Raw genomic sequence first — 115,343 nt, 5'->3', positions numbered from 1 at the left:
CCCTTACCTATAAGGAGTACCCATGAATATTGATCTCAGTGGCAAACGCGTGATCGTGACCGGCGCTTCACGCGGTATTGGTCGGGCTATTGCCCAGGCATTCGCCGCAGAAGGTGCGCGGGTCGCGATCTGCGCACGTACCGAAGAGGCCGTTGTCTCGGCCGGCAAGGCCTTACAGGCAAGCGCCCAGGCAGTGATCGCCCGCGCGGTCGATGTGACCGATAGCGAGGCCGTCAAGGCATTCGTCCAGGAAGTCGCCGATAGCTGGGGTGGCGTGGATGTTCTGGTCAACAATGCCGGTCAGGGTAAGGGGGGTAACCTGGATACGCTGACGCCGGAAGACATCCTCGAGCACGCGAATATCCTGCAGATGGGCCATTTCCGCTTCGTTCAGGCGGTGGTTCCCTACATGCGCGCACAGCAATGGGGGCGCATTATCGAGATCAATGCCCTGGCCGGTACCGTTCCGACGCCGGATGGCATCCCGTCCGTGATCAACCGCGCCGCCTGCATAGCCCTCTCGCGCTCGCTTGGCATGTCCCTGGCCAAGGACAACATACTAGTCAACAGCCTGAACATGGGCTGGATCGACACCGGGCAGTGGGACCGCCACTACAAGGAAATGGGGCCCGGGGTAACGCGTGAGGAGTTCGATGCCATGGTGATGAAAGTGGTGCCCATCGGCCGTTATGGAAAACCCGAGGACGTCGCCGGCATGGCCTTGTTCCTGGCCAGCGAATTTGCCAGCTTCATCAGTGCCGCCTCGATCGATATTGCCGGAGGCATGGGTGGGCAAATCGCCTACTTCCCCACCCTCAAACGCGATTTCGCGGCCATGGTCCGCGAGCGCAACGGCAATAACCCAGACTGAATCCAGCGCGCCCCAGGCGCCCTGCCTCTGCAGGCACGTCGTGGGCGGCAACTTCACAATCAGGAGCTTCACCATGAGTCAAAAACTCTACGCTATCCCGCTGAAATCCATCGAAGGCAAGCCTCTGACGCTCGAGCACTTCAAAGGCAAGGTGCTGCTGATCGTCAATGTCGCCTCGAAATGCGGACTCACCCCGCAGTACGAAGGTCTCGAGGCGCTCTATAAAGAGAAACGCGAACAGGGGTTCGAAGTACTGGGGTTTCCGGCGAACGATTTCCGCGGCCAGGAGCCGGGCAGCGATGAGGAGATTCAGGCGTTTTGCGACCTCAACTACAGCGTTCAGTTTCCGCTGTTCGCCAAGATCGCGGTAACCGGTGCCGAGCAACATCCGCTGTACAGCATACTCACCGAGGCCCAACCGCTCGCCAGCGGCGACGGCCCGATGCGCGAGCGGCTCAAGGGTTACGGCATCGAAGTCGCGCCGGCACCGGCGGTGCAGTGGAACTTCGAGAAATTCCTGGTCAGCCGCGACGGGCAGGTGGTTGGACGCTTCGCCCCGGACATCGCGGCCGACGACGCTGACCTGCGCCAGGCCATCGACGCCCAATTAAACCTGACGCCTTAGCCCTCAACGCCCTACCCCACCGTTCATCGAGGCCAGCCCCGGCCATGCCTCGATGATCGGCCGTCTTTCAGGACGCACAGGCCATGATCAGGAACTGGCGGAACGCCTGGGCCGGCTCGGACAGTTGCGCCTCGGGGTGCCAGATCAGCCCCAGCTCCATGGGCGGAATGACATCGACCAACGGCCGGCTCTCGATTTTCTTACCTTCCAGCGACCAGGCCCGGTAGAGCATGTCGGAGAGTATGGTCACGCCAAAGCCATGGGCGACTAGCCCGCGCAGGGCTTCCATCGATGAGGTACGGAAGGCCACGTAAGGCTCGAGGCCTTGCGTACGCCAATAGCGCAGCGCAGATTCCTCCCCCTCATCAACCGTCGGCATGATGTAAGCGTGCTGGGCAACGTCGGCCAAGGTAATTGAGGACACGGCGTTCAACGGATGCTGACTGGCTAACCACAGCTGGCGCCGCGAACGAATCAGCACATGGTGCTCGAAGCGCAGCAGATCCTGAGTGTTGGAGACGATGGCCAAGCCCATATCCAACTCGCCACTGATTACCGCGGCTTCGATACTCGGTCGATCCATGTCAAGCAGGTCGACCTCTACCTGCGGGTAGCTGCGTTTGAAGCGCGCCAGCAGCGCGGGCAGGAAATAGCCAAGTACGGTATAGGATGCTCCGACCCGCACCACCCCTTGCATCGAGTGGCCAAGAAACAGCGGCTCGCTGAGCGCATCCTGCAGGGTGTCGAGGATATGCCGCGCGTGCTGGGCGAACTTGTTGCCTTCGGCGGTCAAGGCAACGCCATAGGGCAAACGCTCGAACAGACTGACACCGAGGGCCTGCTCCAGCTGCAAGACCGCCGCAGTGATTGCCGACTGCGAAACATGCACCTTGAGCGCTGCCTGAGAGAATTGTCCGGCATCCGCCGCCGCCACGAAGTAGCGCAGTTGCCGCATGGAAATGTCTTTGCCCTTGGCCATCTGATTTCCTGATACCTGCATTCAGTATTTATGCATCGTCCCCACTGCCACGCTGAGTAAACTCGGGCCTTGTCGGGATTAACCAATGAGCGACCTGGCAGATCCGAACACCGCCAACGATTCGCTACCGATCGAATTTCAGCACCAACAATAAAAACGGCTGAAGGATGACCATGCACGCGATCAACTACTGCGAATACGAATCCGAACACCCGGGTGATTTTGCCACCGAAGTCTCGCTCCGCAAGAGGGGCTTCGACCTACGCGTGGAACACGCGCAATGGTCCACTTCAGGCACGGCCCGGATCGAACTGCAGAACAGCTGCCTGATCCGTATGCTGCTCAGCCCCTCAGGTCTTGAGTGCAATGACAACAGCCATAATCTCGGCAGATTCCGTGGACAGCCTACTCAACAATTCAAGCCACTTGGCCAACTTCTGTTCATTCCCCATGGTACCGAATTCCACCTCAAGCATGGTGCCTGCCAGCAGAAGTCGCTGATCTGCCTGTTCGACCCAACCGACCTTGGCCCACTCGCCGCCTATCAGTGGGATTGGGCTGGGCACGCCCACGAAAGCATGCTCAATCTGCGCAGCCTTTACTTGCAGGCTTCTTTGCAACGCCTGGCAGAAGAGGTTTGCGCACCGGGCTTTGCCAGTGAATTGCATATCGAATGCCTGCTGACCAGTATCGCTCTTGACCTTCGTCGGGAGTTTCTCGGCAACCAATCCCTGAACGAAAGCGACGGCAAACTAAGTCCGCGGCAACTCAAGCTGCTGCGCGAAATACTCGAAGCCGGTCCCGAGGAAGACATCTCGCTATCTCACCTAGCCGCTATCTGTGGGTTGCCGGCACGTAAACTGTCGACCCTCCTCAAGAACACTACGGGTAAGACCCTGCGCCACTATGCCGCGGAAGTCAGGATGGAGAAGGCCATGGCTTTGCTCACCGACCAACGCCTACTGATCAAGCAGGTTGCCTACCAAAGCGGCTTCCAGAACGCCGCGGCCTTTACCGCGGCCTTCCGTAAAGCGCTCGGCAAGACACCCGAAGAGTTTCGCCGCCAGCGCAGCAGTTGAACGCCGCCAGCGCCATAGGCAGTGCACAAGCTGAATGGGCTGAACGGGAACGGCCGCGTGCCGCCAAATCATGCAGGCCAGCCCAGGCGCGGCAAGCTTGCAGGCTCCGCCACCAGTACTCGTAATCAGCCCTCGCAAAACGCAAAAAAATGGCCCACAAGGGGCCATAAAGGTGATGAAGAGTTGCAACGATTTAACGCAATAGTTTTTCAGCCATGATTAACGCTGGGTCTCCTTGGAGACGATGGTTTCCGGGCTCATGTCGGTTTCCGACAACGGGGTTTCGCTGATCCGGTACCCGCCCTTGAGACCATCGTTGAGGATTGACCAGATGCCCTTGTTGAAGTCATAGCTGACGTTTTTCACGGTATAGGGGATGTCCTTGTCGTAGAGCTGCACACCGCTCTGGAACAAGGCGCGATAGAGCAGGCCTCCCTGGTCCCAGGCGTCATACAGACCGGCCCCGAAGGTGTCCTCATCGAGGTAGTAGGTGCGCTTGCTGTAGGCGTGACGCATACCTGGTTTGAGGGTGGCCTCGACGACCCAGACACGATGCAGTTCCCAGCGCTCGCACGCAGGATTGGCATGGTGGGCGAGAAATTGCTCGTCCTGCTTGCAGTCGAAGTAGAACTTGTAGGCGTTGTACGGGATGTACATTTCCTTGCGGCCGACCAACTTGTAGTCGAAGCGATCCTGGCTGCCGGAGAACATCTGCAACTCGTCGAACAAGTTGACCCCGCCCTGGTTGGGTACCGGCGTGTCATAGGCGAACTCGGGGGCCAGTTTGATCCGCCGCATCCCTGGGGTGTAGCTCCAGGCACGCCGTGGTTTGCTGGTCGGGTCCAGGTAGTCGGCGATGATGATCAACTGTCCGGCGCTACGTGCCGGGTAGCTGTCCAGCGCCCAGGCACGGTAGTAGAGCATCGGATCGCGATCGGTCTGCTTGACCTGATAGAACGGGGTTTCCTCGAAGGTCGCGGATTCGGCCGTTTTGGTCACCTGGCCGCGCGAGTCGACCACCCAGCTAGCGGAAGAAGCGGTGCTGGTAAAGCCGGGGCCGTTCTTGTAGCGCAACTGTTGGTTCCAGATCAACTCGTTGCCATTTTGCGGAATCGGGAAAGGAATACCGCCACGACAGGCCGGGTCGACCGCGAGGTTGTCTTTCAGAGTATGGCAAGTGGTGGCGTTGCGTACCGTGGCATCCAGCACCTCCTGCGGATAGGCCGCCGTGCGGTGCGACGGGTAGATATCCAGGTAGTACTCGGGGTACTTCTCCAGCAGCATCTTCTGCCCGCCGCTGAGCTGCTCGGCATACTCGGCCATGTTCGTCGAGTTGATGCGCATCAGCGGCTTTTCATCCTTGAAAGGATCAACCCAAAAGCCACTGTCGGGCTTGAAGCCGGCCGGAATAGTGCGCAAGCCGCCCTCGTAAGGCGGAATAGTACCCTCGGCGTTGCCTGCCTGGATCGCGCCGAACGCGGTCAGACTTTTCCCCAGCTCAGCGGCTTGCTCGGCAGAGGTCGCAGCCAGGCTGCAGGTCACAACGCCCATCAGGGCCGCTGCCAGGACAAAGTGTCCGTTCATAGTCATATGCTCCGCTTCTTCGATTTGTTAGATGGAGGTCTTGAAGGTGAAGGCCAGCCAGCCCCGGTCTGTGCCGCCGACCGCTCCGTTGCCACCGACGACGTTGCCCGGCAAGGTTTTCGATTGCGCGCCGCTGTCGGCGTAACGCAGGCCGAACTCGAAACGCTGGGCATAGGTCAGGCGTACGCCGGCAGACCAGGCCAAGGCTCCTTCATTACCGCCGCCGGCAGTGGCCGCGTTGCCGTGCAGGCCGTAGTTGACGGTCAGCGGTACATCCATGTCCCAGGATGGGAACACCGACAGGTACTGCGGGGTGTAGTTGACCGCGACGGCCGCGTAGTCGCGGGTCGAGCAACCGTCCGACTTGTCACCGGAGCCCGGCGTACCAACACGCGGATCGACGCAATTGGCACTACCTTCGGCCAGGTACAGCTCCTCATGCTTGGTGACGTGTTGCAGGCGGCTGTAGGCGAATTCGGCGATCAGCGTGCCGTTCTTGGAGATGAAGTTGCGTGGCACCCCGTAAATGGCGTTGGTGACGAAGTGCAGCGAGTCGCCACGCGGACCTTCGTTGTCGAGGGCATCGATGCCCACGGCATTCAGCGCGCCATCCTTGCGGTAGGACAGCTCGCCGGCCACCGACACCGTATCGAACATGCGCGAGAAGCTCAGGCCGGCCAGTTTCACGTCACGCGGATACACCAGGCGGTACTCGCCCGCCACAGGGTCGACCTGAGGGGCAAACCAGGGCTGGTAATCGTCGAACTGGCGGTAGTACAGGCCGATGCTCGTTTCGATCGCCTCGACGTTGTACTTGGCCATCACCCCGAAGTTGGCGGTGTCGCGGCCGTAGCGCGATTTACCGCGCTGAAAGGCAAACCCGGGAGCCAGCGGCAAGCGATCGGGGCCCTCGAAGAACGGATCGGCTGCGCCAAAATATGTACCGCCATAGGGAATCCGTGTGTAGTCCCATTCATAGAAATACTGCCCGGCCAGGGTCAGGTTCGGAGTGACCTGGGCCTTGGCGGAAACCTGGCCGATGGGCAGGAATACTTCCTTGGTTTCGATACCCGGACTGGTGACTGCCTTAACCCCATCGATCGGTGCTTGCGAATAGGATATGGCGTGGGCACCGAACAGCAGGCCCTCCCCCCAGAAATTCGTGTGCCGACCGAGCTTGACGTTTACCAGCTTCCCGCCGATACGGAAGTTATGCCAAACGAAGGCATCGAGGATTTCCCCTGACGGGCCTTCAACATAGCGCTGCACTTCCGAGCTGTAGCGGTCGTTGTTGTAGCTGGTCGGTAGGCCGGCAGCATGACTGTCGACGCTGTTGTCTTGGTAGGCATAGTCATACCAGCCAGCGGCGCTGACCCGTGCCCCCCAGGTCTTTCGGTAGGACAGATCGATCTCGCTCAGCAGGTCGATACGATTGGTCACGATGTCATGGCGGTCGAACTTACCGTCTGACTCGTCGTAGTTCGGGTTGTTCAAGATGCGGCTGTCCTGGTCCTCCATGCGCATGCCCAGGTTGTAGCGCACCGTATTGTCCCAGCGCATGCGGAAAACCGGATTGCCCAACTCGATGGCGGCACCCAGTGCCTGCCCGGCGATGCTAAGTGCCAGAAGGGTCATGGTGCCGTGGACAACCAGCGCTCGTCCCTGTTTGCTCATTTTTTTCATACAAACCACCTTTTTATTTTCAGTCGCCTATTGGTAAGCGCCAGCGCTGCCGGCGGCGCATACCCGAGGTAAAACGCGCAGTGACCCCTGGATCAGCGCGAACTAGCGGCCAACGGGATAGATGATCGATTTCTCCTGGGTGAACTCCTTGAGCCAGTCCGGGCCGAACTCGCGGCCGATGCCCGAACGTTTGAAGCCGCCAATCGGCGCATAGGGCATCTTGCCGCCACCACCGTTGATGTAGACGCTGCCGGCACGGATGCGCCGGGCCATCTGGTAGGCGGTCGCGGCGTCGGCACTGGCGATGCCGCCGTTGAGGCCATAACGCGAGTCGTTGGCGATGGCGATGGCCTCCTCGTCCGTGTCGAAACCGATGGTCACGCCCACCGGACCGAAGATTTCTTCCTGGGCGATGTGCATGTCGTTGCGCACCTCGTCGAACAGCGTGATCTCGCTGAAGAAGCCTTGCTTGAGCCCCACAGGGCGGCCGCCGCCGCACACCAGGGTGGCCCCGGCATCGCGACCGCTGGCGATGAAATGCTCGACCTTGGCCCGCTGCGACTCGCGGATCAGTGGCCCCATCATCACGCTGGGGTCAGCCGGGTTGCCGATCTTGATCTGACTGGCCATGGCCTTGGCAACCTGCACGAACTGCTGGCGAATCGAGTTGTGCACCACGAAGCGGGTGAGCAAGGCGCAACCCTGCCCGGCGTTCACCGTCAGCCCCGCCAGTGCGCCCATGGCGGTGGCCTGGATGTCGGCATCGGCGCGGACGATCAGCGCCGACTTGCCGCCCAGTTCCAGGTGCACGCGCTTCAGGGTGGGCGCGGCCTGGGCCATGATGCTTACGCCTACGGCTTCCGAACCGGTGAAGGAGACCATGTCTACCTGCGGGTCGCTGCTCAGCAGGCTGCCGACCTCGATGCCGCCGGTAACGATGTTGAGCACGCCCTTGGGCAAGCCGATCTCGGCGGCGATCTCGCCTAACAGCAGGGCGGAATACGGCGTGAACGGCGACGGCTTGAGTACCAGGGTGTTGCCTGCCAGCAAGGCCGGGAACACCTTGGCCAGATTGAGCAGGAACGGGAAGTTGTAGCCGGTGATGCCGGCAACCACGCCGATGGCTTCGCGCTCGATGCTGCCGCTGCCGAGAATCAGCGGCCCGCTCGGATTCATCGGGTTGGGCGTGGCTTCCAGTGGAATGTGCCGCAGTTCCTGATGCAACGACTGCTCGATGGCGGTCAGCACATGGGCCAGCGGCATGTCCACCTGCATGGCGTAGGTCACGCCTTGTGAACAGCCGACCTCGGCAATGATCAGCGCGGCGATTTGCTCGCGCCGGGCCACCAGCGCGGCATGCATGCGGCGCATGTAGGCAGCGCGCTCGGCCATGCTCATGTGCGGCCAGGGGCCATTATCGAACGCCTCGCGGGCGGCGGCGATGGCGCTCGCGGCGGCGGCAATGTCGCCAACCGGTGCATGGCCGATCACCGCTTCGGTGGCCGGGTTGAGTACCGCTTCGCGAGCTCCGTCGGCGGCCACCCAGCAGCCGTCGATGTACAACTTGTCCAGGTGGGTAAAGGGAATACTCATGCGGCTGCCACTCCTTCAATTTTACCGGTGATGATTTCTGCCGCGCGCATGGCAATCGCCATCGCCGGTGCATTGGTGTTGCCGGAAACCAGGCAAGGCATGACCGAGGTGTCGACCACCCGGACGCCCTCGACGCCACGCACCTTCAACTGAGGATCGAGCACCGCGTCGCGGTCCGCCCCCATTCGGCAGGTGCCGGCGACGTGGAAGGCGGTCTGCCCCAGACGCCGGACCGCGGCGAGGATCTCCTCGTCGCTTTGCACCTGCGGGCCAGGCGTCAGCTCATGGACGATGAACGGTTTGAGCAGCGGCTCAGCAGCCAGCCGACGAAACCAGCGGAACATGGCGATGGCCGACGTGCGATCGATCTCGGCGGCCAGGTAATTACCGCAAATCTGCGGCGGTACCGACGGGTCGGCCGACTGGATGCGCACGTGGCCGCGGCTTTCGGGGTGAAGGAAATAACCGCCGATGGTCAGACCCGGTTGCTTGTCGATCATCACCTTGTTGCCGTCGCCTTCCATGGAATAAAGGCTGACGCCGATCTGCGCGTCGGGCAGTTCCAGCCCCGCACGGGTTTTCACGAAACCGCCGGCCTCGTGCGCCGCGTGGGTCATCGGTCCCTTCTTGCGCAGGAAGTACTGCAAAACCGAACGCAACAAGCCCCAACCAAAGAAGCAATGGTTCAGGCTGCCGCTGGTCACCCGATACTGCATGGCCATGTACACATGCTCGCGCAGGTTGCCGCCGACATTCGGCGAATCGCACACCACGTCGATCCCGTGCTCGCGCAGCAGCTCGGCCGGACCGATGCCAGACAGTTGCAACAGCTTTGGCGACTCGATGGCCCCGGCGCACAGCAGCACTTCACGGCCGATGGCAAAGCGCTGCGGGCCGGCGGCGCTGCGAACCCGTACAGCCACCGCGCGGCGCTCCTTGAACTCGATGCGCTGCACATCGGTGCCCGTCATGATGGTGAGGTTGGGGCGCTGGCGCACCGGGTCGAGAAACGCCCGTGCGGCGCTGAAGCGCTGCCCCTTCCAGGTGGTTTGCGGCTGATAACCGAATCCACCCTGAGAGACGGCGTCGACATGATTGGTGTCGCTGACTCGGGTAACCCCGAGCTTGCCGGCCGCGCCGATGATCGCCTCGCACAGCGGGTCGCCGGCCGGGTGCACGCTGACCTTGAGTGGGCCACCGACGCCACGCCACTGTGCCGCGCCGAGCTGATGGTCCTCCAGGGCGACGAACTGCCGGCCCATGTCCTTCCAGCCCCAACCGCTGCAGCCCTGGGCTTCCCAGCCGTCGTAATCGGCTGGGGTGCCGCGCACATAGACCATGCCGTTGACCGAACTGGAGCCGCCAATGGTCTTACCCTTGAGCCACAATTCGTCGGCCATGCCCTCGCCCCGCTGGGCCTGGTATGACCAGACGTGGGGATTGCCGGGATTGAGCAGTTTGCCGATACCGCGCGGCATCCTGATCAATGGACTGCTGTGGTCGGGGCCGCTCTCGATCAGCAGCACCGATACGCCGGGGTCAGCCGACAGCCGATTGGCCAGCACACAGCCCGAGGATCCCGCACCGATGACGATGTAGTCGTAGGTTTTACTCATAAGTGTTCTTCTTTACTACTGGATTACGTGAAAGGTCGTGGTCAGGCGGGCTCAGGCCGCGCCGGTCGAAGCGGATGCAGGTTCATCGAGCACCTCGATGATGCGTTCCGGGCAAGCCCGCGCACCGCGCAGCGCCAGGGCTTGCTGCCCGGCCTCGACCGAGAAGCCGGTGCTGGCGATGTAACCGTTGTCGTCGAGGCTGTAGAGGCCGGGCGCCACATGGTTGCAGCGGGCATGGCCGGCGCAGGCCTGCTGGTTGATCCGCACCTTCATGCACTCACCCGCTCGGCCGGCGTGGCCGACGCAGTGCCGACCACCGGGTCCCACTGCAGGTGCAGGTCTTCCATCCCGAACACGCCGACCGCGCTGAAGCGCGGCTGCGTTCCGTCGGCGATGCGAAACGGCGGGATCAGCTTGAGCCACAGTTCCAGGGCGATGCGCAATTCGCGACGTGCCAGGTGCGACCCGACGCAGCGGTGCACCCCGTAGGAGAACGCCATGTGCGGCGCAGCGCCGCTGCTACGCAGGAAGTCGACTTGGTCGGCGTTGTCGAACACTTCCGGGTCTAGGTTGGCCAGCTCGGTGCTGATCAACACCATGTCCCCCTTCTTCATCAGCGCTTCGCCGATCTGCACATCGCGAGTCACCGTGCGGCGCATGTTGACGATGGAGTAGGAGCGCAGCAGTTCCTCGACCGCATTGGGGATCAGCTCCGGGTTGGCGCGCAGTTGCGCCTGCTGTTCGGGGTGGCGCGCCAGATGGCGGAAGAACAAGCCGATGCTGGAGGTGACGGTGTCCAGTCCACCGATAAATATCAGGAAATTGATGCCGAGCATTTCGTCATCGGTCAGCGCGCGGCCGTCGATCTGACTGGCCAGCAGGTAACTGGTGAAATCATCGCCTGGGTCCAGCCGGCGTTCGGCGATGTGGTTGCGAATCCAGCCGGTAATCGCCCGTGCATTGTCGGTGACCACCTGCATGTCGACGCTTTTGATCAGGGTCTGCGTCCAGTGCTGGAACAGCGGACGCTCTTCCAGCGGCCAGCCCATCAGTTTGAGGAAGATCAGGGTCGGGAAGGCTTTGGCGAAATCTTCGTTGAAGTCGCAACGGCCCTGCTCTGCCACCGCTTCGATCAACTGGGTTGCCAGCGCGCGGATGTCCTGTTCAAGGGCATCGACCTTTTTCGGCGTGAACAGCGGATTGAGCAGCGCGCGGTACTTGGCGTGATCCGGCGGATCAACCTCCAGCGGGGCCAGACGCCAGCTTTCACCCAGTAACATGGCGTAAGGCGTGAGGCCGACGCTGCTGAAGGTTTCCGGGTCTTGCAGGATGCGCCGTAGATCTTCCGCGCGGCGTGGCACCCAGGTACCCGACAGGAAGCTCAGGCGCGGCACCCAGAAAATCGGTGGGGTGCTACGGTGCAAGTTGGCGGCCCAGGCATAGGCATTTTCGCCCTGAGCCGTGAGTTCGGCCCACAGGTCGAAGTCCTGCACCAGGTGCGCGGAAATATGTGGCGGGATGGCGGCGGCGTGATCGACGGTCATTATTGTTTTCTCCGGTCGTCTCTTGCGAACGAAGAAAAATGTAAGACCAGGCCAAACAATGCACAACGGACAGAATTTAAGATCTGTTCGGTTTCAAAGTCAGAATTCAACCGCCCAGCGGACTCAGGCAAAGTGCGCCTTGCCTACCGGGGAAGGCTTGTGCCAGTCTGCCGGAATCACCGCCGTAGCCTTTGCGCGCACGGCGCCATGACTCCAATAAAAAAGCCTTGCAGGTAGCCACAATGAATCAGCCCATCCCACTCCAGTTCCCGCCGCTGGCTGACGAACTCGCCGGCAAACGTCACGCTCTGCGCTCGCAACGCACTCGTGAATTGTTGCTCGACTGCATGTACCGGCTGGCGCTGGAAAAGGACTACAGCGAAATCACCGTGCAAGAGCTGCTGGATCGTACTGGGGTGGCGCGCTCGACCTTCTACGCGCACTTTCGCGACAAGGAAGACCTTCTGATCGCCGGCTACGACAGCATCGGCATACCGCGCACCCGTGTCGACGACATCAGCGGCGACCGCTGTGTGGTGCTGGATGTCTCAACTTGGCTGTTCGCCGCCACCGAACGACATGCTGCTCTGACCACCTCGTTTTTTAGCAGCCCGTCGCAGGGCATCATCCTCGCCCACCTGGAAAATATCCTGCTGATCCAAGTACGCGAACACTACCGCAAACAGGGCATTTGCAGTGCCTATGAGCTATCCGGTGAAGTGGTGGTGCGCTGCTTTGTCGGCGCGTTGATCGGCCTGTGGTTGTGGTGGGTCAGGCACGACTACCCCTGCTCGGCGCAGGAGATCACCGAAGCCTTCGACAAACTGATGAACAATGGCACCTGGCCGACTGCCGGCATCCCGTTGAGCTGAGCCAAAGGTAGCCCCGATTGGCCTGCCGCCATCTGCTCGTCTAGGCCAGCAAGCGCCGAAGCATGGCCAGGTGCTCGCTGAAAAAACTGCTGTGCCACCCTCGCCACCTTGAGCCAATCAGAGCGGTAAATCGCACCTGGGTAGATGTGCAGATCGATCGCAACTACCCAGTCGATTAGCTGTTGGGCATAAGCGATATTTTACGCTGTGAACAAGTCCAGCGCCCCTACGCCAATGAAGGTCAGCGGCAGGCCCGCCAGCTCATCGGCTGGCGTAAACCCCGCCGATATACCGCTCCGCTGACGTACGCAGTCCTCCCTAGGCGTTGCACATCGGCGACGCCAGCATCCCCCTCCAGGCAGCTCTTTGGACTAGGATTTTCTCGATATCTTCGAACGCGATACTGTGCTCTACGAGATTGTTATCTGTCGAGGTATTCACGCCAGGCGATGATCTTGCCAGCGTCATTCAGCTCGAAAACCGCCACCATTGGTACGTCCACCCATTTACCATCGCAATAGGACTGATCGACCCGCTCCATGAACACCACGTTGCCGAGGGTGGCGACTTTGATCAGCTCATGCTTCTGATTCACCACCTTCGCTTTCACCGCCTCCAACACCTTGAGGATGTCCTCGCGGCCGTGAACCGCAGCAATGGTCGGCGTGACCATCTGGTAGTAGGCATCCTCGGCCAGTAAAGCCAGTGGCTGACGAAGATCGTCCGGCCAACTGTTGTGGAAATGGCCAATAAATTCACGAACTACCTGCTCGCTGTTCACCATGTCGTACACTCCGTCTGTAGGTTGCACTGTAATCCGTGCCGAATTGCGTCGGCCGCTCACCCCAAGGGCTGCGAACCAGGATAGGCAGCCTGTTGCCGGCCACGGTACGCGGAAGGCCGGGATCAGCGCCGGCTATGGCCAAAACACCGATGCTGCCACCCAATTGGATTGAGGCGGGCGAACCCATTGTCCACACGGCTAAGTGGCAGGCGGCCCGGCCTCCAGGACGGAGACCGGCCATACTCTCGACTCAGCGGCGGATGCTGGCCGTGATCTTGGCGTGCGGGCCGGCCTGCTGGGCCGCCCAGGCTTCGGCAGCCTGACCCAGGGTGTAGTCGACATAGTCGACGTGGATCTGTTGCTCCTTGGCGATTTTCAGTAGGCGTTTCCAGATCTGCTCACGATCGGCTGGCGGACGCTGGCCGGTACCGATACAAGACAGCGTGCGGAACAGCAGGTCGGCAATGTCCAGATTGAGCTGACGCCCGGCACCGGTACCAATGGTCATGATCCGCGCGCCCCAGTTGGTGGCTTTCAGCGAGGTCAGCATCGGCTGGCCGCAGACCAAATCGAGTACCACGTCGAAGCCGCCGCCGGAGGCATCCTTGAGCGCCGCCACATCATCGGCACCACCCAGGGTCACCACCTCGTCGGCGATGCCGAGCGACTTCAGGCGTTGCAGCGACTCTGCCGAGCGCGCCGCTCCGACAACCTTGCCTGCGCCCATACCACGGGCCAGTTGCAGGGCGATCTGGCCTAGGGTGCCGGTGGCCCCGAGGATCAGCACCTTCTCGCCTTTCTGGATCTTCGCCTGCTCCAGCGGCACGATCGCGCCGGTAGCGGCAATGCCCATGCTGATGGCGGTCTTGTCGTCGATGTCGTCCGGCACGTCCCAGACTTCCGCAGCCGGCACCACGGTGCGCTCGGCCCAGGCACCGAACGGTAACAGTGAACGTTCGCCGAAATACACGCGGCGGCCATCGGGGGCACGGCCGACGCCTTCGCCACGAATCACGCACGGGTATTCCACGCCCAGGCGATAGGCGCCCAGCACGTCCCAGCCACCCAGGCCGGCGGTATCCACGTCGATCAGCACCGAGCCTTCCTGCGGCTCGGGCTCGCGGAACTCGCCTACCACCGGCAGAGCATTACGTTCGGAAATCACAGCAGCACGCATATTGCCTCCATCACAGATTCTTGTTGTTGGCACTCATTGACCCGATTAACTTGAACACTTTTACATAATTTGTCCATATCTATTTATGCATTGGCCGTAACCCGCACTGGCTGGAATACCGGGTAGCCGCCCAACCCCAACAACAGCAGTGGCCCGACCACAAAGCACGCGAAGCAGAAGCTGAGCATCGCGCTGTAGCTGCCGGTCATGCTCAGCAAGGCGCCGAACAACAGTGGTGCGGTGGCGGCACCGGCAGTGATCAGCCCCAGGTGCGCACCGAACAAACGGCCATAGTCGCGCATGCCGAAATAGCGTGCGATCAGGAAGGCAGCGATATCGAACTCGGCCCCCGCCCCGATGCCCACCAGCAAGGTGGCGATGGTGAAGGACAACAGACTGGACTCGTCATAAATGAAGATCAGGCAGGCAAAGGCCGGCATCAGCAGGGCCAGCGCGGCGACGCCCGGCGCCCACAACCGGTCGATCAAATACCCCACCAGCAAACGCCCGAGAATCAGCGAAATACCGAAGCTGCTGAATACCTGACCGGCCTGTAGCGCCGTCAGCCCGCGATCCTGCAGCATTGGCACGATATTGGTAACCATGCCGACCACGCAGGACACCACCAGGGTCATCGACAGGTTACATACCCAGAAGCGCCAGGAGCACAGGGCATCCTTGAATAGCAGGCCAGGACGCTCGCGATCTTGCTCACTAGCAGGCTGAGTATGCGTGCGAGTGCTGCGGATCTCCGGGATCAGCCAGCGCAGCGCCAGTGGCAGCGCCAACAACACCGGCAGCAACGCAAGTGCGATAAAACCGGCCTGCCAGTTCCAGCGGCTGATCGCCCAAGTGGTGATTAGCGGCAGCATGATCGCCGCCAACCCTGAACCACTGAGAATGATCGCCAAGGCAAAACCACGGTTCTCCTCGAACCACAGGTTGATCAGGTGCGACCACGTGATCTGCAAGGTGCCCAACCCGGCAAGCGGCACCAGGAAGAAACCCAGGTAGAGCATCCAGATCGAGCCACTGATCTGGCTCAGCATCAGCACACTGAGCGACAGGGTCACCAGCGACACCAGAGTCACGGCGCGCAAGCCATACCGCAGGTTGAGCCAACCGGCCAGTTGCGCCGCGACAATGGTACCCAGAGACAACGCCGTAATCGCCGCCTGCAAATCACTGCGCGCCCAGCCCATGGCCTGTTCCAGGGGAATCACCATAGAGCTGAAGCTATACAGCAGCAACGAGCTGGAACTGGTGGCCACGCCGACAATCGCCAGGATCAGCACATGCCAGCCGCGTTTGAATTCTAGGTTGTTGAAATTTTTCATAAACACTACTCGCCGGATGGACGGGGTCAACTGCCGTTACCGGCCACCGAGGCGGCCGGCAACCTTGCTCAATCGGTGCCGATAAACATGGCCGCCTCGGCACTTTTGTTCAGCACATGCTGATGGCGGGCGTTGCCCGGTTTCAGCGCCAGATCGCTACAGGTGAGGTCTTCCGGATGGATCAGGGTCGGGCCATTGGCCAGCTCGCGCAGAGCGGCCTCAACGATCTCCCCGGCCTTGGGCAAGACCATGGTCAGGGCATCGGCAATCTTCAGCTTGACCATGGCCGCGCGCATGGTCGGCGTGTCCACAGTGCCTATCAGCAGATTCAACACATCGACACCACGGTCTTTCCACTCGGCCCACAACGACTCGCCGAGGTTCAGCGCAAAACCCTTGGTCGCGCTATACATGGCCAGCTTGCGAATCCCCCCCAGTGCCGCCTGCGAACCGACCAGAAGCAACCCCCCCTGCCCGCGCGCGAGCATGCGCCCGCCGAATGCGTGGCTGCATTCCATCACCGTCAATACATTGAGCCGCAGCAAGGCGCTCCAGTCGTCGGCTGAGGTGTCGAGAAATTTGGTGATATAGGGGTCGCCGCCGGCGTTGTAGACGAACAGGCCGATTTCCCGGTCGGCCACGGCGGCGAGCAGCTTGCTTGTCGCGTCGGCATGCGCAAGGTCCTGGGTGATCAGCAGCACCTCGACGCCATACTCTTCGATCAGTTGCGCCTGCAGGTCGCGCAGCGCTTCTTCGCGGCGCGCCACCAGTACGCAGTTCAAGCCGCGTGCCGCCAGTTGCTGGGCGAAGGCCGCGCCGACGCCATGAGAAGCCCCAGCGATCAGCGCCCAGGGCCCATACTTCTGTTTGAACGCCAGCACGATGCTGGCCTGCTCGGTAGGTGACGACATCTGAATTCCTCGAATGACTGAAAGCCAGGGTCAATGCGACTCGATGGGTGGCAGATCGATATGGCTGGCCGAAGCGCCGATCGCCGTAGCGCCGTAGACCTGTACGCGGCGCTCGATCTGCGCCATGAACAGGCGTAGCAGGCGTTCGTCGTATTCTGGTCCGGCGTTTTTAACGAACGCTTCCAGGGCCGCGTCCAGCTGGCTGTAGTCGTCGAAGCGGCGATCCAGCAAGGCTTCCACTTCGGCCTGATCGATCTCCAGCAATTGCAGGGCCATGGCGTCGGCACAGGTCAGGTACTCGACTAACTTGGCCACCGACTGACGTTTGCTTTTCTGGAACTCGCTGCTCACCTCCAGTTGCTCGAGCGCATCCTTGAGCATCAGCAGCAGTTGCGCGTTAGGGCCGTCGGTTTTGATATCCAGGTCCGGAGTCTCGATGGCAATGCCCATCGCCTCGGCGAGCGCATGTACCACTACGCGGCGCAAGGCAATGTCGAATTCGATGTAGGTGTCGTGCGGATCGCCCGGCTGCGGGGTGGCTATCGTGGCAGAGAACTGCATGGTGCTGACGGTGGAGAACAGCACCGTGTGGAAGCGCACCACGTCCGGATCAGCGGCTTCGCCAGTAACTTCCTGGTAATAGCGATAGAGGTCGCTGAAACGCGCGCCCAGCGGCTCGTAATTGTCGCGCATGCGCGCCGAAGCCAGATCTGCCAGAGGGTCGCCGATCATGGCGAACTCGAAATCGTAGAGCGCATTGACTTTGCCATCGGCGAACAGGTACTGGCCGGAGTCGTACTGCACGAACGCCGGTTTGGTACGGTGCTGCGGTACGTTGCGGCGCAACCAACCGAGGGCGAACTCGGCCAGCGGCTGCGGCTTGGTCTTGTTGCGGGCGTATAGCGGGTAATAGGCCTCGAGTCCAGCCAGGCTGATCTGCTCGGCCCCCAGCGGCATGCCGATGCCCTGGGCGGTGAACGGTTCCAGGGGCAGTTGGTGCATCGCCGCCATGGCCTGCACATACTGCCGCGCCAGATCACTGCGCTGGGCGTCGCTGGACGCCGTGGCGAGATCACGGGTACCGCGCACCTGCTGCATGATGATCGCTTGTGGCTCCTCACAAAAACCGTAGATATGCGGCACCGGAATACCCTGCTCAGCCAGCAGGGTAAGGATGTCGGCCTCGCGGCGCAGCTCCGGGAAGGGACTGACATCGCCGCCGCGGTCGCCGCGGATATGCAACGCCAGTACTTCGCCGTCACGCCGCAGTTCAAGGTTCCACGCCGGCCGCCAGCGCAGCAGGCGCTCCATACTGATAATTTCGCCACCCAGCAACTGCTCGACGAAGTTGCGTAGTTTCTGCTCATTCAGCGCATCTGCACTGCCTTGATCTTGTTGCGTTTGCATGGACATCTCCCCCAAAAAATCTACCGCACCGCAAACGGGTACGCCTTCAGCCGACGGCCGTGCTCCGACTCGGCCCACCAACCTGCTCGATCGGCACGCCCTTCTTCTTAGCCAGGTCGGCGGTGTCCAGGTACTCGCGCCAGGCCTTGATCAGCCCCAGCTCATCCAGTTCGTAGACCGCCACCATCGAATGTGGCATCGGCAGGCCTCGGGTTACCGCGTAGTCGTCCCGCTCGGTCATCACCAGGGTGTCGCTGGAAACGATGTTGCGGATCTTGCATTTGTTGTGGGTTACGTAGCTCATCTGCCGTTCGATCTCCTGGCGCAGCGCGGCCTGACCGCGAATTACCGGACCGCCCGGCACCCACAGTTGCCATACGGCGTCTTCGCTCATCATGGCGAGTATCTTGTCGATCTGCGGCCGGGTCGAGGCACTGCCATCGCCCCAGGCGGCGCAAAATTCGCGAATAAAGTTTTCTTGTTGCATGCCCATGGCAAGCTCCAGCGGCTTTCGGCGCGGCCACCAGGCACGCGCCATGGTTTATAGATAGGCGCGTACTACTGGCACCATCGGCGTGCCGCAACTCATGCCGCCATCCACGCGCAGCAACGCGCCGTTGACATAGCGTGATTCGTCGGACGCGAGGAACAGCGCCATGCTGGCGATATCTTCCGGCTCGCCGAGACGTGGCACGTTTTGGATATCGAGAAAGGCCTGGGTCATTTGCTCGTTGGCCCAGCCCTCCAGCGCAGCCGTGCGAATCACCCCGGGCAGGATGGCGTTGCAACGCACACCGCGCTTGCCGAAGGTCGCGGCGATGCTCTGCACATACCAGTTCAGAGCTGCCTTCGACGCGCCGTAGCTAAACTGCGCGACTTCACCGGCAATCGAGCTGGTCGAGGAGGTGAAGATGATCGAACCTTCGCCCTGCCCCAGCATATGCGGCAATGCATACTTGCATGCCAGCACGCCGCCGAGCACGTTGACCCGCATGTTGGCGTGGAACAGGTCCTGATTGAAGTTAAGGAAATCCACGTCGCGCGCGGTGTCCGGGTTCTTGTTGACCGCATTGTTAAACAGCACATCCAAACGACCGAAGGTCTCTACTGCCGTATCGACCATCTGCTGCAGATCGGCCTCGACGCCGACATCGACTTTCAAGCCGATGGCGCTGCCACCGCTCTCGACAATGCCCTGAGCCACCCGCTGCGCGGCGTCACCATAGAGATCGGTGACCACGACATGCGCGCCCTGGACGGCGAACATTTGCGCGGCGGCACGGCCAATGCCGCTGGCCGCACCGGTGATCAGCGCAACCTTTCCTTCAACACGATGCATGGGTTCTCTCCTTGCGGTATGACTTGGGCGCAGCGACTGCGCCCGACCTCGTGACTGGCATCAGCGGGTCTGACCACTGGCGATGGTTTGCGGGTTGGCTTCGCGCTCGGCCACCGGCGCCTGGCGATAGCGGGTCGGGCCGTTGCCGAACATGCCGTACTGATGACGCGTGAAGTCGTACAGCGAATAGGCGTCGTTTTGTGGGTTATTGGGAATGCCATACGCCTGGATGTTGTACTGCGCTCCTGCGCGGAACATCTCGCCGCTGTCGTCCCAGGCGTCATACAGCGCCGCGCCGTAGGTGTCCTCATCGATGTAGTAACGGCGGGTCTTCTGCGCGTGACGCACGCCTTCCTTGCGTGTGGCCTCGACCACCCAGACGCGATGCAACTCCCAACGTTCACAGGCCGGATTGATGTGTTTTTCCATCAATTTGCTGTCCATGTCGCACTTCCACTTCAGGTCATAGTTGCTGTAGGGAATGAGCATTTCCTGCTTGCCCAGCAGCTTCCAGTCGAAGCGGTCCATCTTCCCGGAGAACAGGAAAATCTCGTCATAGAACGACACCCCGCCGAATGCCGAGTTAGGCGTGTCGTAGGCAAACTCCGGGGCCTTGCGCACGCGACGTTGGCCGGTCGAATAGCTCCAGGCTGAACGGGCGTTTGCCACAGGATCGAGGTAGTCCCAGTAACCCGACGCCTGCCCCGCAGTCCGTGCCGGGGCAATAATGCGCGACCAGATACGCTGGGCGATGCTCGGGTCGCGGTCCGCCACGTCAACCTGGTAGTAGGGTTTCTCACCGGTGGCGCGGTTGGTGTTGGTCAGCGTTACGTGACCCTGGTTGACCACATAGGCACTGTGATTCCAGTCCCAGCCATTGACCCCCTGGTAGTTGAGGATGTAATTCCACATCACCTGCTGACCATCCTTGGGCAGAGGGAACGGCAGGCCACCGCGGCAGGCCTCGGCGAGCGACAACCCTTGGTTAAACGACTTGCATTCCGGGTTGCTGGCGTTGCGTTCAGTGGCGGCGAGAAATGCTTCGGGGAACGCGGCAGTGCGGTGAGTTGGATAGACCTCCATGAAGTAACTTTGCGGGTTGTCCTTGAGCAGCTTCAGCTGCCCGGCGGATAGCTGCTTGGCATACTGCTCGGCATTATTGGCATCGATGCGCAGACGCGGCTTTTCATCGGCAAAGGGGTTGGGCCAGAAGCCGTCACCGGGTTGCAGTCCTGCCGCCACCTTGAGGCCGCCATCGTAGGCGGGAATGTTGCCATCGGCGTTGCCAGCAACAATCGCCCCGAAGCGGGTCAGCTTGCCGCCGAGATCACTGGGCTTGGCACCGTCGTCGGCCGCGGCCGAACCGACCAACAGCACGGCTACTAGCCCCGTCACATAGGTATTTAAAGTCATGAGAACCTCCAGTCATTGTTTTTGTAGTCGCTGGAAACAAGCGCAGCACGCAAGAGCAGGCAGGCACGCGTAGTGCTACCAAGCAGTCGCAGGACGAAGAAGGATGTCGTCAGGCGCAGGTTCGCCAGCGAACCTGCGCGCTAGAATCAGAACGCCGTACCGAAGGTCAGCGAAAGCCAGTTGCGGTCGGACAGGCCAATGTCTCCGGTGCCGCCTACCACCGTCTTGCCAACGCCAGCGATGTCGTCGTACTTGCGCTGGCTGCCGTAACCGATATAGGCCAGGGTGACGTCATAGCGCTCGTCAAAAGTGCCCTTGATGCCCACCTTGTAACTGTACTTGCCCTCGCTGCCGCCACCATTGGCCGCGTTACCAGACAAGCCATAGTCGAAGCTCATCGGTGCGGAAATGTTCCACCCCGGGAACACGCCCAGCCATTGCGGCGCTACGTTGAACGCCACGCCGACATAGTTGCGAGTCGCACAGCCCCACTCCTTGTCCTGACCGGCGGGGCAACCGCCATAGCCCTCGCCCTTGAACAACTCCTTATGCTCGGTGACTTTCTGCACATGGCTGTAGGCCAGTTCGGCGATAAAGCTGCCGGTATCGAAGTAATCGGTGCGCGGGAGCAGCCACAGTGTGTTGACCACCATGTGCACGGTGTCGCCGCGCGCACCCTGGTTATCCACGGCGCTAAAGTTTTTCGATATCAACGAGGCATTCTTGCGATAGGACAAATCGACGCCCAGCGACGCGCCCCCGAGCACCGGACCGGCGGCCCAACTCAAGCCATAAAGCTTGACGTTTTCGGCATACACGTAGCGCGCGAAATTGGCCCCGACCTGCAGGCCCCAGGGGGTGTAGTCATCATATTCGCGGTAGTACAGGCCGATATCCGAGTGCAGGAAGTCCAGGCTGTAAGTGCCCATCACGCCCCAGTTACCCCGGTTCCCCGGCGTCAGCGGGTCGACCAGCGGGCGGGCAAACCCCTGGAAAAGTGGCAATTGATCGGGTCCCTCAAGCGCCACGTCGGCGGACGCCAGATAGGTACCGCCTTCTGGCGCACGGGTGGTGTCCCATTCGAGGAAATACTGAGCAGCCAGCGACAGCCGGTCGTTGATCTGAGCCTGGGCCGACACTTGGGTCAGCGGCAGGAAGATCTCGCGGGTTTCGGTTCCAGGGTTACTCACCGCCTTGCGGCCGTCGAGCGGGGCTTGGGAATAGGACACCGCATGACCGGGAATCAGCAGGCCGTTACCCCAGTACACGGTATGTCGACCAGCACGCAGACTGACTGGCACATCGCCGAGGTTAAAGCGGGTAAAGGCGAAAGCATCCAGCAGCTCGCCACTCAAACCACGGTGGTAGCGCTTGGTGAATCCCGAGTATTCGCCGCTCCGATAGCTCGGGGTGCTGGTGCCGGGAAAGGCACCTGGGTAATAGACATTGCCGTCAGACGTCTCGACATCCGTATCGGCATAGGCCTGGTCGTACCAGCCGGCGCCGCTGACGCGAATCCCATGGTACTGCTGGTAAGCCAACTCGAACTCGCTCATCACATCGATGCGGTTGGTTACCACGTCGCCACGGTCGAACTTGGAGTCGGACTCGTCATAGGTCGCATTGTTTGCCAGCGCTTGTTCACGCTCTTCGGCCCGAACCCCCAGGTTGTAGCGCAGCGTATTGTCCCAGCGCAGGGTCAGGTCAGGGTTTGCGGTAGCGAACTCTCTTGCCTGGGTCAGGCCACTACAGACCATGGCGACGGCTACGCCAATAGCCAGGCGGGTCAGCTTCAGGTTGCCAATAGACATCAAAATCTCCGTCTCGCTTGTTATTGTTATTCGCAGTTGGCTGCAGCGATCCCCGCTAGGAGGGCCGCCGACTGAGTAGACGAGAGGACGTACGCAGACACAACGATTTGGGCTATTGCTGAAATACAAAGGACTATTGCTGAAATACACAGGCTCTTACTGCGCGCCTTACCAGGGCTGCGTGGTGCAGATTGATAACAGGCCCGCAGAACGTTCGCGCCACCGAATCTGCGCTATCGGCATGACCGCATTGCTCAGCGCACAGCTGAATTCAAGGACATTGCGTCCTCATCACGGCATCGGCGGTGATTGCGGCTGGAGCGATCGCCAGGTATTTGTTTATCTAATACCTGAAAGTTATTTTTATGTCTTTCAGTAAACTAAACACTAACAGACAATCTGTTCATATTTCTTGGCGGTCCCTTTCTGCATGAGGCGGCCGTATCGATAAGAACAAGATTGGAGGTTAGTCATGAGCAAGTCACCGTCCCTGGACGACAAGTACGTTCAGCAAAGCGGAAAAGTATTGCTGACCGGGATCCAGGCGCTTGTGCGCTTGCCGTTGATGCAGCGTCAACGCGACCTCGACGCGGGCCTGAATACGGCAGGTTTTATCTCCGGTTACCGCGGCTCTCCATTGGGCGGCTTCGACCAGGCCCTGTGGAAGGCGCGCGATCACCTCAAGCAGAACCACACCGTGTTCCATCCTGGCGTCAATGAAGACTTAGCCGCTACCTCGCTTTGGGGCACCCAGCAGGTCAACATTTTTGAAGGTGCCAAGTACGACGGTGTATTCGGCATGTGGTATGGCAAGGGCCCCGGAGTAGACCGCTGTGGCGATGTATTCCGGCACGCCAATGCTGCCGGCACCTCCAAGTTCGGTGGCGTTCTGGCGATTGCCGGTGACGACCATGGCGCCCGTTCCTCGTCCCTGCCGCATCAGACCGAGCACATCTTCAAGGCCGTCATGATGCCGGTGCTGGCGCCGTCCGGGGTGCAGGAATACCTCGATTACGGTCTGCACGGCTGGGCCATGTCGCGGTACTCCGGCTGCTGGGTTGCACTCAAGGCGGTCGCCGACACCGTGGAAAGTGCGGCCATCGTCGACCTCGACCCACATCGCGTGCAGCCGATCATCCCCGACTTCGAGCTACCCGAGGGCGGTCTCAATATCCGCTGGCCTGATCCTCCCCTGGCACAGGAACAACGTCTGCTCGAGCACAAACTGTATGCCGCACTGGCGTATGCCAAGGCCAACCGCCTCGACCGCATCGTGCTCGACTCGCCAAAGGCGCGCATCGGCATCATCACCTCCGGCAAGTCCTACCTTGACGTCTGCCAGGCGCTGAAGATTCTCGGCATTGATGAGGCCATGGCGCAGCAACTCGGTCTGCGTTTGTACAAGGTCGGCATGATCTGGCCACTGGAAGCTGATGGGGTGCGCCAGTTTGCCGAAGGGCTGGAAGAGATCGTGGTGATCGAGGAAAAACGTCACCTGATCGAGTACCAGCTAAAAGAAGAACTCTACAATTGGCGCGAAGACGTACGCCCGCACATCGTCGGCAAGTTCGATGACAAAGGCGAATGGAGCCTGCCGCACACCGGCTGGCTGCTGCCGGCAATCGGCGAACTGACCCCGGCCCAGATCGCTCGCGCGTTGGCCGGACGCATTTTGCGGCAGCAACAGAACGCTCAACTGCAGGTGAGCCTGGCAGTCCTCGACGCCCAGTTGGCGTGCAAGGGGCACTTCAATAACCTGATGGATCGGGTGCCGCACTACTGCTCCGGCTGCCCGCATAACACCTCGACCAAGGTCCCCGAAGGCAGCCGCGCGCTAGCCGGCATTGGCTGCCATTACATGGCTGCTTGGATCTATCCGCAGACCCAGACCTTCAGCCAAATGGGCGGCGAAGGCGCAGCTTGGATCGGCCAGGCTCCGTTCACCGAAACCCAGCATGTATTCGCCAACCTCGGTGACGGCACCTACTTCCATTCCGGCCTGCTGGCGATCCGGGCGGCGGTAGCAGCCAAGTCGCGGATCACCTACAAGATTCTCTATAACGATGCAGTCGCCATGACCGGTGGCCAACCGGTAGACGGCACCTTGAGCGTGGCGCAAATCAGCCGCCAACTTGCTGCCGAAGGCGTACAGCGCATCCTCGTGGTCAGCGAGGATCCAGACAAATACCGCAACGCCAAGGACCTTGCCGAAGGCGTGCCGGTATTTGCCCGCGAGCGGATGGAAGAATGTCAGAAAGAGCTGCGCGAGTTCCCTGGTGTCTCGGCACTGATCTACGACCAAACATGCGCCGCCGAGAAGCGTCGCCGGCGCAAGCGTGGCAAGTTCCCAGACCCGGCACGCCGCGTGGTGATCAACGAAGCCGTGTGTGAGGGATGCGGCGATTGCAGCAGCAAATCCAACTGCATGTCAGTGGTCGCTGTAGAAACCGAATTCGGGCGCAAGCGCGAGATCGACCAGTCCTCCTGCAACAAGGATTTCACCTGCCTTTCCGGTTTCTGCCCGAGCTTCGTCACCGTCGAGGGCGGCAAGCTGCGCAAACCCAAGGCCCTGGCTGAAAACAGCGAAGAGCGCTGGGACCTGCCGCAACCCGCGCCGCTTAACCTGGATGAGCCCTATAGCATCCTGGTTACCGGTGTCGGCGGTACCGGCGTGGTGACCATCGGCGCCCTGCTCGGCATGGCCGCCTTTATAGAAGGCAAGGGTGCACTCAACCTGGACATGGCCGGCATGGCGCAGAAAGGCGGCGCGGTGTGGTCGCACATCCGTATCGCCGCACGTCAGGAGCAGCTGTTCGCACCGCGCATCGCCGAAGGCGAAACCAGCCTGTTGCTCGGCTGCGACCTGGTGGTCAGCGCCAATAGTGAAACCCTGACCAAGTTGCGTCAGGGCGTCACCCACGTACTGGTCAACAGCGAACAAAGCATCACCAGCGCATTCGTGCGTACCTTCGCCAAGCAGGCGGAAAGCGGCGACCTACAAGCCAACCCCGACCCGCAGTTCCGTACCCAGGACATGGCCGCGCAAATCCGCGAAGCGGCCGGCGATGATCAGGTCAGCTTTATCGACGCCAGCCAGATCGCTACCGCGCTGATGGGTGATTCCATCGCCACCAACACCTTCATGCTCGGCTTTGCCTATCAGCACGGCTGGCTGCCGGTGGGCGAAGACGCCCTGCTGCAAGCCATAGAACTTAATGGCACTGCGGTCGAGTTCAACCGTTCGGCCTTCGCCTGGGGGCGCCGCGCCGCCGTCGATCTACCACGCGTGCAGCGCAAACTTGAAGCCAACAAAGTCCAGAGCCGCGACCGCCAACTGTCGCAGAGCCTGGAGGAAAGCATTGCCCGGCGTGCCGAATTCCTCACCGAGTACCAGGATGCGACCCTGGCCAAGCGTTATCAGGAGCGTGTCGAGCAATTCAGCGCAGCGGAATGTGCCCTGTCCGGCCAGCCGGGCCCGCTCACCGAGGCGGTGGCGCGCTACTACTTCAAAGTCCTGGCAATCAAAGACGAGTACGAAGTGGCGCGCCTGTTCACCAATGGCGAGTTCCTCAAGAAAATCGAAGCGACTTTCGAGGGCGACTACAGTCTGAGCTTCCACCTGGCTCCACCGCTACTGAACAAAGCCGGCCCAGGCGTCGAGCCGGCCAAGCGCAGCTTCGGCCCGTGGATGCTCAAGGGGTTCAAGCTGCTGGCCAAAATGAAATTCCTGCGTAACACCTGGCTGGACCCGTTCGGCTATACCCACGAACGTAAAGTCGAGCGCGAGTGGTTAGACAGCTACGAACAGACCCTCGACCAACTGCTAATGGACCTCAGCCCGCAAAAGCTCGAGACAGCAGTGAAGCTGGCCAGCCTGCCAGATGCCGTACGCGGGTATGGCCCGGTCAAGGAGCGCTACCTGGCACACGCCGAGCAGCAGAAGACCCAGCTCCTCGAACAATGGCGCAATGGCGATCAGTTCCACGATGCCGGCCTAGCCGAGAAACCCGTACGCATCCACGCCGCCCAGCTCTGATCAAGCGCGGGGCCTTCTCGAAGGTCCCGCGCTGATCAGCGCGGTTGCACCACACCACCTGAGTACTTAACCGCCTGGTGATGCATCAGTGGTTAAAAACGCGGGATGCGCGTAACCGTTAACGTAAAGGTCATACACGAGTGAGCATGTCTGGGACATACAGCATTTCCGAACTCGCTCGCGAGATGGAAGTGACCACCCGCACCATCCGCTTCTACGAAGAACAGGGCCTGCTTGTGCCCCAACGACGTGGCCAGGAGCGTATCTACTCGCTACGCGACGGGGTCACGCTGAGGCTGATCCTGCGGGGCAAGCGTATCGGCTTCTCGCTGGCTGAATGCAAGGAGCTGATCGGTATGTACGACCCCGCCGGCGGCAACCACAAGCAACTGAGTCGCTTTCTGGAGAAGATCGCCGGACGCCGGGAGCAACTCGAACAACAGATTCTGGACATCCAGCACATGCAGCTGGAATTGAACACTGCAGAACAACGCTGCCAGGCCGCACTGCGGCAACCTGCGGCATGAATCAAGCAATCGACAACGACTACAGGAGAGCTGGACCATGAGCCATTTGCCCGGACTGAATTTCTTCCTTGGTGAAGACATCGACATGCTGCGCGATTCCGTTGCCAGCTTTGCAGCCAAAGAAATCGCCCCACGCGCGGAGGCCGCGGACCGCACCGATCAATTCCCCATGGACCTGTGGCGCAAGTTCGGTGACATGGGCCTGCTCGGCATGACCGTCCCGGAACAATATGGTGGCTCGGGCATGGGCTACCTGGCCCATATGATTGCCATGGAAGAGATCTCCCGCGCTGCAGGCGGCATCGGTCTGTCCTACGGCGCCCACTCCAATCTGTGCGTCAACCAGATCAACCGTAACGGTAGCGATGCACAGAAGGCCAAGTTCCTGCCCAAGCTGGTCACCGGCGAACACATCGGTGCCTTGGCGATGAGTGAGCCGAATTCCGGCTCCGACGTCGTATCGATGAAGCTACGCGCCGACAAGAAAGGCGACCGTTATGTACTCAACGGCACCAAGATGTGGATCACCAACGGCCCCGATTGTGACGTGCTGGTGGTCTACGCCAAGACCGACCTGAGCGCCGGCGCCAAGGGCATGACGGCTTTCATTCTGGAAAAAGGCACGCCAGGTTTCAGCTGCGCGCAGAAGCTCGACAAGCTCGGCATGCGTGGTTCGCACACCGGCGAGTTGGTGTTCCAGGATGTCGAGGTTCCCGAGGAGAACGTACTGGGCCAGGTTGGCGAAGGCGTCAAGGTACTGATGAGCGGCCTCGACTACGAACGTGCCGTACTCAGCGGCGGGCCATTGGGTCTGATGCAGGCGGCGATGGATGTGATCGTGCCCTATATCCATGACCGCAAGCAGTTCGGTCAGAGCATCGGCGAGTTCCAGCTGATCCAGGGCAAGGTCGCCGACATGTACACCACCCTCCAGGCATGCCGCGCCTATCTCTACTCCGTAGGCAAGCACCTCGATTCGATCGGCTCTGGACATGCACGCCAGGTCCGCAAGGACTGCGCCGGGGTGATCCTCTATACCGCGGAAAAAGCCACCTGGCTCGCCGGCGAGGCGATCCAGATCCTCGGCGGCAACGGCTACATCAACGATTACCCCACTGGCCGTCTGTGGCGTGACGCTAAGCTCTACGAAATCGGCGCCGGCACCAGCGAAATCCGCCGCATGCTGATCGGCCGCGAGCTGTTCAACGAAACCAAGTAGTCGAGCCCTTTGTAGGAGCCAGCTTGCTGGCGATGCTTTTACCCCGGATCGCCAGCAAGCTGGCTCCTACGAAACATGCCCAATTCGACGGAGCGCCCCAGATGGCCATCCTGCATACCCAGATCAACAACCGTTCCCCGGAGTTCGCCACCAACAGCGCGGCGATGCTCACCCAGGTGAACGACCTGCGCGCCCTCCTAGCCCGCGTCCATGAAGGCGGCGGCGAGAAGGCCCAGCACCGCCACACCTCGCGCGGCAAGCTGCTGCCGCGCGAACGGATCAACCGCCTGCTCGACCTCGGCTCGCCCTTCCTGGAGATCGGCCAGTTGGCCGCCCATGGCGTCTATGGGGAAGACGTACCCGCCGCCGGGGTGATCGCCGGTATCGGCCGGGTCGAAGGCGTCGAGTGCATGATCGTGGCCAACGACGCCACGGTAAAAGGCGGCAGCTACTACCCGCTGACCGTGAAGAAGCACCTGCGCGCCCAGGCCATCGCCCAGCAGAACCGCCTGCCGTGCATCTACCTGGTGGACTCCGGCGGCGCCAACCTGCCGCGCCAGGACGAGGTGTTCCCCGACCGCGAGCACTTCGGGCGGATCTTCTTCAACCAGGCCAACATGAGCGCCATGGGCATCCCGCAGATCGCCGTGGTCATGGGCTCCTGCACCGCCGGCGGCGCCTATGTGCCGGCCATGGCCGACGAGGCGATCATGGTGCGCAACCAGGCGACCATCTTCCTCGCCGGCCCGCCGCTGGTGAAGGCCGCCACCGGCGAGGTGGTCAGCGCCGAGGACCTGGGCGGTGCCGACGTGCACTGCAAGACTTCGGGGGTCGCCGACCACTACGCCGACAACGACGAACACGCCCTGGCCCTGGCCCGGCGCAGCATCGCCAATTTGAACTGGCGCAAGCTCGGCGTGCTGAATAATCGCGAGCCGATCGCCCCGCTGTACGACGCCGAAGAGCTCTATGGGGTGATCCCGGCCGACGCCAAGCAGCCCTTCGATGTACGCGAGGTGATCGCGCGCACCGTCGACGGCTCGCTGTTCGACGAGTTCAAGGCACTGTTCGGCGCCACCCTGGTCTGCGGCTTCGCCCATATCCAGGGTTATCCGGTGGCGATCCTCGCCAACAACGGGATCTTGTTCGCCGAATCGGCGCAGAAAGGCGCGCACTTCATCGAACTGGCCTGCCAGCGCGGCATTCCCCTGCTGTTCCTGCAGAACATCACCGGCTTCATGGTCGGCCAGAAGTACGAGGCCGGCGGCATCGCCAAGCACGGCGCCAAGCTGGTCAACGCCGTGGCCTGCGCCAAGGTGCCGAAGTTCACCGTGATCATCGGCGGCAGCTTCGGCGCCGGCAACTACGGCATGTGCGGCCGCGCCTACGACCCGCGTTTCCTGTGGATGTGGCCGAACGCGCGGATCGGCGTGATGGGCGCCGAACAGGCCGCCGGCGTCCTGGTCCAGGTCAAGCACGAGCAGGCAGCGCGCGCCGGCCACGACTTCTCCGCCGAGGAGGAAGCCAAACTGAAGCAGCCGATCCTCGAACAGTACGAGCGCCAGGGCCACCCCTACTATTCCAGCGCGCGGCTGTGGGACGACGGCGTCATCGACCCGGCGCAGACCCGCGAGGTGCTCGGCCTGGCGTTGTCCGCCAGCCTCAATGCGCCGATCGAGCCGACCACCTTTGGTGTGTTCCGCATGTAACGGCATCAAGGCGCCCCCCAACCTGTAGGAGGCGCGACCTCGCGGTGAACGCAGGCGACAGCCTGCTCGAAGCCAGAGCTTCGCCCCGAGGTAGGACCTCCTACAAACAGCAGCATCGAGGAACGCGACAGACCATGACCGACTTCAGCACCATCGAACTGGAAACAGACCCGCGCGGTTTCGCCACTCTCTGGCTCAACCGTGCCGACAAGAACAACGCCTTCAACGCCGAGATGATCCGCGAGCTGATCCTCGCCCTCGATGACGTGCAGGCCGACAAGAGCCTGCGTTTCCTGCTGCTGCGCGGCCGCGGCAAGCACTTCTCCGCCGGTGCCGACCTGGCCTGGATGCAGCACGCCGCGACCCTCGACTACAGCGCCAACCTGGCCGATTCACGGGAATTGGCCGAGCTGATGCACAACCTCTACCAGCTGAAGATTCCGACCCTGGCCGTGGTCCAGGGTGCGGCCTTCGGCGGCGCCCTGGGCCTGATCGCCTGCTGCGACATGGCCATCGGCACCGACGACGCGCAACTGTGCCTGTCGGAGGTGCGTATCGGCCTGGCCCCGGCGGTGATCAGCCCCTTCGTCGTGCAGGCCATCGGTGAGCGCGCGGCACGCCGCTATGCCCTGACCGCCGAACGTTTCAGCGGCGAGCGGGCCCGTGAACTGGGCCTGTTGGCCGAGAGCTACCCGGCCGAGGCGCTGGACGACGCGGTCAACGACTGGGTCGCCAACCTGCTGCTCAACAGCCCGCAGGCGATGCAGGCGAGCAAGGACCTGCTCAAGGAAGTCGCCAGCGGCGTGCTCACCCCGGCCCTGCGCCGTTACACCGAAAACGCCATCGCCCGCATCCGCGTCAGCGCCGAAGGCCAGGAAGGCCTGCGCGCGTTCCTCGATAAACGCAAGCCCAGCTGGCAGGAGCCACAATGACTATGCCTCGCGACCTAGTGCTGCATACCGTCCAGTGCGACAGCTGGCTCGATAAACGCCAATCCCTCCGGCAGGAGCCACAAGCATGAGCAAGCACATCGACACCCTGCTGATCGCCAACCGCGGCGAAATCGCCTGCCGGGTGATGCGCACGGCCAAGGCCATGGGCATCACCACCGTGGCGGTACACAGCGCCGTCGACCGTAGCGCCCGCCACGTGCGCGAGGCGGACATCGCCATCGACCTGGGCGGCGCCAAGCCGGCCGACAGCTACCTGCGCATCGACGCACTGATTGCCGCGGCCCAGGCCAGCGGCGCCCAGGCCATCCACCCGGGCTACGGCTTCCTCTCCGAGAACGCCGGCTTTGCCCGCGCCATCGAAGCCGCCGGCCTGCTGTTCCTCGGCCCGCCGGCCAGTGCCATCGACGCCATGGGCAGCAAGTCCGCGGCCAAGGCGCTGATGGACGCCGCCGGCGTGCCGCTGGTGCCTGGCTATCACGGCGAGGCCCAGGATCTGGAAACCTTCCGCGCCGCCGCCGAAGTCATCGGCTACCCGGTCTTGCTCAAGGCCACCGCCGGTGGCGGCGGCAAGGGCATGAAGGTGGTCGAGCGCGAGAGCGAGTTGGCCGAAGCCCTGGCCAGCGCCCAGCGCGAGGCGCAGTCGTCGTTCGGCGACTCGCGCATGCTGGTGGAAAAATACGTACTCAAACCACGCCACGTGGAGATCCAGGTATTTGCCGACCAGCACGGCCACTGCCTGTACCTGAATGAGCGCGACTGCTCGATCCAGCGTCGCCACCAGAAGGTGGTCGAGGAAGCGCCGGCGCCGGGCCTCAGCCCCGAACTGCGCCGCGCCATGGGCGAGGCCGCAGTCAAGGCCGCCCAGGCCATCGGCTATGTCGGCGCCGGCACCGTGGAGTTTCTGCTGGATGAACGCGGCGACTTCTTCTTCATGGAGATGAACACCCGCCTGCAGGTCGAGCACCCGGTCACCGAGGCCATCACCGGCCTCGACCTGGTCGCCTGGCAGATCCGCGTCGCCCGTGGCGAGCCGCTGCCGCTGACCCAGCAGCAGGTGCCCTTGATCGGCCACGCCATCGAAGTGCGCCTGTATGCCGAAGACCCGGAGCACGACTTCCTGCCGTCCACCGGACGCTTGAGCCTGTACCGCGAACCCGCGGCCGGCCCGGGTCGCCGCGTCGATACGGGCGTAGCCGAAGGTGACGAGGTCTCGCCCTTCTATGACCCGATGCTCGGCAAGCTGATCGCCTGGGGCGACAACCGCGAGGAAGCACGCCTGCGCCTGCTGGCCATGCTTAATGAAACCTGCATTGGCGGGGTCAAGACCAACCTGGCGTTTCTGCGTCGCGTGCTGGCCCACCCGGCCTTCGCCGACGCCGAGCTGGATACCGGCTTTATCCCGCGCTACGAAGCGCAGCTGCTGCCGCCGCCAAGCGAGTTACCCGCCGAGTTCTGGCAACTGGCTGGCGACGCCTTTGCCCAGAGCGAGCCGCTACGGCGCAAGCACGAAGACTTCCATTCGCCGTGGGCCGGCACCAGTGGCTGGCGCGCCGGCCTGCCGACCGAAATCGACCTGCACTTGGCCTGCGACGGCGTCACGCAAAAGGTGCGCGCCTGCGGCGTCGCCCGACTACAGGGCGAGACGCTGTTGTGCAGCAGCCCGCGAGACACCGAGGTTCAGCCAGACGTACTACAACGGCGCCTGCATGCCATCCGCCAGGGCAACACCCTCTACCTGGAATGGCAGGGCGACTTGCACGCCATCAGCCAGCTCGATCCGATTGCCGAGGTCGAAGCCAGCCACAGCCAGCACGGTGGCCTGACGGCGCCGATGAATGGCAGCATCGTCCGCGTACTGGTCGAAACCGGTCAGCGGGTCGAGGCCGGCACCGCGCTGGTGGTGCTGGAAGCGATGAAGATGGAACACAGCATCCGCGCGCCCCACGCTGGCACGGTCAAGGCGCTGTATTGCAGCGAAGGCGAGATGGTCAGCGAAGGCAGCGTCCTGGTTGAGTTGGAGGGCATTGAGTGAACCTTCCAAAAACAGTCAGGCTCGTCGAAGTCGGCCCACGCGACGGCCTACAGAATGAGAAACAACCGATCAGCGTGGCCGACAAGGTGCGCCTGATCGACGATCTGTCCGCCGCAGGCTTGGGCTATATCGAAGTCGGTAGCTTCGTCTCGCCCAAGTGGGTTCCGCAGATGGCTGGCAGCGCCGAGGTGTTCGCCCAGATCCAGCAGTTGCCCGGCGTGACCTATGCCGCCCTGACCCCCAACCTCAAGGGCTTCGAAGCAGCACTGTCGGCCGGAGTCAAGGAAGTAGCCGTCTTCGCCGCCGCCTCCGAGGCCTTCTCGCAGAAGAACATCAATTGTTCCATCAGCGAGAGCTTGCTGCGTTTTCTGCCATTGATGGACGCCGCCAAGCAACAGGGCATTCGCGTGCGCGGCTACGTGTCCTGCGTGCTCGGCTGCCCTTACGAGGGCAGCATCGCCCCGGCCCAAGTGGCGGATGTGGCCCGCGAGCTTTACAACATGGGCTGCTACGAGATCTCCCTCGGCGACACCATCGGTGCCGGCACTGCCGGAGAAACCCGGCGCTTGATCGAAGTAGTCGGCAGCAAGGTCCCGCGCAACAAGCTGGCTGGGCATTTCCACGACACCTACGGCCAGGCCCTGGCCAATATCTACGCCAGCCTGCTGGAAGGCATCGAGGTGTTCGACAGCTCGGTCGCCGGCCTCGGCGGCTGCCCCTACGCCAAAGGTGCCACCGGCAATGTCGCGACCGAGGATGTGCTGTATCTGCTCAATGGCCTGGGCATCGAAACCGCTGTCGACCTGAACAAACTGATCGCCGCCGGTCAGCGCATCTGCGCGGTACTGGGCCGTGAATCCGGCTCGCGTGTGGCGCGAGCCCTAAGCAGACTTCAGCGCAACGAGCTGTCCGCCTAATAACGCTATGAGGAACGGCGAATTATGAACAACATCTATCCCAACGCTCATCACACCCTCGAAGAACTGCACACATCCACCGGCAGTTAGGTGCTGGTCGACTGAAAACGACGCGGTGCACCGCCACTAAAGCGAGTGTCTGCGTCATAGCCACATCGGCGGCCCAGCCGCCGAGCGGCGAGATTTATGCCATTTGGCAACGTGGTGCACACTTCGAAAAGTCGCTGCACCATGTCTTTTATTCGGAGCCAATCATGCAAGACGTCGTCATCGTAGCCGCAACCCGTACTGCCATCGGCGCCTTCCAAGGCAGCTTGGCCAATGTCAGCGCCATTGAGCTGGGTAGTATTGTCATCCGCGCCCTGCTCAAGAAAACCGGTCTGGATCCAGCCAGCATCGATGAAGTGATCCTAGGTCAAGTCCTCACTGCTGGATGCGGGCAGAATCCCGCACGACAATCGGCCATCAACGCCGGGCTGCCACATAGCGTACCCGCGCTGACCGTCAACAAACTCTGCGGCTCTGGGTTGAAAACCGTGAGCATGGCCGCCCAGGCAATCCGCTGTGGCGACGCAGACGTGATCATCGCTGGCGGCATGGAAAACATGAGCCTGGCACCCTATGTCCTGGCCAAGGCTCGCACCGGCCTGCGCATGGGCCACGCCCAGCTAGCGGACTCGCTGCTGCAGGACGGACTGACCGATGCCTTCAATAATTATCACATGGGCATCACTGCGGAAAATCTAGTCGACCGCTACAAACTGACGCGCGAAGAGCAGGATAACTACGCCGTACGCTCCCAGAGCCGGGCCTGTGCCGCCATCGAAGCGGGGCGTTTCAGCGATGAGATCACCCCGGTGGAGATCCCGCAACGCAAGGGCGCGCCCCTGCTTTTCGCCACTGACGAACAGCCACGCGCGCAAACAACCGCCGAGTCGCTGGCAAAGCTCAAGCCCGCCTTCAAGAAAGATGGCAGTGTCACCGCCGGCAACGCCTCGACCATCAATGACGGCGCCGCCGCGGTGTTGTTGATGAGTGCCGCCAAGGCCAAGGCACTCGGCCTGCCAGTGCTGGCCACTATCCAAGCCTACGCTAGCGCAGGAGTAGACCCGGCTATCATGGGTATAGGCCCGGTGTCGGCGAGCAAAAAGTGCCTGGAGAAAGCGGGCTGGAACCTATCCGACCTTGACCTGATTGAAGCCAACGAGGCCTTTGCAGCTCAAGCCATCTCGGTCGGCAAGGAGTTAGGTTGGGATATCGACAAGGTCAACGTCAACGGCGGTGCTATCGCCCTAGGCCACCCAATTGGTGCGTCCGGTTGCCGCGTATTGGTCAGCCTGCTCCACGAGATGATTCGCCGGGATGCCAGGAAAGGCATGGCAACCCTGTGCATCGGTGGCGGCCAGGGTGTAGCGCTCGCGTTAACTAGAGACTAAAAGTGCTCAGGCCCTTAATTGTTTTTTGAGTGAGTTTAATAATCGTGCCTAAGGAACTGTGGGCCACCTCTTAAACCGAATAGTAGGTATTTTTACATGAAGGTCAGCGCAGCGTGATAACGCAAAAGGAGGCGTCTCCCTGCTCGCCGGCCCTATCTCCCCATCAAAAAGTCAGGAGGGCTGCGCTGGCGCTTTTTGCTGAAAAAGGCTTCCATAGTATTAGCTTGCGCAAACTCGCCGGTGAATTAGGCGTGCAAGCAGGCTCCATTTACAATCACATAAAGAGCAAAAACTCCCTACTGTTCGAGTTGATTGATGAACACGAATCAGACCTGCTTGACGCCATAGAGATGGCTGTACCGAGGAGTTGTGGTCCATTGGAAAGCCTCTTGGCCTATACCCACGCCCACTTACAGTTTAATGCTGAATATCAGCAGCGTCATTTAGTGAGCCGCCTTGAATTTCGAAATCTTAACGACCAACAACAACAGGTCATTAATGAGATCCGTAATGCCTACCACAAAATGCTGGAGCGCATAATTCTTCATGGCGTCAAAGAGAGCATCTTCAACCCTACCAAGATAAAAGAAAAATCTATAATTATAATCGCAATGCTTAACGAACTCCCGAACTTGAAATACCAAGAGCCCCAACCTTCGTTTGAACATGTTATAACCTTGACTCAAGAGATGATCCTTGGATCACTGACCTGAATCGCTCAAGCTCATCGATCCGAAGCGTACCGTCATAGCCTTCGCCGGTGACGGTTGCTTCATGATGAATGGTCAGGAACTGGCGACCGCCAAGCATTACGGCGCCAACATCATCGTGATCGTGGTCAACAACAGCATGTTCGGCACCATCCCTATGCACCAAGAGCGCGAATACCCGATCCGGATCGTCGCGACTGAGCTGCAGAACTCGGACTTCGTCGCCCTGGCCGAAGCCTATGGCGCTCATGCCGAGTACGCGACCGCAATAGTGCAGTTCGCCGAGGCGTTCCAGCGCGCTCAGGCAGCAAGTAAGCCGGCGCTGATCGAGATCCATATCAATCCAGATATCATCTTGCCGAACACGACCATCACTGCTATTCGGGCCGCTGCGAAGTAAACACCTCACAGGTGGTTATCGGGCCGGTTGAGAACCATGTTCTCGGCCGCCCCGAAGAAGGAAATAAGTCGTAAGCGTCCAGCCAAGTCACCTTCCGAACTCCAGCATTAAGGGCGATGGTGGCCGCGTATTTTTAAGCGGACGCGATAGCCCTTATCGCCGGGATTTTCATGCGCCAACGAAGCTCTTACCCCAAACCGTTCAAGGCCCAGGTTGTTCAGGAGTGCCTGCAACCCGGTGCGACCGACTCCAGCGTTGCCATCAGCCACGGCATCAACGCCAACGTCATTCGCAAGTGGCTACCACTTTACCGAGATCAGCCACCAGCGGCGTTGCCGGCTTTCGTTCCATTGAGGGCTACGCCTAAACGGCCGGCTGAAGCATCGGTGATTATCGAGCTACCGCTTGGCGAGCAATCGGTCACGGTGAAATGGCCAGCCTCCGATCCTGAAGGATGCGCCCGCTTTGTCCGTGGGCTTGCCCAGTGATCCGCATTGATAACATCTGGCACGCCACCGAGCCTATGGACATGCGTGCTGGCACTGAAGTCGAACACCCAGTACGCCTGCGGCTGCCAGCTGCAACGCATCGGTGAAGATGTCAGCGAAAAGCTGGATTACACGCCGGGCGTATTCACCGTCGAACAGCACGTGCGTGCCCGTCACTCCAGAGAGACAGGGGCTCGCAATCACGGCAGTCGTTTCCGTCAGGTCGGGTACGCCGAAGCGGACTCTGGCACGGCGTCTGCCGTCGAAAATGTAATCCGGGAGACCGAGCAAAATCCTGCCGCTGCGGGCGCAAGCGTCGGGGACGCCGATGGTGTTCGCTGCCCCGAAAGTCGCAGGGGTCTTCGCGTTACCAATGGTCCCTGCCAATAAATCCGGCTTGCATCAGGTTTGAAACCCCACCGAGCGCTTCCCTTGGCGCCATCGAGAAAAATGCTGGCTATCACCGCAGTCTTTATCTCCAGATTGGTTGGCTCGTGATGACTCCGAAACTCGATTCTTTTTTGATTTGGTACTCTTGCAAACTGAGCAAGGTGCTCCTGCCTAGGGCTGAAATGTTGGGGAATCCACTGGCCCCGGACGCCCGAAAAATGGTGGCTGTTCATGATCAAGCCAGTCGAAACCGGCAGTCTGCCGTATGCAGTCGCTCTTGATGGTAGGGCTCGCCATCCGACGTAGCGCATTACGGCACGGTTACGGGGGTTAACCACCAACCCCTGGTCTGCTCGCAGACTTCATGCCTGCGGGCCTTTTGTTGTCAGGCGTCGACCAGGGGTGTCCGCCGCCTTCATTGCTCGCCGTTGATCGGGCCCATGGTAAGCCGAGGCGTTTGAGCGCGCCTCATATGAGGGCCGGAAGATTATTGGGCCTGGGTAGTTCAAGGGCCAATTGTCGGATAGTCAAAAAGTCGCTCTGCGTAGGATTTGGCATTGCCTGCCCGCCCCCGGAGTTGCGCCAATCCGGTGCCAATAAGCATGACTGGCAACCCAAGCTGGGAAACCCGGTGCAGCGCGGTGATGAGCGCGGCTAGTTCTTCTTCCTTCACGAACTGGAGTTCGTCGATGAAGATCACCAGCGCCGTTTTAGCACTTCTTGCCGCACGCCCGATTTCGACCAGCAAGGTCGTAAGATCGCTCTCTAAGTCGCCGTTATCTGCCAAGCCGGGTTCGGGGTCGTAATCGATTCCCAGCTCAATATCCCCGAATTTCACCTTCAAGCCTTTGGCGAAGCCGGCCAGAGCCTTAAGCCCGCGCACAGCCGAATCTTTGGCTGCCTCAAGACGGCTCAAGCGCAGCAGCGACATGCGAAGCTGGGGAGCGAGGATCGCAGGCAAGGATCTGTTTTCATGCGCCTCGATGTAGATCGCGCAAATATCCGCCGCCTCTGCCTCCATGAACATCTGGTTCAGCAGAGCGGTTTTACCTACGCCGCGCAGGCCAACCATGATGACGCTCTTTACTGGACGACCAAGGCGGGTGCGTTGAATGGCGACCCTGACGCGCTCGCGCAGTTCGTCGCGGCCTGGTCTCATGATCACTGGTAAACCCCGTACTCCAGGCGGGTCAAGAACTCGCTCACAAGCTGTATGCCGATCGCGTTATCCATTAGGTCGATGGGTCTCCAGCCATCAAGACCAATGGCAGGCTTTGACATCCAACCCTCTGCCAACTCAGGTGTACCGATCACCCTGATTGCTTGCTCTAAGGTTTGAGCGCCCAGGAGTGCTCGGGCACTCTGCTCTGAGTTCAATGGCTCTGCTGGTTTCTGCTGACGCCGCTGAATGGTCCGTTTTGAAAGGCCTGTCAGAACTATCAGCAGATAGCCGCTATTGAACATTTTGAGCGAATTCGTGAATTCAGTGAGGGCGGCAATCGTGATCCCTTCTCTGGTCACGCGATACACCGCTCCCAGATCATCTGGTGACGCTCCGCCTGTGAGAAGAGTAGTCACGAATGTCTTCCTGGAGGTATCAGAGCCTTTCGCCACTTGCGTGGCCTTGCAGTACCCGGTTGCGGAACAAGATTTACCTGGCCTGACCTCTCCTTTGATGGAGGCTACTTTGGATTTTCCGCCTCGACCGGGGGTAGTCTCGTCCATAAGCATCTCCTTTTCGTAATATGTCACTAAATATTGCGCCATATGCTGGAAGTGCGCATCTGATTGGTAAGTTATGTCAGTACCGCTAGGAGCTGGAAAGCTGCGCTGCCGCTCACCGTTGCAAATGAGAGACAGACTTTCATTTCACGGCCTACTTATACAGTTCGACTCGGGTGGGGCTGATGAATCAAATCTGTTGATGGAGCCCCTCATGTCCAAAAAATATTTAGGGCTAGGTCCACCGAAGATGCGTTCTACTTGCAATAGACAGCCGTGGACGCGTTTATTCTTGAGGCCGACCAGAGCGTGCGACGTGCTCCAAACCCAGTCACCTAGCGCAAATCGTAGAGCGCTCTCTGTGACTGCCGTGTGGGCACAGCTTCAAAAGCAAGCCAGCAACTGCTGCCTGTAATGTTGAGAAAAACTGACTTGATAGCTTGGCTCAGCTACCACTCCTGCCAGGGTCATGAAGCTCGTATCCCCCGAACGAACAGTCTGCTCAGCCCCGAATCCAATACTTTTATCTACGTCATCTAGGTTGCCGCCAACATCAATCAAGCTCTGCTTTGAATCTGGAGTGGTAGCTGGCATATGCACCTCATTCAGCACCGCCAGGTCATCCGGCAAGTCATCTGCTATTCGCTCCGCAAAGCCCTGTAGCGTTTGCTCCGCCAGCATGAATAGCCATGCCAGGTGATCAGATTCACCTGTGCGCCGAAGTACCCGCCCAAGTACTTGACGGTAATGTAGCTCGGTGCGGATACGACTCAGGTAACAGCAAATTTGTAGCCGAGGTATGTCGGTGCCTTCGCTGATCATTCCCACGGCAATAATCCAGCGGCAGGCGCTATGCCTAAACGCATTGATCACGTGCTGCGCATCCGGGGTTTTGTTAGTTACGATGCGGCAAGTTTCACCCCTGGTGTCTAGGGCTAAGGCAATTTGTTGAGCGTGCTCAATGTCGGTGGCAACCACCAAGCCGGCTGCATCAGGTTTGATCTGGCGAAGCTCATTGAGCTTGCTGCAGCCAAGGGCAAGTATTTGATTAATCACCTCATCATGGCGCAGCAGCTCTTCGTAAGTGATAGGTGATTCCCCCAGTAGTTTGGCAATGCTGGGAAACAGTCTTACAGAACTGTCCGCACCCAGTGCTTCAGTGAGTTTCACCTTTTGATTATCGAGCAGGACAATGCGGGGGGATCGGCAAACGCCGTCGGTAATGGCGTCTTTCAAGCCATAACGGTAATCGCAGATCAGATGCCCCTCGGGCGTGGAGTAACGCGCCAGGGCGATAGCCTTGTCGTCCGAACGCCAGGGTGTGCCAGACAACGCCAGCGTGAAGGCAGCGCGATCCTGTACTCGATGCAGTATCTGCAGTCCCCAAGCGTTGCTGAGCAGCGGATCATGGCCGGCACAATGGTGGATCTCATCGAAGACCACGAGCACCCGATAGTCATCAAGAAGCTGCCAGAATCCCTCATCACGGTATTCCATAGCCTGATAGGTGTAGGCCGCCCCCACAGCACCTATCTGGCCGTCGAGACGCCGGCCAAGCACCGCAGCAAAGGTCGAACGGAAGCCTTCAATGACCTGGCAGGATGGCGCAAAGCACATCACCAGGTCGATTCTGTCCTGGTCAAGCAGTCGGCTAGCCAGTTCCGCAGCCATACGTGTTTTCCCGGCCCCCGGCGTTGCTTGGCAGAAGAAATGCGGCGTGGCGTTAAAGTGCTCCAGCGCTTTGTTGATGCAGCTTTTTTGCCAGTCTCTCAGCGTTCCGCTCATTGTGTTGTGGCAAGCGTTTTGAGGGTCCTTTCGATGGCGCGAAGATGCCCATGTAGACGCGAACTACGATCTCTGGCCTCCAGGTAATCGCCTTCAACCTTGTCCCGCAGATGCGGCATCTCGTCCAAAAGTAGCTTGTAGCGCTCCGCCTCGCCCATCGAAGACAGGAAATCCAAGCGAATTTCCTTGTGAAGAGTTTCCAACTGCTGATCCGTATTGGCTGAAGACTTGATCGGCAAAGCCTGCAATTCTGTCGCTGAAGGTTCCTGCTCTGGCACCTCGATAGTCTTGAGACTGCTCTCAAAACCGTTGTCGATTAGCTCCAGTTGCAGATGGGCCGGAATTGGCTGCAGGTGGTAGACCTGTCCTCGAACACGTCGATCCTTATCAAGCACAACCCAGCCCATGCGCAGCAATCGACGGATCTGCTCATACACATAGCGGCGCACATCGGCTATACGGAAGTTCATGCCTTCCAGACTTTTGGCATAAGCATCACGCAACTCACGGATCGTGAACTTTGTGCGGCCTTCCTCTTGAAGCAACCCATACAGACGCCTGTCAAAGATGAACGAGGCCGATTTCATTGAGACACCAGAAGAGTAATAGCGGATAAATGCGGATTATAGTCCGTGGCCTATGGATCCGCAAACGCACGATAGTGCCGCCTCAAGTTGAATTGAGACGGTCATGGATAATTTGGCGAAAGCGTTAGGGGAACGCATCCGGGCGCAGAGAAAGATCTGCCGGATTTCCCAAGATGCACTCGCGCTGGCCTGCAGCCTTGACCGCAGCTACATGGGGCGTATCGAACGAGGCGAAGCAAACATCACCGTCGAGAAGCTTTATCGGATCGCAGGCGAGCTTGCCTGCGAGCCGTCCTACCTATTGCCTAAGGTCGAAGAGCTGCAGCAAAGCTGACAGATACTGGCGCTAAAAGTCCGAGTTAACCGGCGCTGTTGCTTTGCTCCAAGCCAGCCGCCGACTTCAGCATCTTCAAAATCACCAGCGCAAACGCCCGGCTCTTGGTCTCGTTATCCAGCACTTCCAGCGATAGCTTCTCGTGGTCGGTCATAGCGTCCGGTACGGTATCCAGCACCCGCTTGGGGAACAGGCGTAGATCACCTGTTCGACCGAGTGGTTGCTCACCTGGGCCATCACGTCTTCTTGGCGGCTGATGCGCTGGGCGATGCAGGTGAGGAACTGCAGTTGGTCGTCATCGCTGACTTCGGCACCGAAGATATCGTTCAACGCCCCGATGACTTCCGACAGGCGCTTTTTCTCCAAGTCATGCGGCTTACCGCTGGCATCCAGAGATGCACCGAATGTGCTCAGTATTTTAAATTGCGCAGGGCGCTGAATTTTCGGCTGCAGACGATGCCGCCGCCCTCGCCTACTCAGCTTGAGCGCTTAGAGGCCGAGGTGATGCGTTTGCGCATCTTGGGCTTTACCCCCGCCCCAGCAGGTCGCTGCAACAATTGCTGGGCCAGGGTGTCGGCCCGCGCCTGCTGTGCTGCCGCCTGTTGCTGCGCTTCGCTCAGTCCGTTGTGCAGCGCCTCCAGGCGGCGTTGCAGGTCGTCCAGTTGCCGACTTGCTGCCTTAAGCTGCACAGCGCGGCTCTTGCTCTCCTCGCGGGCACGGTCGATCTCGCGGTAGGCCCGCTCCTCAACGCCGCGCACGTAGGTCGCGTGGTCAACCCGGTCCTGTTCGAGCTTGAGCGCCAGATCCTGCACTTGCTGCTGCAGTCCTTGGGCGTGCAGCTGCGCCTCGCCTCGTTCGCGCACTAGCTCTTCACGCTGTTGGCGCAAGTCCTCGATCTGTGCCATGCGCTGGGCCAACAGCAACTCTAGATCGGCCAGGCGCGTCTCCGCCGCCTGGCGGCCGGCCATCGCCTCGGCCGCCAGCTGGCGGTACTGGGCGGCATCCTGGCGGGCTTGGTCTTCAAGCGCCGCGAGCTGCTCGCGCTCGGCGGCCAGCACCTGGCGTTGCTCAGCCAGCGCTTGTTCAGCGGCACCCTGGGCCAAGTGTGTTGCCTGCTGCCAGATGGCGACAAAGGCCTGCGACACCTCGCTCGGCAGGGCCGGCAGGCGGGTCTCGCCATTCAGCCGCTCAGTCAACCGCATCCACCATTGATCGAGCAGCCCTCCCACTCGTGCCGGGCTACCGCGACCTAGCTCCTGCCGAACTCGCTCAACAGTAGGTCGCTCCCCTCGGGCAAGCACAGCGTCTGCAGCAGCGAATACGTCAGTTTCGGGTACGCCTATCGCCACGGGTCACCTCTGGCTATATTAGGTCTGATAATTAAAGATTATCCGACCTTATTTGAACGATATTGGAAATATAATACGTTGAACGTATTAAATATTACAGATCAGTTAGCCCTGATCGACGAAACGCCGTTAGACCCATATTTCCTGGCGCTTAACGCCCAGGAAGCCGCAGCAGCGTTCATCGTCGCCGGCACGGCGGCCAACACGGTACGTAGCTACCGCAGCGGCCTCGCCTACTGGTCAGCCTGGTTGCAGCTGCGTTACGGCCAGGCGCTAGGCGATGCGGCCCTGCCCTCCACGGTGGCCGTACAGTTTGTGGTTGACCACCTGGCTCGCCCGACGGCCGACGGCGAATGGGTGCACCTTTTGCCGCCGATCATCGACGCTGCACTCATCACGGCAAAGGTCAAAGCCAAACCCGGGGCGCTGGCCTACAACACCGTCAGCCATCGCCTGGCGGTACTCGGTAAATGGCACCGGCTTAATAACTGGGACAGTCCGACCGAAGCACCGGCACTGAAGACCCTGCTGCGCGAGGCGCGTAAGGCCCAGTCGCGTCAAGGCGTGTCGGTGCGCAAGAAAACCGCCATCGTCCTCGAGCCGTTGCAAGCGCTGCTCGCCACTTGCACCGACGGCGCGCGCGGGGTACGTGATCGCGCCCTCCTCCTGCTGGCATGGAGTGGCGGTGGCCGTCGGCGCTCCGAAGTGGTCGGCTTGCAGGTCGGTGATGTACGCCGATTGGATGCTGGCACCTGGCTCTACGCACTGGGCACGACCAAAACCGACACCAGCGGGATGCGCCGCGAGAAACCGCTGCGTGGACCGGCAGCACAAGCGCTCTCAGCGTGGCTGGACGTTGCACCTGCCGAATCCGGCCCGCTGTTCCGTCGAATGTATAAGGGTGGCAAGGTCGGCACTGCAGGCCTATCGCCTGATCAGGTCGCACGCATCGTTCAGCGCCGGGCCCAAATGGCCGGACTAGTCGGTGACTGGGCCGCGCACAGCCTGCGTTCAGGTTTTGTCACCGAGGCCGGACGTCAAGGCGTACCGCTGGGGGAAGTCATGGCGATGACCGAGCACCGCAGCGTGACCACGGTGATGGGTTATTTTCAAACGGGTGCATTGCTCGACAGCCGCGCCAGTCAGTTGCTCGAACCCGCAGCGCAGTTGAGCGATCCGTCGAACGATCGCGTTGCGCAGCCAGCTGTTCATGACACAGCGGAAAATTTCACAACAGCTCCCGCGCGCGATGCTTGAGGGTTGTCGTTACCTAGCGTGCGTGTATAGCGAGCAATGCCTCGCACGCCTTGGTGAAAAATCAGGACTACCACGTACTGATCGGAAAGCAGTATCCATCAACGAGATTTTGAAACCACTGGATGCCCATGCCGCCGAGCATCAGGACGCGGTGATGGCGACCGTGGTCAGGCGGAGGGATCGGCCTATAGGCGCCCCGGCGAACGCATGCTCATTCACTTGGTTGATGCCGCGGTGAGCGGTGGCTGCCTGGAGGCCGAACCAGCTAGAATGGCGTGGTGGCTGACCGAAGCGGGGACACAATACAAGTCGATGTGAACCTGATCGGCCAGTTGTTGGACCAGTTGAAGCAAGAAGCGCAGCAGTCTGTGGCTCAAGGGCACGATGCCTTGGCGCGTGAGCGATCGGCAGTTCAACACCAATCCGTCGTGCTTGATACCCGGATGCGGGATCTCGAGTCGCAGCGCTCGAGCCTAGCCCTACACTGCAAGCAACCCAGGAACTGGCTCAACAAGAGCAGCTGCAGCGCCAAGCTATCGAAATCGACAATGCTCGAATGGTGCAAGCCCTACGGGATCTAGAAAACCGATTACGTGAGCGCGATGAACAGCTCCAGTCGCTCCAGGACATGCATCAGCATGCTCGTGAAGGCATGGAGCATTACCGTCAGGCCAGTAAGGAATAGCGTGACCAAGAGCAGCGCCGCTATGAAGCGCAGTCCAACCAACTTCAAGCAGAAATACGTCAGCTACAACAAGTGTTGATGGTCAAGCAGGACGAGCTGACCCAGCTAAATCGCGACAACGCCAGCTTACTGACTGAAGCCAATCAGCAGCAGCGAGAGCAACGTGCCCTGCAGCAACAGCTCAACAAGAAGGCATCGGAGCTGGACTTACTCCAGATACTCTATGCTAAATCAGAACAGCAGTACGCGAGCCTACGTACTCGTTGTGAAATTCTGGAGAAAGCATCAAAACGACCTAGAAAGAATAGTAAGGGCTAAGCTTTTGAAGCTAAAAAATGACATTCTTGATTCCAAAATAACCATCAACAGAGCACTTGTCTGCCTCTACTATTACTGTAATAGGCCCGCCTACACCATTGCGGAATAGCCTAACTCTAGAAGATGACCGCTGGCACATAGACCTAAAGGAGTATGTGGCCTTCTTAATAATCACACGCTCAGTTTCGCCTACGATCAAATGCCTCTTATCAGGCCGGCATAAAATAGCAAAGCTGCAGCCTTGTGAAATATGATATTGCAAGCGTCCTAGTATCGATAAAAAAAGTAGAAAAGCTCCGCGATAATTTGATATAGGATCTGAGATACGCCCCCAGGATGCTAACTCAGGCATACCCGCAAGGTTTATAGAGGTACTACCCGGAACAGGCCATTTACCATAGACTCCTTTGATTCTAAGTATTAGGTACGCAAGCGATATTGGGCACAAATTGACGGTCGTTTCTGCACCATCTGGGTAGCGTAACATTTCATTCAAAAACCTTAGGCAATACTGGTGCCGACCTAAATGCCGGGCCTCCAGCTGCTCACAGATCGCTCCTTGCGTTTCAGGATAGGATTGACCGCAATCTCGATCTCGACCCAATTCTACAAAAATGCAAGACTGGATAACCCGAGAGAAGCCAGCAAGCGTTTCTGGGCTTTTTAATTTTGTCAAAATTTCAAACGACCCTGTGAGATAATTGCGCTGCTCATCTTGCTCGCAATAATGGTTAAAATACACAAGATCAACATCAAATATTGATTCATACCACTCGGCTTGGCGACGACCAAACTCCTCTAGCGAGCTTAGTAACCTAGGCGAGCGACGCATTCTAAATTCTCTAGTGAGCTCTATACGCTGAAATCCACACACACTGCATTTTTTCATAAAGTGCGGGATAGATTGACATGGTCGAAATCCATGTAAATATTCTACAGCACAATGAAAACAGGCCCTCGTAAGCGAACACTTGTGCAGCGCGCATACATTATGCGTAAGTATACTATTAAACACCGAGTGATAACCAAATCTAATACATTCTTTGCAAAATCTAAATTCACCCAATTTATTGGAATATATGTACTTGTAGGGGGCGTAGCGCCACGGTAAGTGACTATCTATGTCGGCCACTCTTGACTCAAGCCAGCTTGTTAACACGTGCCCAGACCATTGCTGCTCAGATATAATATTAAGGGGTCTGTCCACGGCAGATAGCTTAATACCGTTCAGGTACGAAAACTTCAGATAGATCGAGTAAATAGATTCGTACGGCATCGGGCCGCACTCAGGATAAAACAGCCGCTCGGTTGCACCCAGACTATCTTCCGATATTGCGACAAAAGGCTTTGAAATTGCTTTCATGTATCGCCTCCACTATGAGATCTGGAGGAACAAATAAGTCATTCCTATCCTCCTGACTCAGAATAACAAACAAGTAAAGAACGACTTGAGTCACATGCTCCATAGGAAGGTTATTTACATAATCCCCTGTTGCAACCCTGGACATTTCAAGCCAGACGTATTCAGAAAGACTAGATATCCGGAAGCCACACGAGTACGCTTTCGGTAAAATATTGCTGCAATGGCATATTTCTGAGCCGTCATAATTTGATGGCACATCATACAGTTTCAAAATAGATGTTAGCTGTGTCAAGCTTGTGACCCCATACATAGGCCGAATATCAGACAACAATCTTCCTATTATATTCCTAGATTTATCTTTAAGAAACTGAACAACAGCTTTATCAATGGATGGCATAGCAAAAGATATGATAGTAAGAGTTACCTTTTGAGATCTAAGCTTATTGTATAAATCTGCCAGCTGGATAAAGTCTGCAGCTGAAAGCCTTTGCAGCTCATCTATCAGCATAACAATTTGCCGAGCATTTACCTGGGCAGCTCTAATTAATAGACGCTCAACTAATAGCGATTGTCGCTGTACGAAAGTAACTCTAGAGCCGGGCTTAATTTTTTCCAAATCCAGCATCTGATGAATGATTGATGAATAGCGCTCGTCATTTGAATTATCACCAATCGCTGGAATCATAAAAACATAGACATTAGGGAATCTCTTGGGAATCTCTTCAACTAATGCTTCGCAGCAGGATGTCTTCCCAATTCTAGCTTCCCCGGTGAAGACCACGCCAGTTTTGCGCATCAACACCTTGAAACAGACATTCTGAACAACAGATAATAGCTGTGGAGTTTTCAGTCTGAAGTCGCTACTAAATATGACATTAGAGTGATCCATGTATTTTCCTCACTTAAGTATATCTAGGTTCTTCCATCTCTCAGATGTATATGAAGACGACATGTCTGGTGTTTCGATGGGCGACTCAGTCTGCTCAGGCTCTGCATTGTTTTCCGCCTCCTTGCTGAGTCGTGCTAGCTCGCGATTACTCTTAGCATTAGCGTTAAGTCTAAGGTGCCTTTTCCAGGCTAGAATTGGGCTTTCACCTTCCATTATTTCAAACTCATTCTTGGACTGCGCCCTATTAACTAGCCGGCGAGTCGTGACGCTATGCTTAATATTACGCCATGCAGCGTCAACCGTGAGAGTCCCAAAGTAGATACCCTCAGGCAAGTAAGCCTCCACAGTACGATAATCATGTGGGTCAATACGTATAAGTAGGCGAGTTCCAATTAAATGCGATGAATTTGCCAGTTCGGGAGAGGAATAAATGGCTTGATCTAGTTTAACTCTGGGCCTGATACCTTTGGCTATACTGCCTGTAACCCGCGCCTGAGTGCTGGTACATCCTAGAGGGATACTATTTAGGTAAATCTCGTGACTTTTCGGTAGAAATAAATCCTTATCTGCACAGTAAGCTCGCAGCACATCAAGTGGGCTATTTGCTTTGTTCACCCCCCCTTGAGGAATTCCATTATAGTTTGCAGTAAGCACATCCATTACTTCCAAGGCATCATCTACATCAACCTGATAATATACAGCTGCTTCTTCAGGCGACTCGACTCGACCATCGTGAGGATTGCTCCCTGTAGTAGAAACAATTTGGTGGATTGCGTTCGCAGCGATTCTTTTAAATAAACCCTCAACTTTTGGCCTGCGTGCAGGCTGCTCCAACGGGCCAAAATTTATCGCAAAGCCCAAAGTATGGAGGGCCAGTTCGTAAATCTTAGTTGCATGATGCTGCATGGCATTGTCTAGACACACACTCCCCCAAGTATGATGCCGTAACTCCGGAACTGAGTAGCATGGCATCCCAGCTGACATGGAATATTTCAAATTTCGGACATTGAAAGTGGTCCGAGGTGACCACGTCCCGGCATAAGCCTCACAGATTAGATCGTACAAATCCTGCGATCTAATTTCGCTTGAGAAAACAAATTTGATCGCCAATACGGCATTACTTCGCCTGCAAACTGCCGCGATTAACCAGATTTTGCTTATTACGTCTTTCGTTTTGACACGTTTGTCACCACTAATGTTTAGGACAAAGAAAGCATCCATGTGCCAAGAATCAATCTCAATAAAATCATAAACGTCGAAGTCCTCTAGCAGCGGAAATATTCCTGTTCCGACCTTGCTGTGAGTTAACGCAATTCTGCCGCCACTAACAAGTGCGGCCCGCGTGAAATCGCTGTGTAGGATAGCATCGATATACTTGCCAATAGTCTTACGGGCCCCTCTTGTCTGGTTCAGCGGCCACTCATCATCCGCAACACCTTCTGACTTGCAGATATCATAGAATACTTGGCACAATCCCTTTTTACTAAACTTTCCACCCTGCCCAAACCTGGGTTCTTTTCTAAGTACCTCCGATTCAAATCTCTCTTTTATCCTTGGATGCTTGTCTAGAATGTAGCCAAGAACCCCTGCAAGCCCTCCCTGACTCTCAGTATGTTTTATTGACGGTGTCTTCAATCTTTTGTATGGCTCAATTCGATAGTAAGGAATTAACCCGATCTCACCTAAGTACACACCCTTTTCATTAAGAGTCGTATATCTTTTGAATAGTCTAGTTTGCTCGCATTCTGGAATTCCGGTAAATTTCCTTATTTCTGCTCCGGTAATACCCTCGAGGCGCAGCTTAACTGCCTCTCTCCGCCGGATGAAAACCTCTTTATTGTTTTCATCCATAAGAGTTGTATCAACCACCTCATAACCAACGAAACTTATGCGTTCTTTAGAAATGGCCTTATTCATTTATCCACCACAATGTATTGCGCGAAAAGAAATTGGACTCAAAGTCCACGTTTATTTTTCGCTCTGAATACATTCTGCAGAAAACGAGCAAACAAAGATTTGAATCAAAAGCGCATAAGCTTGATAGGTACCCACCCAGCGCACCTTTTCGCGCTTTCACAACGTACCCGACCGCATCCTCATTTAGTTGAGGCGAAATATATACATGTCGCCCACCGTTCAAGAAGTTCGATACTTTTAAAAGTGGAAGAATTTTTTCTTTTTGCGGAAGCCAATCTTCGTCATTAAACTCAATATACTTATACTTAATCAATGCAGCGGATTGCACTTTCTCAATATAGTTAATCGAGTGTCCTACTGTGCGTAAATAGTGGAGCTCAGGCATGCCTTCCACAGGCATAACCTCAAAGTGATAGTCTAGTTTGGATAGCATATTACTGGCGAGAGTCTTACTGCTTGTATCAAATCGAAAATTTACAACGGACGGAGAAAACTCTAAATACAAAAGCCAGTGGGCCAACTGTCTGTCGCTACCCAGTTGAATGACTTGGTTAGTCTTTAGACTGTAAACCGACCATAAATTTCCAAAATGATAGCCGCGCTTTGTGAAATATGCGGTTCTACTCTTCGCAGACATAACCACCCCCCATTATAGGTAGTGGATATGCTGATCCTTATCTCAATTCCTTATGGCTGGGGCATTCCAATTAGTCCATGGCAAATGAGCGTAGCACCGATTATTTTTTATGCAAAGTCTCACAATTAGATTGACAGCATATACCACCCCGCCAATCCCAATACACCGCCTGTATTTACATAATTAGTTCCTTCGCCTCCTTGCTCAGCTTGCAACTTTTGTCTCATGCACTATAAAAAGTCTTTCTTTAAAATCTAGATATGTCCGCCAACCTGCTGTTTTATATATAATTTATATTGCCAGAAAAATTTATATCATTACTTCGCGGTACTGTTCCGCCCACTCTTTCCTTGTCTTGGCTTGATGCTACTCAGAGATAATGGCTCACTGCGATCAGGTTGCCAGCTGGATCATGCAGGTACACCGACTCGATTGGAGCTGTTGCACCGGTGCGCACCACTGGTCCTTGCTCGACAGTCAGGCCGTACGGCGTCTGGTGCTCGATTACCACATCGATCGACCAACGCGTGATTTGGCTTGCGCTTAGAACTCGTTGCCATGCTGATGCAGGTTGAATTACTGCTGTCCAAATACCGGCACACTTCGGTTTTGGCCAAAGACCTCATGCCGCATGCCCAGCACGCGCTGGTAGATATCGACCGTGCGGGCAATGTCGTCAACGGCCAGCATCAGGTGATCCGGGCGTTGGAGCATGCTCAGTCCCGATCCAGCAAATGAAAGCGTGGCAAGGAGAAACGCCAGCGAATGGCGGCCAGGCGGATAAGCAACACGGTCAACATGGCGATGCTGGTATCGACCCAGTGCGGAGTGTCCAGTGCACGCAGGCCGATAAACACCAAGGCCCCGGCAATACAGGCGGTGGCGTAGATTTCTTTCCTGAATATAAGCGGGATTTCATTGCAGATCACATCGCGCATCACGCCGCCAGCGACACCGGTCATGACCCCCATGATCACGGCGGTACTCAGTGGCACGTTGTGCTGCAAGGCCACTTCTGTGCCGATCACGGTGAACACAGCCAAGCCAAAGGCATCGGCGATCAGCAGCCCTTTCTCATGGATCGGCTGGGTCAGGCGTACCCAGATCACGGTGCCCACCGCCGCCAGGGACGCGATGACGATATAAGTGTCGTCACGGATCCAGCTGACCGGATGATTGTCGAGAATCAGATCGCGCAAGGTTCCGCCGCCCAGCGCGGTGATGACGGCAATCACCAGCACGCCAAACAGATCCATGGATTTGCGCCCAGCCATCAAGGCGCCGGTGATGGCGAATACGGCTACGCCGAATAGGTCAGCCAGATAGAAAAGTTGTGGCATGGTGATTTCAGCTGCTCACTGGGGTGCGCATGGTAACGAACTCTTCGGCAGCCGTCGGATGCACGCCAATGGTCTCGTCGAAAATCTGTTTGGTCGCCCCAGCTTTCAGTGCCACGGCAAGGCCCTGGACGATTTCACCGGCTTCCGGGCCAACCATGTGGCAACCCAATACGCGGTCACTGTCGGCATCCACCACCAGCTTCATCAGGGTGCGTTCCTGGCATTCGGTGAGGGTTAGCTTCATCGGCCGGAAACGACTTTCGTAGACTTCCACCCGGTAGCCCTCCTCCTTCGCCTGCTCTTCGCTAAGGCCAACGGTGCCGATATTCGGCAGGCTGAAAACGGCTGTAGGAATCGTCCGGTAGTCGACCAGGCGATACTCCTCTGGTTTGAACAGTCGCCGCGCCACCGCCATGCCTTCGGCCAGCGCCACGGGGGTCAGTTGTACCCGGCCGATCACATCGCCCAACGCCAGAATCGAAGGCGCAGTGGTCTGGAATTGTTCGTCGACCTTGATATAGCCTCGCTCGTCGAGCTCTACTTCGGTGTTTTCCAGACCCAGATTGTCCAGCATCGGCCGCCGGCCGGTGGCGTAGAACACGCAATCGGTTACGAGTACCCGACCGTCCTTCAATGTTGCCTGCAGACTGCCGTCGGGCTGTTTGTCGATGCGTTCGATATCGCTGTTGAACTGCAGATCCAGGCCGCGCTTGCTCAGCTCTTCTTGCAGGTGCTTGCGCACGGCGCCGTCGAAGCCGCGCAGGAACAATTCGCCGCGATAGAGCAGCGAGGTTTGGGCACCAAGGCCGTGAAAGATCGAGGCGAATTCCACGGCGATATAGCCACCGCCAATCACCAGCACGCACTTGGGCAATTGTTCGAGAAAGAACGCTTCATTCGAGCCGATGGCATGTTCATGCCCCGGGATTTTCGGGATATGCGGCCAGCCACCGGTGGCGATGAGGATGTGCTTGGCAGTGTACCGCTGGCCGCCCAATTCCACGCTATGCCCATCAAGCAGTCGCGCATGCCCCTCGAGCAGGGTTACGCCACTGTTGACCAGCAGCTTGCGGTAGATGCCATTGAGACGTTCGATCTCTCGGTTCTTGTTGGCGATCAGGGTTGGCCAATCGAATGTCGCTTCACCGGATAACGACCAACCAAAAGCCTGGGCCTGCTCGAAATCCTCGGCAAAGTGCGCGCCATACACCAGCAGCTTTTTCGGCACACAGCCGACATTGACGCAAGTGCCGCCCAGATAACGGCTCTCAGCAACGGCCACGCGGGCACCATAACCGGCGGCAAACCGCGCAGCACGTACACCACCGGAACCGGCGCCGATTACAAACAGGTCGAAATCATAGGTCATGGTCAGCCTCCTTAGCAGGCCGCCAGCATAACCTAATCGCACTGAATCCTGCCCCAGGCCTAAACTTGCTGTGTCACCAAGAGGAGAAACGCCATGCGCCCTACCCTCACCCATTTGGCCTTGCATGTGCCGGATCTGGATGCCTGTGTGGCGTTCTATTCGGAGTTCTGCGGCATGGCTGTGATCCACCAGCGGGCAGGTAAAGGTTCGCGCATCGTCTGGATGGCCGAGCCCGGCAAAGAACATACGTTCATATTCGTGATCATGCCGGGGGGGCAGGAACGGCACCTGGCCGCGGACGATTACAGCCATTTCGGTTTTGCTCTGGAGAGCCGCGAGCAAGTCGACCGGATCGCTGCCAAAGCGCAAGAATCGGGCTGCCTGATCTGGGCGCCACGCGATGAGCCCTACCCTGTCGGTTATTACTGCGGACTACGCGATCCCGCGGGCAACTATGTCGAGTTCAGTTACGGTCAACCACTGGGCCCCGGCTCCGAGGCCATGCCAATTCCGTGAAACCTTGGTTTCGAGGTTTGGCTTTTTCGTCAACCTGAAGCAGAAAGCCACCCGAAGGTGGCTTTCTGCGCAAGCTAAATACGGTTCAAAAAGCCTTGCCCGGCTTGTAGAGGTTCTCGAAGCAGAAGTTGGTGGCCTCGATATAGCCCTCTGCGCCACCGCAGTCGAAGCGTTGGCCCTTGAACTTGTAGGCCAGTACGCAGCCGTCCTGGGCCTGCTTCATCAGCGCATCGGTGATCTGGATTTCACCACCTTTTCCCGGGGGGGTATTTTTGATGATGTCGAAAATATCCGGAGTGAGGATGTAACGACCGATGATCGCCAGGTTGGACGGTGCATCTTCCGGCTTGGGCTTCTCGACCATGCTGTTGACCCGGTAGATGTCGTCGCGAATCATCTCGCCGGCAATCACCCCATACTTGTGGGTCTCCTCCGGCGGCACTTCCTGAATGGCGACGATCGAGCAGCGGAACTGGTTGTACAGCTTGATCATCTGGGTCAGTACACCGTCGCCTTCCAGGTTCAGGCACAGGTCATCGGCGAGTACCACGGCAAAGGCCTCGTCGCCAATCAGCGGACGAGCACAGAGAATCGCGTGACCGAGGCCTTTCATTTCGACCTGACGGGTGTACGAAAAGCTGCACTCATCGATCAGGCGGCGAATGCCTACCAGGTATTTTTCCTTGTCGGTGTCGCGGATCTGCTGTTCCAGCTCGTAGCTGATGTCGAAGTGGTCTTCCAGCGAGCGCTTGCCACGGCCGGTGACCATGGCAATCTCCGTCAGCCCAGCTTCAAGCGCCTCTTCGACGCCATACTGGATCAGTGGCTTGTTCACTATCGGCAACATCTCCTTGGGCATGGCCTTGGTTGCAGGTAGAAAGCGTGTGCCGTAACCGGCTGCTGGGAACAAGCATTTCTTGATCATGAGACTCCTAAAGTTTGGCAAATACCCATACAGTCTATCAGGCTGCACTGACCATACAATGTTAGAGGGGCGGTCGACCCGTGTCGCGCACGCGAAACCCCGGCTCAGTGAACGGCGCTGGACCGTCAATAGTACAACTGGTGCAGGTTGGCGCCACACCATCCTGCTCAGCCTGCGGGTGACGGCCTGTGCGACCCGGGCTACGCAGCCACAAACTGCCTGATCCAGACGCTTGGACCACTTCCTAGGCCAGCGTTTTCAACTGTTCAAGCATGTTGTCCTGCAAGTCATGAAGTTCGTCGAGCCTTGCCTGTTTCTTCGCTTTATGACCCTTGGCATGCAGGTCACAGACTTCACTCGCCAGCACATTAATCTGAGTATGCAGCTTGTCGAGCGCAGCAAAGGAAGGATGAGAGGTGCGCCGATCCAGGCCAATACCCCTCAACCATTGACTCAAGTAGCTTTGTTGCCAATCAAGGCTGGGTGGGGTTGCACGCTCACCCTTGAGGTAGTTGTCTATGGCCTTGATCCAGGCGCGCAGTTCGACGCTGGCCATCAGGCGCGCCAGGTCTTCTTTGCTCGCCGATGGCAAAGTGCGCCAATCCGAGTTGCCCCACCAGGTCGCAACCCAGTGGGGCAGCTCTTCTGCAGCCATTGGCGCGGCGATTCCAAACCCCTGAGCCTGCTCGCAACCCAGTTGCAGTAACAGAGCGCCGTGTTCCAGGCTTTCGACGCCTTCGGCAATGATCTCAAGGCGGAATGCGCTGGCCAGGCCAACCACCCCTTTGAGAATGGACAGGTCATCGGGGTCATCGAGCATACCGAGGACGAAGCTCTGGTCGATTTTGAGCAAGGCTACCGGTAGATGTTTCAGGTAGGTCAGAGAGGAATAACCCGTACCAAAATCATCCAGTGCGAACATCACACCGATTTCCCGACAGGCCTCGATTACCTGGAACACATGCGCAACGTCTTCCAGCGCGCTGGTTTCCAGTATCTCCAGTTGCAAGCGCGAGGGTTTAACCTGCGGGTGGGCCTGGAGAATGGCGCGCAGGCGATCAACGAAGTTCTTCTGCTGCAACTGACGAGCACCGATATTGACACTGACTTCGATGTCCAGCCCGATCTTCTGCCATGCTTCCATCTGGGCCAGGGCGCGATTTATCGCCCACTCCCCGATTTCGATCGCCAGCAGATGATCCTCGATCACCGGTAGAAATATCGCCGGAGCCAAAAGCCCTCGATGTGGGTGTCGCCAGCGAATCAGGGCCTCGACCCCGATGACCTCGCCAGTGCGCATATTCACCTTGGGCTGGTAGTAGAGAATGAACTCGCGCTCGACCAGTGCCAGGCGAATGTGTTCCAGGCTTTCGTGATGGCCGCGCACACTACGGTCCTGCTCGACATCGAAGAAGTGCAGACGGTTCTTGCCGGCCAGTTTGGCCTGGTACATGGCTTGATCGGCCTGGCGCATCAGTTGATCCGCGTCGACCTCATCTTGCTGCGGGCAAAAGGTCACCCCCATGCTGGCCGACACTTGCAGCGCAAGGTCGCCCACATGCACCACCTGCGCCGCTGCGGCGAGCAGCCGGTTGAGCATCGGCATGCTGGTGGCCACATCCGGCAGGTCGACCAGTACGGCAACGAACTCGTCGCCACCAATACGGGCCAGGGTATCGCACTCGCGCAGCGCCTGTTTCATCTTGGCAGACAGAGCAATCAGCAGTTTGTCCCCGGCCTCATGTCCGTGCTGGTCGTTGATCGCCTTGAAGCCATCCAGATCCAGGTAGACGACTTCCAGCAGCTGTCCGCGGCGCTGCGCCTGAGCGATGGCATGCCGCAGGCGATCGGCCAAGAGCACGCGGTTGGGCAGCGAGGTCAGGGCGTCGAAGTGCGCGATATGTTCGAGCTTGCTCTGATGCGCCTTGATTTCGGTGATGTCCGAGAACAGCGCAACGTACTGGACGATCTCGCCGTTGGAGTCACGCACGCAACTGATGGTTTGCATCTCTGCATAAATTTCGCCGTTTTTTCGCCGGTTCCAGATCTCACCACACCAATGGCCTTTCTGGCTCAGGTTGTGCCACATGGACTCGAAAAACTCACTGGCGTGACGGCCTGAACGGAGAATGCGCGGGTTCTGTCCTATGGCTTCGTCGCGACTATAGCCAGTGATGTGGGTAAATGCGGCATTGACGTTGATGATGCTGCCATCGGCCGCAGTAATCATGATGCCTTCGCGCGAATGAGAGAACACGTTGGCCGCTAGCTGGAGTTTTTCTTCGGCTTGTTTGCGCTTGGAAATATCACGCAGGAACACGAAAACCTGCCCCCCGGCAGCATCGCGATAAGTGCTGCTGACTTCAACCTGCCACAGGGATCCGTCCTTGCGGCGGTGGATAGTCTCGAACTGCCCATGACCGGTTTCGATCAGGCTAACGGTCTGTTGCGCTGTAGCGGCGGCGCATTCAACCACTTCCAGGTCGAGGACGTTCATCTGCAGCAGTTCTTCACGGCTGTAACCCGACTGTTCGCAGTAGGTCGGATTTACATCGAGGATATCGCCGTGAACATCAATGCGCCAAAAGCCGTCGAGGGTCGCGTCGAGAATACTGTGCAGGGCCTGATAGCTCTCCTGCAGTGCATCTTCAGCGCGTTTGCGTGCGCTGAAATCGCTTAGCACAATACGCAATGCCGATGCGCCGCTTTCATCATGAGCCTGGGTTGCGTCCAGATGGGCCCACAGCAGCGCCCCGCCACTCTTGATCATGCGCAGTTCGCACGTCTGGGGCTCACCTGTGCTGATCAGCCGTCGACACAGCTGATAGAAAATGTCTTGGTCATCGCGATAGATGAAGCGCGTGATCGGCCGTTTTATCAATTCGGCACGAACCACGTCCAATAGATGGGTCGCCGTGAGATTGGCCTGGAGTATCGAGCCCTGCACGCTGAGCGTCAGGTAGCCAACCGGGGCCAGGTCATAGAGATCGAAATAGCGCTCTTTGGCATCTTCGATCTTGGCCTGCGCCTGGCGCAGCTCCTCGTTCTGCATCTCCAGTTCGATCTGGTGCACATGCAACTCGTGCAAAGCCTGCTGCATCGCTTCTGGCGTCAGGAGTGGCAGATCCTTGCGCGATTCCTGCGCATCACCGCCAATGATTTCTTCCGCCATCTGGCGCAAAGCCGCCCCAGGGCTCGCCGACGTGGCGAGGCATTTTTCTGGAGCGCGCTTGTCTTTCATTCGGCAACCCTTATTCACCCTGCAAGTGTGGATTAAGTCTTGCGTGAACTACATCCTGACGCTACTGATCGGTGACCTCGATTGATGCTCCGGTTATACCGATGATGGTGCCCGAATCATCGCACAATGGTTCAACGGTCAAATCACACGGGGTTGGTTTGCCATACATATTGCTGTGAACGCGCTGCCGGGTCCCCTCCCCGCTTTCCAGTACTTGCCGTTTGATTACAGTCATGCTGGCTGCGGTCTCTGCAGGCAGCAGGTCGGCATCGGTTTTGCCGAGAAACTCACCAGAAGGCACCGCCAATTTAGAATTATAGATCCATGTGTAACGTAATTCCTTGTCCTGATTGAATACCACAACAGGCGTAGCATCAAGGGCCACCCGTAGGCGCGCCTCATTGACCCGTAGCGCCTCTTCAGCCTGTCTGCGCTCAGTGATATTGAGCATTGTCCCGATCATGCGAATGGCCTGTCCGCTCGCGTTACGCAGGACGAACCCACGGTCGAGTACGGTTGCATAAGCCCCATCGGCCTTGCGAAAGCGATATTCATCTTCCCAGTGCGTGCGCGAGAGATCGGCCACGGCGGCGTGGATACCGTCGTTGACCCGCTGGCGATCATCCGGATGGATACGTTCTAGCCACCAGCTGATCGATTGTGGCGCGGAGACGATATCGCTCCAGCCAAACAGCGGGACTCCCGCCTCATTCCAGCGCTGTTCGCCCTTGATGATGTCCCAATCCCAAATGACGTCTCTTGCAGCCTTGGCCGCCAGCCGGTAACGCTCCTCATTGAGCCGCAGCGTTTCGTGTTCATTGATATCGACGTAGGTGATCACTGCCCCTTCGATCACATTGTCCAGCGTGCGGTACGGCAGAATGCGCATCTTGTACCAGCGCCCTTCCACGGTTTGCACATCGACCTCTTTGGGCGTCAAGGTATCCAGCACAGCCTTCACATCGGCCACCAGGCGGTCGTAGCCGAGCAGATTGGAAACGATGTGTCCAACTGGTCGACCGACATCACTCGGGATCAGGTTGATGATCCGCGAAGCCGCCGGCGTGAAACGCAGAATACGCAGATTGAGGTCAACGAAGACCGTGCCGATACCGGTGCCGGCCAGCAGGTTGTTCATGTCGTTGTTGGCTCGTGACAATTCGAGCACCTTGGTCTGCAGTTCGGCGTTGATGGTCGCCAGTTCCTCATTGACCGACTGCAACTCTTCCTTCGAGGTTTCCAATTCCTCGTTGGTGGATTGCAGCTCCTCGTTGACCGACTGCATTTCCTCATTGGAGGATTTGAGTTCTTCGGTGGAGGTCTCCAGCGCCTCGATGGTGCTCTGCAGGTAGCCTTCCTTACTTTGCAGCTCCTGCTGGAGCGACTGGAGACGCGCGTCCATTCCCTCATCGTGACCCTCGCCAGGTACACCTGCAGGCGCGGCAATCTGCTGCACCTGGGGCGCGTTCAATACGGGCGCCTCCTCCAGAATCACCAAAAACAGGGATGCATCCGTGGTGGCGGCGGGGCCTGACCTCACCGGGCAGATAGTCAGGTTGACCGGGGTGAAGTGGCCGTTGGTCTTGACCTGCAGCGCCTTGAGCCCAACGCTGTGTTTGCTGGCCACTGCCTGGTGCAGGCACTTGGCCAGGTTGGAACGCAAGCCCTCGCGCGCCATCTTGAGGATATTGTTGATACCCGCCTCGCCCGGTGCAGGCTCCAGGTACATGCCGCTGCGGCCATGCAGGTAGAGAATATCGCCTTGAGCGTTGACCAGCGCTGCGACTGCCGCGAGGTGCTGCAAGAGCGCCTGTTCGGTCATCTCGCGCAGCGGCAATTTGCTCGGAAACACCACCTTGGTATTACCCGGAGAGCGCGCAAGGCTGATCATGTCAGTGGCGGTCGCCGGCGACAGAAATCGGCTGAGGAAGGTGCGATGCATGCCATGGAAGTCTTCCTTGCGCTGATACAGCTTCGCCTTGCGATCAAGCACGCTGAACAGGTCGTCAAAATCGCCGATACCTTCGGAGGTGCCAAGAAACAAGATGCCGCCCGGGTTCAGTGCGTAGTGAAACAGCGGAATGACTTTGCGCTGTAATTCCGCCCCCAGATAAATCAGCAGGTTGCGACAGCAAATCAGGTCAAGCCTGGAAAACGGCGGATCCTTGATCAGGTCCTGTTCGGAAAAGACCAGCATATCCCGGATGCTTTTGTGAATTCGGTAGCCACTGCCGTCAGGCTCAAGGGTGAAAAACCGCTTCAGCCGTTCAGGGCTCATGTCGGCGGTTATGCTGGTCGGGTAAATCCCAGTGCGCGCCGTGGCGATCGCGCGGCTATCAATGTCGGTGGCGAATACCTGAACCGTGTAATCCTGCTTGAGCGTCTCGCGGTGTTCCTGCAAGAGGATGGCCAGCGAGTAGGCCTCCTCGCCGGTTGAGCAGCCGGTGGACCAGACCCTGATCGCCGATCCCGGTGGGTTATCGGCGAAAATCTGGGGGATAGCCAGTTCCTCAAGCGTCTTGAACGCTGCCGGATCACGGAAGAAATTGGTCACACCGATCAACAAGTCGCGAAATAGCGACTCCACCTCACTCGGCGACTGGTGCAAATACCTGACGTAGCTGTCGATGCTCTCAAGCTGATGGACCGCCATGCGCCGCTCAATGCGGCGCAAGACGGTACTCGGTTTGTACTGTGAAAAGTCATGGCCAACATGGGTACGCAGCGCAATGAATATCTTCTTCAAGGCGTCTTCTGCCCTGGATATCGGGATACTGGCCAACAGCGGCGGCTTGCCGAAGGCATGGGCAACGTAAGCCATGAGCTGTACCGGCATCTCGGCCGGCGGCAGCACATAATCGACCAGCCCGGTCGCAATGGCGCTACGCGGCATGCCGTCGAATTCCGCAGAGTCGGGATCCTGAGCCATGAACATGCCACCTTCGGCCTTGATCGCCCGCCCGCCCAAGGTGCCATCGCTGCCTGTACCGGAGAGCACGATACCTATAGCCCGTTCCCGCTGATCGAGAGCCAGCGAACGGAAGAAAAAATCGATAGGCAGGCGCTGACCGCGTGGCTCGACAGGAGACAGCAATTGCAAGGTGCCATTGATAAAAGCCATGTCGTGGTTGGGCGGGATTATGTAAGCGCAGTTTGGCTGTACCTGCATGCCATCCACCACCTCGAAGACCTGCATACGGGTGAAGCGCCCAATCAGATCCGTGAGCATGCTTTTATAATCAGGCGCCAGGTGCTGTACCAGCACGAAAGCCATGTTCGGATTGCTGTCGGTCGGCATGCCGGAAAAAAACGCCTCGAACGCAGCCAGCCCACCGGCAGAGGCGCCAATCCCCACTACCGGGAAGCTCGACGCAGTGCCGGCGGGCATCGCGGGTAGTTCCGCCTTGCTGTCGGCAGTCGACTTACCCTCAACAGCCCGAGCGCCACTCGGCTCTTGCGTCATTTTGACGGAGCCTTTTTTTCTTTTCGCCATGATCCACACCTTGAATTCAACGTGGAGTGTAACGCTGGCTTCCAGACGATTGCACGCCAGCCCATTACTTCCCTTCACTCAGGCCAATTGACTCGTCAATTGGCCTGAGGAATGTGACCAGACTCCAGTACAGGTAACAGGACCCGCGGGCAGATGAGCGCTGGCTATGAATACCGATTGTTATGAGTGCGGCTGCCTCCAGCTCAGCCCCGCTGCTAGCCGCCTCCCCTGCCTGGCGAATCTAACCGGCCAGAAGCGCCTCGACACAAGTCGACGTGCGCTGCACGCTGCGGCAACCGTTGGCGAATTTTGATAATGACAAATCACCCCCTCGGTATTTTGCGAATTCTCAGCTTTGTTAAATAAAGCAAATTTCTAGATGGCACAGGCTTGGCGATTTGCGATAGTGATGGTCATAAGCGGATGAGGAATGCGGTATGGATCGCAAGTACTACGATGAAATGTACGATGCACAGGGTGAGTGTCGCCCTCACTATCTAGAATTCGCCCGATGGCTGGCGGCAATCCCTCCAGAACAACTGGCCCTGCGCCGCCGCGAAGCGGATCTGCTGTTTCACCGCGCCGGCATCACCTTCACCCTGTATGGCGATGAGCAGGGCACCGAGCGGCTGATCCCCTTCGACACCATTCCGCGCAGCATTCCGGCCAGCGAGTGGCGCATGATCGAGCGCGGCTGCATCCAGCGCGTGCAGGCGCTGAACATGTTCCTCGCCGATCTCTATCATGATCAGCGCATCATCAAGGCCGGGATCATCCCGGCCGAGCAAGTGCTGGCCAACGAGGGCTACCAGATCGCCATGCAGGGCCTCGACCTGCACCGCGACCTCTATGCGCACATCGCCGGGGTCGATCTGGTGCGCGATGGCGATGGCAGCTACTACGTGCTGGAAGACAACCTGCGCACGCCGAGCGGCGTCAGCTACATGCTCGAAGACCGCAAGATGATGATGCGCCTGTTTCCCGAGCTGTTTGCCGCGCAACGCATCGCCCCCATCAACCATTACCCGAACCTGCTGCTCGAGACCCTGAAGACCTCCAGCCCGCTGGATAACCCCAATGTGGTGGTGCTGACCCCGGGCCGCTTCAACAGTGCCTATTTCGAGCATGCCTTCCTGTCGCGGGAAATGGGGGTGGAGCTGGTCGAGGGCGCGGACCTGTTCGTGCGTGACGACAAGGTCTATATGCGCACCACCGCCGGGGCCAAACAGGTGGACGTGATCTACCGGCGCCTGGATGACGACTTCCTCGATCCGCTGGCCTTCAATCCGGATTCCATGCTCGGCGTGCCCGGGCTGCTGTCGGCCTACCGCTCGGGCAATGTGGTGCTGGCCAATGCCATCGGCACCGGGGTAGCGGACGACAAGTCGACCTACCCCTACGTCACCGAGATGATCCGCTTCTACCTGGACGAGGAGCCGATCCTCAAGAACGTGCCGACCTGGCAGTGCAGCAAGCCGGCCGACCTGTCCCATGTGCTGGCCAATCTGGCTGAACTGGTGGTCAAGGAAACCCAGGGTTCCGGTGGCTACGGCATGCTGGTCGGGCCGGCCGCGAGCAAGGCCGAGATCGAAACCTTCCGCGCCCGCCTGATCGCCAGGCCCGAGGCCTATATCGCCCAGCCGACCCTGTGCCTGTCGACCTGCCCGACCTTTGTCGAGAACGGCATCGCGCCGCGGCATATCGACCTGCGCCCGTTCGTTCTGTCCGGTCGCGAAGTGCGCCTGGTGCCGGGAGGGCTGACCCGCGTGGCCCTGCGCGAAGGCTCGCTGGTGGTCAACTCGTCGCAAGGTGGCGGCACCAAGGATACTTGGGTGGTAGAGGACTTGAAAAATGCTGAGTAGAACTGCCTCTGATCTGTACTGGATGTCGCGCTATCTGGAGCGTGCGGAAAACCTCGCGCGCATGCTCGATGTCAGTTACTTGCTGTCGCTGATGCCGCAAGACGGCCGTGGCGATGGCCTGGAAGAACTGGCCATGCCGCTGGTTATTACCGGCACCCTGGAAGAGTACATGGCACGCCATGGCCAGCTGCACGGCGAGCGCATGCTGCATTTCTTCGCCCTGGATGCCGACAATCCGGCGAGCATCTACAGCTGCCTGGGCGCGGCGCGCAGCAATGCCCACGGCGTGCGCGGACGGATCACCGCCGAGATGTGGGAGAACATCAACGCCACCTGGCTGGAGATTCGCGGCATCGCCGAACAGGGGCTTGGACGCTACGGCATCAGCCGCTTCTGTGAGTGGGTCAAGGAGCGTTCGCACCTGTTTCATGGCGCCACCTCTGGCACCATCATGCGCGGCGACCCCTACCGTTTCATTCGTCTGGGGACCTTCATCGAGCGGGCGGACAACACCTTGCGTCTGCTCGATGCGCGCTACGAGATGCTCGGCGAGGACATCGACGAAGTCGATGGCCGCCCGGCGCGCAGCTACTATCAGTGGAGCGCCTTGCTCCGCGCACTGTCCTCGTACGAGGCCTTCGCCGAGATCTATCGCGGCTCGCCGGGTACGCGCAAGGTCTCGGAACTGCTGCTGTTACGCCCCGACATTCCGCGCTCCCTGCGCGCCTGCATGGATGAGCTGCACCTGATGCTCGCCAGCCTGCCTGGCGAGAATGGTCGTCCGGCCCAGCGCCTGGCGGCCGAACTGGAAGCCCGTCTGCGCTATACGAGCATTGACGAGGTGCTGGACGAAGGCCTGCATGCCTGGCTCACCGACTTCATCCTGTTGGTGCGCGACCTGGGCCAAGCCATCCACAGTTCCTACCTGGAGGTCGCATGAGACTGTCCATCAGCCACGACACCACCTATCGCTATGCCAGCCAGGTACGCACGAGCATCCAGTACCTGCGCCTGACCCCGCACGACAGTGAACGCCAGCGCGTGCTCAGCTGGCAGCTCAACCTGCCGCGCCCGGTGCGCGCTCAGCTTGACCCGTACGGCAACATCCTGCATGTGCTGACCATGGATGAGCCCCATGAATCCATCGTCATCGGTGCCCGTGGCCTGGTCGAGATCGATGAACAGCGTGAGTGCGAGCACGAGCGCCAGTCGGCGCTGCCGTTCCTGCGCTTCACTCGCCTGACCGAGGCGGATGCAGCCTTGCGCGAGTTCGCCCAACAGCACTGCAAACAACGTCGCGACCGCAGCGCCTTGATCGACCTGATGCATGCTTTGCATGGCCACATCAGCTACCTGACCGGCAGTACCGCGGTGGAAACCAGCGCGATTGAGGCCTTCGCCGGCCAGCAAGGGGTGTGTCAGGACCATGCCCATGCCTTTCTCGCCTGTGCGCGCAGCCTCGGCATTCCGGCACGCTATGCCTCGGGCTATCTGTACACCGACAGCGACGACCACCTGGCCAGCCATGCCTGGGCCGAAGCCTGGCTGGATGGTGCCTGGTACAGTTTCGATGTAACCAACTGCCTGGCCAAGCCGGAGCGTCATTTGAAGCTGGCGGTCGGCCGCGATTACCTGGATGCCTGCCCGGTACGCGGCATGCGCCGGGGCGGTGGCACCGAGCAGATGCACGCGCATGTAGAAGTTGAAGTGGAGGTTTCTCCGCTGCTGCAGGTGCAACAGCAATAACATCAGCCGGATGAGTACTCGACAGCGCCAGGCGCGGGGTTCATCACTGCCCTGCTACGGCCTCCAGCCTCGGCACATGCTCAGCCGGCACTGCTGTGAGCGAGTGACGTGGTTCCCGCCAGCTCCTCTGCGCAGGGGATGACGGTCACCCGCACCTGCAACTCTTGTTCGCCACCGCCCAGCACCACACCACGCAGGGGCGTCACATCGCTGAAATCACGCCCCCAGCCTAGAGTAATGTGCTCCGACTGGACCAGGCAGCGGTTGGTCGGGTCGAAGTCGACCCAGCCAAGCTGCGGGCAGAACACCGAAACCCAGGCATGTGACGCATCAGCACCGATCATCCGCGGCTGCCCGGCTGGCGGGTGGGTAAGGATATAACCGCTGACATAGCGCGCCGAGAGACCGAGGCTGCGCAGGCAGCCAATCATCAATTGGGCGAAGTCCTGACAAACACCGCGCCGGCCTTTGAGTACCTCGGCCAAGGGCGTGGAAATCTCGGTGGCCGTTTCGTCAAATTCGAAATCGTCAAAAATACGCTGGGTCAGGTCCAGCGCGGCATCCAGATGCGGCCGGCCAGGGCTGTAACTGTCGCGGGCATAGCCCGCTAGCTCGGAACCGCACTGGATATGGGGCGAGTCATAGAGATAGCGCACCGCCTCAAGCGTCGCTGGGCTGCGTATCTGCTGGAGCATCTGCACCAGTGCTTCCCACGGCATGCTGCCTTTTATCTGCCCTAATCCTGGGCGCGGACTGAGCAACACGGTCGACTCGGCATGCACCAGGAGTTCCTTGTGCGACTCGGTGATGGTGATGTTGCGCGTGTGGTTGCCAAAGTAATCCCGCGCGTCGAGGAAATGCTCCTGCTGCGGATCAATCCGGATCGCCTGAGACTCGGTTTGCTGATATTCGAATGAGCGTGGCGTCAGATGCAGGTATTGCTGCGAGAGCGTCACCGGGAACTGGTAGACGTAATGGGTTTCATGTATCACGCGATAGCGTACGGGCGCCGAGTTAGCTAGGGGTAAATTGCTCATGCAGCCCCCTTAGCCTGGTCATCGCTTGCGGTATAGCTGAAAAACCGGGCGCTGATCAGCTGCGACAATTCCACGCTGGCGTGGTTGATGCGCTGTAGCAGGCTTATCAGGGCTGGATTAGCACAATACAGGTCTTCATCCGGGTCGAGTGCCAATAGGGCATTTTTCAGCGGCAGCAACAACGTCTCGCCACAACTGCCATAGGACAGTGCCAACTTATCCAGACTCTTTAAAATACCCGCCATTTGGAACAGTACCGAGCGCGGATTACTGCTGTCGAGCAGCAACAAATCCAGCACCGGCAGCCACTCGGACTGTGCCCGATAACGAGAGCGGTAGGTGACAATACTGTCGGACAGTTCCAGCAGCCAGTCCAGACCGCCGTCTGCCTCCATCGCCAGCGCGCGTTGCAACACCAGGGTCTGGAACTGCAGGCGTTCCAGACGCCGACCAATGGAGAGGAAACTCCACCCCAAATCACGTGTCATGCCATCCAGGGCGAAACCGGACAGGGTCATCAAGGATGCGGCCGCCTCATCGAGCGCGCTCATGGCCTCTGCCGGTGTCTGTTGCGCCTTGCTCTTGGCGCTACGTTGCAGCATGCGGTTGAGGGCGCGCCAATTATCCGCAGACAAGCGTTCGCGCAACTGGCTGGCGGTGCTGTAAAGCTGTTGCTGCTGGCTGGCGAGCCCGGGCACATCGGGTGACACCACGGCCAGGAGCAAGGCCGCCTCGATCCGGGTATCGCTCCAACCAACGACTGCGGGCGAACTCTGCGTCTGGCCTTGGCTTTGTCCGGAAACCTGGCTTTGCCGCTGCAGTGCCTCCTTGTCCGGGGTCTCGATCAGTTGAAACCAGGCGCATAGCGCTTTGACAGTGGCCCATTCGGTACCACGCTCCTGCGGGCTGACATTGAACAGCACGTGCAGGGTGATGCGCATCAGCCGCGCGATATTGTCACAGCGCTCGGTATTGCGCCCCAGCCAGAACAAATTCTCGGCCATGCGGCTGGACAGGTGCGTGTCGTCGCGAATCAGATCCTTGCTGGTGGTGGTACGAGAATGCGGCCGGTGAGTGCCCGCCTGTGCCCGCGCCTGTACCCAGGTGTCCTTGCTGCTACCACCGCGCTGCATGGCGATGACGCGTGAGTCTGGCCCGGTGGCAACCCGGGTCAGCCCGCCGGGCATCACCACATAACCGCCAGGTGTGGCACAGGCGTATACCCGCAGACCGACGGCGCAGGCATTCAAACCAGTTGGCGCACTGGCCTTCCAAACGGGGGACTGCGACAAGCGCACCAGTTCCTGGGCGACGTAGTTGCGTGGGTTCGCGCGCATCCTGGCGATCAGTGCCGAGCGTGCTTCGCCGCTCAGATCCTGGCCGAACAGCGAGACCTGGCGCAATTGCGGAAAGCTCGACTTGATCACCAGCTGATCGAGATTGGCCAGTACCTGCTCGAGTGCGGCTGGTTCGCCGCACCACCAGGTCGCCACCGAGGGCATCTTTAATGGCTCACCGAGCAGGCGCTTGCACAATGCCGGCAAGAAGCCCAGCAGTGCACCCGACTCCAGAAGGTTGGAGCCCAGACTGTTGGCGATCAGCACGTTGCCGAGGCGGACCGCCTCGGTTAAACCGGCCACGCCCAATGCCGACTCGGTGCGCAGCTCCAGCGGATCGCAGAAGTCATCGTCGACCCGACGCATGATCACATGCACGCGCTGTAGGCCGGACAAGGTTTTCAGCCAGACGATACCGCCGCGCACAGTAAGATCACTGCCCTCGACCAGCGGCAAACCGAGATAACGGGCCAGGTAGGCCTGTTCGTAATAGGTCTCGTTATAGGGACCGGGGGTGAGCAAGACAATCAATGGCGACTCACTGCCGCGCAGCGGCACTCCACCATTGGCGGCACACTGCCGGCCCCAATGGGCCAGGCTGTCGCGCATACGGCTGAAAAAGCCGGCTAGATCCTGCACCTTGAGGTCACGCAACTGATCCGGAAAAGTCCGCGCGATCACTGCACGGTTTTCCAGTGCATAACCGGCACCCGAAGGTGCCTGGGTACGATCGGCCACCACCCACCACTGACCGTTGGGGGCACGCGCCAGGTCAACCGCATAAAAATGCAAGGCCACATTGCCCTCGTGCTTGATGCCATGGGCCGGGCGCAAAAAGCCCGCATGTCCGTGGATCAACGCGGGAGGCAACAGGCCTTCCCGAAGCATGCTCTGCTCGCCATAAACGTCGCCAAGTATGCGGTTCAACAGGGTTGCACGCTGGACCACGGCCGCTTCGATACCTGTCCATTCATCATGGGGCAGGATCAGCGGCAACACATTCAGATCCCAGGGGCGCTGCATACCCTTGGTATCGGCATAGACGTTGTAAGTCACGCCGTTCTCGCGAATCTGGCTTTCAACCGCTTCCAGTCGCTGGCGCATGGTCTGCGGCGACTCTTTAGCCAGACTGGCGAGCATGGCACGCCAGTGCTCGCGTGGTTGCTTCGAGGCATCGAGCAGCTCATCGAAGCTGTTGGGGGCGGCGCGATATCCGGCGAGTAGTTTTTTCAACATTGTCTCAGTTCTTCTGCTCGCGAATAACGCACAGGATGGCACTTGGGTTTAATAGGGTTGCCAGCGCAAATCGAGTGTCATCGGGAAGCTCGGATTGAGTTCTTCCTTATACACGCGCATCGGCCCAGGTGTATGGCCGTGGGCCCAGAAGCGGGCAAACCGCCGCGCTTCAGCAGCATTGGCATTCACCGGCGAACTCTCTTCACTGCGTCCACCCGGGTGCACCACATGATAGGTACAACCGCCGATTGCCCGGCCGCTCCAATTATCGACTAAATCGAAGGTCAGGGGCGCTTGCACCTGGATAGTTGGGTGCAGGGCCGACCAAGGACTCCAGGCACGGAAACGCACCCCAGCGACGTACTCGCCCGGTACGCCGGTCGGGTGCAAGGGCAAGCGCCGACCGTTGCAGGAGATTTCGTGACGGCCATCGGTGAGGCCACGTACCAGCAATTGCATGCGCTCCACCGAGGAGTCGACATAGCGTGCCGTGCCGCCGCCGCTCATCTCTTCTCCCAGGACATTCCAGGGCTCGATGGCCTGGCGCAATTCCATCTCGACCCCCTCGTAGACCACGGTGCCAAAGCGTGGAAAGCGGAACTCGATAAAGGGCTCGAACCAGTGTTCCTCGAAAGCGTAGCCTGCCGCACGCAAATCCTTGACCACATCGCGGATATCCTGGGCGACGAAGTGCGGCAGCATCCAGCGGTCATGCAGTGCCGTGCCCCAGTTGACCAGCTTGGCCTGGTATGGCTCGCGCCAGAAACGCGCGACCAGAGCGCGCAACAGGAGCATCTGCAATAGGCTCATGCGCTCATGTGGCGGCATCTCGAAGGCGCGAAACTCGACCAGACCGAGGCGACCCGTGGGACCATCGGGCGAATACAGCTTGTCGATGGAAAACTCGGAACGATGGGTATTGCCGGTCAGGTCGACCAGCAGGTTGCGCAGCAAGCGGTCGACCATCCAGGGCTTGTCGCCCGGCTGCATGGTCGGCAGAACCTGATCCATCTGCTGAAAGGCAATCGCCAGTTCGTAGAGGTTATCGTCGCGCGCTTCATCGACCCGGGGCGCCTGGCTGGTCGGACCGATAAAGGTGCCGGAGAACAGGTAGGACAAGGCCGGGTGATTCTGCCAATAGGTAATCAGACTTTTCAGCAGGTCCGGCCGGCGCAGCATCGGACTGTCTTCGGCGGTAGCACCACCCAAGGTGGCATGGTTGCCACCACCGGTCCCGGTATGACGACCATCGTGCATGAATTTTTCGGTACCCAGCCGGGTCAGGCGAGCTTCCTGATACAGGGTCGACATGTTGTAGACCAGCTCATTCCAGCTGGCGGCCGGGTGGATATTGACCTCGATCACGCCCGGGTCCGGGGTGACGCTGAGCAACTTGATCCGCGGGTCGCGCGGAGGCTGGTAACCTTCGATGCGCAGCTTCAGCTTCAGCTTGGTGGCGGTATGTTCGACAGCCGTCACCAGCGCCAGGTAGTCCTCGATGCGCTTGAGCGGCGGCATGAAAACATGCAGGCGCCCTTCCCTGACCTGCACGCAGAGCGCCGTGTGAATCACGTCGCGCGGTTCGATCGTGCTCTCGGAAGCAATGCTGGCAGCATTCTTTCGGCTGAGCGTCGGGCGTTTTTCACTCTTGCCAGGCGCCGAATTCACGGCAGGGGCGACGGTCGGCAATGCCTCACGCGGCGCAAAAGGATCGACATCGAAACTCTGCGGCATATCTTCCGGCATGACCCAGGGCAGCGCGTTCAATGGCAGGCGCAAGCCCATCGGCGAGTCGCCTTCGATCAGGTACAGATGCTCGCGCTTGAGCGGCCAGGGGCACGTACGCCAGGCAACACCCAAGGCAATAGTCGGATCGAGCGTTTTGGTCGCCAGTGGCAGCACGTAGCCGACCACTTCACCCAGGCCTTGCTCCAGCAGCCGTGCCAGGCGTTGCCGTGCCTCGGGCGCCTTGAGGTCCAGTTGCAGTGGGTCGAGGTTGTTCGGCAGCCCTTGTTCCAGCTGGGCCTGTTGCACCACATCCTCATAGGCAGGGATCGGGCAGTTGGCTGGCAGACCGAGAATTTTCACCAGTTCGACAGTAAACCGCCTGGCTTCGTCGGCGCCATAGCCATCGCTGTGGTCATCGGCAGAGAACAGCGTCGCATCGAGCCACATGGGCTGGCCGTCGACCCGCCAGAAGATGTTCAATGCCCAGCGCGGCAGCGGCTCGCCCGGATACCACTTGCCCTGACCGTAATGCAGCATGCCACCGGGGGCAAAGTGGTTTTTCAAACGGTGCATCAGCTCCCCGGCCAGCTCGCGCTTCTGCTCGCCGTGGGCTTCGGTATTCCATTGCGCGCCATCCATGTCATCGATGGAGACGAAGGTTGGCTCCCCGCCCTGGGTGAGACGCACATCCTGACGTTTCAAGTCGGCATCGACCTGCTGACCGAGCTGATCGATTTTTTGCCAGTCAGCTTCCGAATAAGGCTTGGTTACCCGCGGATCCTCATGGATGCGCGTGATGGTCATTTCGTGCTCGAAGGTGACTTCGGCCTTGTCGGTAAAGCCGCTGATCGGTGCCGCCGAGGATGGCAGCGCGGTGCAGGCCAGGGGAATATGCCCTTCGCTGGCGAGCATACCCGAGGTTGGGTCGAGGCCAATCCAGCCGGCACCCGGGATGTACACCTCGGTCCAGGCATGCAGGTCGGTAAAGTCAACCTCGGCCCCGCTCGGCCCATCGAGTGCCTGCTGGTCGGCACGCAATTGAATCAGGTAACCGGAGACAAAACGCGCAGCCAAACCGAAGTCGCGCAAGATCTGCACCAGCAACCAGGCGCTGTCTCGACAGGATCCGGAGCGTTTCTCCAGGGTCTCCTCAGGCGTCTGCACGCCCGGTTCCATGCGCAACAGATACGCGATATCGGCCTGCAGGCGCTGGTTGATGGCCACCAGGAAATTATTGATCGGCTGCGCCTTGCCGAGCATCTCGCTGCGGGCTGCTGCCATCCACTTGGTCAGTAAGGGGCCGGGCTCGTCGGCTTGTAGATAAGCCGCCAGCTCATCGCGCAACTGCGCCGGATAGCTGAATGGGAACTGTTCGGCATACTTTTCGACGAAAAAGTCGAACGGATTGATCACTGTCATGTCTGCGACCAGATCGACGGTGAACTCCAGGGTCGCGGATTTTTCCGGGAAGACAAACCGGCCGATGTAGTTGCCGTAAGGGTCTTGCTGCCAATTGATGAAGTGCTTTTGCGGGGTCACGCTCAGCGAATAGGACAAAATCGGCGTGCGCGCGTGGGGTGCCGGGCGCAAGCGCACCTCATGCGGCGACAAACCCACCTGACGATCGTAGTGATAGCTGGTCTTGTGGTGCAGTGCGATACGTATGGCCATTGACGTTGCCTTCCATGAAAAATGAAGCACTACGGCGGACACCGCCCTACCGTCCCACTGAAAACGAACTACTCGGCCAGCTGCAGAATTCATGCCGCAAGGGATGCTGCGAAAGCCTTGCTGCGCGCCCCATTATGGCCAACCACGCGCTTACTGCTGGTGCACCCGGCCAGTGCTCGCACCGAGATGCGGCTCAGGTCAGCATGATAGCGCTAGTGAACTGGGTGACCAGTGCATTTTTCAAATGTTGCAAGGCTGAGGGGCTAGATCAGTCGCGCTCAAGCAGTCGAAGCTGAGTGAGTTGCACCTGCTGCGGGCCGGGGCGTAACAACTTAGGGGTTACTGAATGCATCGCCATGGCCCAATAGCGCCCGAGCACCGGGGCCGTGCGGCACGCCGAAAACACAAAGGCCAGCCTTGGCGAGGCTGGCCTTTGTGTTTGACTGAGATTGGTGCCCGAAGCCGGAATCGAACCGGCACGAGGTTACCCTCGAGGGATTTTAAGTCCCTTGCGTCTACCGATTTCGCCATTCGGGCGGTAGAGCTTTAGCGCGAGGTTTGGACTATATACAGCCCGGTCGAGCCTCGCAAGGTTTCCTGCATCCAATAAAAAAGCCTCGTAAATCATAGATCTACGAGGCTTTCTTAATTGGAGGCTGAGGTCGGAATCGAACCGGCGTTCACGGATTTGCAATCCGGTGCATAACCACTCTGCTACTCAGCCTTGAAACTAAACGGACCGCACTAGACGGTCCGTTGAAAATGGAGCGGGAAACGAGACTCGAACTCGCGACCCCGACCTTGGCAAGGTCGTGCTCTACCAACTGAGCTATTCCCGCTTGTCTTGTAGACGGGCGCCATTCTATATCTTCAGAACGCCCCGTCAACCCCTTGATTCAAAAAAGCTTATTTCTTTTCAGTGGAAGTGCTGAGGTGCGGCCAGGCAGCCAGCAGATACTGCAGCATCGACCACAAGGTCAGGATGGCGGCAACGATCAGAAGTCCGTAGCCGAGCAGAACCCAGAATGTGTACAGGGGCGGGTTCGCCAGCAGAATGATCAAGGCAACCATTTGCGCTGCGGTTTTCCATTTGGCCAGCTCGGACACGGCGACATGGGCGCGCGCGCCCAGTTCGGCCATCCATTCGCGCAAGGCCGAGACGACAATTTCACGGCCTATTATGATGGCCGCCGGCAATGTCAGCCACAGGTTGGCGTGCTCTGCTACCAGCAAGACCAGCGCAACCGCGACCATCAGCTTGTCGGCGACCGGATCAAGAAAGGCACCGAAGGGGGTGCTCTGCTCCCAGCGACGCGCCAAATAACCGTCCAGCCAATCAGTTGCGGCAGCGATAGCGAAAACCGCACTGGCGGCCCAATAACTCCAGCTGAATGGCAGGTAGAACAGCAGGATAAAAATCGGGATCAGTGCCACGCGGAGCACGGTAAGCAGGTTAGGAATATTCATCGGCACAACTGGCTGCAAAGGTGAGCCGGCATTCTACTCGCTGTGCAGTGCGGCATATATCAGCTCTGCAAGCTTTTTACTGATCCCGGGCGCCTTGGCAATTTCTTCGCTGCTGGCCCGCGCCAATTCCTGCAGGCCACCAAAGTGATTGAGCAGCTCGCGCCGCCGCTTCGGCCCTACCCCGGCGACCTCCTCCAGACTTGAGGTACGCCGGGCCTTGCCGCGACGAGCACGGTGCCCGGTAATGGCAAAGCGGTGAGACTCGTCACGGATCTGCTGGATCAGGTGCAGCGCCGGTGAGTTGCCTGGCAGGGTGAATTCATGGGCAGCGTCATTGAGGTAGAGGGTTTCCAGGCCCGGCTTGCGCGTCGCACCCTTGGCCACGCCGAGCAGAATCAATTCAGGCACCGCCAATTCATTCAACACGTCTCGGGCCATGGCTAGCTGCCCCTTGCCGCCGTCGACCAGCAAGATATCCGGCAGCTTGCCTTCGCCGTCCTTGATCTTACTGAAGCGCCGAGTCAGGGCCTGGTGCATCGCAGCGTAATCATCGCCTGCGGTGACACCTTCGATGTTGTAGCGCCGGTAATCGGACTTCAGCGGCCCTTCCGGGCCAAATACCACGCATGACGCCACCGTGGCCTCGCCACTGGAATGGCTGATATCGAAGCATTCGAGGCGCTGCGGCACCTCATCCATGTCCAGGGCCTCGGCCAGGGCCTCGAAGCGGGCGGCCACATGCTGGCGACTGGCAAGGCGAGCGCCGAGCGCTTGCTCGGCGTTGGTCACCGCCAACTGCTGCCAGCGCGCGCGGGTTCCGCGGACCCGATAGCTGATACTCAACTCACAGCCACGCGACTCGCCGAGCGCCGCGATAAGCGTGGGAAAGTCTTCATGCTGGGCATTGACGATCAGCTCGGCAGGTAACTCGCGCTCCTGATTGCCCAGGTAGTACTGCGCCAGGAAGGCCAGCAACACCTCGCTGACGTCCTCCTCGATCGCCACTTGCGGGAAGAAATTCTTGCTGCCGAGCACACGGCCGCCGCGCACGCTGATCAGGTGTACGCAAGCGCCGCCCGGGTTGACCATGGCAGCGACTATATCGACATCGCCACTGCCGCCTTCCATGCTCTGCTGGTCTTGCACGCGGCGCAGCAGGGCCATCTTGTCGCGCAACTCGGCTGCACGCTCGAAATCCAGGGCCCCGGCGGCTTGCTGCATGGCGCTGGACAGCTCATCGCCGAGGGCATTGCTGCGGCCCTCGAGGAACATCACCGAGTGGCGCACGTCCTCGGCATATTCCGCCGGGTCGACCAAGCCGACGCATGGCCCCTTGCAGCGCTTGATCTGATACTGCAGGCACGGCCGCGTACGATTCTTGAAGTAACTGTCTTCGCACTGGCGCACCAGGAAGGCTTTTTGCAGCAGGCCGAGGCTTTCGCGGATCGCCCCGGCGCTGGGGTATGGGCCAAAATATCGGCCCGTCTGCTTCTTCGCTCCGCGATGGATGCTCAGGCGCGGGTAATCGCCATCCGATAAAAATACGTAGGGATAGGATTTATCGTCACGCAGCAGAATGTTGTAAGGCGGCCGCCATTGCTTGATCAGTGTCTGCTCGAGCAGCAGGGCTTCGGTCTCGTTCGCGGTTATGGTGGTTTCGACCTGAACGATCCGACCGACCAGCGCCGCGGTCTTCGGCGCCAGGCCGCTCTTGCGGAAGTAGCTGGCCAGGCGTTTTTTAAGGTTTTTCGCCTTGCCGACATAGAGCAGCTTGGCGTCTACGTCGAACATGCGGTAGACACCCGGGCGACTGCTGCAGGTCGCCAGGAAAGCGCCGGAATCGAACGGAATGCTCACGTCAACCACGGGCTCAGCTGTTGGCATCGACCATGCCATGGCGTACGGCGAGCAAGGCAAGCTCCACATCGCTGGTAATCGACAGCTTTTCGAAGATTCGATAACGGTAAGTATTGACCGTTTTCGGTGACAGGCACAGCTTGTCGGAGATGCTCTGCACCTTCTGGCAGCCGGCGATCATCAGGGCGATCTGAATCTCGCGCTCGGAAAGCAAGTCAAAGGGCGAGTTACTGTTTTGCGGCTGAAACGACTTGAGCGCCAACTGCTGGGCGATTTGCGGGCTTATGTAACGCTGTCCGGCGAACACCTGACGAATGGCCTGCACCATCTCGGCCAGCGCGGCGCCCTTGGTCAGATAGCCAGCGGCGCCTGCCTGCAACAGGCGCGTGGGGAAAGGATCATCCTCACAGGCAGTCACCGCGACGACTTTCAGGTCGGGGTGGCTGCGGAGAAGCTTGCGGGTCGCCTCGAGGCCGCCGATGCCGGGCATCTTGACATCCATCAGGACCACATCAGGCTTCAATTCGCGGGCTTTCTTCAGCGATTCTTCACCTGAGTCGGCCTGCCCAACGACTTGCAGGCCATCGATATCGGCCAGCATCCGGGTGATGCCTGTACGAACCAGATCGTGGTCGTCGACCACAAGCACCCTTATCAAGCGGACACCTCGTTATGTGTCAGCCGCTCAGTGCGGCGGCCTGGCAGGAAAATACCGCATCGTACGGCAGAAAATTCTACGAGGCTTAGCTTGACGCATAACCGTCAAATAGCAAACGTCAATGAAATCACATTACTGATTCCATTGAAAAAAAATTGGCGGAAGCGGTGAGATTCGAACTCACGGAAGAGTCTCCCCTTCGACGGTTTTCAAGACCGTTGCATTCAACCGCTCTGCCACGCTTCCGGCGTTTGTGCGGGCGGCAATCTTACCGGAACGAAACACACTGTCAAACTCTCTAGGTTGGCTGAGATCAGGGCTCTGTTATTATCGACCTCGACTTTGGTCACGGAACCATTAGCCCCTACAGGAGTGTCGCCATGCACGAACAAGATTACGCACTCAGTCACGCCCAGGTTGAGCAGCAAGAAGTCAGCCGCGTACTGCGCAACACATACGGCCTGCTGGCTATTACCCTGGCCTTCAGCGGGCTGGTTGCCTTCATGGCGCAACGCGCCAATGTGCCTTACCCGAACTTCTTCGTGGTACTGATTGGCTTCTACGGCCTGTTCTTCCTCACTGCCAAACTGCGTGACTCGTCCTGGGGCCTGCTCTCCACCCTCGCCCTGACCGGCTTCATGGGCTACACCCTGGGGCCAATCCTCAATCGCTACCTGGGCATGGCCAATGGAGCCGAAGTGGTCAGCTCGGCCTTCACCATGACGGCTCTGGTGTTCTGTGGGCTGTCCGCCTACGTGCTGATTTCGCGCAAGGATATGAGCTTCCTCAGCGGCTTCATCACTGCTGGCTTCTTCGTCCTGATCGGCGCGATGGTGGCGGGTTTCTTCTTCCAGATCAGTGGCCTGCAACTGGCGATCAGCGCCGGCTTCGTGCTGTTCTCCTCGGCCTGCATCCTGTTTCAGACCAGCGCCATCATCCACGGTGGCGAGCGCAACTACATCATGGCGACCATCAGCCTGTATGTCTCGATCTACAACCTGTTCATCAGCCTGCTGCAGATCATGGGCATCATGGGCAGCGACGACTGATTCCCGAGTTGTACCCGAAGCCCGCTTCGGCGGGCTTTTTCGTTCCTGCGGCGAGCATCTTGCGCGCTCACCCTTTATCATTGGGTCAGATTTGACTGCCGGCCTCTCTATGAAATTCGCCATCGCCCTCTTTGCCCCACCGCATGCGCCCTCCTCCCGGCGCGCCTTGCGTTTCGCTCAGGCAGCCCTGGCCGGCGGCCATCAGATCGTCCGACTGTTCTTCTATCAGGATGCAGTGCACAACGCGTCAAGCAATGTGGTCAGCGCGCAGGATGAGCTGGACACCCCGGCCGAATGGCGCGAACTGGTACACCAGCAACAACTCGATGGCGTTGTCTGCATTGCCGCAGCGCTGCGCCGCGGCATCCTCAATGAACAGGAAGCACAACGCTACGGGCGTAGCGCCGGCAATCTGGAAGCGCCCTGGGAACTTTCCGGGCTGGGCCAACTGCATGAAGCGGCTCAAACGGCTGATCGCCTGATCTGCTTCGGAGGGCCTTGAAGTGGCTAAATCCTTGCTGATCATCAGCCGCCAGTCGCCATGGTCCGGGCCCAGCGCCCGCGAAGCGCTGGATATTGCCCTGGCTGGCGGCGCGTTCGACTTGCCCCTCGGCTTGCTGTTTCTCGATGACGGCGTGCTCCAGCTGGCGCCAGCGCAACAGCCCGCCGCCGTGCAGCAGAAAGATCTGGCTGCCAACCTGCAGGCGTTGCCGCTGTTCGGCGTCGAATCACTGTATGCCTCGGCGCGCAGCCTGCAAGAGCGCGGCCTGGAGCCACGGGCGCTGACGCTGGCGGTCGAGGTGCTGGATGATGCCGCCCTGATTGCGCTTATCGACCGTTACGACCAGGTGATCACCCTCTGATGGCTACGTTGCATGTGTTGTCCCATTCGCCGTTCACTGACAGCCGACTGAGCAGCTGCCTGCGCCTGCTCGGCCCTGCCGACGGCCTGCTGCTCTGCGGCGATGCGGTTTACGCCCTGCAACCCGGCAGCGCACAGTGCCAGGCCCTGGACCTGATGCCGGACGGCATCGGCCTGTTCGCCCTCGACGAAGACCTCGGCGCGCGCGCCCTGACCGCGCCAGCGCGGATCCAGGTGGTCGACTACCCGGGGTTCGTCGAGCTCAGTTGCCGCTTCGACAAGGTCAACAGCTGGCTATGAAGCATTTGATCGTTGCCGGTCGGCGCATCGAACTGGACAAGGATGGTTATCTGCTCGCCCTGGCGGACTGGTCGGCACCGGTCGCCGAAGCCCTGGCGCAGCAGGAACAACTGACCCTGAGCGACGAGCACTGGCAGATCCTGCACTTGTTGCGGGCTTTCTATGCCGAGTTCCAGCTATCACCAGCCAACCGGCCGCTGATCAAATACGTGGCGCTCAAGCTCGGCCCGGAAAAAGGCAACAGTCTGCACCTCAATCTGCTGTTCAAAGGCGCTCCCGCCAAACTCGCCGCCAAACTGGCGGGCCTGCCCAAACCGACGAATTGCCTATGAACCTTGTCACCCCTGCGGAACACCCTTTTGCCCAATTCGTACGCATCCTCGGCAAAGGCAAGCGCGGCGCGCGCAACCTGACCCGCGAAGAAGCCCGTGAAGCCATGGGCATGTTGCTCGACGGCAAGGTCGAGGACACCCAGCTCGGCGCCTTCCTGATGCTGCTCAGGCACAAAGAGGAAAGCGCCGAGGAGATGGCCGGCTTTGCCGAGGCGGTACGCGAACGCCTGCAGGCGCCGGCCATTGCGGTCGATCTGGACTGGCCCAGCTATGCCGGCAAGAAGCGTCATTTGCCCTGGTTCCTCCTCGCCGCCAAGGCCCTGGCGAACAGCGGCGTGCGCATCCTGCTGCATGGCGGCGGCGCGCACACCGCCGGGCGGCTGTATAGCGAGCAAGTGATCGGCCTGCTGCAGATTCCACTGTGTCGCAGCTGGACCGAGGTGGAGCATTCGTTGCAGGAACAACAGCTGGCATTTATCCCGCTGGGCGACTGGATGCCGCAACTGCAACGGATGATCGACCTGCGCAACATCCTCGGCTTGCGCTCGCCGATCCACTCGCTGACCCGCATCCTCAACCCCTTGTCGGCGCGCTGCGGCCTGCAGAGCATCTTTCACCCCGGCTACCAGGCGGTGCACCGCGAAGCCAGCCAATTGCTCGGCGACACCGCGCTGGTAATCAAGGGCGAAGGTGGCGAAGTTGAAATCAACCCAGATGCCACCAGCCATCTCTATGGCACGGCCAACGGCGTGAACTGGGACGAAGACTGGCCGCCGTTGTCGGCGCAGCGCCACGTCAAACCCGAGTCTCTCGAGCCTGAGCACCTTCTGGCGTTCTGGCGCGGCGAAGTCGAGGACGCTTACGGCCGACTCGCGGTATTGAGCAGCATGGCCATGGCCCTGCGCGGTCTGGGCATCCCGCGTGAAGAGGCATTCAAGCAGGCGCAGCAACGCTGGGACGCACGGAACATATCGATATAGTCGATCTTTAGAGGCAGGGTTTTCTACCATTCAATCGAACCAGCGCCGTTAGACTGAACGCCTGAGCCATACAGTCAAAGGAGTCGGGTAATGGGTTTGTTGATTGAAGGAAGCTGGCATGACCAGTGGTACGACACTGCCGCTGACGGCCGTTTCAAACGTGAGAATGCCCAGCGACGCAACTGGATCACCGCCGACGGCAGCCCCGGGCCAAGCGGCGAAGGTGGTTTCAAGGCGCAAGCTGGTCGCTATCACTTGTATGTTTCCCTCGCCTGCCCCTGGGCCCATCGCACCCTGATCCTGCGTCAGCTCAAGGGCTTGGAAGATCTGGTCGATGTCTCCGTGGTCAGCTGGCTGATGCTCGACGATGGCTGGACTTTCGACCCGGGCCATGGCTCCACGGGTGATGCGCTGGACGGCCATGACTTCCTGCATCAGCGCTACACCGCCGATGATGCCAACTACAGTGGCCGGGTGACCGTGCCGCTGCTGTGGGACAAACAGCAACAGCGCATCGTCAGCAATGAGTCCGCAGAAATTCTTCGCATGTTCAACAGCGCTTTCGACGGGCTGACGGGCAACTCCCTGGATTTCTATCCCGAAGCGCTGCGCGGCGAGATAGATGCACTCAATCAGCGCATCTATCCAGCGGTCAACAATGGTGTGTACCGCGCCGGTTTCGCCACCACCCAGGCGGCCTACGAGGAAGCCTTCGGCGAGTTGTTCGACGAACTGGATTGGCTGGATGGGCATCTCGGCGGGCACCGCTACTTGGCCGGCGAATACCTTAGCGAAGCCGATTGGCGCCTGTTCACCACCCTGGTTCGCTTCGATGCGGTGTACTACGGCCACTTCAAGTGCAACCTGCGGCGTATCGAAGACTACCCGAACCTGTCTAACTGGCTGCGTGAGCTTTACCAGTGGCCCGGGGTGGCGGCAACGGTGGATTTCGAACACATCAAGAGCCATTACTACGCCAGCCATCGCACCATTAACCCGACCGGCATAGTGCCCAAGGGGCCGGCGCTGGAGCTTGCCCGTGGGCACGATCGCGCACGCCTGCCGGGCAAGGGCGTCTCTGAAATCTAGGGCCTCGGCTCAGACCTGAGCCTGAGCGCCTTCGAACCAGGCCAGCTTATCGCGCAGTTGCACCACTTCGCCGACAATGACCAAGGTCGGTGCGTGGACCTGGTGTTGGGCAACCAATTCCGGCAGGTTCTCCAGGGTGCCGGTGAAGACCCGCTGGTTGGCCGTAGTGCCCTGCTGGATCAACGCCGCGGGGGTGCTGGCGGCCCGACCATGACCGATCAGTTGCTGGCAAATCAACGGCAAGCCGACCAGGCCCATGTAGAACACCAGGGTCTGGCTGGGCACCGACAGTTCCGCCCAAGGCAGGTCGCAGCTGCCGTCCTTGAGGTGGCCGGTGACAAAGCGTACCGACTGCGCGTGATCGCGGTGAGTCAGCGGAATCCCCGCATAAGCCGCACAGCCACTGGCTGCGGTGATGCCCGGTACCACCTGGAAGGGAATACCCTGGGCCGCCAGCTCCTCGATTTCCTCCCCGCCCCTGCCAAAGATGAACGGGTCGCCGCCTTTCAGGCGTAACACCCGCTTGCCCTCTTTGGCCAAGCTGACCAGCTGCTGATTGATCTGATCCTGCGGTACGGCATGCTCGGCGCGCTGCTTGCCGACATAGATACGCTCGGCATCGCGACGGCACAACTCGATGATCGCCGGAGCAACCAGGCGATCGTAGAGCACCACATCGGCTTGCTGCATCAGGCGCAGGGCGCGAAACGTCAGCAGGTCCGGGTCGCCGGGGCCGGCGCCGACCAGATACACCTCCCCCAGGCTACGCGGTGCGGCGCCTGCGACTTTCGCCGCGAGCAGGCGTTCGCCCTCATGCAGTTTGCCAGCGAAAACGCTCTCGGCAATTTGCCCCTGGAATACGTCCTCCCAGAACACCCGGCGCTGCTGGACATCCGGGAACAGGCCTTTGACTTGCGCGCGGAACTTCTTCGCCAAACCGGCCAGCTGGCCGTAGGTCGCCGGAATCCAGGTCTCGATCTTGGCCCGGATCAACCGCGCCAATACCGGGGCGTCGCCGCCACTGGTGACGGCGACGATCAAGGGAGAGCGGTCGACGATTGCCGGAAAGATCACGCTGCACAGCTTCGGGGCATCGACGACATTGACAGGAATCCCCAGCGCCTGGGCCTGGGCAGAAATTTGTGCATTCAGCGGTTCATCGTCGGTGGCGGCGATAATCAGCACCACCCCGCCCAGATCCTCGGACTGGTAGTTGCGCAGCAGCACCTCGCCAGCCCCCAGGCCGACCAGCTTGCACAGGTCGTCGCGGACTTCGGGCGCCACAACCCGCAGCCTGGCGCCAGCATCGGCAAGCAGGCGCGATTTACGCAGCGCCACTTCGCCGCCACCGACCACCAGTACCAGGCGACCCTGCAATTTGTGGAACAGCGGGAGAAAGTCCATGGGCGTGATCCAAGCGAATGACGATGGCGAGGCGCAGCCTGGCCAGTAGGGTGGGCTTCAGGCCACCAGAAATGCCTGCAGAAGCAGGCTTGAAACCCTACTCTGCAGGTCGACTCATGCGCATTAACCGATGACGTCAACGCCGCCCATATAAGGCTTGAGCACCTCAGGCACGCGAATGCTGCCGTCAGCCTGCTGGTAGTTCTCCAGCACCGCCACCAGGGTGCGGCCTACCGCAAGGCCGGAACCGTTGAGGGTGTGCAGCAGCTCCGGCTTGCCAGTTTCCGGATTGCGGTAACGCGCTTGCATCCGCCGCGCCTGGAAGTCGCCGCAGTTGGAACAGGAGGAAATCTCGCGGTACTTGTCCTGGCTCGGCACCCAGACTTCCAGATCATAGGTCTTGGTCGCACTGAAGCCCATGTCGCCGGTGCACAGCGCTAGGACGCGGTACGGCAATTCGAGCAGTTGCAGAACCTTTTCGGCATTGCCGGTGAGCTCTTCCAGGGCCTGGTAGGAGGTGCTCGGCTCGACGATCTGCACCATCTCGACCTTGTCGAACTGATGCTGGCGAATCATGCCTCGGGTGTCGCGACCGGACGCGCCGGCTTCGCTGCGGAAACACGGGGTGTGGGCCACCAACTTCAGCGGCAGTTGCTTGGCCTCGAGAATCTCGCCCGCAACGATATTGGTCAGCGACACTTCGGCGGTTGGGATCAGGTACAGATCGGCTTCGTTTTCGCGGCTGATCTTGAACAGGTCCTCTTCGAACTTGGGCAACTGACCGGTGCCCTGCAACGCTGGCGCCTGGACCAGATAAGGCGTGTAGGCCTCTTCATAGCCATGCTCGCCGGTATGCAGGTTGATCATGAACTGCGCCAGGGCGCGATGCAGGCGAGCGATCGGCCCACGCAACAGCGCGAAACGCGCACCCGACAGTTTGGCGGCGGTTTCGAAATCCAGCCAACCGTACTTCTCGCCCAGTGCTACGTGATCCTGAATGGCGAAGTCGAAGGCCTTGGGCGTGCCCCAGCGGCGCACCTCGACGTTACCCTCTTCATCGTCGCCGACTGGCACCGACTCGTGTGGCAAGTTGGGAATATTCAATAGCAGGCTGTCCAGTTCGACCTGGATGGCATCCAGTTCCTGCTTGCCTTGCTCCAGTTCGCTGCCCATGCGATCGACATCCGCCAGCAGCGGCGCTATGTCTTCGCCGCGCTGCTTGGCCTGGCCGATAGCCTTGGAGCGACTGTTACGCTCGGCTTGTAACTGCTCGGTGCGGGTCTGTACGGTCTTGCGCTGGGTTTCCAGCGCTTCGAAACGCGCTACATCCAGTTGAAAGCCGCGTGCAGCAAGGCGCTGAGCCACATCGTGGAGTTGGCTGCGCACCAGTTTGGAGTCGAGCATGTCAGGTTCTCGTCGATCAGAGTTTGGTGAATGATAGGCCTGCCCAGGTCGCGAGCAGGCCGCCCAACACACTCAGCGCCACATAGCCGAAGGCCATTGGCGCCTGGCCGCTTTCCAGCAGGCGCAAGGTGTCGAGGGAAAAGGATGAAAACGTGGTGAAACCGCCCAGAAAACCAACGATCAAGCCGGCGCGTAATTCCAGCGGTATTTCCGGGCGCAGCAAAAACAGCCCGTACAGGTAACCGATCAGCAGGCAGCCGACGATATTTACCGCCAGGGTTGCACTATAGAAATATTGCGCCCAGTTTGCGTTGATCCAGTTGGCCGTGGCAAAACGCAATAAGGTTCCGCACGCGCCACCGACCGCCACCGCGAAAACGACTGCGATCATGGTTTTCTCCGTTTGCGCGGACTGAGCGCGTCCTGGCTAGCCAAGTGCGCGAGCTTGTCGCGAATTTTCTGCTCAAGGCCGCGCGGTACCGGCTGATAATACTGACGGGCAGGCAATTGCTCGGGAAAATAATCCTCACCGGCGGCGTAGGCATCCGGCTCGTCATGGGCGTAGCGGTATTCATCGCCATAGCCCAGTTCCTTCATCAACTTGGTCGGTGCATTGCGCAGGTGCAGCGGTACTTCCAGGGAGCCATGCTCGGCAGCATCGCGCATCGCCGCCTTGAACGCGTTGTACACCGCGTTGCTTTTCGGTGCGCAGGCCAGGTAAACGATGGCCTGGGCGACGGCCAGTTCGCCTTCGGGGCTACCCAGGCGCTCCTGCACGTCCCAGGCATTGAGACAGAGTGTCAACGCGCGCGGGTCGGCATTGCCGATGTCTTCGCTGGCCATGCGTACCACCCGGCGGGCTATATACAGCGGGTCGCAGCCGCCATCGAGCATGCGCGCGAACCAATAGAGCGCGCCATCCGGGCTGGAGCCACGCACGGATTTATGCAACGCGGAAATCTGGTCGTAGAAAGCTTCGCCGCCCTTGTCGAAACGGCGACGGCTGTCGCCGAGTAGATCCAGCAATAGCTCGCTGCTAAGGGTCCCGCCGTCTTCGGCCAAGTCTGCGGCGTTTTCCAGAAAATTCAGCAAGCGCCTGCCATCGCCATCGGCGGCGGCCAGTAGAATCTTGAAGCTTTCATCCGGCAGGCTGAGCTGTCGCCCGCCAAGGCCCTTGGGGTCAGCCAGGGCACGAGTAGCCAGCTTGCGCAGTGCCGCTTCGTCCAGGCTTTTGAGGACATAGACACGCGCCCGCGAAAGCAGCGCGTTATTAAGTTCGAACGAGGGGTTTTCGGTAGTGGCACCGATAAAAATCAGGGTGCCGTCTTCCACATAGGGCAGAAAGGCATCCTGCTGCGACTTGTTGAAGCGATGGACCTCGTCGACGAACAGGATAGTCCGGCGGCCATACTGGGCCGCGTGCTGCTGCGCAACCTCGACTGCCTGGCGGATTTCCTTGACCCCGGAGAGCACCGCCGAGATCGTCTCGAAATGCGCATCGGTGACCTGGGCCAGCAGGCGGGCCAGGGTGGTCTTGCCCACGCCCGGCGGCCCCCAGAAAATCATCGAGTGCAGTGCGCCCTGCTCCAGCGCTTCACGCAGCGGCTTGCCGCGCGCGAGCAGATGCTCCTGGCCGACATACTCGTCCAGGCTGGCAGCACGCAAGCGCGCGGCCAGGGGTTGAGCGATGGGCGCATTACGGAACAGATCCATGACGGCGGGCTACGACCTCTTACTCTTGAATGACATCCGCGCCTTCGGGAATCTCGAAGCTGAACAGTTTGTCGTCCACGCTTTCATTCATCTTCACGTTGAGGAACAGAATGTTGGTGCGCTGACCAATAGTGTCGATCAACTGCATGTCATTCAACACACCGCTGCGAAATGACAGGCGCAGGCTATCAAACAGGGTGTCCTTGGATTTGGGCTTGAGCATGAAGTCGACCACGTTGCCGCCTTCCTTATGGCTGATCTCGAAATTCTCTTGAATCTGAGACACATCGCCGGACAGTAGCAGAGCCGGGGTATGGGTCAGGCGCTTGTCGAGGGTCTGAATGGTGACCTGCTCGAGGTCCGGGTCATACAGCCAGACCTTCTCGCCATTGGACACCAACAACTGCTCCATAGGCTCGTCGGTGTGCCAGCGAAATAGTCCCGGACGTTTGAGCACCAACTGCCCCGCCGTTTCCTGCAACTGCGTCCCACTGCCATCCAGGGTCAGTTGCGAGAATCGCGCATTGATGGTCTTGGCCTGGTTGAGCAATGCGGTCAGACGCTGTGCCGAGGCATCATCAGTGGCCAGGACGGAAACGCTGGTAAAACTTAAAGCTGCCAGCAGCAGCATACGAATCAGGCGCATGGAACTCCTTATCACATTGATTTCTAGGCGTTAGTCACGAGTTGGACTTGGCGCGATCACTTCGCGCGAGCCATTGGTGCTCATCGATGTCACCACGCCAGCCATTTCCATTGCTTCAATCATCCGGGCTGCACGGTTATAACCAATCTTCAACTTGCGCTGCACCGCAGAAATCGAGGCCCGACGGCTTTCGGTGACAAAACGCACGGCTTCGTCGTACAGCGCATCCTCCTCACTGCCTTCGCCCCCCCCTTCACTGCCGCCGTCAAAGCCACTGCCGGACTCTTCGACGCCTGCCAGAATGTCTTCGATATAGTCCGGGGTACCACGTAACTTCCAGGCTTCTACCACGCGATGGACTTCTTCGTCGGAAACGAAGGCGCCGTGGACGCGAATCGGCAGACCGGTACCGGGCGGCAGGTAGAGCATGTCACCGTGGCCGAGCAATTGTTCGGCGCCCCCCTGGTCGAGAATGGTCCGCGAATCGATTTTGCTCGACACCTGGAAAGCCATGCGGGTCGGAATGTTGGCCTTGATCAGGCCGGTGATCACATCCACCGACGGTCGCTGGGTGGCGAGAATCAGGTGGATACCCGCGGCACGGGCCTTCTGGGCGATCCGCGCGATCAACTCTTCTACTTTCTTGCCGACGATCATCATCATGTCGGCAAATTCGTCCACGACCACCACAATGGTCGGCAGGGATTTCAGCAACGGTGCTTCGTCGTGCATGCTTTCACGCTTGTACAGCGGGTCTGCCAGCGGCTCCCCCGCCTCCTCGGCTTCCTTGACCTTGCGGTTGAAGCCCGCCAGGTTGCGCACGCCCAACTTCGACATGAGCTTGTAGCGCCGCTCCATTTCGGCAACGCTCCAGCGCAGGGCGTTAGCCGCCTCCTTCATGTCGGTAACCACCGGACAAAGCAGGTGTGGAATGCCTTCATAGATCGACAGCTCGAGCATTTTCGGGTCAATCATGATCAGGCGCGCCTCTTCCGGCGTGGACTTGAACAGGATCGACAGAATCATCGCGTTAACCCCGACCGACTTACCCGAGCCAGTGGTGCCGGCGACCAGCAAGTGAGGCATCTTCGCCAAATCGGTAATCACCGGGCGACCGCCGATGTCGTGGCCAAGGGCCAGAGTCACCGGGGATTTGGCGTCATCGTACTCGGGGGACGACAGCACCTCGGAAAAACGCACGATCTGGCGGTCTTCGTTGGGCACCTCGATGCCCACGGTGGTTTTGCCAGGGATTACTTCGACCACCCGCACACTGATGATGGCCATCGAGCGCGCCAGATCCTTGGCCAGACCGGAAATGCGGCTGACCTTGACGCCGGCGGCAAGCTGGATTTCGAAGCGGGTAATCACCGGCCCCGGATGCACCGACTCGACCATGACCTCGACGCCGAACTCCTTGAGCTTGATCTCAAGCAGGCGCGACATGGCCTCCAGCGACTCGGGGGAGAATTTCTTCTGCTTCTTCTCGGCGACATCGAGAATGGAAATCGGCGGCAAGCTGCCTTCGATAGCGCTGTCGACGAATAGCGGCGCCTGCTTTTCTTTCTGTACGCGCTTGCTCGGCTCGGCGGCTTTAGGCTCCACTGGCGGGGTAATCACAGGGGCCGTGCGGCTTTCACGCGCGCTCATGTGTTTGCTCAGCGCTTCCTCGCGCTCCAGCAAGCGCTCCTTGACCTTGGCCTGCTCGCGGCGGTCGTGCACCATCGGTGCCGCCACTTCGCTGACCCGCTCATCGACTTCGCGCAACTGGGCGACCAGTTGCTTGCGCTCGGTACGGGCATTCCACCAGCGGTTGACCAGACTCTGGATCAGTTCGAGGAGATCCAGGGTGATCTTGCCGGTGAGGTCCATGACCCTGAACCAGGACAGGTCGCTGAACACGGTCAAGCCAAACAGGAACAGGGCGATGAACAGCAGGGTGCTGCCCTGCACGTTCAAGACATCTTCGGTCAACTGACCGAGACTCTCGCCCAATGCACCGCCAGCGCCAGCAGAGCCAGGTATGCTGGCGCCTACATCAAAATGAATATCGGCCAGCGCCGCTCCGGACAGCACCAGGAATACCAGACCGATCAAGCGCCAGGAAAACAGCCAGCCGCTCCACTGCCACCGCTGATGGCGATCACGAAACACCTGCAGCGTCTTGACCCCGAGCAACAGGGGAAACACATAAGCGAAATAGCCCAGGGCCATGAACAAGATGTCGGCAAACCAGGCGCCTGCCCGGCCAGCGGCATTGTGCACCTGCTCGATACTGCTGGTATGCGTCCAGCCCGGGTCGGCGGGATCATAAGTCAGCAGCGCCATCCACAGATAAAGGCAGAGTGCGCCAAGAGCGATCAAGGCACCTTCTTTCAACCTGTAGGGCAATTGCTGACGCCAGACTGGAGTCTGGGCTGTAGGGCTCGAATTCTTCAAAACGCATCTATTCCTGCGCCTGTGGCGCGCCGAATAATCGGTTAATGGCAAAATTTTGACTATTGTACGGATTTACCCGGTTGATGCCACGCCAGGTAACGAGGTGGCAACCACCCTGGACGAAGGCCTCTACCACCGGCTCCCGCTCGCCCCTTGGTTCGGTGTAGCATAGCCAGCAACATATTACGTGCGACTCAATTTGAGCATGCATTCTCTTTTGTGACAAAGGCTTATGAGGTGTTTCTATGAGCGAAGTCAAGCATTCACGCCTGATCATCCTGGGTTCCGGCCCTGCCGGTTACGCGGCGGCGGTATACGCTGCGCGCGCCAACCTCAAGCCCGTGGTGATCACCGGCATCCAGCCCGGCGGCCAACTAACCACCACTACCGAAGTGGACAACTGGCCAGGTGACGTCGAAGGCTTGACCGGTCCCGCGCTTATGGAGCGCATGCAAAAACATGCCGAGCGCTTCGACACCGAGATCATTTATGACCACATTCACACGGCCGAGTTGCAGCAGCGCCCGTTTATCCTCAAAGGCGACAGCGGGACCTATAGCTGCGATGCACTGATCATCGCCACCGGCGCCTCGGCGCAGTACCTAGGCCTGCCATCGGAGGAAGCCTTTGCCGGCAAGGGCGTGTCTGCCTGCGCCACCTGCGACGGTTTCTTCTACCGCAATCAAGTCGTCGCGGTGATTGGTGGCGGCAACACCGCCGTCGAGGAAGCGCTGTATCTGGCCAATATCGCCAAGGAAGTGCACTTGATTCACCGTCGCGACAAGCTGCGCTCGGAAAAAATCCTGCAAGACAAGCTGTTCGACAAGGCCGCCAACGGCAACGTCCACCTGCACTGGAATCACACCCTCGACGAAGTGCTTGGCGATGCCAGCGGCGTGACCGGGGTGCGCCTGAAAGACACCACCACTGGCTTATCCAGGGAACTGCCGCTGACTGGCGTGTTTATCGCCATCGGCCACAAGCCCAATACCGATCTGTTCCAGGGCCAGCTGGAAATGCGCGAGGGCTATCTGCTGATCAAGGGCGGCAGTGAAGGCAATGCCACTGCGACCAGTATCGAGGGCGTGTTCGCTGCTGGCGACGTGGCCGACCATGTCTACCGCCAGGCAATCACCTCCGCCGGGGCCGGCTGCATGGCTGCACTGGATGTCGAAAAGTTCCTCGACGACAATTGATCGCTCCCTGGGAAGACTTGGCAATCCGACAGGTTGCCAAGCCCCCCCCCAGGCCTCCCGCGGTGCGTCTAATGCTGACCTGGTTGCAACGCGACTCCCTGAGTTTCCCGCCATTGAGCAAAGCCCTGCGCGAGCCTAACGGCTTGCTTGCGGCCGGCGGCGACTTGAGTGCCGAGCGGCTGATAGCGGCCTACCGCCATGGTTGCTTCCCCTGGTATCAGGATAATCAGCCGATCCTCTGGTGGTCGCCGGACCCACGTACGGTGCTCTTCCCTGACGAGCTGCATGTCTCGCGCAGCCTGGCCAAGGTGCTGCGCCAGGCACGCTACCAGGTAACGTTCGATCGAGCCTTTGCCCGAGTAATCCAGGCCTGCGCTGCGCCCCGCGACTACGCCGACGGCACCTGGATCACAACCCCAATGCAGCATGCCTACCTTGAGCTGCATCGCCGTGGCATTGCCCATTCGGTCGAAGTCTGGCGCGATGATGAACTGGTCGGCGGGCTATATGGGCTGGCAATGGGCCGGTTGTTTTTCGGCGAATCCATGTTCAGTCTCGCCGATAACGCGTCCAAGATCGGCTTCGTCACCCTGGTCGAGCAACTCAAGGCCTGGGGCTTTGTACTCATCGACTGCCAGATGCCCACGCAACACCTGCACAGCTTTGGCGCCAGGCCGATTGCCCGCACAGAGTTCACTGACTACTTGCAGCGGCACATCGACCAGCCCGACGTGGCGTCCTGGCGCGCCTAGGCGAGTCCCGCAGGGTGGCTTACACTTATTCAAGGCATTATCCCGAGAGTCGATCATGACCGAGCTGGCCCGCCTGAAGTTTTACGCCACTCAGCCGCATCCATGCAGCTATCTGCCCGAAGAGCAGGCCACCACCCTGTTCCTCGACCCCAGTCAGCCGATGGATGTGGACGTTTATGCCGAACTTTCGGAGATGGGCTTTCGCCGCAGTGGCGACCACCTCTACCGACCCCACTGCCAACGCTGCTCGGCCTGCGTGCCTGCGCGCATTCCTGTTAGCCAGTTCAAACCCAATCGTCAGCAGCGGCGTATTTTCAAACGCAATCTCGACATCCAGGTCAGTACAGTGCGCCCGGCATTCACCGAGGAGTACTACAGCCTCTATGTGCGCTATATCGAGCAACGTCATGCCGATGGCGACATGTACCCGCCGAACCGCGAGCAGTTCTCCACGTTCCTGGTACGCGACCTGCCGTTTTCCCGCTTCTACGAGTTCCGCCAGCACGGCCGACTACTGGCGATTGCAGTCACTGATGTGCTGCCCAATGGACTTTCAGCGGTTTACACCTTCTACGAGCCCAGCGAAGAGCGTCGCAGCCTCGGACGCTTCGCCATTCTCTGGCAAATCAAGGAATCAGCGCGCCTTGGGTTGCACGCCCTGTACCTTGGATATTGGATCAAGAACTGCCGAAAAATGAACTACAAGACGCAATACCGCCCAATCGAACTGCTCGTTAATCAGCGCTGGATCACTCTCACCTGAAGTCGCTTGGCGTACGCCCTCCTTTTCGGGCACAATGCACGCCGCTTTTGCCTGGAGCCAGTTGCACCGGCCATAGCCATACTTTGGATACCGAGGGCTTTACTGAATGTCGAAAGAAGACAGCTTCGAAATGGAAGGCACTGTCGTCGACACCCTGCCCAACACCATGTTCCGCGTGGAGTTGGAAAACGGGCACGTCGTTACCGCGCACATCTCCGGAAAGATGCGCAAAAACTACATCCGCATTCTGACTGGCGATAAGGTTCGTGTAGAGCTGACGCCTTACGACCTTAGCAAAGGTCGTATCACCTACCGCGCCCGTTAACAGGTCTTTGTAAAACCACTGCATTTGGTCATAGGCATGAGGGCAGGTAGCAAAGTGTAGCGTTAAGCGCGCTTTAGCCTGACTTCAGGAGCTTGTCGGACTTGAGCCTGTCTACAGCTAAAGTCCGACAGCCTCCAGAATGAAGTGAGTCAAACAGATCGCGTTCTTCGCCTTTTGCTTCACTGACTCGCCAGGCTCCCCTGCCACCTGACCTTGAGCCTCTTGCACTGGGTTTTCCACGACTGATCAAATCAGGCGCACACAAAAACGCCCGGCACTGCCGGGCGTTTTTGTGTGCGCAATTAAGCTAGCCTCAGGCCATCTCCACCGTGGTTTCGAATTCGAAGGTCAATTCGTCGCCACTGAGATCGATATGGGCCACGCCTCCATGCTCGGCCAGTTCGCCGAACAGGATCTGCTCCGCCAAGGGACGCTTGATCTTTTCCTGAATCAAGCGTGCCATGGGTCTGGCCCCCATCTGCACATCATAGCCCTTCTCTGCCAGCCAGCCGCGCGCAGCATCACTGACTTCAAGCATCACGTGCTTGTCTTCAAGCTGCGCCTGCAGTTCGGTGAGGAACTTGTCGACGATGCTCTTGATCACTTCATGGCTCAGGCGACCGAACTGGATGATGGTATCCAGGCGGTTGCGGAACTCTGGCGTGAAGCTCTTCTTGATCACTTCCATGGCATCGGACGCATGGTCTTGATAGGTGAAGCCAATGGACGCGCGCGCCGCAGTTTCCGCCCCGGCGTTGGTGGTCATGATCAGAATCACGTTGCGGAAATCGGCCTTGCGCCCATTGTTGTCGGTCAGGGTGCCGTGGTCCATTACCTGCAACAGCAGGTTGAAGACTTCCGGATGAGCCTTCTCGATTTCATCGAGCAGCAACACGCAATGTGGCGTCTTGGTGATGGCCTCGGTCAGCAAACCGCCCTGATCGAAGCCGACATAACCCGGCGGCGCACCGATCAACCGGGACACAGTATGCCGCTCCATGTACTCAGACATGTCGAAACGTACCAGCTCTACACCCAGCGCCTTGGACAACTGGCGAGCCGCTTCGGTTTTACCGACCCCGGTAGGACCGGCAAAAAGGAACGAGCCCACAGGTTTGTCTGGCGCCTTGAGTCCGGCGCGCGACAGCTTGATCGCCGTAGACAGCGAGTCGATGGCCGCTTCCTGACCGAACACCGTGAGCTTGAGATCGCGCTCCAGGTTGCGTAGCAGTTCCTTGTCCGAACTGCTGACGTGTTTTGGTGGAATTCGTGCGATTTTTGCCACGATATCCTCGACCTGCGCCACCTCAATGCGCTTGACCCGCTTCTCGACCGGCTGCAGGCGTTGATAGGCACCCGCCTCGTCGATTACATCGATTGCCTTGTCTGGCATGTGCCGATCATTGATATAGCGCGCAGCAAGCTCTGCCGCGGCACGCAGGGCCTCGTCACTGTACTCGATACTATGGTGCTGCTCGAAACGCCCCTTGAGACCCTTGAGAATGCCATAGGTGTCATCAACCGAAGGCTCGCTGACATCGACCTTCTGGAAGCGCCGCGCCAGGGCGCGATCCTTCTCGAAAATGCCGCGGAACTCCTGGAAGGTGGTCGAGCCAATGCAGCGAATCTCGCCCGAGGAAAGCATCGGCTTGAGCAGATTGGAAGCATCCATCACCCCGCCAGATGCGGCCCCCGCACCAATTATGGTGTGGATCTCATCGATAAAGAGTATCGCGTGTGGGCGCTTGCGCAGTTCGTTAAGCAGCGCCTTGAGGCGTTTCTCGAAATCGCCACGGTACTTGGTGCCGGCCAGCAAGGCTCCCAGATCCAGGGAGTAGACCACGCTGGTAGCCAGCAGGTCGGGCACCTGGTTGTCGACAATACGCTTGGCCAAGCCTTCGGCTATGGCGGTCTTGCCCACGCCGGCTTCACCTACCAGCAGCGGGTTGTTCTTGCGCCGCCGCGCCAGAATCTGCGCGACCCGCTCCACTTCCAGCTCTCGACCGACCAAAGGATCGATCCGTCCTTGGCGGGCCAGCTCATTGAGATTGCTGGTGTAGGCATCCAGAGGGTTGCCTGAAGCCGAAGATTCGCCACCCTCTTCGTCCTGCATTTCCTGCTCGCTTTCTGTATGACCACCATGCCCTGGCACTTTGGAGATGCCGTGGGCGATGAAATTGACCACATCGATACGCGCAACACTCTGCTGCTTGAGCAGGAACACGGCCTGACTTTCCTGCTCGCTGAAAATCGCCACCAACACGTTGGCGCCAGTCACTTCGCGCTTGCCGGAGCTTTGCACATGGAATACAGCGCGCTGCAGCACCCGCTGAAAGCCCAGGGTCGGCTGCGTTTCGCGTTCTTCGTCATGCTGCGGAATCAGCGGGGTGGTGGAATCGATGAACTCCTGAAGGTCATGACGCAATTTGTCGAGGTTGGCACCGCATGCGCGCAGTACGCTGGCGGCGGCCTCGTTATCCAACAAAGCCAAAAGGAGGTGCTCAACCGTCATGAATTCATGACGCTTGGTGCGAGCTTCCTTGAAGGCCAGATTGAGGGTGACTTCGAGCTCTCGATTTAACATGGCTTCACCTCATGCCCAAGCGGTCGGCGTTAACCGTCCTTCTCTATCTCACAGAGTAGCGGATGCTGGCTTTCTCTAGCGTATTGATTAACCTGCATTGCCTTGGTTTCGGCGATGTCGCGGGTAAACACTCCGCAAACTGCCCGTCCCTCTGTGTGGACGGTCAGCATGATCTTGGTCGCCAGCTCCCGGTTTAAGTTGAAAAACACCTCGAGCACTTCGACCACGAAATCCATCGGTGTGTAGTCATCATTGAATATGACCACCTTATACAGCGGTGGTGCCTGCAGCGCGGGCTTGGATTCCTGCACGGCCAGGCCGGTGGAATCGTCCTCATGCGTTGCCGGACGGTCCTGATTGAATGTTAGTCGAATCTGGCTACGTGCATGCATGCTGGAATAAAGGTTCTTGGCTGGGCGAGTACGGATGGTAGATGGAGTTTGACCGGCTTCTCAGGCAGTTGCAGCATCGCCTTGACTAACGGCTAAACGGTGTTACAAACAATGAATACCCACTTGTGTAGGTATGAGGGATTCCGCGCCCTCGCCCAAGCCAGTTTATTCGTGCGCGGAATCAGAAGTGGATGATACTCCAGTGGTGGAGTTCTTTGCAGAGGGATATCAGCATGCTTAGCGGTAAGGTCAAGTGGTTCAATAACGCCAAGGGCTATGGGTTTATTGTGGCCGACGGTCGAGACGAGGATCTATTCGCTCATTACTCGGCGATTCAGATGGATGGTTATAAAACCCTGAAAGCCGGCCAGGCTGTGAGCTTCGATATCATCCAGGGCCCCAAGGGGCTCCACGCCGTGAACATCAGCGCGCTTTCGGCCACCACCGAAGCCCCCGCTGCTGCAACCCAGGCCCACGGAAATACGATCGAGGTCTGAACAGCAGGATCACTGGCTGGCCAAACAAAATAGAAAAGACCGGTCACTTGACCGGCCTTTTTCTTACCGCTGATCAGCTCACATGTGGGAGATCATGGCGTCGCCAAACTGCGAACAAGACATCAGCTTGGCGCCTTCCATCAGACGCTCGAAGTCATAGGTCACGGTCTTGGCCGAGATAGCGCCGTTGGTGCCCTTGATGATCAGGTCGGCCGCTTCGATCCAGCCCATGTGACGCAGCATCATTTCGGCAGAGAGGATCAGCGAACCCGGGTTTACCTGATCCTTGCCGGCGTACTTCGGTGCAGTACCGTGAGTCGCCTCGAACATGGCAATGGTGTCGGACAGGTTGGCGCCAGGCGCAATGCCAATACCGCCCACCTCAGCCGCCAGGGCGTCGGACAGATAATCGCCATTCAGATTTAGGGTGGCGATCACATCGTACTCCGCCGGACGCAGGAGGATCTGCTGCAACATGGCGTCGGCGATGGCATCCTTGACGATGACATTCTTGCCGGTTTTCGGGTTCTTGAACTGCATCCAGGGACCGCCATCGAGCAGGGTCGCACCGAATTCTTCGGCTGCGATTTCGTAGGCCCACTCCTTGAAGGCACCTTCGGTGAACTTCATGATGTTGCCTTTGTGCACGATGGTCAGCGACTCGCGGTCGTTATCGACCACATACTGCAGAGCCTTGCGTGCCAGGCGACGAGTGCCTTCCTTGGAAACCGGCTTGACGCCGATACCGCAGTTTTCGTCGAAACGGATCTTGGTGACACCCATTTCCTCTTTGAGGAACTTGATGACCTTGTCCGCCTCCGGCGAGCCGGCTTTCCACTCGATACCCGCGTAAATGTCTTCGGAGTTTTCGCGGAAGATGGTCATGTCGACATCGCCAGGCTTCTTCACCGGGCTGGGCACACCTTCGAACCAGCGTACCGGGCGCAGGCAAACGTACAGATCCAGTTGCTGGCGCAAAGCCACGTTGAGCGAGCGGATGCCGCCACCGACCGGCGTGGTCAACGGGCCCTTGATGGAAACGACGTAGTCTTTGACGGCGTCCAGGGTCTCCTGAGGCAGCCAGGTATCCTGGTCATACACCTGAGTGGCTTTCTCGCCTGCGTAAACTTCCATCCAGGAAATCTTGCGCTTGCCGCCGTAGGCTTTTTCGACGGCAGCATCGACAACCTTGATCATCACCGGACTGATATCGACACCGATACCGTCACCCTCGATGTAGGGAATGATCGGGTTGGCCGGTACGTTAAGCGACATATCTGCATTGACGGTGATTTTGTCACCGGTTGCTGGCACCTGGATCTTTGTATATCCCATGCTGGACTCCGCTTTGTGGTTAAAAATCGTGTCTCTCCCGAGCGTAACCCACTTGATTCAGGCGAGACCACCTGTTCCTTCGTCTATAGGGCTAAGGGCATTCTTCAGCACCTAAGTGCAATGGTATACTGCGCGCCGTGACTAACGAGTCATAGGGGTTTACCTGTCTTGAACGAGACAGCGAGCCTTTGAACCCGGTTGGGTTGCTACCGTAATCCGGCTGTTCGACCGCTCAACGCTCTACTGGTGCATCACCCATCACTGCGGCAAATCCTCGACTTTCGGCTCATTGACGACTTTGAGCGAACGCGCCTACCTGCGCATCTCGAGATTCTGTGCTCGCTTAGCAAAGAAGAGAGTTAATCCAAAATGTCCAACCCTTCGAAGATCATCTACACGTTCACCGACGAAGCTCCTGCCCTTGCCACCTATTCGCTTCTGCCAATTGTAGAAGCATTCGCTGCATCGGCTGACATCGCCGTCGAAACCAGTGATATCTCTCTTGCAGGACGTATTCTTGCAAGCTTTGCCGAGCATCTGGACGCCGACAAGCGAGTCCAGGACGACCTCGCCAAACTGGCTGTGCTGGCCACCACACCAGAAGCCAACATCATCAAGTTGCCCAATATCAGCGCCTCGGTGCCGCAGCTCAAAGGCGCCATCGCCGAACTGCAGGCCCAGGGCTACAACATTCCTGACTTCCCGGAAGACCCGCAGACCGAGGCGGAACTTCAAGCCCGCGCGCGTTACAGCAAGATCCTCGGCAGCGCCGTGAACCCGGTTCTGCGTGAAGGCAACTCTGACCGTCGCGCCCCCGCCGCAGTAAAGGCCTTCGCCCGCAAGCACCCGCACTCGATGGGCGAGTGGAGCATGGCCTCCCAGTCCCATGCCGACTACATGCGCGGCGGCGACTTCTTCTCCAGCGAACAGTCGATCACCATGGACAAAGCCGGTGACGTGCGCATCGAGTTCGTCGACAAGAACGGCAAGGTCGAAGTGAAGAAACAGCTCGCTCTGCAAGAAGGCGAAGTCTTCGACAGCATGTTCATGAGCTGCAAGAAGCTGCGCGAGTTCTTCGAAGCAACCTTGCAAGACTGCAAGGAAACCGGCGTGATGTGGTCGCTGCATGTCAAGGCAACCATGATGAAGGTGTCCCACCCGATCGTCTTTGGTCACGCCGTCAGCGTTTACTACAAGGGCGCCTTCGATAAGCACGCGGCTCTATTTGCTGAACTCGGTGTCAATCCGAACAACGGCATTAGCAGCGTCTACGACAAGATCAAGTCCCTGCCCGCCTCCCTGCAGGAAGAGATCCTTCACGACATCCACGCCTGCTACAGCGATCGTCCGGAAATGGCCATGGTTGATTCGGTCAAGGGCATTACCAACCTGCACATCCCGAGCGATGTGATCGTCGACGCCTCGATGCCGGCGATGATCCGCAGCTCCGGGCAGATGTGGGGCAAGGATGGCAAGCTGAAAGACACCAAAGCGGTGATGCCGGAAAGCACCTACGCCCGTATCTATCAGGAAATGATCAACTTCTGCAAAACCAACGGTGCATTCGACCCGACCACCATGGGCACCGTGCCGAACGTCGGCCTGATGGCGCAAAAAGCCGAAGAGTATGGCTCCCACGACAAGACCTTCGAAGCGACCGTCGACGGCACCATGCGCGTGGTTCTGGCTGACGGCACCGTACTGATGCAGCACGAAGTCGAAGCCGGTGACATTTGGCGCGCCTGCCAGACCAAGGACGCGGCCATTCGTGACTGGGTCAAGCTGGCCGTTACCCGCGCCCGCCAATCCAACACACCAACTATCTTCTGGCTCGACCCGGAGCGCGCTCACGACCTGCAATTGCAGAAGAAGGTTGAAGCCTACCTGCAGGAATATGACCTGAGCGGCCTGGACATTCGCCTCATGGGTTACAACGAAGCGATCCGCATCAGCATGGAACGCCTGATTCGCGGCCAGGACACCATCTCGGTGACCGGCAACGTCCTGCGTGACTACCTGACCGACCTGTTCCCGATCATGGAACTGGGTACTTCGGCCAAGATGCTGTCCATCGTGCCGCTGATGGCCGGTGGCGGCATGTACGAAACCGGTGCCGGTGGTTCGGCGCCGAAACACGTACAGCAGCTGATCGAAGAGAACCATCTGCGCTGGGACTCGCTCGGCGAGTTCCTGGCCCTGGCGGTGTCTCTGGAAGAAACCGGCATCAAGACCGACAACCCGCGCGCCAAGCTGCTGGGTAAAACCCTGGATGCCGCCACCGGCAAGCTGCTCGACAACAACAAGTCGCCGTCACGTAAAACCGGCGAGCTGGACAACCGTGGCAGCCACTTCTACCTGGCGCTGTACTGGGCACAGGAGCTGGCCGCACAGACTGAAGACAGCGTTTTGCAAGCTCACTTCAGCCCGCTGGCAAAAACCCTGGCCGACAATGAAGCAACTATCATTGCCGAGCTCAGCGCCGTTCAAGGCTCGCCAGTGGACATCGCCGGCTACTACCGCTCGAGCCCGGAGCTGACCAGCAAGGTCATGCGTCCGAGCCCAACCTTCAACGCCGCGATCGCTTCGCTGCATTAAGGCGCAACACTGGCGCTTGACCGCGCCGCATGACCAGAAGCCCCGGCCACGCGCCGGGGTTTCTGCTTGTGCCCCCAGGTACAGCAGATGCAGCGCATGGCGCTCCAGCGACACGTGACTGCTACGAACGCCCCCTACAGGACATACACATGGATTGGCACCCCCACATCACCGTTGCCACTATCGTCGAGAATCAGGGCCGCTATCTCCTCGTCGAAGAGCTCAAGGGCGGACGCCTGGTACTCAATCAGCCCGCCGGCCACCTTGAAGCCAACGAAACCCTGCGTGAAGCAGCGGTGCGCGAGACCCTCGAAGAAACCGGCTGGGATGTCGAACTCACCGGCGTCGTTGGTATTTATCTGTATACCGCACCGAGCAATGGCGTGACCTATCAGCGCGTCTGCTTTGTCGCTAAAGCGCTACGCCATCACCCAGAGCGCAGCCTGGATACCGGCATCGCTGGGGTGTCTTGGTTGAGCCGTGATGAACTGTCCGGCCAGCCAGAGCGCTGGCGCAGCGAACTGGTCCTGCGCTGCATTGACGACTACCTCGCTGGCCCGCCACATGACCTGGAGCTGATCCGTGATTGAATCCCGCCTTAGCCTTGGCACCGCCAGCCTGTTAGAATTTCGTCTTTTGTGCAGACACCACCATGCGTGATCCCGCTCTCCCCAGCCCAGAACAGCAACGCGTCATAGTCGGCATGTCCGGTGGCGTGGACTCCTCCGTCTCCGCCCTGCTGCTGCTCGAGCAGGGTTATCAGGTCGAAGGCCTGTTCATGAAGAACTGGGACGAAGATGACGGCACCGAATATTGCACCGCCATGGATGACCTGGCCGATGCTCAGGCCGTGTGCGACAAAATCGGCATCAAGCTGCACACCGCCAACTTCGCCGCGGAGTACTGGGACAACGTGTTCGAGCATTTTCTCGCCGAATACAAGGCCGGGCGTACGCCCAACCCGGACATCCTGTGCAACCGCGAAATCAAGTTCAAGGCCTTCCTCGACTACGCCCTGGCGCTCGGCGCCGACCTGATCGCCACCGGCCACTATGTGCGCCGGCGCGATCGCGATGGCCGCACCGAACTGCTCAAGGGCCTGGATTCGAACAAGGACCAGAGCTACTTCCTGCATGCCGTCGGTAGCGAGCAGATTGCCAGGACCCTGTTCCCAGTGGGTGAGCTGGAAAAGCCGGCAGTGCGCGCCATCGCCGAAAAGTACCAGTTGGCTACGGCAAAGAAAAAGGACTCCACCGGCATCTGCTTTATCGGCGAACGGCGCTTCAGCGACTTTCTCAAGCAGTACCTGCCGGCCCAGCCCGGCGATATCGAAACCACCGAAGGCGAGGTCATCGGCCGTCACAGTGGCCTGATGTATCACACCATCGGCCAGCGCCAGGGCCTGGGTATCGGCGGGTTGAAAGACGCCAGCGACGAGCCCTGGTATGTGCTGCAAAAAGACCTTGAACGCAATGTGCTGGTCGTCGGTCAGGGCAACGATCACCCCTGGCTGTTTTCCAGTGCCCTGCTCGCTTCGCAGATTTATTGGGTCAATCCGATCGAGCTCAGCCAGCCACGCCAGCTAACGGCCAAGGTGCGTTACCGTCAGGGCGACCAAGCCTGCACCCTGGAACAAACCGCCAACGGCTATCGCGCCAGTTTTGCCATGCCGCAACGCGCGGTCACACCCGGGCAGTCGGTGGTGTTCTACGACGGCGACGTTTGCCTCGGCGGCGGCGTGATCGAAACAGCAGAACCCTGGAGCAGCAAGGATAAGCATCCATGAGTCCAACGCAGGAACAACTGGTCGCACTGGCTGCAGTTTTCGAGGCCGCCGTTCTGGTCGACAAGCTGGCCAAGACCGGTCAGGTTGGCGAGCCAGGAGTCGCATGCCTGCTGGGCAGCCTGCTGGTACGCAACCCCAAAAACACCCTGGATGTATACGGTGGTGATGACCTCAACCTGCGTGACGGTTATCGCGCCCTGATCAGTTCTCTGGAGCGCGACCCGGCCACCCTGCAGCGCGAACCCCTGCGCTATGCCTTAGCCCTCCTTGGGCTGGAAAGACAACTGGCCAAGCGCGACGACATGCTCCAGGTAATGGGCAGCCGCCTGGATCAGATTCAGAACCAGGTCGGTCATTTTGGCCTGGTGCATGAGAACGTGATTGCCGCCTGCGGCAGTCTTTACCAGGACACCATCAGTACATTCCGCCAGCGCATCCAGGTCCAGGGCGACATGCGCCACCTGCAACAGCCAAGCAACGCCTCGAAGATTCGTGCCCTGCTGCTTGCCGGTATCCGCGCGGCACGATTGTGGCGTCAGCTCGGCGGCCACCGCTGGCAACTGGTCTTCAGCCGCAGCAAGCTGCTCAAGGAGCTCTACCCGTTGTTACGCGGTTGAGCGTGACCACCCGCATGGTCAAGCCCATGCAGGGCGCCGCGCTGCTGGCATTATCGGCGCTGCTGTTCTCGCTGATGGGCGTCGGCATTCGAGAGGTTTCCGCCAGCGTCAACAACGAGACGGTGGTGTTCGCCCGCAATCTGGTCGGCGTGCTGTTCTTCCTGCCGTTGATCCTGCTCAAGGGACTGCACCCGCTGCACACCGCACGGATCCAGTCCCACCTGTGGCGTACCGGTTTCGGCCTGACGGCGATGTACTGCTTCTTCTACGCCATCGCTCACCTGCCGCTGGCCGACGCCATGCTGTTCACCTACTCGGCACCGCTGTTCACCCCATTGATCGCCTGGTGGTGGCTGAAGGAACCCCTGAGCAAGCGCATGCTGGCCACCACCGCGGTCGGGCTGGTTGGTGTGCTGCTGGTCGCAAAACCCTCCGCCGCGCTATTCGGCGGCCAGGCCCTGATCGGCATGAGCGCCAGCGTACTGGCAGCATTCGCCTTCGTCTCGATCCGCCAGATGAGTGACACCGAGCCGGCCTTTCGCATGGTCTTCTACTTCTCCCTATTCAGCGCTCTGGCGTCGGCAATCCCGCTGAGCTGGGCCTGGCAGCCGCTGGATCGCTTGCAGCTGACCTGGCTGCTGGGGATCGGCCTGCTGGCCACCGCCAGCCAGATCATCATGTCCAGGGCCTACAGCCTGGCGCCGCCCGGGCTGATCGGCCCCTTCGCCTACCTGGCCATCGTCTTCGCCGGAGCGCTTGCCTGGCTACGCTGGGGAGAAGTGCCAGACACGGCTTCCCTGCTGGGCGCCAGCCTGATATTCGGCGCCAGCCTGCTGTCGATTCCCCGGCGCACCGGCTGAAAGGCAGTGCCATCCGTCTGATAAGCGCCTTAGCTATCGAAGCACGGCTGATGCTTGCCCAGCAGGAAATTGCGGGCAGAGCCAATGGAATCAGCGCGCCGTCGGAGCTGATGAAGCACTCGACTTGCACGGCGCGCTGATCATCATCGATTCCGCAAGGATCATGTGGCCAGTACCCTGTGAGTCATCAGGCGCGCCGCCCTGAACCTCATCCGCCAGAGTGACAAAAGCACGCTGAGTATCGGCCGCCGTCGCAGGCGGACTCGCACGAACGCTAACTGCGGTTTGCCGCCGGGCCGCTACAGTGCAATGGCCCAGCTGGCGGTTGTCGGGATTTGCTCTATGCTTCGAGGCAGCCTGACACGGATATTGAGGAAATTCAAAAGGCAGTCGGCCAGGCAGCTACGGCCACTGAAGTGCTCAAAGGCGTTGTCTTCAGTGAGATTTTTCGCACAGGAGAAACCCATGAGAACCATGAAGCTGACGCTGCTGGCAGCAGCCCTCCTCGCCGCGCAACAGAGCACCGCGGCCGTCTCGGTCGATACCGAGGCCTTTCGCGCGGCCATTACGGCAGACGGCGTGCGTGCACATCAGGTCGAATTGCAGTTTATCGCCGATGCCAATGAAGGTACGCGCGCCGCGTCGACACCGGGCTATAAGGCCTCGCTCGAGCATATTAAGTTGCTGGTCGAGCTAGCCGGCTACGTGGTAACTGTGCAGCCCTTCGAGTTTCCCTACTTCGAGGAACTGTCACAGGCAGAGCTCACACAGCTGGCGCCAGTGCCCACTGTGTACCCCTACGCCGACGCCAGCGGGTTCATCACCATGTCATACTCCGGCGCCGGCGATGTTACCGGCCCTGCCGAAGGCGTCGACCTGCAGCTGCCGCCGGCCGCGACAGCCAACAGCTCGACCAGCGGCTGCGAGCCAGAGGACTTTGCCGGCTTCACGCCCGGCAGTATCGCCATCATCCAGCGCGGCAGCTGCAGCTTTTTGCTGAAGGCACAGAATGCCCAGGCGGCAGGTGCGAGCGGCGTGGTGATCTTCAACGAGGGTCAGCCGGGACGTACCGACGCCTTCAACGGCACACTTGGCGAGCCGTCCGTCAGCATACCGGTGGTCGGCGCAGCCTTCGCCGTTGGCGAAGATCTGGCGACAACACCCGACGTGCAGGCCCGCGTCTTCGTCGACGCCATTTCGGAAACCCGCAGCACCGCCAACCTGATCGCCGAAACCCCAGGCGGGCGGGACGACCGCGTGGTGGTGGTCGGTGCGCACCTCGACTCGGTGCCGGAAGGCCCGGGCATCAATGACAACGGCAGCGGATCGGCGGCGCTGCTCGAAATGGCGCTGCGGCTGGCCGAAACGGGCATCGCCCCCGTCAACCAGCTGCGCTTTGCCTGGTGGGGCGCCGAGGAGGCCGGACTGCTTGGCTCCCAGGCCTACGTCGATGGCCTGAGTGCGCGCGATATCAAGGACATCGCGGTAAACCTCAACTTCGACATGATCGGCTCACCCAATTTCGCGCGCTTTGTTTACGATGGCGACGGCTCGGCAACCGGCACCGCGGGTCCCAACGGCTCCGACAATATCGAGCAGGTGTTCCTCAAGTATTTTGCCGATCAGGGGTTGCCGGTCGAGCCGACTGCCTTCGACGGGCGCTCCGACTACGGCCCCTTCATCGCAGTCGGCATTCCGGCCGGCGGTCTCTTCACCGGCGCCGAGGGCATCAAGACCCCCGAGCAGGCGGCAATCTATGGCGGAGTCGCCGGAGAGCCGTACGACCCCTGTTACCACCTTGCCTGCGACACCTTTGACAACAACAGTGACGAGGCGCTGGAGCAAATGGCCGATGCCGCGGCTCATGCGGTCTTCACCTTCGCGATGACCACCTCATCGGTCAATGGCACCGACAAGAGTTCGGACAAGGCGAAGAAGTACGCCGACGCACTTGACTACCAGGGCAACAAACTACGCCGCTAAGGCCTGGCGACCGGGTGGGTCAACCCTCCCGGCCACCTTTGGACGCCAAGGACGGCGCTTTCATCTGAACTGATGCCCGCTCCTCTTGCCCCAAGACGGAATCAGCACGCAAGGAGTGTTTGCCTCGCGCGCTGCAACCGGTCCGATCGCAGAACTGCCCAGCCTCCCGTATGCAGCCTGGTATTGCATGCTGCTGTCAGCGCCGCCAGCCTCTACCGGCGTCTGCACGCCTTACAGCAGATCTGCCGGAAAGCATGGCGGCACTGGCACACCCAGCATGCCCGCACTCCTGGCCTGCCTGGGCGTACTGAAAACGCCAGGCTGAGTTGCTGTGCAAACTCAGTCGCTCCGCGTCCCATTTTTCCGGGACCATCGCGCTCCCGCCTGGAGCCGCACTCTGTCGCTTAATCCCATGCCACTCCCAATCTATTCGTCATGCGGCAGTCCACCGGTAGTGGCGACCTTAGCGCTGCCGCCGCGGGCGTCGACCCGATGCTTTTGCCGGCAGAAAAGTCTGACAGCCCGAGCAGCGGCTGCGATTTCACGCGGAAGGGCTACCGAATTGGACAATCGCGTTATGGCGGCCCTGCGCGAAACAGCAGTTGCCAGCGTTCGTTATCGTTCGTGCAGGTCCGCAAGCGGATGCAGCCGATGCTCAGTTTGCTGCGGTCATTCTGGCGACTGAGGTTCAGGGCGGCGCGCAGGTCACTGGCCGAATGTTCATTGCGACCTCGGTTTCCCTCTGCGCGAAACTGCACGTCCTGTACCGTTTGTCCTGGAAGGGCAACCTTCGGGCTACGGTCTGCATGCCGATTTCATGTATGATATGCGCCCTTTTCGTCACCCGACTGTCCGAGAACGCCTCCCATGCAGCTTTCCTCGCTCACCGCGGTTTCCCCCGTTGATGGCCGCTATGCCGGCAGAACCAGCGCCCTGCGCCCTATTTTCAGCGAATACGGCCTGATCCGTTTTCGCGTCCTGGTTGAAGTGCGCTGGCTGCAACGCCTGGCCGCCCACGAAGGCATCGGCGAAGTCCCAGCCTTTTCCGCCGAAGCCCAGGCCGTGCTCAATGAACTGGCGGACAACTTCGCCATCGAGCACGCGGAACGCGTCAAAGAGATCGAGCGCACCACCAACCACGACGTCAAGGCCGTGGAATACCTGCTCAAGGAACAGGCCGCCAAGCTGCCTGAACTGGATAATGTCAGTGAATTCATTCACTTCGCTTGCACCAGCGAGGACATCAACAACCTGTCCCACGCCCTGATGCTGCGTGAAGGCCGCGATAGCGTGCTGTTGCCGCTGATGCGCCAGACTGCTGAGGCCATCCGCGAGCTGGCGGTGAAATTCGCCGACGTGCCGATGCTCTCGCGCACCCACGGCCAGCCTGCCTCGCCGACCACCCTGGGTAAAGAGCTGGCCAACGTGGTCTATCGCCTCGAGCGGCAGATCGCCCAGGTGGCGGACGTGCCGCTGCTGGGCAAGATCAACGGCGCCGTTGGTAACTACAACGCTCACCTGTCGGCCTACCCGCAGGTCGACTGGGAAGCCAACGCCCGCGCCTTTATCGAAGGCGACCTGGGCCTGCAGTTCAACCCCTACACCACGCAGATCGAACCGCACGACTACATCGCCGAGCTGTTCGACGCCATCGCTCGCTTCAACACCATCCTGATCGACTTCGATCGCGATATCTGGGGCTATATCTCCCTGGGCTACTTCAAGCAGCGCACCATCGCCGGCGAAATCGGCTCCTCGACCATGCCGCACAAGGTCAACCCGATCGACTTCGAGAACTCCGAAGGCAACCTGGGTATCGCCAACGCACTGTTCCAGCACCTGGCCAGCAAGCTGCCGATCTCGCGCTGGCAGCGTGATCTGACCGACTCCACCGTACTGCGCAACCTGGGCGTCGGCTTCGCCCATAGCGTTATCGCTTACGAGGCAAGCCTCAAGGGAATCAGCAAGTTGGAGCTTAATGCTCAACGTATTGCTGATGATCTGGATGCCTGCTGGGAAGTGCTGGCCGAGCCCATCCAGACCGTGATGCGCCGCTACGCCATCGAAAACCCCTACGAGAAGCTGAAAGAGCTGACTCGCGGCAAGGGTATCAGTGCCGAAGCTCTGCAGACGTTCATCGACGGCCTCGATATGCCGGCCGCGGCCAAAGCCGAACTGAAGTTGCTGACGCCAGCCAACTACATTGGCAATGCCGTCGCTCAGGCCAAGCGTATTTAACCGACCGAGTCCCTTGCACGCCCGGCAGTGCCGGGCGTTTTTATTTTTGGGCTTTTATTTATTTCAAGGGCTTAGCGATGAATCCTGATACTCCGCTGCAGCTGTTGGGTGGCCTTACAGCCCGTGAATTCCTGCGTGACTACTGGCAGAAGAAACCCCTGCTGGTGCGCCAAGCCATGCCCGGCTTCGAGAGCCCGATCTCGCCGGACGAACTGGCCGGCCTGGCCCTGGAAGAGGAAATCGAGTCGCGCCTGGTCATCGAGCACGGCGAGCGCCCATGGGAATTACGCCGCGGCCCGTTCGCCGAAGATGCCTTCGCCCAACTGCCGGAGCGCGACTGGACCCTGCTGGTGCAAGCCGTCGATCAGTTCGTGCCGGAAGTGGCCGAATTACTCGAAGAGTTCAAGTTTCTGCCCAAGTGGCGTATCGACGACGTGATGATCAGCTTTGCCGCACCGGGCGGCGGTGTTGGGCCGCACTTCGACAATTACGATGTGTTCCTGCTCCAGGGCTACGGCAAGCGCCGCTGGCAGGTCGGCCAGATGTGCAACTCCGATAGCCCATTGCTGCAACACGCGGACCTGAAGATCCTTGCCGAATTCGCTAAAACTGAAGAATGGGTGCTGGAGCCCGGCGACATGCTCTATCTGCCGCCGCTCCTGGCCCACTGTGGTACCGCTGAGGATGATTGTATGACCTATTCCGTAGGCTTCCGCGCGCCTAGCGCCGCTGAAGTACTGACCCATTTCACCGACTTTCTCGGCCAGTTCCTGCCTGACGAGGAGCGCTACAGCGACGCCGATGCGCAACCGACCAGCGACCCGCACCAGATCCAGCGTGACTCGCTGGATCGGTTGAAAGCCCTGCTCAATGAACACATGAGCGATGAGCGCCTGCTGATGACCTGGTTCGGCCAGTTCATGACCGAACCGCGCTACCCCGAGCTGATCGCCACTATCGAGATCGACGAACCCGCCTTCCTCGGCAGCCTGGATGACGGCGCCGTTCTGATTCGCAATCCCAGTGCACGCCTGGCTTGGTCCGAGGTGGGCGAAGACCTGGTGCTGTTTGCCAGCGGCCAGAGCCGCCTGCTGTCTGCCAGCCTGCGCGACCTGCTGAAGCTGATCTGCTCGGCCGACGCGTTACATGTCGACAACCTTGCGCCATGGCTGGCCGATGACGAGGGGCGTAACCTGCTATTGGAACTGGCCAAACAGGGTAGTCTGGAGTTTGCCGATGAATAGCATTCACGTGCGCCTGGCCGACTGGCAAAAAGACAACGCCGATCTGCGGCGGATTCGCGAGACCGTATTCATTGCCGAACAAGCGGTGCCGCCGGAACTCGAGTGGGATGCCGAAGATCCTGAGGCATCGCACTTTCTCGCCTACGAAGGCGATTACCCGATCGGTACCGCACGCCTGCTGCCGGACGGCCATATCGGTCGGGTTTCGGTACTCAAGGACTGGCGTGGCCTGAAAGTCGGCGATGCCCTGCTGCGCGCGGTGATCGCCGAAGCGGAAAAGCGTGGCCTGCAGCAACAAATGCTCAGCGCCCAGGTGCAGGCCACGCCGTTCTATGAAAGGCTTGGTTTTGCCATCGTCAGCGGCGAATACCTCGACGCCGGTATTCCCCATGTGGATATGGTGCGCCACAGCCAATAGACCCGAGGTCAGGATGAACGAAAACGCCCCGCCAGATGCAACCGAGAGCAACGAGCCAGCAGAGCTTCCCGCCATCGAGTTTCAGTCGCCGGGGCGTTTTGCCGTACTCAATCCCGACTCCGCCCTGGCGCACAACCCGCTGACAGAACCAGCCCCGTTCATCCTTGGCGAGCACCTGGCGCTCGAACGCTTCAATCATCCCGAGATGGCCCGTGCCCATGCCCTGGCCATGCTCCAGCAAGCCCAGCGCAGCCTGTGCATCTACAGCACCGACCTGGAACCCTGGCTGTACCATCACAGCAGCATCCAGGAGGCCTGTACGCGCTTCCTGCTTGCCAGCCCGAAGAACCGCCTGCGCATCCTGGTCAAAGACCTCACCCGTGCGGTCAAACAAGGCCACCGCCTGCTTGGCCTGTCACACCGCCTGTCGAGCAACCTGCATATCCGCAAGCTGCACCCGGATTACCCCGCAGAAGAGGTGGCGTTTTTACTGGCCGATGACCACGGTTTGCTGCTGCGCCCGGCGCCCGAGCAATGTGCCGGTTATGCGCTGTACCAGGACCCCGCCCGCGTGCGCTTGCGCCAGGCTCAATTCGATCAGGCCTGGCAAACCAGCATCACCGACCCGGATATAAGGAGCCTTCTGCTATGAGCGCACGAAACCTGCTTGCGGCCCTGCTGTTCGGCATGGCCATGCCCCTCTGGGCGGCCACCGAGGTCATCCCGCTGAATTACCGCACCGCCGAAGAGGTATTGCCGGTAGTCCAGTCGGTGCTTGCCAGCGATGGGCGGGTCAATGCTTATGGCAACCAGTTGATCGTCAACGCCACGCCAGCCAAGATCGCGGAAATCCGCCAGTTGCTCGAGCAACTGGACACCCGCCCCCGGCGCTTGCTGATCAGTGTCGACAGCTCTGAGTCCAGCTACCAGAACGACCGCGGTTATCGTGCCGACGGCACCCTGAGTGCCGGCAATGCTCAGGTCCAGATTGGCCGGGGTGAAAGCAGCGGTCGTGACCAGGTGCACATCATCAGCCGCACGACCGACAGCCGTGGCGGTGGCACTCAGCAGGTGCAGGCCAACGAAGGCTACCCGGCGCTGATCCAGGTCGGCCAAAGTGTTCCCCTGAGGTCAACCGGCACCGACCCTTATGGGCAGGTGTACAGCAGCACCGAATACCGCGACGTCACCCGCGGTTTCTACGTGACCGCCAGCCTGACGGGGGAGATTGTGCACATCGAGATCAGCAGCAACCGTGACCGACTGAGCGAGTCGCGGCCAGGCGTGATCGACATCCAGAGCACCGATACTCGGGTTAGTGGCAGGCTTGGGCAGTGGATCAGCATCGGCGGTGTTAACCAGCAGAGCCAGGCCGAGCAAGGCGGCTTCTTGCGTCAGCATTCGACCCAGGGCCGTGAGGACATGACGCTGCGGGTCAAGGTCGAGATTGCCGAGTAAACCCTGCCCAGAACTGACCGGCCGGTCGTCGTAATACTTATGTAGTAGTAACGAAAAAGCACTACAAAACGTTTGACGAACACTTTTAGCAGAGGCATTATGGCCTCGCTCCCGCTAATCAGGGGCCCTGGAAAGGGTCTCCGGATCGAGTTCCAGCTTACCGCCAGAACCGATTCGTGTTGTAAAGCCCACAAGGCAGTTCGACGAGATTGCGACTGGAACGAAGTTGTCCTGAGGGACGGGGAAGCGCTTCAACGTAGCAGCCAGCAGACAGTTACAGCCACTGAGTCGTCCAACGGCATCCACGAGCCGGTAAACGCCAAATGACTTGTTCATTTGCAGCAGTTGTAGTCGACCGCACTGTTCGTTTCGTCCCCCTCCTCCCCAGTTACAACTGCGCCCTGGTCAATATCTCTCGTACTGTTGTGAGCCCCCGCAACCATGACCCTCACAGGTTTTGAGTGGGAAAGCCGGTGCTCAACCAAACACATACTTTGAAGGATTGACCATGTCAGCTTATCAAAACGACATCAAGGCAGTCGCCGCTCTGAAAGAGACCAACGGCAGCAGCTGGAGCGCGATCAACCCGGAATCCGTGGCTCGCATGCGCACTCAGAACCGCTTCAAGACCGGTCTGGAAATCGCGCAGTACACCGCCGATATCATGCGCAAAGACATGGCCGAGTACGATGCCGACTCCTCCGTCTACACCCAGTCCCTGGGCTGCTGGCATGGCTTCATCGGTCAGCAGAAGCTGATTTCGATCAAGAAGCACTTGAAGACCACCAACAAGCGCTACCTCTACCTGTCCGGTTGGATGGTCGCCGCTCTGCGTTCCGAGTTCGGCCCACTGCCGGACCAGTCCATGCACGAGAAAACGTCGGTCTCCGACCTGATTGAAGAGCTGTACACCTTCCTGCGCCAGGCTGATGCCCGCGAACTGGACCTGCTGTTCACAGCCATGGACGCCGCTCGCGAAGCTGGCGACCAAGCCAAAGTCGCCGACCTGCAGAACCAGATCGACAACTACGAAACCCACGTAGTACCGATCATCGCCGACATCGACGCTGGCTTCGGTAACCCGGAAGCCACCTACCTGCTGGCCAAGCGCATGATCGAAGCAGGCGCTTGCTGCATCCAGATCGAAAACCAGGTTTCCGATGAGAAGCAGTGCGGCCACCAGGACGGTAAAGTTACCGTTCCTCACGCCGACTTCCTGGCCAAGATCAATGCGGTGCGTTACGCCTTCCTTGAGCTGGGTATCGACAACGGCGTGATCGTTGCGCGTACCGACTCCCTGGGTGCCGGCCTGACCAAGCAGATCGCTGTAACCAACGAGCCGGGTGACCTGGGCGACCAGTACAACTCGTTCCTCGATTGCGAAGAAGTCTCCGCCTCCGACCTGAAAAACGGCGACGTGGTACTCAACCGCGAAGGCAAATTGCTGCGCCCCAAGCGTCTGCCAAGCAACCTGTTCCAGTTCCGCAAGGGCACTGGTGAAGAGCGCTGCGTACTCGACAGCATCACCTCGCTGCAAAATGGTGCCGATCTGTTGTGGATCGAAACCGAGAAGCCGCACGTTGGTCAGATCGCTGCCATGGTCAACGAGATCCGCAAAGTGATCCCGAACGCCAAGCTGGTCTACAACAACAGCCCGTCCTTCAACTGGACTCTGAACTTCCGTCAACAAATGTTCGACATCATGGCTGGCGAAGGCAAAGACGTATCTGCCTACGACCGCGCCAAACTGATGAGCATTGACTACGACGAAACCGAACTGGCTGTTCGTGCAGACGAAATGATCCGCACCTTCCAGCGCGACAGCTCGGCTCAGGCGGGTATCTTCCACCACCTGATCACCCTGCCGACGTACCACACCGCTGCGCTGTCCACCGACAACCTGGCCAAAGGTTACTTCGCCGAGCAAGGCATGCTGGCCTACGTCAAGGGCGTGCAACGCGAAGAGCTGCGTCAAGGCATCGCCTGCGTCAAGCATCAGAACATGGCTGGCTCCGACATCGGCGACAACCATAAAGAGTACTTCGCTGGAGAAGCTGCTCTGAAAGCCAGCGGTAAAGACAACACCATGAACCAGTTCGGCTAAACGCCATTGGTTCACTCAGTCGCTGACCTTGCGTCTCGCCTGAGCCCTGGCTAGTCCTGAAACAGGGTTTCGCCTGTTTCACTTAAAACGCCCGATGCATCGCATCGGGCGTTTTTTATTTCAAAGAGAGATGGGGCATGGGCTGTTATTGATCCGCATCGACTAACCATGCGGGCGGCCTCAAGCAGGTCTTGGCACGTGGTAGTGGGAGCTCGGCCGTCCATATGCCACTCGCACATCCGGCCCGTGCGGGCTGATAACAGGCATAGTCGTCCATTCGGCATACAACCGTTGATTGGGCTCGGGGCAGTACTGAAAACTGCCGACTGCCAGTGCCTGCGGTTGACCATGCGGGTGGCTATTGCCCAACTGCGGAGAAGCTGTAGACCTTATTCAAGGCCGGGCAGCACATACAAAAAAGCCCTGCAGTGCAGGGCTTTTTCATTTCAGCGGATAACCCGCGTCCATTCAGAACCTGGCCATGATCGACCTAGCGCTGCAGGCTTTCGATGCCACCCACGCGCGTCTCACGGGCGAAGTGGTCGCGGGTCAGCTTGACCACCACCGGACTGAGCAGCAGCAGGGACAACAGGTTGGGGATTGCCATCAGACCGTTGAGGGTGTCTGCGACCAACCAGGCGAAGTCCAGGTGGGCCACTGCGCCGAACGGCACAGCCAGGACCCAGAGAATGCGGAACGGCAGGATAGCCTTGGTGCCGACCATGTATTCCCAGCATTTCTCGCCGAAGTAGCTCCAGCCGAGGATAGTGGTAAAGGCGAACACCACCAAGGCAACGGTCAGGATATAACCGCCGACACCCGGCATGGCCGACTCAAAGGCTGCCGCCGAGAGCGCCGCACCGCTGAGACCGCTGGTCCAGACACCGGAACAGATGATTGCCAGGCCAGTCAGGGTGCAGATGACGATGGTGTCGATAAAGGTACCGAGCATGCCGATCATGCCCGAGCGCACCGAGCTGTTGGTAGTACCGGCCGCCTGAGCGATACCGGCGGTGCCGAGGCCCGCTTCGTTGGAGAAGATACCGCGCGCCACACCGAAGCGGATTGCCGCCATGACCGCCGCACCGGCGAAACCGCCAGTCGCTGCAACCGGGGTGAAGGCGTAGGTGAAGATCATCTCGAAGGCTGCCGGGATCTGTGCGGAGTTGACCACCAGGACGACGATGGCAGCAATCACATAGGCCACGCACATGAAGGGAACCAGGGTAGCGGCGACCTTACCGATACGCTTGATGCCGCCGAGGATGACCAGGCCGACGAAGAGCATGGTGACCAGACCGGTCAGCCACAACGGCACGGCAAACGTCGCCTCGAGGGCCGCAGCCATGCTGTTGACCTGCACCATGTTGCCGATGCCGAAGCCTGCGAAGCCGCCGAAGATGGCGAACGCAGTACCCAGCCACAGCCACTTCTTGCCCAGGCCATTCTTGATCGCATACATCGGCCCGCCAACGTGCTCGCCGCGCTCATCTTTCTCGCGGTAATGCACTGCCAGTACGACTTCGGCGTACTTGGTGGCCATGCCAACCAAAGCGGTACACCACATCCAGAACAGCGCGCCGGGGCCACCAAGGAAGATTGCAGTGGCTACGCCGGCGATATTGCCGGTACCGACAGTTGCCGCCAGGCAGGTCATCAGTGCCTGGAACGGGGTAATCTCGCCGCTTTCGTCGTCGCCTTTCTTGCGGCCTTGCCACATCAATTTGAAACCGGCGCCGATTTTGCTCAGCGGCATGAATTTCAGGCGCAGCATCAGGAACAGACCGGTGCCGAGGATCATCACCAGCATCGGTGGGCCCCACACGAGACCATTGAGTTGATTGACCAAACTGTTGAGGGTTTCCATCTAAGGTTCCTTATTCTTGTAGTAGTTGCGAGGTTGGGTACCCTTCGCATGCTCGACTGCCGGGTAGGCCGTCTTGATCGACTGACGCCATCAGCTACAGAAGTCAGCAAGGCCGCATGGGTTCAGGCATTCGCCCTTGCTGTAGCGGGCGCCAGTATAAGAAGAGATTCGCAGTTGATTTAACTGTTTAGGCGACAAAAGTTAGCTGTATCTGCCGTTAAAGTAAGATTAACCAAAGATAGATAGCAGCATATCGGCAAGACACCGCATATTCAGCGAACAACCTTGCCCCTCAAGCGGCGACGACGACTCAACCCGCCCCGACGCGACTAGAAATCGCGCCGATAAAACAGGTCAAGTGAACTGGCCAGGCCGCTGGCGGCCTCGAGATAGAGGTGTTTAGTCAGTTCATAGCGCAATGCGATGGTATTCGCCGGCTCAAATACGCCGATTCCATAGCGCAAGCTCAAACGTTCCGACAGGCTGCCACTGGCCACCACACTGGTGCTGATGCCACTGCCCTGGCTATCCAGTTGGAAATCAGTGATGCCAAGCGCCTGCGCCACGCTGCCGGCCACCGAGGAGCTACCGGCCAAGCCCATGGCGAGCGCCGCCTGGGCCAGCATGTTGTTGTCACCGCTGCTTTGCCCCAGCGGCCGGCCGAGCACCAGGTACGACAGCGCCTGCTGCTGACTCATGGCCGGCTCGGAAAACACCTCGGTGGTGGGCTGCTCGGCATTGCCGCTCAGGCGCAGGCCGGCGACCACCGAGTCGACCCGACGAATCGCCTCGACATCCAGGTAAGGCTGATCGATAGGTCCGGCGAACAGCAAACGCGCCCGGCGAATGGTCAAGCGTTGGCCATAGGCCCGATAACGGCCATTGTTCAGGCTCAACTCGCCGCGGGTGTCGAGGTCATTGCCGACATGCACGCGCCCGGCCAGATCGGCCTTGAGTCCAAAACCACTGAAGCTCAAGCGCTCCTGCCCGACAGTTACATCGATATCCATGGCGATCGCCACCGGCTGCCGCTCGATACTTTCACTGCCGACGATCAGCGCATCGTCCGAAACCTTGACTGTCGACGGCGGCAACTCACGGATGACAATCTTGCCGCGCGGGATCAGCACCTTGCCGACGATGGACAACTGCTCGGCGGCGATGCGCAGGGTCAAGTCCGGCTCAACCTCGAGCTCCGCATAGGGTTCGATGTCGACCGGTAGCTGGCTACCACGCAGGCGTAACTCACCGAGTAACCCGGCATGCCAGGCTAGCTCGCCGGCCAGACTGGCCTGTCCATGCTCGCCACTGCGCCAACCACCGCTGAGTTGCAGGCTTTCCCCTGCAATCCGCGCGTCCACCTGCAACGCCTCGACCGTCACGGGCAGTTGACCGCCGGACAGTTCGCCGCCACTGAGGCGCAGGCGACCATCGATTTGCGGCGCCAACAAGCTGCCGGACAGGCTGCCATTGCCGTCGAGCCGTCCAACCAGATGTTCGACCATTGGCAGAAACGGGCGTGCCAGTGCCAGGTCCAGACCGGTCAGGCGGAAGTCGCCGGTCATTGGCTTGCTCGCCGGCCGTGGATCGAGACGGGCTTGCAGGAGCAATTCACCGATTTTCGGCCCACGCAAACTCAACCGGGTATCGATTTTCTGCGCCTGCAACTGGCTCTCCAGGCGCAGGCTGTCATAGGCAAAGTCCAGCCACTGGCCGCGGTCGCGGATGCGCCAGGTGCCGCTGCCGGCATCCAGTACGATCTGCCCGCTCGGCCCCGCCGCCGGCAAGTCGAGTTGCACCTCGGCATTCAACTGACCTTGCCAGGCGACGTCCTTGGGTAGCCATTGCGCCAGGCTGTCGAGGGGGAAATCGCGCAGGCGATAGCGCAGCTTGGGCTCAGGCTGCAGACGTTGATCCTCGCCACACAGGCTGGCCTGGCCGGAACGCCAACAGTGCGCTCCAAGGCTGAGCTGGCCGTTGGCCAAGCGCACCAGCGTGGCGGGTTGCTGCAAGCGCCAATCCTGACCGCCGCTTTGTACTTCGCCGCGGCTCAAGCGTCCGCGCCAGGCACCCTGATCCAGGCGGCCATCAAGGGCCAAGGCGCTCTGTAGCAAGGGACCTGCAAGCTTGAGTTGCAGGCGTTGCTGACGCGGATCACCCTGGCCGCTGGCCGTCAGCCGGCCCAGTTCGGTCTCGCCCAGGGCAATGCCCTGGGCATCCAGTTCGACCCGCGCGTGCTGGGCGCTATCGAGACTGGCATCGAGCCGAAGGCGCTGCAGGCGTTGCTCGCTGTAAGCCAGGCGCTGCCCCTGCAAGGTCAGTTGGCCTTGTGGCGCCTGCAGG

General features: G+C 59.5%; 95 protein-coding genes, 4 tRNA genes and 2 pseudogenes (1 of these 101 only partly in view). 49 read left to right on the top strand and 52 right to left on the bottom strand.

Annotated elements, in window-relative coordinates:
* Positions 1 to 22 precede the first annotated feature (22 nt).
* Both PH586_RS07770 and PH586_RS07765 read left to right on the top strand, forming a co-directional pair.
* The gene (locus PH586_RS07770) at positions 23 to 871 is read left to right on the top strand and encodes an SDR family oxidoreductase (RefSeq protein ID WP_271347186.1); all 849 of its coding nucleotides are present in this window, start codon (positions 23 to 25) and stop codon (positions 869 to 871) included.
* 73 nt (positions 872 to 944) lie between these two features.
* A complete protein-coding gene (locus tag PH586_RS07765; protein ID WP_271347185.1) occupies positions 945 to 1,496 on the top strand; it encodes a glutathione peroxidase in 552 nt (183 codons plus the stop codon).
* A 67-nt stretch (positions 1,497 to 1,563) separates the two neighbouring features.
* Here PH586_RS07765 and PH586_RS07760 read toward each other — a convergent pair whose 3' ends face one another.
* Positions 1,564 to 2,475, bottom strand: a complete 912-nt coding sequence (locus tag PH586_RS07760) for a LysR family transcriptional regulator (protein WP_271347184.1) — start codon at positions 2,473 to 2,475, stop codon at positions 1,564 to 1,566.
* A gap of 173 nt (positions 2,476 to 2,648) precedes the next feature.
* Between PH586_RS07760 and PH586_RS07755 the strand changes: the two genes are divergently transcribed.
* The gene (locus PH586_RS07755) at positions 2,649 to 3,554 is read left to right on the top strand and encodes a helix-turn-helix domain-containing protein (RefSeq protein WP_271347183.1); all 906 of its coding nucleotides are present in this window, start codon (positions 2,649 to 2,651) and stop codon (positions 3,552 to 3,554) included.
* Between the two features lie 219 nt (positions 3,555 to 3,773).
* Here PH586_RS07755 and PH586_RS07750 read toward each other — a convergent pair whose 3' ends face one another.
* From PH586_RS07750 to PH586_RS07725, 6 genes are all read right to left on the bottom strand, one after another.
* Positions 3,774 to 5,138, bottom strand: a complete 1,365-nt coding sequence (locus tag PH586_RS07750) for a DUF1329 domain-containing protein (protein ID WP_271347528.1) — start codon at positions 5,136 to 5,138, stop codon at positions 3,774 to 3,776.
* Between the two features lie 27 nt (positions 5,139 to 5,165).
* A complete protein-coding gene (locus PH586_RS07745; RefSeq protein ID WP_271347182.1) occupies positions 5,166 to 6,821 on the bottom strand; it encodes a DUF1302 domain-containing protein in 1,656 nt (551 codons plus the stop codon).
* A 102-nt stretch (positions 6,822 to 6,923) separates the two neighbouring features.
* Positions 6,924 to 8,414, bottom strand: coding sequence for an aldehyde dehydrogenase family protein (locus PH586_RS07740; RefSeq protein ID WP_271347181.1), 1,491 nt, complete (start codon positions 8,412 to 8,414; stop codon positions 6,924 to 6,926).
* Entirely contained in the window at positions 8,411 to 10,030 is a 1,620-nt protein-coding gene (locus PH586_RS07735; protein WP_271347180.1) for a GMC family oxidoreductase, read from the bottom strand. Before PH586_RS07735 ends, PH586_RS07740 begins: the two co-directional genes overlap by 4 nt.
* A 51-nt stretch (positions 10,031 to 10,081) precedes the next feature.
* A complete protein-coding gene (locus tag PH586_RS07730) occupies positions 10,082 to 10,303 on the bottom strand; it encodes a ferredoxin (RefSeq protein ID WP_271347179.1) in 222 nt (73 codons plus the stop codon).
* A complete protein-coding gene (locus PH586_RS07725; protein ID WP_271347178.1) occupies positions 10,300 to 11,574 on the bottom strand; it encodes a cytochrome P450 in 1,275 nt (424 codons plus the stop codon). Before PH586_RS07725 ends, PH586_RS07730 begins: the two co-directional genes overlap by 4 nt.
* A gap of 242 nt (positions 11,575 to 11,816) precedes the next feature.
* Between PH586_RS07725 and PH586_RS07720 the strand changes: the two genes are divergently transcribed.
* Positions 11,817 to 12,446, top strand: coding sequence for a TetR/AcrR family transcriptional regulator (locus PH586_RS07720; RefSeq protein WP_271347177.1), 630 nt, complete (start codon positions 11,817 to 11,819; stop codon positions 12,444 to 12,446).
* A gap of 421 nt (positions 12,447 to 12,867) precedes the next feature.
* Here the strand turns inward: PH586_RS07720 and PH586_RS07715 are convergent, their stop codons facing one another.
* The 9 genes from PH586_RS07715 to PH586_RS07675 form a co-directional block, all read right to left on the bottom strand.
* Positions 12,868 to 13,230 (bottom strand): limonene-1,2-epoxide hydrolase family protein, encoded by a 363-nt coding sequence (locus PH586_RS07715; protein WP_271347176.1) that lies wholly within the window; start codon positions 13,228 to 13,230, stop codon positions 12,868 to 12,870.
* 250 nt (positions 13,231 to 13,480) lie between these two features.
* Entirely contained in the window at positions 13,481 to 14,407 is a 927-nt protein-coding gene (locus tag PH586_RS07710) for a quinone oxidoreductase family protein (protein WP_271347175.1), read from the bottom strand.
* Positions 14,408 to 14,490: 83 nt separating this feature from the next.
* On the bottom strand, positions 14,491 to 15,744 hold the full coding sequence (locus tag PH586_RS07705) for an MFS transporter (protein ID WP_271347174.1): 1,254 nt from the start codon (positions 15,742 to 15,744) through the stop codon (positions 14,491 to 14,493).
* A 68-nt stretch (positions 15,745 to 15,812) separates the two neighbouring features.
* Complete coding sequence (locus PH586_RS07700; protein WP_271347173.1) at positions 15,813 to 16,655, bottom strand: SDR family NAD(P)-dependent oxidoreductase; 843 nt, start codon at positions 16,653 to 16,655, stop codon at positions 15,813 to 15,815.
* 30 nt (positions 16,656 to 16,685) lie between these two features.
* Complete coding sequence (locus PH586_RS07695) at positions 16,686 to 18,062, bottom strand: phosphotransferase family protein (protein ID WP_271347172.1); 1,377 nt, start codon at positions 18,060 to 18,062, stop codon at positions 16,686 to 16,688.
* Between the two features lie 46 nt (positions 18,063 to 18,108).
* Entirely contained in the window at positions 18,109 to 18,555 is a 447-nt protein-coding gene (locus PH586_RS07690) for a limonene-1,2-epoxide hydrolase family protein (protein WP_271347171.1), read from the bottom strand.
* 48 nt (positions 18,556 to 18,603) lie between these two features.
* Positions 18,604 to 19,401 carry an SDR family NAD(P)-dependent oxidoreductase gene (locus PH586_RS07685; protein ID WP_271347170.1) on the bottom strand — a complete coding sequence of 266 codons (798 nt, stop codon included), beginning with the start codon at positions 19,399 to 19,401 and terminating at the stop codon, positions 18,604 to 18,606.
* A gap of 60 nt (positions 19,402 to 19,461) precedes the next feature.
* Positions 19,462 to 20,814, bottom strand: a complete 1,353-nt coding sequence (locus PH586_RS07680; protein ID WP_271347169.1) for a DUF1329 domain-containing protein — start codon at positions 20,812 to 20,814, stop codon at positions 19,462 to 19,464.
* A 146-nt stretch (positions 20,815 to 20,960) separates the two neighbouring features.
* Positions 20,961 to 22,625 carry a DUF1302 domain-containing protein gene (locus tag PH586_RS07675; RefSeq protein WP_271347168.1) on the bottom strand — a complete coding sequence of 555 codons (1,665 nt, stop codon included), beginning with the start codon at positions 22,623 to 22,625 and terminating at the stop codon, positions 20,961 to 20,963.
* 115 nt (positions 22,626 to 22,740) lie between these two features.
* Between PH586_RS07675 and PH586_RS07670 the strand changes: the two genes are divergently transcribed.
* The 13 genes and pseudogenes from PH586_RS07670 to PH586_RS07610 form a co-directional block, all read left to right on the top strand.
* On the top strand, positions 22,741 to 23,004 hold the full coding sequence (locus tag PH586_RS07670; protein ID WP_271347167.1) for a hypothetical protein: 264 nt from the start codon (positions 22,741 to 22,743) through the stop codon (positions 23,002 to 23,004).
* 93 nt (positions 23,005 to 23,097) lie between these two features.
* Entirely contained in the window at positions 23,098 to 26,661 is a 3,564-nt protein-coding gene (locus tag PH586_RS07665) for an indolepyruvate ferredoxin oxidoreductase family protein (protein WP_271347166.1), read from the top strand.
* A gap of 146 nt (positions 26,662 to 26,807) precedes the next feature.
* Complete coding sequence (locus PH586_RS07660; RefSeq protein WP_271347165.1) at positions 26,808 to 27,188, top strand: MerR family transcriptional regulator; 381 nt, start codon at positions 26,808 to 26,810, stop codon at positions 27,186 to 27,188.
* Positions 27,189 to 27,225: 37 nt separating this feature from the next.
* The gene (locus PH586_RS07655; protein ID WP_271347164.1) at positions 27,226 to 28,407 is read left to right on the top strand and encodes an isovaleryl-CoA dehydrogenase; all 1,182 of its coding nucleotides are present in this window, start codon (positions 27,226 to 27,228) and stop codon (positions 28,405 to 28,407) included.
* Positions 28,408 to 28,508: 101 nt separating this feature from the next.
* Positions 28,509 to 30,116 carry a carboxyl transferase domain-containing protein gene (locus PH586_RS07650; protein ID WP_271347163.1) on the top strand — a complete coding sequence of 536 codons (1,608 nt, stop codon included), beginning with the start codon at positions 28,509 to 28,511 and terminating at the stop codon, positions 30,114 to 30,116.
* A gap of 134 nt (positions 30,117 to 30,250) precedes the next feature.
* A complete protein-coding gene (locus PH586_RS07645) occupies positions 30,251 to 31,048 on the top strand; it encodes a gamma-carboxygeranoyl-CoA hydratase (protein WP_271347162.1) in 798 nt (265 codons plus the stop codon).
* An 85-nt stretch (positions 31,049 to 31,133) separates the two neighbouring features.
* Positions 31,134 to 33,101, top strand: a complete 1,968-nt coding sequence (locus tag PH586_RS07640) for an acetyl/propionyl/methylcrotonyl-CoA carboxylase subunit alpha (protein WP_271347161.1) — start codon at positions 31,134 to 31,136, stop codon at positions 33,099 to 33,101.
* Entirely contained in the window at positions 33,098 to 34,018 is a 921-nt protein-coding gene (locus PH586_RS07635; RefSeq protein ID WP_271347160.1) for a hydroxymethylglutaryl-CoA lyase, read from the top strand. Before PH586_RS07640 ends, PH586_RS07635 begins: the two co-directional genes overlap by 4 nt.
* A 254-nt stretch (positions 34,019 to 34,272) precedes the next feature.
* A complete protein-coding gene (locus PH586_RS07630; RefSeq protein WP_271347159.1) occupies positions 34,273 to 35,454 on the top strand; it encodes an acetyl-CoA C-acetyltransferase in 1,182 nt (393 codons plus the stop codon).
* Positions 35,455 to 35,567: 113 nt separating this feature from the next.
* Positions 35,568 to 36,167: a TetR/AcrR family transcriptional regulator gene (locus tag PH586_RS07625; RefSeq protein WP_271347158.1), complete on the top strand. Its 600-nt coding sequence runs from the start codon at positions 35,568 to 35,570 to the stop codon at positions 36,165 to 36,167.
* Between the two features lie 13 nt (positions 36,168 to 36,180).
* A complete protein-coding gene (locus PH586_RS07620; RefSeq protein WP_408636815.1) occupies positions 36,181 to 36,564 on the top strand; it encodes a thiamine pyrophosphate-dependent enzyme in 384 nt (127 codons plus the stop codon).
* Positions 36,565 to 36,734: 170 nt separating this feature from the next.
* Positions 36,735 to 37,052 carry an IS66-like element accessory protein TnpA gene (gene tnpA / locus PH586_RS07615; protein WP_271347157.1) on the top strand — a complete coding sequence of 106 codons (318 nt, stop codon included), beginning with the start codon at positions 36,735 to 36,737 and terminating at the stop codon, positions 37,050 to 37,052.
* A gap of 63 nt (positions 37,053 to 37,115) precedes the next feature.
* Positions 37,116 to 37,226, top strand: a pseudogene (locus PH586_RS07610) (IS66 family transposase zinc-finger binding domain-containing protein); the annotation flags it as partial.
* A gap of 721 nt (positions 37,227 to 37,947) precedes the next feature.
* Here PH586_RS07610 and PH586_RS07605 read toward each other — a convergent pair.
* The 4 genes from PH586_RS07605 to PH586_RS07590 form a co-directional block, all read right to left on the bottom strand.
* Complete coding sequence (locus tag PH586_RS07605; protein WP_271347527.1) at positions 37,948 to 38,601, bottom strand: ATP-binding protein; 654 nt, start codon at positions 38,599 to 38,601, stop codon at positions 37,948 to 37,950.
* A gap of 2 nt (positions 38,602 to 38,603) precedes the next feature.
* On the bottom strand, positions 38,604 to 39,167 hold the full coding sequence (locus PH586_RS07600) for an antitoxin Xre/MbcA/ParS toxin-binding domain-containing protein (protein ID WP_271347156.1): 564 nt from the start codon (positions 39,165 to 39,167) through the stop codon (positions 38,604 to 38,606).
* A 381-nt stretch (positions 39,168 to 39,548) separates the two neighbouring features.
* Positions 39,549 to 40,949 (bottom strand): DEAD/DEAH box helicase, encoded by a 1,401-nt coding sequence (locus PH586_RS07595; protein ID WP_271347155.1) that lies wholly within the window; start codon positions 40,947 to 40,949, stop codon positions 39,549 to 39,551.
* Positions 40,946 to 41,536 (bottom strand): hypothetical protein, encoded by a 591-nt coding sequence (locus tag PH586_RS07590; protein ID WP_271347154.1) that lies wholly within the window; start codon positions 41,534 to 41,536, stop codon positions 40,946 to 40,948. Before PH586_RS07590 ends, PH586_RS07595 begins: the two co-directional genes overlap by 4 nt.
* Positions 41,537 to 41,639: 103 nt before the next feature.
* Here PH586_RS07590 and PH586_RS07585 point away from each other — a divergent pair, with 103 nt between their 5' ends.
* A complete protein-coding gene (locus PH586_RS07585) occupies positions 41,640 to 41,870 on the top strand; it encodes a helix-turn-helix domain-containing protein (protein WP_271347153.1) in 231 nt (76 codons plus the stop codon).
* A gap of 25 nt (positions 41,871 to 41,895) precedes the next feature.
* Here PH586_RS07585 and PH586_RS07580 read toward each other — a convergent pair.
* Together PH586_RS07580 and PH586_RS07575 are read right to left on the bottom strand one after the other, a co-directional pair.
* Positions 41,896 to 42,254 (bottom strand): annotated as a pseudogene (locus tag PH586_RS07580) (type I restriction endonuclease subunit R); the annotation flags it as partial.
* A gap of 92 nt (positions 42,255 to 42,346) precedes the next feature.
* Positions 42,347 to 43,219 (bottom strand): DNA-binding protein, encoded by an 873-nt coding sequence (locus PH586_RS07575; protein ID WP_271347152.1) that lies wholly within the window; start codon positions 43,217 to 43,219, stop codon positions 42,347 to 42,349.
* A 78-nt stretch (positions 43,220 to 43,297) separates the two neighbouring features.
* On the opposite strand from PH586_RS07575, the gene PH586_RS07570 reads away from it, so the two are divergent.
* The 3 genes from PH586_RS07570 (at position 43,298) to PH586_RS07560 (ending at position 45,479) form a co-directional block, all read left to right on the top strand.
* Entirely contained in the window at positions 43,298 to 44,476 is a 1,179-nt protein-coding gene (locus PH586_RS07570; protein WP_271347151.1) for a site-specific integrase, read from the top strand.
* A 207-nt stretch (positions 44,477 to 44,683) separates the two neighbouring features.
* The gene (locus tag PH586_RS23680) at positions 44,684 to 44,794 is read left to right on the top strand and encodes a hypothetical protein (protein ID WP_408636791.1); all 111 of its coding nucleotides are present in this window, start codon (positions 44,684 to 44,686) and stop codon (positions 44,792 to 44,794) included.
* A gap of 445 nt (positions 44,795 to 45,239) precedes the next feature.
* The gene (locus PH586_RS07560; RefSeq protein WP_271347150.1) at positions 45,240 to 45,479 is read left to right on the top strand and encodes a hypothetical protein; all 240 of its coding nucleotides are present in this window, start codon (positions 45,240 to 45,242) and stop codon (positions 45,477 to 45,479) included.
* 1,319 nt (positions 45,480 to 46,798) lie between these two features.
* Here the strand turns inward: PH586_RS07560 and PH586_RS07555 are convergent.
* The 6 genes from PH586_RS07555 to gorA all read right to left on the bottom strand — a co-directional run bounded on the left by PH586_RS07555 (position 46,799) and on the right by gorA (position 52,994).
* Positions 46,799 to 47,731: an ATP-binding protein gene (locus PH586_RS07555; RefSeq protein WP_271347149.1), complete on the bottom strand. Its 933-nt coding sequence runs from the start codon at positions 47,729 to 47,731 to the stop codon at positions 46,799 to 46,801.
* Between the two features lie 9 nt (positions 47,732 to 47,740).
* Positions 47,741 to 49,648, bottom strand: coding sequence for a hypothetical protein (locus tag PH586_RS07550; RefSeq protein WP_271347148.1), 1,908 nt, complete (start codon positions 49,646 to 49,648; stop codon positions 47,741 to 47,743).
* Positions 49,641 to 50,285, bottom strand: a complete 645-nt coding sequence (locus tag PH586_RS07545; protein ID WP_271347147.1) for a hypothetical protein — start codon at positions 50,283 to 50,285, stop codon at positions 49,641 to 49,643. The genes PH586_RS07550 and PH586_RS07545 overlap by 8 nt, the downstream gene beginning before the upstream one ends.
* Before the next feature lie 576 nt (positions 50,286 to 50,861).
* A complete protein-coding gene (locus PH586_RS23675; protein ID WP_408636814.1) occupies positions 50,862 to 50,975 on the bottom strand; it encodes a VOC family protein in 114 nt (37 codons plus the stop codon).
* Between the two features lie 26 nt (positions 50,976 to 51,001).
* A complete protein-coding gene (locus PH586_RS07535; RefSeq protein ID WP_271347146.1) occupies positions 51,002 to 51,625 on the bottom strand; it encodes a trimeric intracellular cation channel family protein in 624 nt (207 codons plus the stop codon).
* A 7-nt stretch (positions 51,626 to 51,632) separates the two neighbouring features.
* On the bottom strand, positions 51,633 to 52,994 hold the full coding sequence (gene gorA, locus PH586_RS07530) for a glutathione-disulfide reductase (RefSeq protein WP_271347145.1): 1,362 nt from the start codon (positions 52,992 to 52,994) through the stop codon (positions 51,633 to 51,635).
* A gap of 93 nt (positions 52,995 to 53,087) precedes the next feature.
* Between gorA and PH586_RS07525 the strand changes: the two genes are divergently transcribed.
* Entirely contained in the window at positions 53,088 to 53,510 is a 423-nt protein-coding gene (locus PH586_RS07525; RefSeq protein ID WP_271347144.1) for a VOC family protein, read from the top strand.
* An 85-nt stretch (positions 53,511 to 53,595) separates the two neighbouring features.
* Here the strand turns inward: PH586_RS07525 and galU are convergent, their stop codons facing one another.
* The 3 genes from galU to PH586_RS07510 form a co-directional block, all read right to left on the bottom strand.
* On the bottom strand, positions 53,596 to 54,435 hold the full coding sequence (gene galU, locus PH586_RS07520) for a UTP--glucose-1-phosphate uridylyltransferase GalU (RefSeq protein WP_238044405.1): 840 nt from the start codon (positions 54,433 to 54,435) through the stop codon (positions 53,596 to 53,598).
* Between the two features lie 244 nt (positions 54,436 to 54,679).
* Positions 54,680 to 57,676, bottom strand: coding sequence for a sensor domain-containing protein (locus tag PH586_RS07515; protein ID WP_271347143.1), 2,997 nt, complete (start codon positions 57,674 to 57,676; stop codon positions 54,680 to 54,682).
* A gap of 61 nt (positions 57,677 to 57,737) precedes the next feature.
* Entirely contained in the window at positions 57,738 to 61,169 is a 3,432-nt protein-coding gene (locus PH586_RS07510) for a chemotaxis protein CheB (protein WP_271347142.1), read from the bottom strand.
* A gap of 437 nt (positions 61,170 to 61,606) precedes the next feature.
* Between PH586_RS07510 and PH586_RS07505 the strand changes: the two genes are divergently transcribed.
* From PH586_RS07505 to PH586_RS07495, 3 genes are read left to right on the top strand one after another with little or no spacing between them, the layout of a single operon-like run.
* The gene (locus PH586_RS07505) at positions 61,607 to 63,031 is read left to right on the top strand and encodes a circularly permuted type 2 ATP-grasp protein (RefSeq protein ID WP_271347141.1); all 1,425 of its coding nucleotides are present in this window, start codon (positions 61,607 to 61,609) and stop codon (positions 63,029 to 63,031) included.
* Positions 63,021 to 63,971, top strand: coding sequence for an alpha-E domain-containing protein (locus PH586_RS07500; RefSeq protein WP_271347140.1), 951 nt, complete (start codon positions 63,021 to 63,023; stop codon positions 63,969 to 63,971). Before PH586_RS07505 ends, PH586_RS07500 begins: the two co-directional genes overlap by 11 nt.
* Positions 63,968 to 64,777 (top strand): transglutaminase family protein, encoded by an 810-nt coding sequence (locus PH586_RS07495; protein WP_271347139.1) that lies wholly within the window; start codon positions 63,968 to 63,970, stop codon positions 64,775 to 64,777. The genes PH586_RS07500 and PH586_RS07495 overlap by 4 nt, the downstream gene beginning before the upstream one ends.
* A gap of 80 nt (positions 64,778 to 64,857) precedes the next feature.
* Here PH586_RS07495 and PH586_RS07490 read toward each other — a convergent pair whose 3' ends face one another.
* The 10 genes from PH586_RS07490 to PH586_RS07445 all read right to left on the bottom strand — a co-directional run bounded on the left by PH586_RS07490 (position 64,858) and on the right by PH586_RS07445 (position 76,014).
* Positions 64,858 to 65,814, bottom strand: a complete 957-nt coding sequence (locus PH586_RS07490; RefSeq protein WP_271347138.1) for a transglutaminase family protein — start codon at positions 65,812 to 65,814, stop codon at positions 64,858 to 64,860.
* Positions 65,811 to 68,387 (bottom strand): circularly permuted type 2 ATP-grasp protein, encoded by a 2,577-nt coding sequence (locus tag PH586_RS07485; RefSeq protein WP_271347137.1) that lies wholly within the window; start codon positions 68,385 to 68,387, stop codon positions 65,811 to 65,813. Before PH586_RS07485 ends, PH586_RS07490 begins: the two co-directional genes overlap by 4 nt.
* 48 nt (positions 68,388 to 68,435) lie before the next feature.
* Positions 68,436 to 71,786 (bottom strand): transglutaminase family protein, encoded by a 3,351-nt coding sequence (locus PH586_RS07480; RefSeq protein WP_271347136.1) that lies wholly within the window; start codon positions 71,784 to 71,786, stop codon positions 68,436 to 68,438.
* Positions 71,787 to 72,236: 450 nt separating this feature from the next.
* A tRNA-Leu gene (locus PH586_RS07475) sits at positions 72,237 to 72,323 on the bottom strand.
* 113 nt (positions 72,324 to 72,436) lie between these two features.
* Positions 72,437 to 72,510: transfer RNA gene (locus PH586_RS07470), tRNA-Cys, on the bottom strand.
* A 39-nt stretch (positions 72,511 to 72,549) separates the two neighbouring features.
* Positions 72,550 to 72,625: transfer RNA gene (locus PH586_RS07465), tRNA-Gly, on the bottom strand.
* A gap of 67 nt (positions 72,626 to 72,692) precedes the next feature.
* Positions 72,693 to 73,253, bottom strand: a complete 561-nt coding sequence (gene pgsA / locus PH586_RS07460) for a CDP-diacylglycerol--glycerol-3-phosphate 3-phosphatidyltransferase (protein WP_271347526.1) — start codon at positions 73,251 to 73,253, stop codon at positions 72,693 to 72,695.
* Positions 73,254 to 73,286: 33 nt separating this feature from the next.
* Entirely contained in the window at positions 73,287 to 75,110 is a 1,824-nt protein-coding gene (uvrC, locus tag PH586_RS07455) for an excinuclease ABC subunit UvrC (RefSeq protein WP_271347525.1), read from the bottom strand.
* 13 nt (positions 75,111 to 75,123) lie between these two features.
* Positions 75,124 to 75,768: a response regulator transcription factor GacA gene (gene gacA / locus PH586_RS07450; protein WP_271347135.1), complete on the bottom strand. Its 645-nt coding sequence runs from the start codon at positions 75,766 to 75,768 to the stop codon at positions 75,124 to 75,126.
* A 156-nt stretch (positions 75,769 to 75,924) separates the two neighbouring features.
* Positions 75,925 to 76,014 (bottom strand) — tRNA-Ser (locus tag PH586_RS07445).
* A 134-nt stretch (positions 76,015 to 76,148) separates the two neighbouring features.
* On the opposite strand from PH586_RS07445, the gene PH586_RS07440 reads away from it, so the two are divergent.
* The 7 genes from PH586_RS07440 to PH586_RS07410 all read left to right on the top strand — a co-directional run bounded on the left by PH586_RS07440 (position 76,149) and on the right by PH586_RS07410 (position 80,380).
* The gene (locus PH586_RS07440; RefSeq protein WP_172152388.1) at positions 76,149 to 76,817 is read left to right on the top strand and encodes a Bax inhibitor-1/YccA family protein; all 669 of its coding nucleotides are present in this window, start codon (positions 76,149 to 76,151) and stop codon (positions 76,815 to 76,817) included.
* A 109-nt stretch (positions 76,818 to 76,926) separates the two neighbouring features.
* The gene (gene tusD, locus PH586_RS07435; protein WP_271347134.1) at positions 76,927 to 77,319 is read left to right on the top strand and encodes a sulfurtransferase complex subunit TusD; all 393 of its coding nucleotides are present in this window, start codon (positions 76,927 to 76,929) and stop codon (positions 77,317 to 77,319) included.
* 1 nt (position 77,320) lies between these two features.
* A complete protein-coding gene (tusC, locus tag PH586_RS07430) occupies positions 77,321 to 77,680 on the top strand; it encodes a sulfurtransferase complex subunit TusC (RefSeq protein ID WP_271347133.1) in 360 nt (119 codons plus the stop codon).
* Positions 77,680 to 77,979 carry a sulfurtransferase complex subunit TusB gene (gene tusB, locus PH586_RS07425; protein WP_271347132.1) on the top strand — a complete coding sequence of 100 codons (300 nt, stop codon included), beginning with the start codon at positions 77,680 to 77,682 and terminating at the stop codon, positions 77,977 to 77,979. The genes tusC and tusB overlap by 1 nt, the downstream gene beginning before the upstream one ends.
* Positions 77,976 to 78,311: a TusE/DsrC/DsvC family sulfur relay protein gene (locus PH586_RS07420; RefSeq protein ID WP_271347131.1), complete on the top strand. Its 336-nt coding sequence runs from the start codon at positions 77,976 to 77,978 to the stop codon at positions 78,309 to 78,311. Before tusB ends, PH586_RS07420 begins: the two co-directional genes overlap by 4 nt.
* A complete protein-coding gene (locus PH586_RS07415; RefSeq protein WP_271347130.1) occupies positions 78,308 to 79,291 on the top strand; it encodes a glycosyl transferase family protein in 984 nt (327 codons plus the stop codon). The genes PH586_RS07420 and PH586_RS07415 overlap by 4 nt, the downstream gene beginning before the upstream one ends.
* Positions 79,292 to 79,381: 90 nt before the next feature.
* Positions 79,382 to 80,380: a glutathione S-transferase family protein gene (locus PH586_RS07410; RefSeq protein WP_271347129.1), complete on the top strand. Its 999-nt coding sequence runs from the start codon at positions 79,382 to 79,384 to the stop codon at positions 80,378 to 80,380.
* Positions 80,381 to 80,389: 9 nt separating this feature from the next.
* Here PH586_RS07410 and cysG read toward each other — a convergent pair whose 3' ends face one another.
* The 6 genes from cysG to ftsK all read right to left on the bottom strand — a co-directional run bounded on the left by cysG (position 80,390) and on the right by ftsK (position 87,986).
* Entirely contained in the window at positions 80,390 to 81,784 is a 1,395-nt protein-coding gene (gene cysG / locus PH586_RS07405; protein ID WP_271347128.1) for a siroheme synthase CysG, read from the bottom strand.
* Between the two features lie 123 nt (positions 81,785 to 81,907).
* The gene (gene serS, locus PH586_RS07400) at positions 81,908 to 83,188 is read right to left on the bottom strand and encodes a serine--tRNA ligase (protein WP_271347127.1); all 1,281 of its coding nucleotides are present in this window, start codon (positions 83,186 to 83,188) and stop codon (positions 81,908 to 81,910) included.
* A gap of 16 nt (positions 83,189 to 83,204) precedes the next feature.
* Entirely contained in the window at positions 83,205 to 83,579 is a 375-nt protein-coding gene (crcB, locus tag PH586_RS07395) for a fluoride efflux transporter CrcB (protein ID WP_271347126.1), read from the bottom strand.
* A complete protein-coding gene (locus PH586_RS07390) occupies positions 83,576 to 84,901 on the bottom strand; it encodes a replication-associated recombination protein A (RefSeq protein ID WP_271347125.1) in 1,326 nt (441 codons plus the stop codon). The genes crcB and PH586_RS07390 overlap by 4 nt, the downstream gene beginning before the upstream one ends.
* A 19-nt stretch (positions 84,902 to 84,920) precedes the next feature.
* Positions 84,921 to 85,547, bottom strand: coding sequence for an outer membrane lipoprotein chaperone LolA (gene lolA / locus PH586_RS07385; protein ID WP_271347124.1), 627 nt, complete (start codon positions 85,545 to 85,547; stop codon positions 84,921 to 84,923).
* Positions 85,548 to 85,577: 30 nt separating this feature from the next.
* On the bottom strand, positions 85,578 to 87,986 hold the full coding sequence (gene ftsK / locus PH586_RS07380; protein ID WP_271347123.1) for a DNA translocase FtsK: 2,409 nt from the start codon (positions 87,984 to 87,986) through the stop codon (positions 85,578 to 85,580).
* 245 nt (positions 87,987 to 88,231) lie between these two features.
* Between ftsK and trxB the strand changes: the two genes are divergently transcribed.
* The 4 genes from trxB (at position 88,232) to infA (ending at position 91,022) form a co-directional block, all read left to right on the top strand.
* A complete protein-coding gene (gene trxB / locus PH586_RS07375; RefSeq protein WP_271347122.1) occupies positions 88,232 to 89,182 on the top strand; it encodes a thioredoxin-disulfide reductase in 951 nt (316 codons plus the stop codon).
* Positions 89,183 to 89,253: 71 nt separating this feature from the next.
* Positions 89,254 to 89,934, top strand: coding sequence for a leucyl/phenylalanyl-tRNA--protein transferase (gene aat, locus PH586_RS07370; protein WP_271347121.1), 681 nt, complete (start codon positions 89,254 to 89,256; stop codon positions 89,932 to 89,934).
* A gap of 55 nt (positions 89,935 to 89,989) precedes the next feature.
* On the top strand, positions 89,990 to 90,697 hold the full coding sequence (locus tag PH586_RS07365; RefSeq protein ID WP_271347120.1) for an arginyltransferase: 708 nt from the start codon (positions 89,990 to 89,992) through the stop codon (positions 90,695 to 90,697).
* Positions 90,698 to 90,803: 106 nt separating this feature from the next.
* Entirely contained in the window at positions 90,804 to 91,022 is a 219-nt protein-coding gene (gene infA / locus PH586_RS07360; protein WP_002553999.1) for a translation initiation factor IF-1, read from the top strand.
* 313 nt (positions 91,023 to 91,335) lie between these two features.
* On the opposite strand, the gene clpA is transcribed toward infA, so the two are convergent.
* Positions 91,336 to 93,606, bottom strand: a complete 2,271-nt coding sequence (gene clpA / locus PH586_RS07355) for an ATP-dependent Clp protease ATP-binding subunit ClpA (RefSeq protein WP_238043086.1) — start codon at positions 93,604 to 93,606, stop codon at positions 91,336 to 91,338.
* A 29-nt stretch (positions 93,607 to 93,635) separates the two neighbouring features.
* The gene (gene clpS / locus PH586_RS07350) at positions 93,636 to 93,998 is read right to left on the bottom strand and encodes an ATP-dependent Clp protease adapter ClpS (RefSeq protein WP_079202028.1); all 363 of its coding nucleotides are present in this window, start codon (positions 93,996 to 93,998) and stop codon (positions 93,636 to 93,638) included.
* Between the two features lie 233 nt (positions 93,999 to 94,231).
* On the opposite strand from clpS, the gene cspD reads away from it, so the two are divergent.
* Complete coding sequence (cspD, locus tag PH586_RS07345) at positions 94,232 to 94,495, top strand: cold shock domain-containing protein CspD (RefSeq protein WP_271347119.1); 264 nt, start codon at positions 94,232 to 94,234, stop codon at positions 94,493 to 94,495.
* Positions 94,496 to 94,573: 78 nt separating this feature from the next.
* Here cspD and icd read toward each other — a convergent pair whose 3' ends face one another.
* Positions 94,574 to 95,830 carry an NADP-dependent isocitrate dehydrogenase gene (gene icd, locus PH586_RS07340; RefSeq protein WP_271347118.1) on the bottom strand — a complete coding sequence of 419 codons (1,257 nt, stop codon included), beginning with the start codon at positions 95,828 to 95,830 and terminating at the stop codon, positions 94,574 to 94,576.
* A gap of 369 nt (positions 95,831 to 96,199) precedes the next feature.
* On the opposite strand from icd, the gene PH586_RS07335 reads away from it, so the two are divergent.
* The 12 genes from PH586_RS07335 to PH586_RS07280 all read left to right on the top strand — a co-directional run bounded on the left by PH586_RS07335 (position 96,200) and on the right by PH586_RS07280 (position 111,133).
* Positions 96,200 to 98,425, top strand: a complete 2,226-nt coding sequence (locus PH586_RS07335) for an NADP-dependent isocitrate dehydrogenase (RefSeq protein ID WP_271347117.1) — start codon at positions 96,200 to 96,202, stop codon at positions 98,423 to 98,425.
* Between the two features lie 149 nt (positions 98,426 to 98,574).
* Positions 98,575 to 99,015, top strand: a complete 441-nt coding sequence (locus PH586_RS07330; RefSeq protein ID WP_271347116.1) for an NUDIX hydrolase — start codon at positions 98,575 to 98,577, stop codon at positions 99,013 to 99,015.
* 62 nt (positions 99,016 to 99,077) lie between these two features.
* Positions 99,078 to 100,211 carry a tRNA 2-thiouridine(34) synthase MnmA gene (gene mnmA, locus PH586_RS07325; RefSeq protein WP_271347115.1) on the top strand — a complete coding sequence of 378 codons (1,134 nt, stop codon included), beginning with the start codon at positions 99,078 to 99,080 and terminating at the stop codon, positions 100,209 to 100,211.
* Positions 100,208 to 100,828, top strand: a complete 621-nt coding sequence (gene hflD, locus PH586_RS07320; protein ID WP_271347114.1) for a high frequency lysogenization protein HflD — start codon at positions 100,208 to 100,210, stop codon at positions 100,826 to 100,828. Before mnmA ends, hflD begins: the two co-directional genes overlap by 4 nt.
* 14 nt (positions 100,829 to 100,842) lie before the next feature.
* Positions 100,843 to 101,688, top strand: coding sequence for a DMT family transporter (locus PH586_RS07315; protein WP_408636813.1), 846 nt, complete (start codon positions 100,843 to 100,845; stop codon positions 101,686 to 101,688).
* Between the two features lie 465 nt (positions 101,689 to 102,153).
* Complete coding sequence (locus tag PH586_RS07310) at positions 102,154 to 103,671, top strand: M28 family metallopeptidase (RefSeq protein ID WP_271347113.1); 1,518 nt, start codon at positions 102,154 to 102,156, stop codon at positions 103,669 to 103,671.
* A gap of 867 nt (positions 103,672 to 104,538) precedes the next feature.
* Positions 104,539 to 105,909, top strand: coding sequence for an adenylosuccinate lyase (gene purB, locus PH586_RS07305; RefSeq protein WP_271347112.1), 1,371 nt, complete (start codon positions 104,539 to 104,541; stop codon positions 105,907 to 105,909).
* Positions 105,910 to 105,986: 77 nt separating this feature from the next.
* Positions 105,987 to 107,153, top strand: coding sequence for a ribosomal protein uL16 3-hydroxylase (locus PH586_RS07300; protein ID WP_271347111.1), 1,167 nt, complete (start codon positions 105,987 to 105,989; stop codon positions 107,151 to 107,153).
* Complete coding sequence (locus tag PH586_RS07295) at positions 107,146 to 107,571, top strand: GNAT family N-acetyltransferase (RefSeq protein ID WP_271347110.1); 426 nt, start codon at positions 107,146 to 107,148, stop codon at positions 107,569 to 107,571. The genes PH586_RS07300 and PH586_RS07295 overlap by 8 nt, the downstream gene beginning before the upstream one ends.
* Positions 107,572 to 107,584: 13 nt before the next feature.
* Positions 107,585 to 108,223, top strand: coding sequence for a DUF7931 domain-containing protein (locus PH586_RS07290; protein ID WP_271347109.1), 639 nt, complete (start codon positions 107,585 to 107,587; stop codon positions 108,221 to 108,223).
* Positions 108,220 to 109,029 carry a secretin N-terminal domain-containing protein gene (locus PH586_RS07285; protein WP_271347108.1) on the top strand — a complete coding sequence of 270 codons (810 nt, stop codon included), beginning with the start codon at positions 108,220 to 108,222 and terminating at the stop codon, positions 109,027 to 109,029. Before PH586_RS07290 ends, PH586_RS07285 begins: the two co-directional genes overlap by 4 nt.
* Before the next feature lie 508 nt (positions 109,030 to 109,537).
* Entirely contained in the window at positions 109,538 to 111,133 is a 1,596-nt protein-coding gene (locus tag PH586_RS07280) for an isocitrate lyase (protein WP_271347107.1), read from the top strand.
* 490 nt (positions 111,134 to 111,623) lie between these two features.
* Here PH586_RS07280 and PH586_RS07275 read toward each other — a convergent pair whose 3' ends face one another.
* Both PH586_RS07275 and PH586_RS07270 read right to left on the bottom strand, forming a co-directional pair.
* Positions 111,624 to 113,000, bottom strand: a complete 1,377-nt coding sequence (locus PH586_RS07275) for an alanine/glycine:cation symporter family protein (protein WP_238043105.1) — start codon at positions 112,998 to 113,000, stop codon at positions 111,624 to 111,626.
* A gap of 329 nt (positions 113,001 to 113,329) precedes the next feature.
* On the bottom strand, positions 113,330 to 115,343 hold the 3' portion of the coding sequence (locus tag PH586_RS07270; protein ID WP_271347106.1) for a translocation/assembly module TamB domain-containing protein. It continues 1,655 nt past the right edge of the window; 2,014 of the gene's 3,669 nt are visible here — the last part of the coding sequence; the start codon falls outside the window, past its right edge; its stop codon occupies positions 113,330 to 113,332.

Origin of the sequence: Pseudomonas aestuarii (assembly GCF_027988105.1) — a bacterium.
GTDB lineage: Bacteria > Pseudomonadota > Gammaproteobacteria > Pseudomonadales > Pseudomonadaceae > Aquipseudomonas > Aquipseudomonas aestuarii.
This window is presented reverse-complemented; position numbering and strand designations above follow the sequence as displayed.

Coding starts and splice junctions, on each gene's coding strand:
- PH586_RS07770 (WP_271347186.1), top strand. CDS start 23: ATGAATATTGATCTCAGTGGCAAACGCGTGATCGTGACCGGCGCTTCA.
- PH586_RS07765 (WP_271347185.1), top strand. CDS start 945: ATGAGTCAAAAACTCTACGCTATCCCGCTGAAATCCATCGAAGGCAAG.
- PH586_RS07760 (WP_271347184.1), bottom strand. CDS start 2,475: ATGGCCAAGGGCAAAGACATTTCCATGCGGCAACTGCGCTACTTCGTG.
- PH586_RS07755 (WP_271347183.1), top strand. CDS start 2,649: ATGCACGCGATCAACTACTGCGAATACGAATCCGAACACCCGGGTGAT.
- PH586_RS07750 (WP_271347528.1), bottom strand. CDS start 5,138: ATGAACGGACACTTTGTCCTGGCAGCGGCCCTGATGGGCGTTGTGACC.
- PH586_RS07745 (WP_271347182.1), bottom strand. CDS start 6,821: ATGAAAAAAATGAGCAAACAGGGACGAGCGCTGGTTGTCCACGGCACC.
- PH586_RS07740 (WP_271347181.1), bottom strand. CDS start 8,414: ATGAGTATTCCCTTTACCCACCTGGACAAGTTGTACATCGACGGCTGC.
- PH586_RS07735 (WP_271347180.1), bottom strand. CDS start 10,030: ATGAGTAAAACCTACGACTACATCGTCATCGGTGCGGGATCCTCGGGC.
- PH586_RS07730 (WP_271347179.1), bottom strand. CDS start 10,303: ATGAAGGTGCGGATCAACCAGCAGGCCTGCGCCGGCCATGCCCGCTGC.
- PH586_RS07725 (WP_271347178.1), bottom strand. CDS start 11,574: ATGACCGTCGATCACGCCGCCGCCATCCCGCCACATATTTCCGCGCAC.
- PH586_RS07720 (WP_271347177.1), top strand. CDS start 11,817: ATGAATCAGCCCATCCCACTCCAGTTCCCGCCGCTGGCTGACGAACTC.
- PH586_RS07715 (WP_271347176.1), bottom strand. CDS start 13,230: ATGGTGAACAGCGAGCAGGTAGTTCGTGAATTTATTGGCCATTTCCAC.
- PH586_RS07710 (WP_271347175.1), bottom strand. CDS start 14,407: ATGCGTGCTGCTGTGATTTCCGAACGTAATGCTCTGCCGGTGGTAGGC.
- PH586_RS07705 (WP_271347174.1), bottom strand. CDS start 15,744: ATGAAAAATTTCAACAACCTAGAATTCAAACGCGGCTGGCATGTGCTG.
- PH586_RS07700 (WP_271347173.1), bottom strand. CDS start 16,655: ATGTCGTCACCTACCGAGCAGGCCAGCATCGTGCTGGCGTTCAAACAG.
- PH586_RS07695 (WP_271347172.1), bottom strand. CDS start 18,062: ATGCAAACGCAACAAGATCAAGGCAGTGCAGATGCGCTGAATGAGCAG.
- PH586_RS07690 (WP_271347171.1), bottom strand. CDS start 18,555: ATGGGCATGCAACAAGAAAACTTTATTCGCGAATTTTGCGCCGCCTGG.
- PH586_RS07685 (WP_271347170.1), bottom strand. CDS start 19,401: ATGCATCGTGTTGAAGGAAAGGTTGCGCTGATCACCGGTGCGGCCAGC.
- PH586_RS07680 (WP_271347169.1), bottom strand. CDS start 20,814: ATGACTTTAAATACCTATGTGACGGGGCTAGTAGCCGTGCTGTTGGTC.
- PH586_RS07675 (WP_271347168.1), bottom strand. CDS start 22,625: ATGTCTATTGGCAACCTGAAGCTGACCCGCCTGGCTATTGGCGTAGCC.
- PH586_RS07665 (WP_271347166.1), top strand. CDS start 23,098: ATGAGCAAGTCACCGTCCCTGGACGACAAGTACGTTCAGCAAAGCGGA.
- PH586_RS07660 (WP_271347165.1), top strand. CDS start 26,808: ATGTCTGGGACATACAGCATTTCCGAACTCGCTCGCGAGATGGAAGTG.
- PH586_RS07655 (WP_271347164.1), top strand. CDS start 27,226: ATGAGCCATTTGCCCGGACTGAATTTCTTCCTTGGTGAAGACATCGAC.
- PH586_RS07650 (WP_271347163.1), top strand. CDS start 28,509: ATGGCCATCCTGCATACCCAGATCAACAACCGTTCCCCGGAGTTCGCC.
- PH586_RS07645 (WP_271347162.1), top strand. CDS start 30,251: ATGACCGACTTCAGCACCATCGAACTGGAAACAGACCCGCGCGGTTTC.
- PH586_RS07640 (WP_271347161.1), top strand. CDS start 31,134: ATGAGCAAGCACATCGACACCCTGCTGATCGCCAACCGCGGCGAAATC.
- PH586_RS07630 (WP_271347159.1), top strand. CDS start 34,273: ATGCAAGACGTCGTCATCGTAGCCGCAACCCGTACTGCCATCGGCGCC.
- tnpA (WP_271347157.1), top strand. CDS start 36,735: ATGCGCCAACGAAGCTCTTACCCCAAACCGTTCAAGGCCCAGGTTGTT.
- PH586_RS07605 (WP_271347527.1), bottom strand. CDS start 38,601: ATGAGACCAGGCCGCGACGAACTGCGCGAGCGCGTCAGGGTCGCCATT.
- PH586_RS07600 (WP_271347156.1), bottom strand. CDS start 39,167: ATGGACGAGACTACCCCCGGTCGAGGCGGAAAATCCAAAGTAGCCTCC.
- PH586_RS07595 (WP_271347155.1), bottom strand. CDS start 40,949: ATGAGCGGAACGCTGAGAGACTGGCAAAAAAGCTGCATCAACAAAGCG.
- PH586_RS07590 (WP_271347154.1), bottom strand. CDS start 41,536: ATGAAATCGGCCTCGTTCATCTTTGACAGGCGTCTGTATGGGTTGCTT.
- PH586_RS07585 (WP_271347153.1), top strand. CDS start 41,640: ATGGATAATTTGGCGAAAGCGTTAGGGGAACGCATCCGGGCGCAGAGA.
- PH586_RS23680 (WP_408636791.1), top strand. CDS start 44,684: ATGCTCATTCACTTGGTTGATGCCGCGGTGAGCGGTGGCTGCCTGGAG.
- PH586_RS07560 (WP_271347150.1), top strand. CDS start 45,240: ATGGTCAAGCAGGACGAGCTGACCCAGCTAAATCGCGACAACGCCAGC.
- PH586_RS07555 (WP_271347149.1), bottom strand. CDS start 47,731: ATGGATCACTCTAATGTCATATTTAGTAGCGACTTCAGACTGAAAACT.
- PH586_RS07550 (WP_271347148.1), bottom strand. CDS start 49,648: ATGAATAAGGCCATTTCTAAAGAACGCATAAGTTTCGTTGGTTATGAG.
- PH586_RS07545 (WP_271347147.1), bottom strand. CDS start 50,285: ATGTCTGCGAAGAGTAGAACCGCATATTTCACAAAGCGCGGCTATCAT.
- PH586_RS23675 (WP_408636814.1), bottom strand. CDS start 50,975: ATGCTGGCCGTTGACGACATTGCCCGCACGGTCGATATCTACCAGCGC.
- PH586_RS07535 (WP_271347146.1), bottom strand. CDS start 51,625: ATGCCACAACTTTTCTATCTGGCTGACCTATTCGGCGTAGCCGTATTC.
- gorA (WP_271347145.1), bottom strand. CDS start 52,994: ATGACCTATGATTTCGACCTGTTTGTAATCGGCGCCGGTTCCGGTGGT.
- PH586_RS07525 (WP_271347144.1), top strand. CDS start 53,088: ATGCGCCCTACCCTCACCCATTTGGCCTTGCATGTGCCGGATCTGGAT.
- galU (WP_238044405.1), bottom strand. CDS start 54,435: ATGATCAAGAAATGCTTGTTCCCAGCAGCCGGTTACGGCACACGCTTT.
- PH586_RS07515 (WP_271347143.1), bottom strand. CDS start 57,676: ATGAAAGACAAGCGCGCTCCAGAAAAATGCCTCGCCACGTCGGCGAGC.
- PH586_RS07510 (WP_271347142.1), bottom strand. CDS start 61,169: ATGGCGAAAAGAAAAAAAGGCTCCGTCAAAATGACGCAAGAGCCGAGT.
- PH586_RS07505 (WP_271347141.1), top strand. CDS start 61,607: ATGGATCGCAAGTACTACGATGAAATGTACGATGCACAGGGTGAGTGT.
- PH586_RS07500 (WP_271347140.1), top strand. CDS start 63,021: ATGCTGAGTAGAACTGCCTCTGATCTGTACTGGATGTCGCGCTATCTG.
- PH586_RS07495 (WP_271347139.1), top strand. CDS start 63,968: ATGAGACTGTCCATCAGCCACGACACCACCTATCGCTATGCCAGCCAG.
- PH586_RS07490 (WP_271347138.1), bottom strand. CDS start 65,814: ATGAGCAATTTACCCCTAGCTAACTCGGCGCCCGTACGCTATCGCGTG.
- PH586_RS07485 (WP_271347137.1), bottom strand. CDS start 68,387: ATGTTGAAAAAACTACTCGCCGGATATCGCGCCGCCCCCAACAGCTTC.
- PH586_RS07480 (WP_271347136.1), bottom strand. CDS start 71,786: ATGGCCATACGTATCGCACTGCACCACAAGACCAGCTATCACTACGAT.
- pgsA (WP_271347526.1), bottom strand. CDS start 73,253: ATGAATATTCCTAACCTGCTTACCGTGCTCCGCGTGGCACTGATCCCG.
- PH586_RS07440 (WP_172152388.1), top strand. CDS start 76,149: ATGCACGAACAAGATTACGCACTCAGTCACGCCCAGGTTGAGCAGCAA.
- tusD (WP_271347134.1), top strand. CDS start 76,927: ATGAAATTCGCCATCGCCCTCTTTGCCCCACCGCATGCGCCCTCCTCC.
- tusB (WP_271347132.1), top strand. CDS start 77,680: ATGGCTACGTTGCATGTGTTGTCCCATTCGCCGTTCACTGACAGCCGA.
- PH586_RS07420 (WP_271347131.1), top strand. CDS start 77,976: ATGAAGCATTTGATCGTTGCCGGTCGGCGCATCGAACTGGACAAGGAT.
- PH586_RS07415 (WP_271347130.1), top strand. CDS start 78,308: ATGAACCTTGTCACCCCTGCGGAACACCCTTTTGCCCAATTCGTACGC.
- PH586_RS07410 (WP_271347129.1), top strand. CDS start 79,382: ATGGGTTTGTTGATTGAAGGAAGCTGGCATGACCAGTGGTACGACACT.
- cysG (WP_271347128.1), bottom strand. CDS start 81,784: ATGGACTTTCTCCCGCTGTTCCACAAATTGCAGGGTCGCCTGGTACTG.
- serS (WP_271347127.1), bottom strand. CDS start 83,188: ATGCTCGACTCCAAACTGGTGCGCAGCCAACTCCACGATGTGGCTCAG.
- crcB (WP_271347126.1), bottom strand. CDS start 83,579: ATGATCGCAGTCGTTTTCGCGGTGGCGGTCGGTGGCGCGTGCGGAACC.
- PH586_RS07390 (WP_271347125.1), bottom strand. CDS start 84,901: ATGGATCTGTTCCGTAATGCGCCCATCGCTCAACCCCTGGCCGCGCGC.
- lolA (WP_271347124.1), bottom strand. CDS start 85,547: ATGCGCCTGATTCGTATGCTGCTGCTGGCAGCTTTAAGTTTTACCAGC.
- trxB (WP_271347122.1), top strand. CDS start 88,232: ATGAGCGAAGTCAAGCATTCACGCCTGATCATCCTGGGTTCCGGCCCT.
- aat (WP_271347121.1), top strand. CDS start 89,254: ATGCTGACCTGGTTGCAACGCGACTCCCTGAGTTTCCCGCCATTGAGC.
- PH586_RS07365 (WP_271347120.1), top strand. CDS start 89,990: ATGACCGAGCTGGCCCGCCTGAAGTTTTACGCCACTCAGCCGCATCCA.
- infA (WP_002553999.1), top strand. CDS start 90,804: ATGTCGAAAGAAGACAGCTTCGAAATGGAAGGCACTGTCGTCGACACC.
- clpA (WP_238043086.1), bottom strand. CDS start 93,606: ATGTTAAATCGAGAGCTCGAAGTCACCCTCAATCTGGCCTTCAAGGAA.
- clpS (WP_079202028.1), bottom strand. CDS start 93,998: ATGCATGCACGTAGCCAGATTCGACTAACATTCAATCAGGACCGTCCG.
- cspD (WP_271347119.1), top strand. CDS start 94,232: ATGCTTAGCGGTAAGGTCAAGTGGTTCAATAACGCCAAGGGCTATGGG.
- icd (WP_271347118.1), bottom strand. CDS start 95,830: ATGGGATATACAAAGATCCAGGTGCCAGCAACCGGTGACAAAATCACC.
- PH586_RS07335 (WP_271347117.1), top strand. CDS start 96,200: ATGTCCAACCCTTCGAAGATCATCTACACGTTCACCGACGAAGCTCCT.
- PH586_RS07330 (WP_271347116.1), top strand. CDS start 98,575: ATGGATTGGCACCCCCACATCACCGTTGCCACTATCGTCGAGAATCAG.
- mnmA (WP_271347115.1), top strand. CDS start 99,078: ATGCGTGATCCCGCTCTCCCCAGCCCAGAACAGCAACGCGTCATAGTC.
- hflD (WP_271347114.1), top strand. CDS start 100,208: ATGAGTCCAACGCAGGAACAACTGGTCGCACTGGCTGCAGTTTTCGAG.
- PH586_RS07315 (WP_408636813.1), top strand. CDS start 100,843: ATGGTCAAGCCCATGCAGGGCGCCGCGCTGCTGGCATTATCGGCGCTG.
- PH586_RS07310 (WP_271347113.1), top strand. CDS start 102,154: ATGAGAACCATGAAGCTGACGCTGCTGGCAGCAGCCCTCCTCGCCGCG.
- purB (WP_271347112.1), top strand. CDS start 104,539: ATGCAGCTTTCCTCGCTCACCGCGGTTTCCCCCGTTGATGGCCGCTAT.
- PH586_RS07300 (WP_271347111.1), top strand. CDS start 105,987: ATGAATCCTGATACTCCGCTGCAGCTGTTGGGTGGCCTTACAGCCCGT.
- PH586_RS07295 (WP_271347110.1), top strand. CDS start 107,146: ATGAATAGCATTCACGTGCGCCTGGCCGACTGGCAAAAAGACAACGCC.
- PH586_RS07290 (WP_271347109.1), top strand. CDS start 107,585: ATGAACGAAAACGCCCCGCCAGATGCAACCGAGAGCAACGAGCCAGCA.
- PH586_RS07285 (WP_271347108.1), top strand. CDS start 108,220: ATGAGCGCACGAAACCTGCTTGCGGCCCTGCTGTTCGGCATGGCCATG.
- PH586_RS07280 (WP_271347107.1), top strand. CDS start 109,538: ATGTCAGCTTATCAAAACGACATCAAGGCAGTCGCCGCTCTGAAAGAG.
- PH586_RS07275 (WP_238043105.1), bottom strand. CDS start 113,000: ATGGAAACCCTCAACAGTTTGGTCAATCAACTCAATGGTCTCGTGTGG.